Origin of the sequence: Burkholderia contaminans (genome assembly GCF_029633825.1) — a bacterium.
GTDB lineage: Bacteria > Pseudomonadota > Gammaproteobacteria > Burkholderiales > Burkholderiaceae > Burkholderia > Burkholderia contaminans.
Window position 1 is genome coordinate 2,119,407 of sequence record NZ_CP090641.1, and the last position, 113,821, is coordinate 2,233,227.

The window sequence follows — 113,821 nt, forward strand, 5'->3', positions numbered from 1 at the left end:
GCGAACGACGATCTCGACCAGGGCGACGGCCAGGGCTGCTGGAACCCGACCCGCACGCGCGCGGCGGCGAAGGTGGCCGACTGGCTCGCCGGCAACCCGACGGGCGTCGCAGGCCAGGGCGTGCTGCTGATCGGCGACTTCAACAGCTACACGTACGAAGACCCGATCCGCACGCTCGAATCGCGCGGCTACCGCAACCTCGTCGCGCGCTGGATCGGCGCGAATGCGTACAGCTACGTGTACAACGGCGAAGCCGGCTACCTCGATCACGCGCTCGCGACGCTGCCGCTCGCGTCGCACGTGAAGGCCGTGCATGAATGGCACATCAACGCGGACGAGCCGCTCGCGCTGCAGTACACGCTCGCGTACAAGTCGGCGGAGCAGCAGAAGACGTTCTACGCGCCGGATGCGTATCGTTCGTCGGATCACGATCCGGTGCTGATCGATATCGCGCTGCCGGGCGGAGGGAAGTAACGGCGGATTGAAGGCGGAAGAATCGCGGCGTGCGGCGAGGCTGCATGTCGCGCTTCATCGCGACCGGAAGCGCCGGCAGGAGAAAGGGTAAATAATTCCGCTGATTTTTTGAGAATTGGAAAAATCGGTATTTTATGGATGACGCGATGCGGATAAGCGCAGCGATTGAAGAATGATTGAAGTGACTTGAATCATTGAGTGGCAGTCCACGCCTGCCGTCACGCTGAATTAATCGATTCCGGATAATTAAAATGAAAGAATAATTCCGGCGATCTGAAGGCTTTCGAGGTGCAACACCAACACCGGTAAAGGATTGCCGGTTGTGCGACAAAAGCGGCGGATTCGGCCGATTAGTGTCGATGGAGCGCGCAATGCGCGCATAATCCCGTTTTCTTTCAATCGCCAGACACTGTCCGCCATTAGCATCATTGCGGGTTTTTTAATATCCGAATGATCTTTGACAACGCGGCGCAGCACCGCCTATTTTTGTGTTGTCGTAAATTTGGGTCATATAAAAGTTGTCCAGACTGCAGGGGGCGTCCGAGCACCATTCTCGCCAGCAGTTTGCAGTGTCTGTATCAAGTTCAGTCTCTTAGAAGTCCAATCCCCAACCGCCGACTGCCGACCGTGCAACGCGAGTGGCGGGTCGGCCTGCGCGTTTCGCAGGCGTTGGCGGCCTTTGTGATGCGGTATCCGAACCAAAGGACAGAGATGAAACCAGACAGGAGCTGTACCGGCAGCCGCCGTGGCCGTCACGGCCGGTTGGCCGGGCTAGGTGCATTGACCGTCATGACACTGGCGCTCGCGGCATGCGGCGGCGACGATTCGTCGTCCGTCGGTGCGTCGAGCCTCGCGCAGGCCACCGCCAGCCAGCAGGCCAGCGCGCAACAGGCGGCCGGGCAGACGCCGGCCAACCAGCCGTACGTCGACCCGGTCGCGTATTCGATGAATGCGACCGACGGCCTGGCACCCGGGCAGGTGTCCGAGAAAACCGCCGTCATGCATTACCAGTGGAAAAACGGCGGCACGACCGTCAACTACACGACGACGACCGGCCACCTGACCGCGCAGGACGCGAACGGCAATGCGGAAGCGTCGATGTCGTATGTCGCGTACACCGCGCCGAGCACGAACGGCAAGCCGCGCCCGGTCACGTTCGTCTATAACGGCGGCCCCGGCTCGTCGTCGATCTGGCTGCGGCTCGGCTCGTTTGCGCCGACCCGCGTGGCCACGCCCGATCCGCTGTTCGGCAGCAACTGGCCGAACTATCCGCTCGTCGACAACGCCGAAAGCCTGATCGACACCACCGACCTCGTTTTCATCGACCCGCCCGGCACCGGGCTGTCGGAAGCCGTGTTGCCGAACACCAACCAGAAGTACTGGGGTTCCGATGCGGACGTGAACATCATGCGCGACTTCATCCAGCGCTACCTGAACGTCAACAGCCGCGGCACGTCACCGATCTACCTGTACGGCGAATCGTACGGCACGCCGCGTACCGACATGCTCGCGCTGGCGCTCGAATCGGCCGGCGTGCACCTGACGGGCATCGTGCTGCAGTCGGCGATCCTGAACTACTTCGCGGATGCGGTGGAAGCCGTGGCGATCACGCAGTCGACGGAGGGGCTGCTGCTCGAGACCGATACCGTGGCCGGCTACCTGCCGGGCTATGCGGCGGTCGCGGCGTACTTCAACCAGGTTTCGCCGGCACCGGTGAACCAGGATCTGTACGCATTCCAGACGGAACTGTTCACGACGCTGATCTACAACCAGTTGCAGAAGTACTCGCAGTCGTGGGTGTTGAGCCAGCTCGGCATTCCGGATGCGCTCGGCACGCCGGTGTTCCCGAGCGACGCGACGCTCAGGCTGTGGTCGATCCCGTCGAGCCTCACGCAGCAGGCGCTGCGCGGCTACTTCAACGCGAATCCGTTCGGCACGAGCCTGCTGCCCGGCACGACGATCGGCCGGTATGACGGACGCGTGTCGTTGCCGAATTCCGATCCGCGCCTGCAGAACGACGGCGACCCGTCCGACATCCTGATCTCGCAGCCGTTCACGAACGCGCTCGCGACGCAGATGCCGGATTACCTCGGCTACACCGCACCGAACGCGACGTACCTGCCGCTGAACGACAACATCATCGGCGTATGGGACTTCACGCACGACGGCCAGCCGATGCCCGACACGATCCCCGATCTGCTCGGTGCGCTGCAGCTCAACCCGAAGCTTCGCGTGCTCGCGGAGAACGGCTTCCACGACCTCGCGACGCCGTTCTTCAACACCGAGAAGCAACTCGCGCGGCTGCAGACGGTGAAGGGCCTGAATCCGAAGCTGCAGGTGAACTTCTTCCAGGGCGGCCACATGATCTACCTGGACGACGTCGCCCGTCCGCAGATGAAGCGGGACCTGAAGACGTTCTACAAGGGGGCGCGGATTCCGACGGCGCTGACGCTGCACACGTTGCCGCCGCCGTGGCCGGATGAAAACCCGCCCAGCGTACCGACCGGCAGCGTCCCGGGCGCGACCGCCGGAACGACGCTGGCTGCGGCCCCGTGAGCGACCCAGAGCGACGGACTCCTTGTCAAAGGAACCCTCTATTCATCCATTGAATGCGAGTGATCATGTCCCTAATCAAATTGATGCGGCGTATGTCTCCGTTGATCGTCCTCGGTGCCGTGACGAGCAGTGCCTACGCGTTGCCGCCGCAGGCGGTCGCACCGGTGAAGCTGCCGCACGGCGGGCGCGGTGTCGACGGTCCGTTCTTTCCGGCCACGAAAGCGGCGCCGGTGTTGCCGTCGACCGGCGCGACGCTGCAGCAGCAGGCGCAGCAGCGTGTCGATGCGCGGCTCGGCGCCAATACGGTGCTGAGCAACGGCGCAGCCGTGACGAAGGCGCAGGCGCAGAGCAGCGGTCTCGGCTTCGTGTCGAAGCACTTCGACGAGATCGATGCGAAGCACACCGGCCGCGTGACGATGAGCGATGTGCGGCAGTTCATCCAGCAGCGGCAGGTGCAGGCGCAGCAGGAACAGCAGGACGAGTGACGTAGCAGGCAGGGCGGCGGCCGGTGCGGACTCCTGCGCACCGGCCGCCGGAAGGTGAACGACAGGGGGAACGACAGGCGCTAGAGGGCCTGGCGCGCGTAGCGCTTCGCGGTGGCCGACGGCAGTTCGCCGAACATCGCGCGATAGTCCTGCGCAAAACTGCTCAGGTGCCAGAAGCCCCACTTGGTGGCCGCGGACGTCACGGAGCCGCCGAGCCGAAGCTCGCGGCGCACGTGGTTCAGCCGCACGGCCCGCAGGTACGCGATCGGGTTCAGGTTCAACGTATCCTGGAACGCGTATTGCGCGGTGCGCCGGCTGACGCCGAGTTCCACGCACAGCTCGGCGATCGACAGCGGGCAGGTCGATGCGTCCTGCAGCCGCTCCCGCACCGCATTGACCAGCGACCAGTATTTCGTCGGGCGCACGATCTGCGCGCCGGATTCCGGCGTGGCGGCCGTCATCACTTCCGAGATCGCGTACAGCACGGTGCGTTCGAGCAGTTCGATCCTGTCCTGCGTCGTCGCGTCGTCGACGCGTGTGGTCTTGACGGCGGCGGCCAGTGTCTGGCGCAGCAGGTCGCGCAGGTGATCGGCCACACCGGTCGCCATCGGGATCACCGGCGCGTGGGTTTGCGCGCGCAGCGACGCGGCCACCGAGCGCAGTGCCTGCGTCGACAGTTTCTCCGGCTCGATTTCGACGTTCACGAGCAGATGGCGGTCGGGCGAATAGAACTCGAATTGCGGCTGGCTGGAAAACACGTGCAGGCTGTCGCGCCCGCTCTTCTCGCCGCACAGGCGCGCATGCCCTTCCAGTTCCAGCGGCACGGCCACGGCGATCCGCTCCGTCGGCACCGCGCCTTGCTGCAGGATGACCTTGTCGAGATCCTCGACCAGCAGCTTGATGCCGCCCAGCGACACGATCGACGACGAACCATGAAACCGCCCGCCCGAGATCTGCGTGTAGTTCATGTTCCAGCCGTCGAACGAGCGCGCCTGCTCCTCCACGTCGGTGAACGCGCAGAACGTGACCGTTCGCGCGAACAGTGCGTTGCCGGAGAAATCGCTCGGATGGGCAGACGGCGTCATCGAGGGCGGAGGGCGGGAACGGGCGGGCCGGATCGATTTATTCTAGTCGCTCGCCGCGCCGGTCAAAAATGCGCCGGACGGGCGTCGCCTCGCCAAAACCCTGACTTGCCGAAATCCGATAGTGGAAAACCTTTCGGCACCCTATCGTTGGCACCAATACGACGCTGGAGAGACGGTGATGGAACTTCCCCGTGGCGGATTCTGGAGAAACTGGGTCGGCAATCAGTCGTGCGTGGCCGCGCACCTGGCGTCGCCGGCGAGCGAGGACGAGATCGCGGCGCTGGTGCATGCCGCGGCGCGGCAAGGCAAGCACGTGCGATGCGCGGGGTCGGGGCACTCGTTCACGCCCGTGGTGGCCACCAGCGGCCTGCTGCTGTCGCTGCAGGATTACCAGGGCATCGTCGATGTCGACGAAGCACGCAAGCGCGTGACCGTGAAGGCCGGCACGAAGATCAATGCGGTGACGCGCCATCTGAAGGAACTCGGCCTGTCGCTCGTCAACCAGGGTGACATCGATTCGCAGGCGATTGCCGGCGCGCTGGCCACCGGCACGCACGGCACGGGGGCGACGCTGAGCAACCTGTCGTCGCAGGTCGTCGGGATGCGCATCGTGCGCCCGGACGGCTCGATCATGACGGTCAGCGACCGGCAGGATCTCGACCTGCTGCATGCGACGCAGGTGAACATCGGGATGTTCGGCGTGGTGTCGGAGATCACGCTGCAGGTGACCGATGCGTTCTGGCTGCACGACCGCGTGTGGCGCGAGGACTTCGACGCGCTGATGGAGCAATACGACGACCTGGCCGCGAAGCACCGGCATTTCGGCTTCTTCTGGTGCCCGACCTCCGCCAGCCGCGATCTCTACTGCCTGCCCGACACCACGAAGGTGTCGAATTCGAAGAAGGACTACGACGTGTGCGAGATCAAGGTGATGGATATCACCGACGCGCGCACGTTCCACGAAGGCGAGCACGAGAAGATCGCCTACAGCTCGGAGGTGTACGCGATCCACTACGTGCCGAACTTCCACGAGCTCGAGTACGCGGTGCCCGCGCACCACGGCAAGGAAGCGCTGCGCCGCGTGCGCGAGCTCATCCTCACGAAACACCGCGACTGCATTTTCCCGGTCGAGTATCGCTTCACGAAGGGGGATCCGGCGTGGATCAGCCCGTTCAACCACCAGGACAGCGTCACCATCTCATGCTCGGGCGGGCCGAACGGTGTCGACTACTGGCCGTTCCTGAAGGACGTCGACACGATCCTGCGCGACTACGGCTCGCGTCCTCACTGGGGCAAGCTGCATTTCACGAACCGCGAGGATGTCGATCGCTGGTTCCCCAAGGCCGAAGCGTTCCGCGCGCTGCGTCGCAGCGTGGACCCCGAAGGCACCTTCCTCAACGATCACCTGCGGACGCTGTTCAGTTGAGCAGACCGAACGAACCAGACTGGAGAACGAAGCATGAATGTCAAGATTGACGGCCGCCTGGCCGGCAAGGTCGCGATCGTGAGCGGCGGCGCCGGCGGCTGCGGCGGCGCGGCGTCGGAACTGTTCGCCGCCCAGGGCGCGAAGGTCGCGATCATCGACCGCGACGGCGACGCAGCCGAAACGCTTGCGTCCCGGCTGCGCGACGCAGGCCTGCAGGCGATCGGCCTCGGCGCCGACGTGTCGAAACAGGTGGAAGTCCAGCAAGCCGTGAGCGCCGCGCGCGAGCAGTACGGCAATGCGGACATCCTGTTCAATCACGCCGGCACGCTGATCGTCAAACCATTCCTCGACATCGAGGAGTCGGAATGGGACTGGCTGATGGGCGTGAACGTGAAGAGCATGTTCCTGATGACGAAGGCGGTGCTGCCGCAGATGCTGGAGAAGGGGCGCGGCAGCATCGTCTGCACGTCGTCGATTTCGGCCGTGTGCGCGACACCGGGCGAAGTGCTGTACGACGCGACCAAGGGCGCGTGCCACATGTTCGCGCGGGCGATTGCGGTCGAGTATCGCGACCGCGGCATTCGTTGCAACGCGCTCGCGCCGGGGTTCATCCGCACGCCGCACGGGATGCGCGAACTTCGGGATCTGCAGGCGATGGGTGTCGACGCGACCGAGGCGGCGATCGCGGTGCAGCAAGGCCGCCTGTGCGAACCGTCGGAAGTCGCGGCCGCCGCGCTGTTCCTCGCGTCCGACGAGTCGAGTTTCGTCAACGGCACGCACCTGTTCGTCGACAACTGCTTCTCCGCCGTCTGATTCTCGCTTTACGTTGCGACAAAAACCGACTCGCGGCACGAAGCCGGCGAGTCGGTTTTTTTCAGCCTGCTTCGAAACGCGTCAGACAGTCGGATCGACGTTCGCCTCGAGTTCGCGGATGCGGTCGAGATTACGCGTGTCCTTCAGCACCGGCGGCCCCGCGAACGTGTTGCGCACGCCGAAGCCATACCAGATCACCATCAGCACCGCGACGAAACCGACGAGCACGTACAGCACCTTCTCGTTCGGCGGCTGGATGCCGACGTACGCGAGCACGCAGGCGCCGACCAGCGCGAGCAGCGCACACGGCTTCGACCAGATCCCCAGTTGAAACGGGCCCTTGTCGGTCCACGAGCGGCCTTCGGCCAGCATCCCGGAGCCGATCGGCATCGCATACGAGATGAACAGGAACACCGCGCTGCCGGCGCTCAGAACCGAGAACGCATCGCCGTACAGCGTGACGACGATCGCGAGCACCGCACATGTCCAGATCGCGGGGCCGGGCGTCCGGTGCGTCGGGTTCACGCTGCGCAGCAGCTTCGACGCCGGCAGCCCGCCGTCGCGTGCAAAGGCGTACACCATCCGCGACGTCGACATGATCGCGGCGAGCCCGCATACGTAGTTGATGAAGAACATCGCGAGTTCGAGCGTGACGCGCAGCGTCTTCGGAATCGGCGCGAGAATCGCTTCGAAAAATCCGGTGCCCTGCTTCATGCTGGCGGTCAGGTCGGGCATCACCAGCACGAACGCGCACACCATCACGTAGCCGAACACCGCGGACCAGAACACCGACCCGATGATGCCGCGCGGCACGTTTTTGGCCGCGTCGTGCGTCTCTTCCGACGTGTGCGCGGAAGCATCGAAGCCGGTGATCGTGTAGGTCACGAGCAGCAGGCCGGACAGGAACGCGAGCGGCGTGGCCTGCTTCGGCCACGCGCCGCCGTCGACGCCGGTGAAATTGGTGAACGTCACCAGCCGATGCGCATCGAACGCGACCGGCGAGTAGACGAGCAGCGACACCACGAGCGCGATCGTCACCACGAAGATGAGATAGCCCGACAGGTCGGTGATCCTGCTCGCGATCCGGATGCCGCGCGCATTCAGGATTGCCTGCGAGATCGTGATGAACGCGATGAACGCCGTCTGGTGCCACCAGGTCAGGCTGTCCGGGCTGACGCCGAACATCGGCGCGATCAGCGTCTTGAAGAACGGATCGTAGGTGCCGAAATTGATCGCGGCGATCACGAAGATCAGGCCGAGCAGGTTGAGCCATGCCGTCATCCACCCCCATTTCTTCCCGCCGAGGATCGCGCCCCAGTGATAGAGGCCGCCGGCCGTCGGAAACGCGGACGCGATTTGCGACATCGACACCGCGACGATCAGCGCGAACAGCGAGCCCAACGGCCAGCCGAGGCCGATCGAGGCGCCGCCGGTGGCGGAAAACGCGAGCTGGAACGCGGTGATGCCGCCCGACAGGATGCAGATCACGGAAAACGACACCGCGAAGTTCGAGAAACCGCTCATACGTCTCGACAGTTCCTGCGCATAGCCCATCTTGTGCAGCAGGCTTACGTCACTGTCGGTGCCTGAATCAGGCTGGAGTTTTGCATCCATGGTCGCTCCGTCACGAATGTCCTGCGTGGCAGGACCGTCATCGCCGCCCGGGCCAGGCAAGCCGGCCCGCTCCTGGGATTCGTCGGCGGCTCGCGATGCCGTGTCGAGCGGCCATCGCTTTCCAGTCCGATGCGAGAACGGTATGAAATCAAATCTCCCGGCTCTATCAGATTTCGGCAATCCAGTAAAAAACCGGACGGATGCACCGGAACAGGGCTCGTCGCACCGTTTCGTCGCCGGGAGGACAGGGCGCGTGACGAATGCGCGGCGGTGGCGACGGGTGGTCGCCGGATCGCCGAATCGCCGAATCGCCGCCAGGCAAGCCGCCCCGGACGCACGCGGGAACCGGGGACGGCCTACTCCGTTTGCGACATGTCGCGTCGCGATCCGAAGCGGGCGCGATAGTCGCGCGGCGATACACCCACCTGTTTCGCGAACGCGCGCTGCAGCGCGTCGACGCTGCCGAATCCCGACCGCTCGGCGATGCGTTCGAGCGGCCAGTCGGCCCGCTCCAGCAGCGCTTTCGCGCGCTCGACGCGTGCTGCCAGGACGAACTGCGCGGGCGATCGTCCGGTCTCCTTGAGGAAATTGCGCGCAAACGTGCGTTCGCTCATGTGCATCCGCGCGGCCAGTGCGGCGACGCCGAGATCGCCGGCCGGATCGTCGGCGATCTCGGCGAGCAGGGTGCGCATGCGCGGCGTCGCGTTGGCCAGCGTGCCGAGCCCGACGCTGAACTGCGCCTGTCCGCCGGGACGGTGCATGAACAGCACGAGTTCGCGTGCGACCGCGAGCGCGGTCGGCGCACCGCAATCCGCCTCGACGAGTGCAAGACACAGATCGATGCCGGCCGTCACGCCGGCCGACGTGTGGAACGGCGGATCGCTGACGTAGATCGCGTCCGGTTCGATCCGCGCGTCGGGACACAGCGCCTGCAGCATCGCGCACTGGTTCCAGTGCGTGGTCGCGCGCCTGCCGTCCAGCCATCCGCCGGCGGCCAGCACGAACGCGCCCGTGCAGATGCTCGCGATGCGCCGCGTGTCCGCGATCCGCGTGCGCAGCCACGGCAGCACGCCGGCTTCCGACGCGGCGTGGCGCAGCGCCGCTTCATCGCCGCCGGCGACGATGATCGTGTCGATCCGCTCCGGCAGTGCCGCGAGCGCGGCCGTGCCGGCGAGGCGCAGGCCCGCGTGCGTGACGATGTCGTCCCCGTGTTGCGACGCGAGCGTGAGCCGGTACGGCATGGCGTGGCCGGGAAGGTGACGGTTCGCGACCGCGAACACTTCCATCGGGCCCGTGATGTCGAGCGACTGGACGCCTTCGAAGCCGACGACGACGATGTCGCGCGCCGGGCAGGTTGACTGGGACATGGCGGAAAGTGCGGTGGAGTTGTCCTTGTGACCGCGAGCATGATCCTTGTAATTTTCCGGACATGCAATCGACGGATGCGGGTGAACGATGCGGGGATGGAAGACAGGCGGGGCAGTGCTGCTCGTGTGCGCGATGCTGGGCGCGTGTGCGGCGGGGTGGCATGTGCCTGCGGTGGCGGAGGATGCGCCGCCGGTCGCACAAGCGCTCATGATCGGCGCGCCGAAAGCGGGCCGCACGCGGCCGCTCGTGGCGATCGTCGCGGACAACGCCGGAACGGAGACGACCGATTTCATCGTGCCGTACGCGATGCTGAAGGCGTCCGGGGCGGTCGATGTCGTCGCCGTATCGGCCGACGAAGGTGAGGTCGAACTGATGCCCGCGCTGCGCATGCTGGCCGATACGACGTTCGACCGGTTCGATGCCGCGACCGCTGCGGGGGCCGACGTGGTCATCGTGCCCGCGCTGCACCGCGCGGACAGCCCGGCCGTACTGGCATGGTTGCGCAAGCAGGCCGCCGCCGGCGCGACGATGGTGGCGATCTGCGAGGGCGCGGAAGTGCTCGCGAATGCGGGCCTGTTGCGGCAGCGCACGGCGACGTCCCACTGGTATGCGCGCGACGGCCTGCGCCGGCGCTTTGCCGATACGACGTGGGTCGACGATCGCCGCTATGTGATGGACGGCAACGTCATGACGACGACTGGCGTGTCGGCATCGATTCCCGCTTCGCTGGCGTTGGTGAATGCGCTGGCCGGGCCGGCAGCGGCGCGCGAGACTGCGCGGCGCGTCGGCGTGCACGCGTGGAGCGACGTTCACGACGGTAGCCGGTTTGCGTTGACTGCGCGTGCGGTGGCGGTCGCGCTGACGAACCGCGTCGCGCTCTGGCGGCACGAGACGTTTGATCTTCCGGTAGAAACCGGGTTCGACGAGCTTGCGGTTGCGTTGACCGCCGACGCGTGGGCGCGGACCTGGCGCAGTGACGTCGTCGCGACGGCTGACGCGCGCGTGATCGAGTCGAAGTACGGGCTGCGGTTGCTGGCGCAGCCGGCGAACGTCCGGCACGCGCGCATGACGATGTCGGCTGACCGGCGCGGCGAAGCGGTGCTGCCCGGTGTGCTCGACGACATCGCGGCACGCTATGGCGATACGACCTCGGGCTGGGTCGCGCTGCAACTGGAGTATCCGAAGCAGTAGCCGTCGTGCGCGGCGTGCTGGTCGAGCCCGACCCATACCGTCCCAGGCGTTCGGCGCCGCTCGACAGGGGCGATGACGTCTATACCGGGTCTTCGTCTTCCAGCGGGCGCTGCGGGCTGTCCTTCGGAACGGGCGGGCACGCCTTGCGGATGTCGATTGGCACCCACGCTTGATTCGGAATGCGTGCAGCGAAATGCGCCGACGAGGAACCCGGTGCGCGTGAGGGGACTTTCGTCGCGTTGTTCGGGGTAGTGACGACATAATCGCCAGAGAAAGGCGCGATCTGCGTGACGAAGATCCCGCCTTTGGCGCGCGACGCATAGCCCGGCGGCGCGAAGCCCGGGCCGCCCGGACCGGTATGGCCGCTGTCGTCGGGGTCGATGTACTCGACGACGAAGGTGCATTCCGACAGGTAGTCGAGGTCGGTCGACAGGCGTTCTTCCGCGCGATCGGTGTGATCGAACATGTAGAACAGATGAAGCGACAGACCAGGGTGATCCTGACCGAATTGCCTGAAGAGGCGTCCGCACGACAGGCAAGGCAGCCGCTCGGTCAACAGGATGAGATGCGCCGGGGTGCCGCTTGCAATATTGCACCGCTGGATCGCATGCGAAAGCGCATTCAGAAGTGGTACTTCCGAGCATTCGGGGCTGCCGCATGTCGGGTGATACCGGGCCGGTTCGAAGCAGTCGTCCGGCGTGCCATACACCGCTTTCATGTTCACTGCGTGATCGCCCTCCCGGCTTTTCAGGACGTATGCGTCGACACCCTTCGGCGGGAAATAGTCGCCAGTGCCGCTCACGCCGACCCACTGGTCGCCCATCGCCCAAGTGGCGCCGACGCACCACAGCCGAAGCATCGCGAAGTTGCGGTTCAGATTCTTGGGCTCATGCATGAGATCGTTCGATGGCAGGTCAAGGTGCTTTCGCCACCCCACCTGCCGGATGGCCCGCATCTGCATGACCATGCCGGTGACCAACTCGCGGCCGATATCGCTTTCGATGAATGCAGCGCTGGAAGACATGGGTTCTCTCGCGTGATGTTTTTTGAATGTGCTGGGCGCCACGTCCGGAGGTTGCAGCGGAAGGGCGGTGCCGCCGCTTGCATACTCGTCGAGATATCCCGGTTTCGTCAAATGCGGGGAGGGCTGCCGTGCGCCAACGCTACGGCGTGATCACCGTCATCCTGAACGGCCCGCCATGCGCCGCTGCATGCGTAACGGCATCGTTCGCCTCATCGAGCGTGAACCGCGTCACGTCGAAAACCCCGAGGTCGAGCAGCCCGCCGCGGACGAGCCCCGCCATCAGCGTCACGGCTTCGGTCGGGTACATCCACTTGCCGCGCAGCGTGATGTCGTTGCGCATGATCCACGGGTACGGCAACTCGAGCCCCGCGCCGCCGAGCATGCCGACGCCGCCCATCAGCACCACGCGCCCGTAGGGCCGCACCGCCATCACGGCGGCGCGCACCGTCGTCGCCGGCACCGACGGCGGCATCAGGTCGATCACGCAGTCGATCGGCCCCGGCGCCGCCTTTTGCATGATGGCGCGATCCGTCGCTTCGTCGCCGGTCAGCTCGACGGGGCGTACACGTTCGCCGAAGCGGCGCGCGAGATCGGCGAGCACACCTGCATTGCGGCCGGGCGCGACCACGCACTGCGCGCCCATCGCCAGCGCCACTGCGACGCATGCGCTGCCGAAGTGGCCGGTCGCACCGCTCACGAGCACGATCTCGCCCGCGCGCAGATCGGACGCGAGCAGCCCGCCGTATGGCACGAGCAGCGTATTGAGCGCGCACCAGCGCGCGGCGTCGGCCGGTGCGATATCGCCGATGCGCACCGCGTTCTCGGTCGGCACGCGCACCCGTTCGGCAAACGGCCCATCGTGGAAATGGCGCTGCAACTGCTGGCCGCCTTCGCCGCGTGCGCTCCAGCCCTGCAGCACGATGTCGGGCATCCGTGCATCGTCGCGCGAGCGCACGGTCGGATCGCAGAACACCCAGTCGCCCGGCCGCAACTGTGTCGCATCGGGGCCGCTTTGCCGGACCCGGCCGATTGCGCCGCAGCCGGGCACGATCGGCAGCGCGATCGGATAGCGGCGCTCGCCGCTGAAGACTTCATGCGCATAGGGCAGCACCGGCGTGGCGACCACATCCACGATGACCTCGCCGGTGCCGAGCACCGGGTCCGGCATTGTTTCGATCGCGAGCGGCATGCCGAGCGACTTCAGAATCGCAGCTTTCATGAGGCTTCCTGACGGGTGGGGGGCGGGCCGATTCTGGCAGGCTTAGAATTCGCAACAAGGCCCGGCACGAACCCAGGATTGCCCGATACCACCCTGCACGGAGCACACCCGATGACCGTCACCCCGCGAACCCCGTTCGGCGATTTCCTCCGCTCGCGGCGCAAGAAGCTGCGCCCGGACGCCGTCGGCCTGCACGACGGCCCGCGCCGGCGCACGCCCGGCCTGCGGCGCGAGGAAGTCGCAGAACTGGCCGGCATCGGCGTCGACTGGTACGTACGGCTCGAACAGGGGCGCGACGTCAGCCCGTCGGAGGCGACGCTCGATGCGCTGGCGCGCGCGTTGCGGCTGGACAAGGCCGAGGCCGCCCACCTGCGCGCCCTCGCGCGGCGCGACGCATCACGGGCATTCGTGCCGGAGCGGGTGCCGCCGTCCATCGCGCGGCTCGTGGTGAACCTGAACCAGCCCGCCTACGTGACCGGGCGGCGCTGGGACATCCTCGTGTGGAATGCCGCGGCGGCCGACCTGCTCGGCTTCGACCGGCTCGCGCAAGCCGACCGCAACATCCTCGTCTACATGTTCGTCGAGCCGCACGCCCGTGAGCTCTTCGCCGCGAGCTGGTCCGACGAGGCGCGCCGGATGATCGCGTTGTTTCGCGCGAGCCACGATCTCCATGCGAGCGATCCGGCGTTCATCGCGCTGGTGGCGCGCTTGCGCACGAGCAGCAGCGAGTTCGCGCAATGGTGGGATGCGCATGACGTGCGCAGCGGCGTGTCGGGGCAGAAGGTGTTCGCGCATGCGCGACAGGGCGTGCAGCGCTACGAATACGCGACGTTCCAGGCGAACGACGATCCCGCGCTGAAGCTGGCGATCTATACGCCGGTCAGCGGGGATGATGGGGAATGAAGTAGCTTCAATTGCCGCCGCCATCCGGCCACGCTTCGAAGTGTCGGCCTTGTGCGTGAATGCCGGTGGCGGGGCGTAATGGGACGATGTTCCTGATCGATCAGACAGAGGCCGGGGCTTCGGCTGTCCGCCGAGCGGACAGCCGGCTCCACAGCAAGCCGGAGCGGCTGCCGCTGCGGCAATACGCGAGCACCGGCTTCTGCAGCGTGTCGATCAGCTCACCGAATGCGTCGATCTCCGCATCGCCGATGCCGTCGCGCTCGACCGGCAGGTAGCGCGCTTCGAGGCCCAGTTCGCGGGCCGCCGCGGCGATTTCGTCGAATGCCGGATGTGCGTCGCCTTCGCCGTCGGGACGGTTGCAGATGACCGAGCGGAAGCCGGCATTGCGGATCGCCTTCAGGTCGGCCGGCGTGATCTGCCGCGACGCGGAGAAGCCGTTCGCCGCCGTCGCGCGACATTGTTCGATCGCGTGGCGGAAACAGGCGATCGCGAAGTCGACGTCCTGCTCCGTCGTGAAGCGGCCGAAGCTCACGCGCACGGTGCGGCCCGCCGTTTCGGCGTCGAGGCCGATCGCGGTCAGCACGTGGGACGGTGCGCCGCTGGTCGAGTTGCATGCGGACGTCGACGACACGGCGAGCGCTTCGCCGAGCATGAACGGGAAGAAGCCCGGCGTGTTCACCGTCAGGCTCAGCGTGTGCGGGATCCGGCGTGCCGTGGCCGCGTTCTGCGTGACGTCGCCAAGTGCGACCAGCGCGTCCGTCAGGCGGGCGCCGAGCGCCGCGATCCGTGCGGCTTCGCCGTCGAGCTTGTCGGCGGCCAGTTCGCATGCAACGCCCATGCCGACGATCTGGTGCGTCGCGAGCGTGCCCGAACGCAAGCCGCGCTCATGCCCGCCGCCATGAATCTGAGCGGCGATCCGGTGCGCGATGTCGCGGCGGACGAACAGCGCGCCGATGCCCTTCGGGCCGTACACCTTGTGCGCGGACATCGACAGCATGTCGATGCCGAGCGCGCGCACGTCGATCGGCGTCTTGCCGAGCGCCTGTGCGGCGTCGACATGGAGCAGCGCGCCCGCGTCGTGCACGATGCGCGAGATTGCGCCAATATCGGTCAGCGTGCCGAGCTCGTTGTTCACGAGCATCAGCGACACGAGGCCCGTATCGGGGCCGATCGCGGCCGCGACCGAGTCGGCGGTGATTTCGCCGTCTCGGGTGGGCGCCAGGAACGTGACCGACGCGCCGTGCTTCGCCAGGTTCGCCATCGTGTCGAGAATGGCCTTGTGCTCGATGCGGCTCGTGATCAGGTGGCGCTTGCCGGTCGCGTTTTCCGCATAGCCCTTCAGCGCGAGGTTGTTCGATTCGGTGGCGCCCGACGTCCAGACGATCTCGTCGGCGTCCGCGCCGATCAGCGCGGCGACTTGCGCGCGGGCCTGCTCGACCTTGTCTTTCGCGAGCCGGCCGGCGGCGTGCGAGCTCGATGCCGGGTTGCCGAAGATGCCGTCGAAGCCGAGGCAGGCCGTCATCGCTTCGATCACGCGCGGATCGGCGGGCGTCGTGGCGGCGTAGTCGAGGTAGTGCAGCGGGGTGGTGTCGCTCATGTCCTTCTCATGCTCGTTTCTTTCGGAATGGAAGAAATGATACGGGGGACAGAAGGGAAAAAGGATCCAAAGTTGGCTGGTGATTCAGCTTGATATGGAATAACGTTTTATAGGAATGTGGATTGGGGGAATTTATTTTTCCTGTGGCGAGCGGGTGCGATGCACGTGTCCGCAGCCCATTTTGCGAGGGATGATCGACATGCAGTATGAACTGACAACGCTGTCGTGTTTGCTGCTGGAGCAGGATGCCGTTTCCGCCGGTGCGCATCGGTGGGTATCGGATCCGGGGGCCGCGGGGCGCCTCCTCGGCGCGTGGCGTTCGGAAATCGGCGAGTTGGGGCAGATCGTCGTGTTGCGAGGCTTCGACGATGCCGACGAACTGCGGCATGAGCGCCGTCGTGCGTTGATGAGCGGCGGGCCGTTCAATATCGACGGTGACCATGTGGGTCTCAGCATGGAAACCTACGAACTCTTTCCGTTCCTGCCCGAGATCGAGCCGTCGAAACTCGGCAGGTTCTACGAACTTCGCCGCTACTGGCTCAAACCGGCCGGGATCGCGCCGACGATCGCCGCGTGGGAGCAGGCCGTCGGCCCGGCCGAAGCCTATACGTCGCATCTCGTCGCGAACCTGTACGCGATCGATGGGCCGCCTCGCATCGCCCATATCTGGGGATTCTCGAGCCTGGAGGAGCGCATGGCATTGCGCGCGCGCCACTATGCGGAAGGGCTTTGGCCACCCAAGGGCGGACCGCAACAGATCGAGCGGGCCACGTCGACGATTTGCCTGCCGGAGGCGTGGTCGCCGCTGTGCTGAACTTTCAATGAATTGCCGATGAGGCCGCCCCGCCTCGTGCTGTCGAGGGCAGCACGAGGCGAAGGCTGGTGCCGGATATTCTCCGCCAGTCTCAGGGATGGAATGCCGGCCGGCCTGAGGGCCGAATTACGGCGTCGGCACGCCGGCACGCAACGCGATCGTCGCGTACCGGGCCGCATCCGGAATGATCGAAAACTTCATGTGACGTAAAAACCGTTATGAATTGGGTTCGAGAAGTCCCGGGTGGGAATCGATCAGGTTGCCGTATCTTGTTCATTCTGATTCGCCAATCGATATGCATCCCGCACCCATGCCTGGAGTGCGGGCTCATATCTGGCCGGGATCGTGATCGTGAGGGTGGTGAGGCGCGTGCAGTTTGCCGGTAGATCCAGATACCGCTGCCACGCCTTACGTACAAGCTGCGACATCGCGGAACCCGTCATGCCGACTTCCGCCGCCACAGCCCGCTGCGATCGGCCCTTGACGAAAATCTCGTGCAGGGCCCACTGGTTCAAGGGCTTGATTCGTGTATTTTGCATGCGCAACAGACGGAACTGTTCGGCAGTCATGCGTCGGGTCTTTTGCATTCAAACTCGCCCGGAAGTGTGAAGTGAAGAAATCAAGGTCGCGCCGCATGAAGTCTTGTGACCATCGAAGGCAGCGTCTCGACCTTCGACCTTGAAGGCCGCGTCGCCTTCGGCAATCTCGCAAGCGCCATGAATCGGACACGAGCATGGGTCGCCGCTACGAGCGACCGCGCGCCCCATCACCGTGCTTTTTCGGGCGCCGGCTTCGACCCGGCCGCCGTGGGTATGCGTATCTTCTACCCGGATAATTCCCCGCATGGGATTCCGTCCTCCAAGTGGTTTGAGGTCTGACGCGGCGATCACGCTCGGATGAAGCAATTTGCCGCCCCGGTGTGCATCACCACGAATAGCCTTGCATGCCGTAATTTGTGTCGTGTCGGCGTCCCCACCACGGCAGGTAGGCGTTGTTGCCGCCGCGCGCGCGGAACCAGTCCTTGTCGGGGGCGATCGGCGTGAGTTTCGACGGTGGCCGGACGACGACCGCGACCGGGTGCTCCGGATCGGTCGTGCCGGCGACGAGTGCGTTGCCGCCGAAGTGATTGATCCGGCCGATGGCGAGCGCGACGTCGGTCAATGCGCTGCCGGTTCCCATGTCGCCGAGCAGGGCGGCCGTGTTGAAGGTCTGTTTGCGGTAATCGTATTCGGGAAGGATTTCGGTCAAGGTCTGCGCGAGGGCGGCAAGACGTGCCGACGATGCGTCATTGCCTTTACCCGCGTCGTGGACGATGTAGTTGATGTCGGGCGCCGCGATGCCGGCATTGCGCGCCGCTTGGTCGATGGTCGCCTTCCACGCCTGCACAGAGCGCGTCGTGCCGACTTTCTGCGGAAAATCGAGCGTGTTGCCGGTTGCGGCTTTGCCGATCCACGCGAGCGGTTCACGCTCGGTGTTGAAGGTTGGGCCGGCGAGGAACAGCACGACAAGGTTCTCGTTGATCTGTGCGTCCGTGGGCGGGAAGTTGGGTGCGTCCCAGTTCACTACCCAGACGCTCTTGTCGGGGTTCGCCTGCAAGTAGTCCAGTGCGTTGTTCAGGGATGTGAATCCGGTGTTGGGGCCGCCCTGTGTGACTTGTACGTCGGGAGGCGTGTCGCTGCTCCACAAAGTCTTCGGTGACGGCGGGCCGATCTCGAAGTATTCGACAATCTCCTTGGTCAGGATGGCTTTGGCATAGCCTGGTTCGAGCCTGACGGGTATGGCGAGTTCGACGTGAACTCCGGCGAGTTCGCGCCAGTCTTTTGAATTGTCAGGATTAACTGTGTAGAAGTACTTGGAATTTGTCGCGTAACGCGTATGCATCAATCCAAGCGCTTCATTGATGTACTTGTGATAGAAACCTTTAAACGTCTCTTTCCCTTCGTTGCCATATGCAACACCTGCTACTGATTGCAGCGTTGTGAACGACTTCGGGTCGGCTCGTACCATGTCATCGTGCTTGTTCGGTGCGGCGAGTCCTTGGGTCCACAATAATTGCCATTCGGTCGGATAGTCCATGCGTTGCAACGGATTCAACCAGATCAAGCCGACGACCTGCGCGACAAATGGCTTTGCCGGCTCTGCGACAGCCGGCGCCGCATTCGCTACCGGCTCGGGGGCAGGTGCGGAATGTGCCGACCGGATCATAGTCGTCGTGAACAGAAACATCACGAGTGCTGCCAAACTTGGTAAAACTACAAATCGTTTCATCGAATATCCTGCTGCTCGACGTGGCAGATACGTTCACATGTAACGCGCGGCCGCGCCGGTGCGCATCACCATGAATAGCCCTGCATGCCGTAATTTGTGTCGTGTCGGCGTCCCCACCACGGCAGGTAAGCATTGTTGCCGCCGCGTGCGCGGAACCAGTCCTTGTCGGGGTCGATCGGCGTGAGCTTCGACGGTGGCCGGACGACGACCGCGACCGGGTGATCCGGATCGGTCGTGCCGGCGACGAGTGCGTTGCCGCCGAAGTGATTGATCCGGCCGATCGCGAGCGCGACGTCGGTCAATGCGCTGCCGGTTCCCATGTCGCCGAGTAGGGCGGCTGTGTTGAATGTCTGCTTTTGGTGGTCGTATTCGGGAAGTGTCTCTGTCAACGTCTGAGCGAGCGCGGCAATGCGTGACGACGCTGCATCGCTGCCTGCACCTGCGTCGTGGACGATGTAACTCAGGTTCGTGACCGCGACGCCAGCATTGCGAGCGGCCTGATCAATGGTTGCCTTCCACGCCTGCACGGCGCGGGTCGTGCCGACCTTCTGCGAAAAATCGAGTGTGTTGCCGGTTGCCGCCTTGCCGATCCAGGCAAGGGGTTCACGCTCGGTGTTGAAGGTTGGGCCGGCGAGGAACAGCACGACAAGGTTCTCGTTGATCTGTGCATCCGTGGGCGGGAAGTTGGGTGCGTCCCAGTTCACTACCCAGACGCTCTTGTCGGGGTTCGCCTGCAAGTAGTCCAGTGCCTTGTTCAGCGATGTAAAGCCTGCGTTTGCGCCGCCTTGGGTGATTTGCACGTCGGGGGGCGTGTCGCGGCTCCAAAGCGTCTTGGGTGACGGCGGGCCGATTTCGAAGAAATTCATCATCCGATCGACCACGCGTGACTTGGCAAAGGCCAGATCAAGTCGGGGTGGAATGGCAACTTCGACGTGTATACCAGCGAGTTCACGCCAGTTCTGCTGGCTTTGGGATCCCACATTGTAGAAGTACTTCGCGTTACTAAAATATCTGGTACGCACCAGCAAGATGAACTTGTCCACGTACTTGGCGTAGAAGCCCTTGATCGTCTCCTTGCCGTCGTTGCCGTATGCGATCCCCGCTACAGACTGCAAGGTAGTAAAGGATTTCGCATCGGTGCGAACCATATCGTCGGTCTTGTTTGGCGCGGCCAGTCCCTGTGTCCACAATAATTGCCATTGGGTGGGGTAGTCCATACGTTGCAAGGGATTCAACCACATCAGGCCAACAACCTGCGCGACGAACGGCTTTGCCGGCTCATCGGCGGTTAGCGTGGCATGCTCCCGGACAGGCGTGGCCCGTGCTGGACGCATTAGGACGGTGGTGAACAGAAACACCATGAGTGCAGCCAAGCCGGGCACGACAACGAATCGCTTCATCCAATCTCCTATTTCCAAATGGGCCGGGTCAGGTTGTTCTACGTGCGTCATCAGCGAGGCCATGAGCACGGTTGCGATCAACCATGTCGAAACGGCGACGGCGACACGTCGCGGCCATGTAGCGATCAGCATCTTCATACAGCACCCCCGACCTTCAAATAAAGCTGACCTTCACGCTCATCCACGATCGCGCTCGGCATCTTGCCTTCGCTTTTATCTGCATGTATCCATTCTTGAAGAGGCGTTCTATAGAGAGTGCCCGATGCAAAGTAGTCGGCATACGTCTTGTTCGGAATATCTAGAGGAATCCCGTCCCCCATCCGCCAATCCGCCTCAATCCGCAAGTCATAGAGTTGCTCGGGCGTCAAATAGCAAACCCCGATCGCCACATCGTACGCAAGCGCCTTTTTCGCATGCTCCGGATTAGTCATCGTCGTGGAATGGTTCGTCGGGCTGTTGATCGCCCCACGATCGAGCCAATCGACAATCTGTTGATCGCGCCATTCCTTGTAGCCCTCCGGCATTTCGCTCTTGCCGTCTTCGCCGATCACGTGGCCATCACCATCGAGCCATTCCGTATTCAGCGTTCGCCGCGCCTCCATCCGCATCAACGCGCGGTCCTCGTAACGCTGTCCGGCTTCGCTCTCCGCCGTACCTTGCGCGACGCTATCGTCGTTCTTCGCGTTGTACTGGTCGTAGGGATCGTCCGCGCGCTTGTCTGCCTCGCTCTTGTTTGCGTCGCGCCATGCGGCCGGCGGATCGTTGCCTTCGTTGAAGTCGCTTGTCGCGTCGCCGTCCGTTGTTTTGATGGGCTTGCCGAACCGCGACGCCTTCGGCGTAAACGGTTCGTCGAGTGCCGGCGCGTCCGCCACCACCGTCCAACCCTCCGGCGGATTGGCGTTCACGCGGAACATATTCAATGCCGAGCTGATCTGGGTCACGAAAAACATGATCGGCGCGGATGCAAGCGTGGCCGCCACCCCGAACACGGACTCGTTTCCCTTGAGTGCACCGATGAGATTGAATTTGGCAGGCGGTGAAGGCGGATACCAGAATCCCGACGTCGCTCCCTTCTGTACATACCGCCAGTCATCTTCCCGATACCGATATTGCTCCTGCACGCCGACGTGGAAGCCGGAGGCAAAGACGCGCTGCGTCAGCACGCCGGGGACACCGATATCGTTCAGCTCGTGCTTGTCGATGCCGCGCCAGCCGATGCCTTGAACCGTGATCGCAGAAATCACCTGATCGTGCGGACAGCAATACGCGGTGACGCGACCATACGTCGATCCGTTCAGGCCGTGGCGTACCCGATCGTCTTGTGCGGCATAAGACTTGTTGCTGGTCGGCGATACCCGTTCGTTCGCCATGTCTTCATCGATCTTGTCTGCGGAAAGTTCATAGGCCTTCCGAGTGCCAATGATCGACAGAAACTTGCCGAACGTTTTCGTGCGCGCGGCGTAGGTCTGCCGTCCGCGACGGCCATCGCCGTCCTTGGTCGCGCGTTGCGACCACGTATCCATGAACGTATCGGATGGATTCGGACCATCTGCACGCGCAAGGCTATACGGCGCATTCGCCAGCACGTAGGCGTCTGCCACGCAATGCCCGCTACGCCCCCACGGATCTTCGACATCGGGTAGCGCATCGCCGAAGAACGCCGCAGTCAGGCCCACGATGTTGCCCTGGCTATGGCACACGACAGTAATCGGTACGTCGGCCTGCATGCGGCGGATCGACTCGATCAACTTCGCAAGGCGCAACGCCGCGAGCACGCCATACGCGCGGGGCGGCGCGCGATACAGCGGCCGATTGGTCGGATTGATGCCCTGCACGGTTATCCACCCGGCCGCCCGGTCGTCGAGGCCGCCTTGCCAGAGATCGGGCAGGCTCGCACAGCCGTTCGTGAACGGACCGCCGCCCCAATAGTCCTTCTCGTTCAGGAAAATCTTGTCGCCGTATTCCTTGAGTTCCTCGGCTGTCGCCCGATAGCCCCACCGGAAATGAATGACCGGTGAAAACGACGGATCGGGCTTGATGTAGTCGCCGGCCCAGAGCTTGGGATTCAGAAACCCGTCCGGCGTCACGCTTTCCGTGTACTTCGCGGGCACCAGTTGCCCGGCATCGATGCCGCGATACTCCAGTTGGTCGTCCAGCCGCCCGAGCCGGCGGTTCAGGCCATCGCACAATCCTTGCTCGGCGGCCTCGAACCACTCGCCTTCGGAGTTCACCCCATGCACGAAGATGACGATACCGGGCAACGGAAGTTGCTTGATGCAGATCAGCCGAGTGCCTTTCGTCCACATCGAGACGCCGTCGCTCCGGCCGACGATGATCTGAGGTGGATCCGGGCGCGGCGCAGCCGCGTCGGGCATATCGGCCTTCGCGGCACGCTCGTCGGTGCGCGCGTCCTCTTCCGGCCGAGAATCGAGAGATGAATCAATCATCCGGACTCCTGCGCTTGTGTTAAACATTCTTCTTGGTGAACTGCACCGCCAGCCTCTCGAACCGGTCGGTATCGACCTCAGGCAGTTCCCCGGCCATGTCGGTCGTCAAATCCGACAGTGTTCCCGATGCCGTTCGAACCTGTCCTTCGAACCCCGGTGCCGCGTTACCGTCCGTTGGGCGGACCAGCTTCGGGACGCGGCCGAGCGCACGTTGATCGAATGTCGGCAAGTCGACGCCCATGCTTGCGGGGCCGTCCCATGCATGACCGTTCGACTTCACGGTGAACTTGCCGGGGCATCCCAGTTCGATATCGCCGCCATGCAGCTTGAGATACGCGCCGCCGGACGTGACGAATACGACTTCGTCGCTTGCCGTGCCAGCAAGCTTCCCGTCGGCGGCAGTCAACCGAATGTTTTTTCCGGACTCGATCTGCGTGTCGTCGTTCTGCGATTGAATGGCCACTTTCCCCTGATTCGCGATCGCCGATACGCCGTTGCTGTGCGCGAACATCGCGACGCCATGCCCGGCATGCAGATTGATCCGCTCGCCGCTCGTGATCTGCATGTGTTGTTGCGCAATCTGATCGATGTTCTCGCCCGCATACATGACGTGCGTTTTCGGCGTGACGTTCAGCGACCCCGCTTGCGCGCCGAACGCCATGAACGCGGATGCGTCACCCGTGGCACGGGATTCCGAACCGCCGGGTTTCCAGTGACGGAATGCGCTGACGAGGTTGTCCTGGCCGCCCGTGTCGGCGGATTGCCCGCCATGCTGGCCGGCGTAATCTCCGAGCGACTCGAACAACGCCGTGCATTGGTCGAGCAAGCGGATCAGCTCGTCGCGATCGAGCTGACCACCGGTCGCGTGCGACCGCGCATAGGTCGTCAACAGCATGCCCTGGGCGGCGCGCAACGCCGCAGCGGCGTCGGTGCGCAGTTCCGCGCCTTCACCCCGGTCGCTCCCGTGTCCATCGTTACGGGGCTGCGTCAGATAGCCGAGATTCAATTGGGAGTGCGCATGTTCGCTCGCCAACTGCGCCGAAATTTGCGACGGCGTATCGTCCAGGCGAAGCTGGTTGTACCGATGGCCCTTGATTTCCTTGGTCTTGATCCCGGACAGGTAACGGTTGCCGGGTAGCGAACCGGTATCGCTGAAGGTCGCGGGCGGGTTCGCACCGTTGCTCAAAATCCCGATGATCACCAGACGGTCCGGATCGCCCGACAGGCTGCCCAGCAAAACCTCCATCCCGACCCGAGGCAGGAAAAGCGCGCCGAAGTGTTTCCCCGCCAGGCTTGCGCCGACGCGAATCGGCGCACTGTCGCCGGCCAGGCCGGTCGTTCCGGCGCCTTGCGCGTGGGCGTGATCGACCGGGTCGTAGCCGTGAATCTGCACGCGCACGCGGCCGGCCTCATCGCAAAACACTTCCTCGCCTTGTGTGCCGACGATCGTACCGGTGAGCAGGTGAACCGGCGGCACATCGATTCGCGGATCGTAGGAAGGCTTGAGCGGCACGCCGCGTCGCACGCACGTGAAACTGTTCTCATAGCGCGTGTCCGTTCGTTCCGATGCATCGGCCGGTGCCGGCGGAACGACTTGCGCCAGGTGACGGCTTGCCGCGAACAGCCCGTTCACGCGACCTGCCAGGATCTTCGGCAGGTTGTTCCAGATATCGTGCCGAACCGACGTGACGACAAACTGGCGATGATCGGCGGGCTTCATATCCAGCTCGGGGTCGCCGGTCAACGTGAACCAGTGACCGACCGGCATGTCGCGCACGCTGCTGATGCCTTCATGGCGTACGGCTTCGAACTGATGCGCGAGCATCCGGTCGCGCGTGATGCGATCGTGATCGCTCCACGAATCGCCGACGTGCGGAATGTCGATCGCGACGTCGGTCAGCAGGTGCGCAAGGTCGTTCCCCGACTCGCCCTGATCGATGCCGGTGACGGTCGTGGATTCGTCTACACGGGCTTTCTTGTAGTCCCACGACGGACGGCTGACTTTGCCGGACGACAGGCTTTGGCAGCATGCAAAGAGCGTCACCGTGTCGCGTTGTTCGACGCCGGCATCGCGTGGATGGATGCGGAGGGTGCCGGCCGGCGCTTCCGCCAGGCGATAGGGATCATCGCAAAACAGGAGCGTGTGGACCGGGCGTTCGTCGGGCATGCCGCTCGCCCCGCCGATCGGTCCGGCTTTCGCAAATACCGTGATGCCATCCCGACGCAACAGACGCCGGATGAAGCGCGCGTCGGACTCGTTCACCTGCCGTGTCAGTTCGCGCACCGGATAGCGTTCGGCCCGCAATGCCGACAGGTCGAAATCGAATGCCTGCGCGAGTGCGGGGCTGCGATGTTTCCACTCGTTCATCAGCGTCGCCAGAATGTCGACCACGCTGCACGATCGGAACATGCGGGCGTTCGTGCGGCGGTCCATCAGCGACAGGGCGTCGCACACGTGCAACTGGTACACGGTCAGTTCACCGTCGGATTGACCGGCTCGCGCGTCGTGCACGATCGCATTGATCGCTCGTATGCCGCCCCGATCGGTCGTCAGCCGGACCGACACGGGCAGACCGAGAAACAGCGCTGGCGATAGATGCGCGTGGGTGGACACGCAGGTCAGTTGCCCGTCGATCCCCGATATCAACCCTTCGCGAATATCGGCGTGATGGAGCGCCAGCAGATGGCCGACCGTGCGTTGGGCGAGACCGAAATGGAGATCGACAGGCCGCTTGTTGCCGCTAATCCGACCGTACACGAAATTCCGAAATGTACTTTCTATCGACATCACCGCAATCTGGATATTTTCACCTCAATTCTGAATGGTCAGAATTGGGGGTTTAAGTGAAAAAAGAAGGTTCTGGAAAATTCGCGGTGAAGAATATCAAACTTGTTTGGCGTGTTAAATGATTTGATATTTTGAGATGAATTTTTTGTTGGGCGGATACTGTATTTAACTTTCTACGTGAGGAGTGTGGAATTTGTGTTTGGTAATGGGTATAAATGCTATGGATAAGAATATGGTGGTGTATCGAGGGGGGATAGTTTTTGTTTTTTAGATATAAATTGAATTTAAAAAGGAAGAATGAGACTTATCTCATGTCTGAACGAACTGCGGCGCAGTGTGATGCAGGAAAGGGCAGTGACCAGGATTGCGCTGGTGCTCGTCCGGTGCATCTTGGTTTGCCCCCGTTTTTTTCGCCTCCCGCTACCCGGCGGGCGGCTTCTTCTTTCATGGTTCGCGAAGGGTTTGCCCGATCGTATGCATGCGTGACGTGCATGACGCCGTGCGTGGATGCCCCGATGTCCATGAGGGAATTCCCCGTGACGCATGAGCGGGCGTCGCGTCGACGCCGCGCCCGTTCGCTTCGCGCTTTCCCGTCGCCCCTTCCCGCCCACCGCCCGCGATTATTTGCGTTTCGCGAATGGCGCGTTCGCCGGTTGTTCCATACCCGATTGGCAGCCGTGCACCTATCGTGGTGACGTCGGCTGATTGAACGCAACGCGTCGAACCCGAACGCCAGCCGGCACTTCCTCGCGATTCGCGTCGCACACAAAAACCATCGGACCTGGCTCATACGCAGGCGCTGCGGCGCGCGCAGGCGAACCTGTGTCCACGGAGACGGACATGAAAGCAAACGAGTGGGATACCTCATACGAGTGGAAGGCGGTCACGCTGCTGGCGCTCGGCTTCGGGCTGGTCGGCCTCGATCGCTGGCTGATCGCGCCGCTGTTCCCTTCGATCATGAAGGACCTCAACCTGAACGCGCAGGACGTCGGCAACTGCATCGGCGTGCTCGGCCTGTCGTGGGGCATCTTCGCGGCGCTGATGGGCGGCATCTCCGACAAGATCGGCCGCCGGAAGGTGCTGATTCCGGCCATCGTCGCGTTCTCGCTGCTGTCGGGCTTCTCGGGGCTCGCGGGCGGCCTGCTCGGCCTGATGGCGATTCGCGGCCTGATGGGCGTCGCGGAGGGCTCGTTCTGCCCGACGAGCTTCGCCGCGACGGCCGACGCATCGCATCCGCGGCGGCGCGGGCTGAACCTCGGCCTGCAGCAAAGCGGCTTCGCGCTGTTCGGGCTCGCGCTGTCGCCGATCATCGCGACGCAGCTGCTCGGCTTCGTGTCGTGGCGGTGGGTCTTTGCGCTCGTCGCCGTGCCCGGCCTGATCCTCGGCGCGATCATGTTCTTCGTGATCCGCGAGCCGAAGGTCACGAAGGCCGTCGCGTCGGAGCATGCGCCGGCATCGCTCGGCCACGTGCTCAAGAGCCGCAACATCCTCGTCGCGATGGCCGCGTTGTGCTGCGCGATGACGGGCGTATTCGTGCTCGGCGCGCTGTTGCCGCTGTACCTGACCGACTACCTGGCGCTCGGCACGCAGAAGATGGGCCTCGTCGTGTCCGCGATCGGCTTCGGCGGTTTTCTGGGGCAGTTCGGGTTGCCGGGCCTGTCGGACCTGGTCGGCCGTCGCCTCGCGAGCATCGTCGGTTTCGCGGGAACGGCCGTGATGCTCTACCTCTTCCGCGGCCTCGGCCCGCAGCCGCTCGCATTGTTCGGGGTGCTGTTCGTTGCGTCGTTCTTCACGCTCGGGCTGGTGTCGCTGCTGTCCGGCCCGGTGGCGACGGAGGCTGCGCCCATCGGGCTCGTGTCGACGTCGATCGGCGTGGTGGTCGGTGTCGGCGAGATCTTCGGCGGCGGCATCGCGCCGGCGCTGGGCGGCTACGTCGCCGCCCACTTTGGCATCCAGAACATCCTGTGGCTGCCGATGTGCGCGGTCATGCTGGGCATCGTGGTCAGCCTGCTGCTGAAGGAAACCGCGCCGGCCGTGCTGCAGCGCCGCGTGGCCGTGCAACCGGAACTCGCGGCGGGCGAGCAATCGCGGTAAGGGCCGCGCATGCGGGGGCCGGCGTCATCGGCGATTGACATCGATTGGGTGACAGAGAGACGCCTCCCGCATGACACAGCCCGTCATCCGCACGGGTAGACTGCCGGTTTCGCTGTCGAAAAAGGGCGCGGTATGGACCGGTTCCTGAGCATCGAGGCATTCGTCAGGGTGGCGGAGGCGAGCAGCTTCGCCGAGGCGGCGCGGCAGCTCGGCGTGACCAGCTCGGTCGTGACGAACCGCATCCAGCAGCTCGAGAAGTTCGTCAACGCGCCGCTGTTCCATCGCAGCACGCGCCACGTGCGCCTGTCCGAAGTGGGCGAGGCGTTCTATCGCGAGTGCGCGGAGGTGGTGGGGCGCGTCAACGAGCTGACGGACCAGATGCGCGAACTGCGTGCGACGCCGACCGGCCGGCTGCGCATCCAGATGCTGCCCGGTTTCGCGCTCGATCACTTCGGTGCGCCGCTGATGGAATTCAACCGGCGCTACCCGGGCATCCAGCTCGACGTCATCGTCAATGATCGTGTCGTGGACCCTGTCGAAGAAGGGTTCGACATCGCGTTCCAGATCTTTCCGCCGATCTCCGAGTCGCTGATCGAACGGCGGCTGTTCACCGTCAGGCGCCTCTTCTGCGCGTCGCCCGCGTACCTCGACGCGCATGGTGCGCCACAACATCCACGCGACTTGCTGCAGCACACCACCGCGCTGTATTCAGGCTATCCGTCGCGCAACCGCTGGACGATGACGCGCGGCGACGAAGTCGTCGAAATGGAGCTGCCGGGCATGATCCGCTCGAACTCCGTGCACCTGCTGCGCGAGTACGCGCTGTCGGGCGGCGGCGTCGTGTGCCTGCCGACGCTGGTGGCGAGCGAGGCGCTCGTCGCCGGCCGGCTGGTGCCCATCCTGACCGACTTCCAGCTCGCGCCGCTGAGCTTTGCCGCGGTTTATCCCGCAACGCAGCGACAGGCGCTGAAAGTGAAGGCGCTGGTCGAATTTCTCGCGGAAACCATCGGCGACGAATCGCCGTGGGATCGCCCGCTCCTGGAGCGCGGCTGGGTGCGTTGAACCGCGCGGATTATTCGCGAAACGCAAATGCCGTAGTCGCCGTCCCGTGCCTTGTTGCGGTGGGTCCTTGCCCCTAGAGTGGAATCCAACAAGCGGTTCAACTCAGGAGACAGAAATGACCGACACGGCATTCCATACCGTCTTTGGCTCGCTCGACCATTACCGGAAAGGCGAGATCGAAATCACGAGCGGCAGCGCTCAACACTACGCGTTCTCGAATGTCTTCGAGGTCGCATCGAAGTCGGCCCCTTACGAAAAGGTCGTCGCCGGCAAGAACCTCGAATACGTGATCGAAGTGCTGCGGACCGACGGTCAGTCGCCGTGGTTCGCCTGCTCGCACGATGAATTCGTGATCCAGATGGATGGCGAAGTCCGGATCGAATTCATCAAGCTCGATACGCCGCCTGCATCGAGTCGGGGCACCGTCAGCGCCGGCACGCAACCGGCCGGCCGCAAGATGGGCTACGTCGTATTGCGCCAAGGCCATCAGGCGCTGTTGCCGGCCGGCTGTGCATACCGCTTCACCGCCAGCCGGCCGGGCGTCGCACTCGTGCAGACCGTCCTGGGCGAGCTGTCCGTGGAGAAGTGGGCCGACATCTGCCTGCACTGATTCGTCCGACCTCATTCGACACTTCCAGGAGACACGTCATGGCCACGCTCGACACCCTCGACACTTCCGCAGGCTTCGCCGCCGATCTGGTGCAAGCCACCGAAGCCGACGCCGTTACCGGCTACCGCCGCTTCCGGCTCGGCGCATTCGAATTCCAGCGCGACGAATATTTCGTGAAGATCAGCTGGCCCGCGAAAGGCCAGACCCGCACGCACGCGATGCCGGCGGACGCGTTCCTGCGCGCGATGATGCGCGACGTGGCGTGGGGATTCTTCTACGGCTGGGTGAACTTCGACCACGTGTTCGGCACGCGCAATCACTACGGCAAGGTGGACATGTATGCGGGCACCTTCAACGGCATCCTGAAGGATGCCGGCGTGGACTACACCGAGACCTTCGAAACGCCCACGATCATGGCGACCTTCAAGGCGATGCTGCACGACTGGACGAACGAAGGCTTCGATCCGTTCGCGGCGCCCGAGGAAACCGGCACGGCGTTCGGGCGCAAGCACGGCGAGAACGGCTCGGCGATCGAGCGTACGCGGATCGCGACGCGCCGCATGCCGGGCCTCGAAGGCGATTCGCCGCTGCGCGACGACCTGCCGGTCAACCGCGCGTTCCTCGACGTCGCGCAGGACGAACCGGAGGTGCATGTCGAGCCGGGATTCGAAGGCGAGCTGCACGCGTTCAACCTGTTCAAGTACCTGTCGCGTTCGGACGTGACGTGGAATCCGTCGGTCACGTCGGTGTGCGGGCGCAGCCTGTTCTGCCCGACCACCGAGGAATTCATCCTGCCGGTGTTCCATGGCAACGACCGCGTCGAATGGTTCCTGCAACTGTCCGACGAAATCGTGTGGGACATCGGCGACAAGAACACCGGTGCGCCGCGCGCACGCGTGACGATGCGCGCCGGCGACATCTGCGCGATGCCCGCCGACATCCGGCATCAGGGCTACTCCACGAAGCGGTCGATGCTGCTGGTCTGGGAAAACGCGACACCGAACCTGCCGCAGCGCTACGAGAGCGGCGAGCTCCCGCCGTATCCGATCGCGTTCTGAGCGGTGCGCCGGTTTCCGCTTCCGCTTCAAGCCATCCACCGAGGACGATTCATGCAAACCCAACTGTTCATCGACGGACGCTTCGTCGACGCTGTCGACCGCGGCACGATCGACGTGCTGAACCCGCACGACGGCTCCGTCATCACGAAGATCGCAGCAGCCACCGCGGCGGACGTCGACCTGGCGGTCGAAGCCGCGACGCGCGCGTTCCCCAAATGGTCGGCGCTGCCGGCTGCCGAACGCGGCCGGTTGCTGCTGCGTCTGGCCGACGCGATCGAGGCCAACGCGGAGGAGCTGGCGCAACTCGAATCGCTGGACACCGGCCACCCGATCCGCGATTCGCGCGCGCTCGACGTGCCGCGCACGGCTGCGTGCTTCCGCTACTTCGGCGGCATGGCCGACAAGCTGCAGGGCTCGGTGATTCCTGTCGAGACCGGCTTCCTGAACTACGTGCAGCGCGCGCCGATCGGTGTCGTCGGCCAGATCGTGCCGTGGAATTTTCCGCTGATGTTCACGAGCTGGAAGATGGGCCCGGCGCTCGCCGCCGGCAACACGGTCGTGCTCAAGCCGTCTGAAATCACGCCGCTGTCGACGCTGCGCATCGTCGAGCTGATGGCCGAGGTCGGGTTCCCCGCAGGTGTGGTCAACATCGTCCCCGGCTACGGGCATACCGCCGGCCAGCGGCTCGCCGAACATCCGGGCGTCGGCAAGATCGCGTTCACGGGATCGACGGCCACCGGCCGGCGGATCGTCGAAGCGTCGCAGGGCAACCTGAAGCGCGTGCAGCTCGAACTGGGCGGCAAGGGCGCCAACATCGTGTTCGACGATGCCGATCTCGACGCGGCCATCAACGGCGCCGCGTGGGCAATCTTCCACAACCAGGGGCAGGCGTGCATCGCCGGCTCGCGTCTCGTGCTGCATGAGCGCATCGCGGATGCGTTCCTCGAACGCTTCGTGGCGCTCGCGTCGTCGATCCGCCTCGGCAACCCGCTCGACGCGAACACCGAGATGGGGCCGCTCACGTCGAAGCAGCACCTCGAGCGTGTGCTGTCGTTCGTCGACGTCGCGCGCGAGCAGGGCGGCCGCGTGCTCACCGGCGGCACCGCGCCGCAGGATCCGGCGCTTGCCGACGGCTACTACGTGCGCCCGACGGTCATCGAAGCCAGGAGCGCAACCGACCGCGTCGCGCAGGAGGAAGTGTTCGGCCCGTTCGTCACGGTGCTGCGCTTCGGCAGCGACGACGAAGCGCTGGCCATTGCGAACGCAACCGAATACGGGCTGGGCAGCGGCCTCTGGACGAAGGATCTTTCCCGCGCACACAAGATGGCGTCGCAGATCAACGCGGGGATGTGCTGGATCAACTGCTACAAGCGCGTCAATCCGGGCAGCCCGTTCGGCGGTGTCGGCAAGTCGGGCTACGGCCGCGAGATGGGCTTCGAGGCGATGCACGACTACACCGAGGCACGGTCGGTGTGGGTCAACGTCGACGGCAACGTGCCGCCGCATTTCAAGCGCTGAGGTTCGCCATGGATCGCTTCGTCTATCAGGGCACCCCTTCCCGCGTCGTGTTCGAATGGGGCGCGCTCGACAGGCTGCCGGACGAGCTGTCGACGCTCGGCGCCCGCCGAGCACTCATCTTGTCCACGCCCGAGCAGCGGCCGCTTGCCGAGCGGGTGGCGGCGATCCTGGGCGAGCGTGCGGCCGGCATCTGCGCGCAGGCAGTGATGCACGTGCCGGTCGAGGTCGCGCACGCGGCGCGCGAGATGGCCGGCGAGCTCGGCGCGGACTGCTGCGTCGCGATCGGCGGCGGCTCGACGATCGGGCTCGGCAAGGCCATTGCGCTCGAGTCGGTGCTGCCGATCCTGGCCGTGCCGACGACTTACGCGGGTTCGGAAATGACGCCGATCTTCGGGCTCACGGAAGGCCGGCTGAAGCGTACCGGGCGCGACGCGCGCGTGCTGCCGCGCACGGTGCTCTACGACCCGTCGCTGACGTTGTCGCTGCCGCCGGACATTTCCGCGGCGTCCGGCATCAATGCGATGGCGCATGCCGTCGAGGCGCTTTATGCGGAAGACGCGAACCCGGTGATCAGCCTGATGGCGGAAGAATCGATCCGCGCGCTCGGCGAAGCGCTGCCCGTGGTCGTGCGCGATCCGGCGAACCGCGATGCCCGCAGCCGTGCGCTGTACGGCGCGTGGCTTGCCGGGACTTGCCTGGGCGCGGTCGGCATGGCGCTGCATCACAAGCTGTGCCACACGCTCGGCGGCACCTTCAACCTGCCGCACGCGCAGACCCATGCCGCGATGCTGCCGCATACCGCGCACTACAACCACGCTGCCGCGCCCGATGCGCTGCGCCGCGTGGCGCGCGCGTTGGGCGGGAGCGACGCGGCCGAAGCGGGCCCGCTGCTGTTCGCGCTGAACGCACGGCTCGGCATCGCGCCGGCGCTGGCCGACCTCGGGATGCCGGAGGCCGGCCTCGATGAAGCGGCCGACCTCGCATGCCGCAACCCGTATGTGAATCCGCGGCCGATCGAACGCGACGCCATTCGCGCGCTGCTTCAGCATGCATGGGAAGGGCGCGCGCCGCAATGAATGGCCGGATGCGCCAACGGAGACAACCATGAGCCTTGACCACCATGACGGTGACGCCACGCTGGCCGAGCCGGTCGTCGCCCGCTTCGACGGCATGCCGAGCCGGCGCTTGCATGCGCCGATGCGGCGCGTCGTGCGGCATCTTCATGCGTTCGTCGTCGATCGGAGCTGACCGCCATGGCAAGATTTTTTGCGGTGTTTGCGACGGATCAGCCGGGTATGCGCGACGTGCGCGATCGCGTGCGGCCGATTCACCGGACTTACCTGCGCTCGGCCGACCAGCACGGCGTGGTGGTGCGGCTCGGCGGCCCGACGCTGGACCCGCACGGCGACGCGATGAACGGCACGCTGCTCGTCGTGGAGGCGGACGACATTCAGGCGGTGATGCGGTTCATCGGCAACGATCCGTATGTGAAGGAGGGGTTGTTCTCGCACGTGGAAGTGCGTCCGTGGGACTGGAGCCTCGGCAACCCCGAGCAGCGGGTGTGAATCATGGAAGCGCGACAACTCTGCCGGTTTTCCGATGTGCCCGACGGCGGCGCGCGGGTCGTCGATGAAGCATGTATCGGGCGTCCCGTGATCGTCGTGAGGCGGGGCGAGCACGTGTGGGCTTATGTGAATCGTTGCCCGCACTTTTCGGTGCCGCTCGATTTCGTGCCGGGCAGCGTTTCCTGCTACCGGTCGCAGGTGCTGATGTGCGCCCATCACAGCGCGCTGTTCCGGTTCGACGACGGCGTGTGTATCGACGGGCCTTGCTCGGGATCGGCGCTGGAGGCCGTGGCGGTCGAGGTGGATGCTGCCGCGTGGGTCGTCTATCGAGGCGCTTGATTCCGGTGCTTTGATGAAGGGCGGGCCTGGCCGTTCAATGCGACGGCTATCGTGTCGTTTGATCAGTAAAGCTAATCATGTTTCAGGTGTCCGGCAATCGATGCCTGAATGATGGCGATTCCTTGTGCAGCACCGAGCGAGCACCTGCCACGTAGCAGGTGGCGGTCTCGCATTTTCATAAAAAAGACGGAGACGCAATGAAACTCAGGTTTGGAGCAGTGGCGATTCTCGCCGTGGCGCAGGGCGCATGGGCGCAGAGCAGCGTGACGATGTTCGGGCTGATCGACGCCGGTGTGTCTTATGTCAGCAACGAGGGCGGCGGAAAGAACGTGAAGTTCGACGACGGCATATTCGCGCCCAATCTGTTCGGCTTTCGCGGCACGGAAGATCTCGGTGGCGGATATCGCGCGATTTTCGCGCTGGTGAATCAGTTCTCGATGGCGAACGGCGCGATCATCGGGACGGGGATTTTCGGGCGCAATGCGTATGTCGGCCTCGACAGCAACCGGTTCGGCAGCATCACGCTGGGTAATCAGTACGACTTCATGGTCGATTCGCTGTTTTCAAGAAACAACGCGATTTCACGGGATATCTCGGGGCTGTACGGCTTTCGCAATGGCCCGTTTCAACGTCTCGCGCTTCCAGGCAATCCGACCGGTGCATTCGATTGGGACCGTACGGCGGGCAGCAAACCGATCGCGAATTCCGTCAAGTACAGTTCGCCGACGGTGTCGGGCTTTTCCGGCGGTGCGATGTATGCGTTCGGCGGGGTGGCCGGGTCGGTCGGCGCGGACAATGCGGTGAGCGCCGGGCTGAACTATGAAGCGGGGCCATTCGGTATCGGTGCGGCCTACACGAACGAGAAATACGGCCCCGCGCCCGGCGTGCCGTCCACCAGCGTGCGCAACTGGGGCGTCGGGATGCACTACGACTTCGGTGTCGTCACGGCGAATGCGCTGATGACCACCGTGCGCAATTCGTTCAACGACGCCGGCGTGTGGATGGCCGAAGCGGGCGGGTTGTGGCACATCAGGCCGGATGTCGTGCTGGGCGCGAAGTACATGTACATGAAGGGCAATGAAGCGGTGAACGACAACCACGCGCACCAGGTCACCGTGGCGCTTCAGTACCTGTTCTCGAAGCGGACGATGGTGTACGTGTCGGCGGACTACCAGCGCGCGAACAACGGCGCGAACGCGCAGGTCAATGGCGTGCTGGATCCGAACGGGGCATCGAGTTCCGCGAGCCAGACGGTGGCGCGGGTGGGGTTGCATACGGTGTTTTGACGGGGCGTGGCGCACTGAATCAAGCGCAGCGCTATTCCAGCAAATAGTGCATCGTCGCGGCGCATGTCGGACAGAGCGTGCGGACGCGGCCATCCGTATGGCCGCGCAGCTTGGCCGGATCGCCGCAACGCTCGCACTTGCATTGACTCAGGTTCGCCGCCGAGGCGAGCCAGGCATCCACTTCGCCGGTCACGTTGCCGCGCACGCGGAAACGCAGGCCGCCGAGCTTCTCTTTCACTTCGAGCACGAGCAACAGCGATTTGCGTGCTTGCGCTTCGAGCCGGCACGACAGCCGGTCGATGATCGCGTACCAGCCGTCGTCGCATTCGAACAGGCAGCTCCCGGAGAACCGGGGCGAGAGCGCCTGATAGATGGCGGGGTACGTGTCGACCAGCTTGTTTTCAAGTTCTCGATTCATCTGCAAATTCGCTTGTTCAATGAAGAATCAGCCCGGATTCGTTGTTGATGCCGTATGGCACGTGGCCGGTCGCGACACGGTGTGCGGCTGATTTGCAGTTGCGGACGTGATCGTCGAAGAAGATGTCGGGGCGGAATGCCGCGAGGAAGCCCGCCTTGTTCCGGCCGCCGAGGAACATCGCTTCGTCGACCATGATTCCCCACGCGGTCAGCGTGCGGATGGCGCGCTCGTGTGCCGGGGCGCTGCGTGCGGTCACCAGCGCGGTGCGCACGTTGATGCCGGATGCGCGCGGGCCGCGCAGCGCACACAGGGCAACGAGGAACGGCTTGAGCGGGCCGGGCGGCAGCGGCGCGTGCGCATGACGCATTTCATGGTCGTTGAATGCGGACAGCCGACGCCGTTGGAACACGCGCTCAGCCTCATCGCTGAAGAGGACGGCGTCCCCGTCGAAGGCGATGCGCAATTCGTCGTCGTGCGTGCAGCCGACAGAGGCGGGCGCCGGATACAGGCAGGCCGCCGGGAACCCGGTGGCCATCGCGTTCTCAACTTCCCCGGCATGCGTCGAGAGGAACAGGTTGGCGCCCAGCGGTGCAAGGTAGCGATGAGGCTGCGCACCGCCGGTGAAGATCGCCCGGTGAATCGCGAGCCCGTGATGTCGGGCCGACGCAAACACCCGGAGGCCGGTCGCGGGGTCGTTGCGCGACAGGATCGCGACGTCAACGGTTGCCTCGTCGTCGCGATTGAGCGCCAGCAGCTTGCGCACCAGCGGGAACGCGACACCGGGGGCGGCCGGCACGTCGAGCCTCGACGCCTGCAGCGCTCGGTAAGCCGACGGATCGTCTTCCCGATATACGAGATGCTCCGCGTCGAAATCGAACAGTGCTCGTGCGGAAACCGCAATGGTGATTTTCATGCGTGAATTCATGGGCTCTCCAATGACTGCAGGCGAGGATGCGGCACACCTGGGACAAATCGTGTCCAGATGGTCCGTGGAATCGTGCCGCGTGATCGAAAGTGTTCTGCGCGGCATCATCCGACGCTCGTCTGAAGCGCAGTCTTTCGCAACATGTTTGTTCGGGACATGAATTGTCCCAAACGAACATCACCATCCGGCCTGACGCATGGATCAAAGAGGCGGCCGCGGACCTAAAGTTGGCCGCTGTTGGCGCCGTTAAGTCGATGGAATATTTCTCGGCTTCAGGCGCGAGATGCGCATGCCCCCCCACAGCCGCCGTTGCGGCCCGACGCATGCCCGACGTGAATGGGTGGCGCTGGAATGACGATACAGACCGGAGATTGAAATGCTTAACAGAGAGGCGGCAGCGACCGCACGCAGCCAGCTCGAGGCAGCAGCCAAGGAATACGACAAGCGCCAGGGTGCGGTGCAGACGCTCGCGACGGAGCTTTATACACTGCGGCGCGAGAGCAGTGAACTGCTGATCGGCGAAGTCGAGGCCTACGTGAACAGCCTGGCGTCGACGCCGAAGGAGTTCGATCGCGCGTTTGCTGAATACAAGGTCGAATACCAGACCTTCGAAGGCGTGGTGACCGAAGTCGACCGGCAAATGCACGACATCAACGTGACGGGCGGCGCGGCAACGGGCGCGGGCGTGGCCGCCGGCGCATCGACCGCGTTGCTGGCGCCGACGGCGGCGATGGCCATTGCGACCACATTCGGCACGGCGTCGACGGGCACGGCAATCGCATCGCTCTCCGGCGCCGCGGCGACCAACGCCGCGCTGGCGTGGCTGGGTGGCGGTGCGCTGGCGGCGGGCGGCGGCGGAATGTCTGCCGGCGGCGCGCTGCTCGCACTGGCCGGCCCGGTGGGCTGGACGCTGGCCGGCGCGGCGGTCGTGGGCGGCGGCGTGTTCATGTGGCGCGCCAATGCGAAGGTCGCGGAGGAAGCGCACCAGCGACGTATCCCGATCGAGAAAGGGATCGCGTCGCTCCGGATGGCCGCAGGCGAAATCGATGGGCTCAAGACGCTGACGCTGACCCATTCGGCCGGTATGAAATCCTTGCTTGCCGCGTTGAAGCAAACCGCGCCGACCGACTACTGCCAGTTCTCGGCGGAAAGCAAGGATGCGCTCGGCGCCCTCATCAATCACGTGCGCACGCTGTCCGCGCTGTTGAACAAGACCATCCTGGCCAAGGCAGCCTGAGTCCGAATATGACAACTCAATCGTCAACGGACCTCGGCGGCAGCGATGCTGTGCCCGGGGCCGCTTCTTACCCTCGCACGTCGAGCCTGGCCGACCAGGCCGCGGGTGTCGTGGTTGACGCGATCACCAGTGCGCGCGTAGCGGCCGAAGCGGCATTGCAGTCGGCGCAGGATCGGGCGTTCGACAGCGCGATGGACGCAATGAACACGTTGCGCGAATTCATCGGTGAACCCGGGAAGATTCTCGGCCGGATGGACACGAAGCATGGCGAGATCGCAGAGCAGGTCGAAGTCGCGGTACGCCGCGCTCGCGATTTCCTCGCGCAGGTCGCACCCGGCGCGACCTTCGAGGGTGTCGGGCGAACGGCGCCGATGGACTATCGAATCGACGGCATCGACTTTCAGTCGAAGTTCATCAACGGTTCGAGCAAGGGGCTGACACACGTGCTCGAGCATATGGGCAAGTACAAGGATTTCGCGACCGACGGCGTCTATCACATTCCGAAGGACCAGCACGCGCAGATTCTCGAGGTGCTGAAGGGCAATACCGGCGAACTGAGCGACAAGACGATCCGTGCGATTCAGGAGAAAGTCGCGCAAATCGAACTGGCGAGCGGCAAGCCGTTTTCGGCGGTCGTGCAGCCGTCGGTATCGACCTACAGTGAAGTGCAGCTCGGCAAGGTCGACGAAACGGTCAACGGCCATGAACAGGATCTCAAGCAGCAGAACGAGACGCTCAAGGACCAGATCCGCTTTGAACACGAGCCTTCCGTCGTCGAAGGGTTGAAGGCAGCAGGCGGCGCGGCGGCGGTAGGCGCGGCGGTCAGCCTGACTACGAAGCTGTGGCAGAAGTATCGGGACGGGAAGAACGTCTTCGCCGGCGACTTCAACGCCGATGACTGGGCGGAGGTCGGCCTGTCCACCGCAAAGGGGGCGGCCGGTGGCGCCATCGCCGGCGGGGCCATCTACGCGCTGACGAACTGCGCCGAGATGTCCGCGCCTTTCGCGGGAGCTTTCGTCAGCGCAGCCAAAGGGATGGCGGTGCTCGTAGCCGACTATCGGTCGGGGAAGATTTCGGTCGATGCGCTCATCGACAATGGGATGTTCGTTTGCAGCGACGCGGCGATCGTGGGGCTGTGCACGGCGGCTGGTCAGGCATTGATTCCGGTGCCGGTGCTGGGTGCCGTCCTGGGTTCCATCGCGGGCAAGTTCCTGTCGACCTTCATCGGGAAGAAGGCGCGTGAAGTGACCGACAGGCTCGCCGAGCGTACGAAACGCATCGTGGCCGCGCTCGATGCCGAAGTCCGTAAGGTCCTTGCGTTCCTCGGAGCGGAATTCGACCGGCTGGGCGAACTCACCACGGCGGCGTTCGACCTCAAGGCCAACGTGCATCTGCTCGAGTCGAGCCTGACGCTTGCCCGTGCACACGGCGTGAGCGAATCGCTGCTGATCAAGGGTGACGCCGACCTGGACGCTTTCATGACGGGGCGGTAAGCCGCGTCGACAACCACTGAGGAACGCTCGACATGACGATTTTCTGGATGGCGCTGACGACGGCGCTCAATGGATGCCTCGAGATTCTGGGGACCCTCCTCGGCACGGCGCTGGCGGCTACCTTCATCTGCTTTCTGATCGCCACGCTGATTGCGATGGTGATCGAGATGTACAAGGACGAGCCCGCGGCCGCGTAATGCCCCGTGCGCACATGACGCGCATTGGAGCAGCGATTGAACGATCCGGACTCGGGCTGCGGCCCGTGTTCGGTCGACGAATGGATCTGTCGTCGCCGGCGACACAAGAAAACGAAAAGAACATGACCTACGAATTTGATGAGAAATGGTGGAGCCTGAGCGCGCTGCTGCAAGTTGCAGACGACGGCGATCTCGCCATCCTGGCCGAGCACCTGACCGACAAGGGGAAGGGCCGCAGTGCGCTGTCGGGCACGCGGCTCGCACAATTGACGGCCTGCTGCGAATCGGGCGTGTTCGGGCACGTTGACCGCAACGACATCGCAAGCGAAATCCGGCTGTTCGGCGGTAACAGCATCGCCAATGCCATGCGCGGCGGCGAAGGCGTGTCCTACCAGGAACTCGTCATCGACGTGGCGAAGCATCTGAAGATCGATGTGGAAAGCTGGGAGTCGGCGCTTTCCGTCGAGACGCAGATGCTTCGCAAGCTGTTTCTGAATGCGCTGGAAGCGATGACCGGCGACATGCGCCGAACCATCCTGTCGGATGTCGGCCTCGGCGCGCTGGTCGATTTCGGGCGCGCGGAGATTGCCGCCGCGTTGCGCGAAGCGCCCGCTCATAGCGACATCCGAGTGAAGGTGGCGGCGTTCGTCGCCGAGTCGACGGCTGCGAGCGTTCTCGGCCGGGGGCTTGCCATCGCGGGCAAGGCCGGCGCGGCGTCGACCATGCTTGCATCCGGCGCCGTGGCCGCTGCCGCGAGTGTCGTCGCCCCGCTCGGGCTGGTGTTCGGTGCGGTGGCGCTGGCCGGGCCCGCCTATCGCGTCTCCGTCCCATGTGTCATCCAAGTAGCCTACATCCGGGAGAAGGCGTACCACAAGGTGCAGAATGGCGGCGCGCTCGACGTTGTGGGCCCGGCGGCTTCGTCGGAAAAGATGCCGTCGATGCCGCCGGTGCCGGATATCGGTACGTACGCGATCCCCTTGCTTCCCAAGATCAAGCGCATCAAAACATACTGACGGCGAATTCGGCCGGTCGTGCCGACGCGTGTTCGACGGAGGAGAGGGCGGCTTTTGCCGGCCCTCGGTTGACGGTCGATCCTTCTGTCGGTGTCACGACGCCATCGTTGGACACGCTTGCGTGGTTCGGGCTGCGCCGTATCGTGCGGCAAGCCGTTCGTACTCGCGTGCGAATTCGTCGCGCAGGGACGCCGGCGCGAGGATTTCCGCATTCGCCCCGAAGGAGCGGAGCCACCAGCGCAGCTTCAGGCTCGGAATGACGGTGCCGCTCACTTTCAGTCTTCCATCGGGCAGGGTTTCCAGCTTCTGGTCCCTGGCCATCGGCGTTTCCTTGAGATGGTTGCCCGCGCTGCCGTCGAACGCGATGCTCAGGTGAATGGCCGGCTCGGTCAGGAAATTGAAAGCCTGCTCTCCATCGATATAGGTGCGCAGATGAAAATCGCCAGGATAGTCGAACGTCTTGCCGGATTCGCTCGCCGACACGATCCGGTCCAGCCGGAACAGACTGCGAAGCCACTGGATTCTCGGCTTGTCCTTGCGTGGCTCGAATGACGGATCCTGCGCCACCATGTACATCACGCCGGCCGACTCCACCAGGGCGAGCGGCCACAGGATCTTCGGCTGCAGGTCATCCGTGTCGGGCTTGCCGGCCGGGCGATACTTGACGAGCACTTCGCGCTCGAAGAACGTTGCGGTCGCAATGACCTGGAAGATCTCTTCAGTCAGGTTGGGGCGGATGAGGGTGAAGTTGCCGTCGACCGAATCGACCTTGTCGGGCCACGCCTGGTAGATCCGGCTGTCGGCCTTCTCCTGCGACAGCCGTACGTCGGCCGCGGCGAAGAGCGGTTCGAGGTCCTTGGTCACTGCGGCCGGAAGCTTGGTTCCCGCGAAGCGCTTGAGGATGTGGAACGCAACGGCCTCGGCTGCGCCCATGAGACTCGGGCTGTCGCGCGTGCCTTGCAGCCACGGCTTGCGTTGCCAGAGCAATTCGCGTCCGCGAGAAGTCGAGATGACGACCTTGTCCTTCTCCAGCTTCATCAGCTCCCGCAAGACCTTCTTCGGGTATTTCGTGCGATGTCCTCGCTCTTCGAGCTGTTGCCGGACTTCAGACGTGGAAATCCAGTCCGTCGCATCGCGGTGGGTCGGCAGGATGCGCAGAATTGCTTCGTCTAATGATGTTGTCACTGATCCCTCGATCACGCTATTGGTCGATTTCTCCGCGCACTGTCGATGCGATTGCGCGCGATGACGTCGATGCTAAAGAAGAACCGGATTCTACGTGCGATCGGGACACAAATTGTTCCGATGCACATCGATACTGTTCGGCAGTTTGGTGTCGGGATTGCGATCGGGCGATGCATTGCGGGGAAGGTTGAAAGGACCGCAAGCGTTTGCGGCTCCAGTGTGACGCAAAAATTTCGGGAATTTGCGAGCCGCTCACTAAAGTTGCGGTGCTGATTGTCGATAGTTATTTATGTGTTGAAGCATCGTGTCTGATCACTCGATTCAAGGAGAGTCAAATGAAGAACTACACCGTATCCTACGAATTGCGCAAAGGTTCGAGCGCCAGCCGATATACCGTCACGGTCAAGGCTGAATCGGATTTCATGGCCATGAAGCAAGCCGAAGGCAAGGCGCGCAGCCAGCACTCGAGCAAGTTCTCCAGCGGTTATGAATTCAATTTGATCGAAATCCGGTAACGGGAGAGGCGACATGGGTAAGTACTTTGGCCTGGGCGACGACTGGAAGGAACTGACAGGCAGCTACCGGAGCGGCGGGGATCGTGCTACTGCCGGTTTGAAGCTGCTCGGGAAAGGGCTGTTCAACGTCGGGAAATTCGCGGTGACCGAGGTTATGCCGGGAATGGTTTCCCAGGCAGGGAAGCGGGCGGAAGAGCATCTCGAAAAGAATCGGGAAAACATGTCGTCTGAGCAGATCGCGCGCGCTGAGGAGCTTTCCGAGAATGGCCGGCAGGTACGTGAGCGCCACGAAAAGATTCGCGATATCGACTGGAAAATTTCCGATCTGGAATTGAAGCTCAAGGAACTTCCCGAAGACGATTGCAGGCGTGAAGAACTCGAGAACCAGATCGAAAGCTTGCGCAGTTCCCGCCCATCCAGTGCGTTTCATGATTAACGGGATGCAGTCGCTTCGATAACGCGAAGTCGGGCTTGCGGTCGAGAGTGAAGGGCGCTTGTGCGCTCTTTGTCTTTTCTGCGCTGCCGCATTGCTCGACGGCACTTTGCATCGGCTCGCCACTTCTCTACGACGATGGTTTCAATATGGCTCCGGTGTTCACGTGCAGGGGTATTGGAATGACACATATGCTATTTTTACGGGGGGATACGTGAATCTGGAAGAATTGAATCGACTCGAATCTCAATGGAAGGGGCCTGAAGCGAAGAAGGGCTTCGATGACATCGCGCGGAGCGAAGCGATCATCGACTGGCAGCCCATCGAAGGGTGGACGCCGTATCGAGACAAGTGGACTGCAGCCGTCGATGGCCCGGAATTGATTCAAGAGGAAGCGCAACCGGAACTCTCCGCCGCATACATCGACGCCGTCAGAAAATTGTGGCTCGGCACCGATGTTGACGAGCCTGCCAACAGTGGCCCCGGCCACTGCGGAAGCGCGGGCCATTTCCACTGCTACAAAACCACTACCCGGGGGAAGGGCGCGCGCGTCTGGGAGCCGTGGCGTCGTCAGAGCAGCGGCGCGGTCACATGGTGGTGTTCGAGTTTGCAGGAGGCCGGACATCGCTACTCGTGGCCGGACCATCCCGCCGGGACGTTCGAACAGTTGAGCGCCGCGCTTCAATGCGCGATGCGCGCTGGAAACGAAGCGACAACGAATGTGGTGTGCCGGAAGATTCTGGATTGGGGAGGCGTTCGCGGCCGTCCGCACGCTGCTCGCGTCGACTGGCTCGACGAACAAGCGCAACGGGGAAACCTGATATCGAGCATTCGCACCGCGACGCGCGCGTTACGTGCAGCATCGACGTCCAGCCTCGATCCGGTGTTTTCGGAGGGGAGCATCCCGATGACGTCCGGGACGACGAAAATCTTCGCGGCCGCGGCAATGGATTTTTCTGCCGGCTGGTTTGCGCCTACGCAAGATGTGCTCATTTTCGACGGTCGTGTCACGGGGGCGCTTGGCCTCGTCGCGCGCCGCGTTTCGCACGCAGTGCCAGAAGCGTTCCGTTTCCCGTCAAGCCGCGAATCGAAGCGCCGCCGCGATGCGTCATGCACGCATCTCACGTTGCCGAACTTGCACGGCCTGAGCAACGTCGAGCGGGCGAGATTTGCCCGCCTGGGCGCTTACTGCATCGACCGGATCGTCGGCAAGTCCGAATTCCTGCTGGCGGAGAAAGCGCTGTTCATGATTGGCTACGATGTCCGGTGGCGATGCGATAGCCAAAGCCGGGCCTGTCCGTAAGGACTCGATGGAGATTTCACTCGTCTCACCGCGCACGTTGGCGTGAGGTGAGAATGTTTAAGGGTGCCACCTAACCATTTCCTTCACGCAGCGTCTGCTGTGCGCCCACAATTTGAACGTCTACGGGCTCCACCGGTGCGCGGGCTGGATCGGTGAAGCCGTCCGGCCAAAATGTCGATCTCCGGGCATGCCTTGCCTGATATCGCTTTTTCGGTATAATGAATCCACGTTCGGAATGTCGAACGTAAGGAATCAAGCATCCAGAGTCGGATTCTCCGACGCCAACCTGCCCTCCCGGGCAAGGTGGACGCCTCCAAGGCGATGCGGCCGATTTACGGCAACGAAACGGGAGCAGCATGGCTGGCACCGGTTCGATAACCACTCATCCGGAGCAACCATGCGTCAAGCTACCTCTGCCTCCTGTCCGACAGTCCGTGAAGACTGGTCACACTTCCTTCCCGGTTTCACGCTGACGCATACGGTTCATCTCGTGTCGAGACGGAATCCGGGCATCGTCTCGACCGCGGCTGCCGTGCTCGAAGGGGAAACCGCCACGGTCGACCGTTGGGCCATCACCCGCTGCGGTGACGTTCTCGAGCAAAAGATCGTTCTCGGGGCAATGACGGAAGGGCAAGCGGTTCGACTGCGCGAACGACTGGCCGCGCTCGAGGGCGTACTGCGCACGAGGGTGGAGCATCACTTCGTGCGGGCCGGGTCGGCCGCCTCCTGAAATTCACCCGGGAGCGGCCATCAGACGATGGATGCTCGTCGTCGCCGTCTCGGCCGAAGCGGGCAGGCAACGATCCCCTCGGTTGTCAAAGATAGGTCCAGATCAAACCGGCAGCGTCAGATCGGCCGACTCCGTTCGGCCATTTCAAGCCGTGCGCTCGTACCCCAATGCCGCCGGCTGAATCGCGCCCGGCGTTCCTCCGCATGCACGCAACCAGAAAAACTTGACAATGCGAGCACATGCTCCTATCTTTGCCTTAAGGGAGCATATGCTCTCACTTTCAACCGGAGCGAAGCGATGAACGAAGCCGACATTCTTGTGAGTGGTGCCACCGGACGGACCGGAGGTTTTGCCATTGACGAACTGCTGAAGATGGGCAAACGCGTGCGGGCCTACGTGCGCACGGATGACGACCGGGCGGCCGCGCTGAGGCAGCGCGGTGTCGATATCGCGGTGGGGGACTTCACCGACATCGACGCCATCCGGGCAGCGATGGAAGGCATCCGGTCAGCCTATTTCCTTTATCCGATCGCGCCGGGAATCATCGGGGCAGCGGCCTATTTCGCGCAGGCGGCAAAGGAAGCGGGCGTCTCGGCGATCGTCAACATGTCGCAGATTTCCGCACGCCGGGAATCGGCGAGCCACGCAGCACAGGATCACTGGGTGTCCGAACGGGTCTTTGATTGGTCGGGTGTCGCGACGACGCATTTGCGCCCCACCTTCTTTGCCGATTGGCTCGTCTATCCGCATTTTGCAAAGGAAATCCGGGCCACGGGGAAGATCGAATTTCCGTTTGGCAACGGCCGTCACGCGCCGATCGCCTCCGACGATCAGGGGCGCGTCATCGCGCATCTCCTCGCCAATCCCGCAGGCCACGAGGGCAAGATCTACACGCTCCATGGCCCCGTCGAGATGAACCATGTCGAGATCGCAGCCGCGATGAGCGAGGTTCTTGGCACCCGGATCGAATACGCGCCGACTTCCATCGAAGAATTCCGAATCAAGATGGAAACCGTTTACAAGTTTCCGCCGTTCCTCACGCAGCATCTGGTCGAAGTCGCGCAGAACTACCGCGACGGCATTTTCTCGGGCACCAACGATGTCGTCGAGACAATCACCGGCACGCCGCCGCTGTCCGTCCAGGCGTTCGTCGCCAGGAATCGGTCCGCATTCGCGTGAACCCATCCTTGAAACGAAGCGAGGTTTGAACATGTCACTCACTCAAGACGAGCGTCACCCGTTTCTCGACGATCTGACGGCTGACGCGGAACTGATCAGCTCGGTGTTGCGCGGTCCCGTCACCGGACGCGACGACATCCGGCTCGCCGTCGACACCGTCGGAACCTTCTACGCGTCCCAGACGCCCACGTTTCTTCAAACCGTCGGCTCGCGGCTTTTTCTGGAATACGAGGCTGTCCTGACGAGCGGCGAGAAGTTGAGCGCGGTCGTTGTCGTCGATCGCAACGCCGACGGATCGGTGCCGCGCGTCAGCGTGCGGATGAGCCCGCTTGGCGCCGTACTGACGCTCGCCACCCATCTGCGGGGCGCGCTCTCGAAGCAGTTGCCGGAAAACCTCTTTCTTTGAACCGGGCACGCGCAGGCCGGCGGCGGGAGTCGACCCGCAACCGGCAAGCGGCTTTTGAAACAGGAGCATGTGATGGATATCAAGAACGCCACCGTTTTCATCACCGGTGCCAATCGCGGCCTGGGTCTGGCTTTTGCGCGAGAGGCACGTCGTCGCGGAGCGGCGAAAGTCTATGCGGGCATGCGCAACACGAGCGGTTTCGACGAGCCGGGCGTGGTGCCGGTCAGGATCGACGTCACGGATCCGGCATCGATCGCCGAGGCCGCGAAACTGGCGGCCGATACGACGCTGCTGGTCAACAACGCGGGGATTGCCGCGCTGATCGACGGGCCTCTGGCGGCCGACATGGAAGCGCAATCCGCCCGCATGTTCGATACGAACTACTACGGCGTGGTGCGCGTCACACAGGCCTTCGAGCCGATCCTGGCGGCCCGGCCGCATGCCGCCATCATCAACGTGCTGTCCGACATCGTGTGGCTTCCGCGGCCCTATCTGGCGCCGTATGCTGCGTCGAAGGCCGCCGCGTGGAGTTACACGAACCAGCTTCGCCTGTCTCTGCACGAGCGCGGCATCCAGGTGCTCGGCCTGCACGTCGGGTTCGTGGATACCGACCTGACCCACGGCATCGACGTGCCCAAAGCCAGCCCGGAGGACGTCGTGCGACAGACTTACGACGCGCTCGCCCTCGGCAAGAGCGAGGTGATGGCCGACAAGGGCACCGCGTTGCTGAAGAGTACGCTCGCGGCCGAGATACCCGGCTACATCACGCCGCCGGCAGGGCTTTGAACGCCGCAGATGACACGGGGCGGGCGCGGCAGCGAGACATGCGGTGCGCGGATCGCCGTACGCCACCGCTGCCGGCTTTCATCGAAAGATACCGCTGCACCTTCGCGTGACGTACGCTTGGCGTTTGCGCGATCAACCGAAACCAGGAGTAGAACAGATGTTGCCGGTCAACCAGCCGCTTGGAATCGATCAATGCAACTGCTTCGCCGTACGCAAAGCGAGCAGGCAGATCTCCAGGCTCTACGATAGCCATCTCGAGCCCGCGGGCCTGCGCATCACGCAATTCCTCACGCTGGCCGCCCTGAGCGAGGTGGGAAGTACCCCGGTCAACGCCCTTGCCGAACGGCTCGATATCGAGCGAACGGCGATGGGGAAAATGGTTGGCTTTCTGGAGCGCGACGGCTTCGTCACGATCAAGCCGTCACCCACGGACGGCCGAAGCCGCCTGATCGAGCTCACCGAGGAAGGGCGGCGCCTGCACGACAGGGCGGCCCCGCTCTGGCAGGAGGCGCAACGGGAGTTCGAGCAACTGAACGGGGCAGACAACGTGACGGCGTTGCGGGAGGGGCTGAGAGGCGTGGTCGTGGGTGACGTGTCGCTTGGGTCGTCAGAAGGCTGAGCCTGCGGATGCATTGCGACGGCAACAGGATTCGTGACACCAGCCGTCATTCGCGGAAGGGTCATGAAACCGCCTGTTGCCGTCGGGGGCGGGCGGCTCATGACTGGAAGACGGCGATGAACCCGTTCGCGATCCTCTACGAGGATCGATTCGTTCGACCATCCGTGTGAATCTCACCCGCCTTGGACACGGAAACTCTGACACCCCCGGTCCGCTCGGCACCGGACTCTCTCGCCGCTGCTCGCTTGCCACGGATTGTTGTAGTCTGGGCAATACGATAGTGTGGTGCATCGGCCTGCCGCCGAACTGACAATGAACCTACGATGTGTCGCGCAGGTGATCGGTGAACCCGAACGGTCGGACCGTTACCGATCGTTTGATCCTGCCGATCTCATCGTCAACCGATCCGCCAGAAAATCAGGAGTGTGTCGTGTTTCACCGGAGATCCATGCTGGGCTGTCGGAATGTTGCGTGCGCCGTCGCGGCGGCGATCATGCTGGCCCCGGTCGCGACGCGTGCAGCGGCCGACAATATCAACGAAACGGCGAGCGTCGCGCCTGCCGTTTCGGCCAACGCGTCACCCACGCGGCCGATCGTCGGCGACGATCCGGTTGCGATTCGGGAAGCACTGGAGAAGCTGCACGTCAAAGGCGCGTCCCCGTCCCTGAGCGAGCGCGTCCGCGGCCTGATCCCCGGCGTGGCCGACAAGCATGGCAAGGACACCGACCTGGCCGCGGTCAACATGGATCGTGAGGTCACTTTCCTGGTGCCGGTGTCGTACGGGCTGCGATATCAGTCGCAGAAGCATCTGTTGAAGGTGAACGTCGACCTGGTCGACGCCGACGGCGAAGGCCGGACAGGCATCCTGCTCAGAAAGGTCATTACCGGGCCGCGAGGGCGAGGGCTCGTGATCGCACCCGAGGCGAAGGCAAAAGGCTATATCCAGCAGATCGACATCATCGAGCTCGATCCCGGAAAAGGCGGGAAGTCCACCGTGCGCGGCAGTGTGAGGCTGTCACCCGCTGCGTACGCGCAAGCGCAGGGCGGGTTCGCGTTCGCACTTTCCGGGCGCCTGGTCCGGCCGTACCTGACCGAACACGTCGAGCACGCCGAGCCGAACAACGACGAGCCGACTGATATCACGACGAGAACTTCGAGGCTGCACCTGGATGTCGAGTCCATTTCGCTCGTGAGCCGGGCGAGTGGTGCGGTGTTGTTGAAGAAGCTGAGTTTCTCGAAGTAGTGGGTTGCTTGCGCGAGTCTTTGGGCGGGAAAGGGGCGCCGGCCATTGGGTGGCTCGCCGGCGGCGAGCCGGTCGATCTCGCGGAATTGGCTCGTGCCCGGTCGGGGATCTCGATCGGGCTCGCTTGACGTGTGATATTCGTACGCTGACGCGGAGGACTCGGGCGGAGCATCGTCGCGGGTGATGCCGCGGCACACGGCGGCGCCGCCACGTCAGGCCGGATCGTGCTGCTGCGGAATCAGGGCGACGTCAGCCCTGCCGTTGCTCGGCTGCGATGCGGGCAAGTCATTTCGGAACACTTCTCGCGCTGCGCGACGTTAGCGACGCCAAGCAGGGTACGCGTATCAGCTGCTCGGCACTCTTCCGCAGGTGATACGTGCGATTGCCTCGGCGCCGGTTTTTGCGCACCGGACCTACCAGCGAACAGGAAGATACTCGTCGCATTGCTGGCCTGGTCGCGGAGGAAATTCTGCGCACTGACACAGAGGGTGCCGGCGCAATTGCCGACGCCGTGCATCTCGCGGTCGCCAGTTTGGATCGGTGTCGGGGCCGCTCTCGGCGCGTCGCGGACAGTACCCGGCGTGGCAGGCGCACCCACCTATCGCGAACGGAGTTCAAGGCCTTCAATTAAAACGGTTCGTGCTGTCCGCACATCTCTCGTTTCCGCGCCCTGGCTTACTCGTGAGAGGGTCGCCGAAAGAATATCCTCGGCCTCCTGCCGCTCGCCCTTCTGGAACAGAAATCGGGACAAGCTGGTGGCGGCGCGTAACTCGAATGAAAAAGTGCCGTGCTGCGTCGAAAGCGAAATCGCGTCTCGAAACAATGTCTCAGCCTTTTCCAAGGGCTTGCTACTATGTTCAAGATACTGCTCACCTAGCACACGCCAAATCTCTGGCGTAGCCCACCCGGCTCTGCCGGACGTCGCCCGCTCAATAGCCAGTGGAGTAAGAAGTTGTCGGTTCACGGTGGCGAGTGTTTCATGTGCAGTCGGAGCCCAATGGTCAAATGCGCGCCACCATGCTTTGCCTTGCGGCCGCGTTGATTGTTGTCGTCCGAATCCATAGCATTGTGCTTGGTCTCGCCAATTGACGAGCAGATACTCGCTAGAGAGCCCCTCAAGCAGCGACAGATATTTTTCCAACTCTGCGTAGTCACCGCGCCAGCAGGCAACCGGACATGCTCCTGATGCGAGAGCGCAACAAACCGATAGGTCATGGTCCAGACTTAGTGCTTCCTCCACGCTTTCTGCCGCAATGGTGACGGCGTCGTCGACAAGCCCAACAAGCCAGAGTATTCGCGACCGAAGAGAAGTAAGCGCTGTGCGTGCATCATAACGAGTCGGGTCTTGCACTTTCCGCTTGGCTGTTCTCGGTCCATAGATTGAAAGTGCGACGTCCGCATGATGCAGCGCACCTTCAACCTTGCCCAACTGCGTATCCACCAGGGCTTGCATTCGGTGGTACATCGGTATGTCACTAGTCCGTGTGCGAGACAGCTCGCAAAGATGCCCGCAAAATCGGTTCGCTTCCTCGTATTCACCGGCCATTGTCGTCATCACGATAGTCCCATAGAGCACCTGAACCTGGCGGACTTCATGACGATGATGTACAGCCAGCGCCAACGCCTCGCGGAATGCGTGGGTTGAGACTCCCTGCTTGAGGGACTGCGTCAGGAAATCCGCCTGCGCGAGCGCGAGCAGGAGTCGAAATTCGGACTCGGCATCGGCTGCGCTGCCCCTCTGAATGAACTGCAGTGCATTCAATACACGTTGACGGTATTCGTCACAAAGGTACAGCTGATAGAAGAGTGAACCACTCGACCAGGTTAGGGCCACGCCGAGTGTTCTGTCTGTTGTGCTAGCGAGTGACCAGTCGAGTGCGGCGCGTACATCGTTCAGGATGCGAGGGGCGCCGGCCAGTTCATCTACTGCCGGCGTTGCCGAGGACCAGACGGCAGGTTCGGTGAAGAGCGAAAGAAAGTACTTGGCGTGCTGCCTCGCCGCGGCTTCGTACTCACCGCATTCTTTGAGCTTCTCGATGCCGTATGCTTTCGTGCTGTCGAGTAGTCGGAAAGTTGGAGGATGGCTGCCCGGAATTGACGTGAATAGTGACTTGTCGACGAGATTCGCTATCGATGACACGATTGCAGACGAGAGCGGTAAGCTGTCGTTCAAGAGGGCACCAATCTGTGCGAACGAGAAGCTTCCCTTGAAGATTGCCGCGTGTCGCAATATCCGGCGCTCTTGTTCGGTCAGCGTATCGTAACTCCAATCGATAGTTGACCGTAGCGTTCGATGGCGAGGCAGCGCAGTTCTATGGCCACGCGTGAGCACGTCAAGCCGCTTGTCCAGCACGCTGAATAAGCCTTCGGCGCCAAATACGTGAACCTGCGCGGCTGCCAGCTCGATAGCAAGGGGTAGACCGTCGAGCGAGGCGCAGATATTGCAGATGGTCTCGATATTGTCCGTGATGACCATGAATTCGTTCGACTGGAACGAGGTGGACCGCTCGCAGAACAATCTCACTCCCGAGTAGGATAGTGCGTCCTCCGTGGAGATTCCCTTCGCGTGCTCGGGAACGTCGAGAGGTTTGATTCGGTAGACATATTCGTTTGGAACTCGCAGGGGTTCGCGGCTTGTTGCGAGAATTGTGACGTGCTCGCATGATTGTGAAATCGCGAGTGCCAATTGAGCAACTGCATCGATGACATGTTCACAGCAGTCAAGCAGCAATAGTCGTTCTGATTGCGCAAGATGATCTGTTATCGAATCGATAGGCGAACGGTTGTCGGCCAATAGTTCAAGTGCCGATGCGACTGTGCTCGCGACATGGTCGCCATGACTGACCGATGACAGTTCGACTATGCTGGTCGCAATGTTGTTCGCTTCGCTGAATGCTCGCACGGCCACTAGCGCAGCAGCCGACTTCCCGATACCACCCGGGCCGACAATGGAAACCAAGCCTCTTGTCGATAATAAACGGCAGATGTCCTCGATCGCAGTGCGCCGGCCAATGAGATTGCTGATGTCATTGCTTGCATCGTCGAGGGTTTCTGCCGCTGCAGTGTTGCGCAAGGCGGTGTAGGTCACGGGTCCGACAAAGCAGTAACCGCGCCCCGTGATGCTGCGAATGCCATGCGAGCTTGCCGAATCTTCCGCCAGAAGTTTTCGTAGAGCAGTTATCTGGACACGTAAATTCACGTCCCCTACCACCGAGCCAGGCCACACCTTCTCTTGAAATTCCTTTTGAGACACGACTTCGCCGGGACGTTGCACGAGCAGCGAAAGAATATCGAATGCGCGGTTGCCAATTTCCGCGACATCGTTCCCGCGTTCCAGGCGACGTTCGTCCGGGTAGAGGCGAAAACTGCCAAACGAGATGCATGTACGGGATGCCGGTGTCATATGAAGCTCATAGGAATTGAGTCGATTCGCCCAACCTGGCACGGGTCAAGCCGGCATACGCGTCGTTCTGACTGGCGTGGTTCCGGAGGCGCCTCGACAATCAGGAAGCTCGGCTGACACTGTCGCGTGGCACCAAAGTGTGTAATTCCCTATCAGGCAGGATGTTAATACTATCGGCTGTTCATTAGGCTCTTCTACAGAGTTCGCGATGCCACTCGGCACGTGGTGGCGACGGGCGACTTCGGAGATTGTCTGGGTAATGTAAGTTTCGACCTCGAAACCATGCTCGAGACAACCAACTTCAAACGTTTCGCCATTCGGCCTCTCCGCAATGTTCGAATACTGTGCATCCACGGTGGACAAGTTCGAGCGCTATTTCGGCGCACGTGGCCAGCTATTGCCGTGAGTGGCGAAGTTGTCACTCACATTGCTGCCGAACTCCGGGACTTGCCGAAGCAGCGGCGATAGTGCTTTGGGGAACCTATTGGTCAAATACGTTCAGACCGCGCTGCACGGCAGGTCTGTTCACGACTTGCCTGAACCAGGCGCGCAAGGCGGGAAGTTGTTCCCAATCGATTTGGTCTTCGTTGAATTTGGCAAAGGCGACCGCCGCGAGATCTGCCAATGTAAGAGTGTCGCCGGCGAGAAATGGCGTAGCAGTGAGGAAACTTTCACAGAGTGCGAATGCGTTGACACTGCGTTGCCGGTGCAGCTCGGCCATCTGCTCGAATTCTTGCTGCCCGGCAAACCAGCTCGCATGCCCTGGTGCCACAACATCGGTAACGATATAAAAAAACCGCTCCATGGCAATGGCGGACGCGCCGGATACGGTCTCAGGAAATAATTCCGGCCGCCCAAGACGTGCGGCATACAACATGATGGACGACGACTGCGAGATGACTAAAGCAGCATCATCATCGCCATGACCAACAAGCACGGGCACCTTGCCTGCGGGGTTTAATGAAAGAAAAGCCTTGCTTCGCTGTTCACCGCGCCGCAGATCGACACACCTTGCGGTGTACGGGATACCGGCTTCCTCCAGAGCGATTGCAGCTCTAACCGAGTTCCCTGTTGCCGCTCCGTACAGTACCAATGAAGCGCTCGAAATTGCGGTCATGTCAGACTCCTCAAGGGTGTACGTCGAACGCGGGTCGCGAACGGAAGCGTGGCTCGGCGTTTCCCGGTCTGAGCCGGAGGGACGCGACTTGACAGTCTAGTTTCCGCTACCGGACGAGAAAATTACAACGACGGCGGAAATGCGCGGCTTCAGGTGGGGTCCGAAAAAAAGCGAAGGCGGCTACAGGGCCCGGCCTTCGCATGGGTGACATCAACGGACGCCATGACGACGGAGCCGGCGTTAACCTTGGAACACCTTACGGTTTGCTTCCAGAAACGCCCGAATAGTCAGGGGTGCTCGGCCAGTGATTTCCGCAATAACATTGTCTGCACCCGCGAAAACTCCGTTCTGATAGTCGATTGCCACTTCCTCGAAGTGCTGAATCAGAAACTCCGGAAGATCGTATGTCTCGAGATGTTGCCGGTACTCCCGGAGAGTCGAGGGCGCGTAGACAATCTTGCGGTCAAGAACATCGCTCATCACCTCGGCAATCTGCGCATGACCAAGCTCGACGGGGCCGTATAACGGAAACGTATTCCCAACATGGCTCGCTGGATTCGAGAGCATTGCAGAGATGAACCTCGCCTGGTCCTCCGCTCCGATTGGGGCATGGCGACCGTTTCCGTACGGGAGGGTAATCTTGCCTTGAGCGACGATGGTATCGCGCACCCATGGGAACACGAACCATTCGGAGAAGAAGGTAGGGCGGATGTGTACGGTAGGCACCCCCGACCAATCAAGGACACGTTCCGCAATCCAGTGGTCTCGCGCAGCATGGCTTTTTGAGTCCTCGCGCGCGGAAATCTGCGACATGTTTACCACTACATCGAGCTTGGCGCGCCGCGCAGCATCCGCAAAATAAGCCGTGGCCTGAATAAACCCTGGACGCACCGGGTAACACAGGTAAGCGCCCGTCATGCCGTCAGTTGCGCGAATAGAATCGTCATGATTGAGCAGGTCACCGACGAGCACCTCAGCTCCCAGTTGCCGGAGCGCATCGGCACGCGCGTCTTCAGTATGTACGAGCGCTCGCACTGCATGACCGGCGTCGAGAAGTTGCTGCACGGTATAAACGCCCGTTTTGCCAGTCGCGGCAGTGACGAGGTATCGCTTCTGTTCTTCCATCGTAGTTCTCCAATAGCGAGAGAGTTCATAAGACGATTGCATTTCGAGCCGTGAAGCTACAATCGAACCCCATTAATTGTGTATATGCACACATTTGGGATGCCGTTGACATCCTTTGGTACGTCCGGCGTCGTAGTGGGCTCGTCAGCTGTTTGAGTTGTGGGTTCATCACTACAATTAGATGATATTGACCATCTAAAAGATAGTCAAAGAATTTTTCACATCGCAGCTTTGAGGTAGGTGTCATCCCCGGAGTCGCGCGGATTGCATCGTCATGGTCGAGCAAGTCACCAACCTAACTTCAGCTCCATCCTTCCGCAGGGTTTCGGCTCGGTCGTCATCGCGTCGAACGACCGCACGAACTGCATGGTCGGCTCGCAGCAGGTTGTTGACGGTGAACACGCCGGTCTTTCCGGCCGGCAGTCACCGGGTACTTTCCTTTCTCCATGAGCGCATGCTCCCGTTGGCGAGGTACCGGTTATGGAGGAATGCTGAATACTTGTAGACAATCGGGCCGCTGTCCTCCAGCAGTCTGCTCCATGGGATTGAAACAGGACCAAGCTGGAGGTGCCATTGTCGTCACAGTTCGATCAAATGGCGCTTTACTGTTTTCAGGAGAGCGTCGGATGTCTTCGGGTCGGAGACAATTCGCGATAGCGTTATCGCTCCGACCATTGCGGACAGGGCGAACATCGCATTGGGATGGGACATATCATCCCCGGCTTCGCCGCTTCCGATGTGCTCCGCCAGAGCTTCGACCATCTTGCTTAACCCCAATGTTGCGGCCTCGCGTGTCAGCTCGTCGGCACGAGCGAGTTCACTGCCCATGCCAGCAAACGGGCATCCGTCAGCGGCATTGTCGCGGTGGGTCCTGGACACATAGCTGTTCACCATGGACGCAAACCCCGCCTTGCCACCGGTTTTGCGTGCCGACTCACTGAGCGAGTCGACAACCGACGAGAGCGCCAGCTCAAACGCTTCCGCCAACAACTGGTTTTTCGATTCGAAGTGACGGTAGAACCCGCCATGTGTCAGCCCCGCCTCGGACATGACATCGTTAAGTCCGGTGCCTTGTATCCCTTTGCTCCGGAACTGTTGAGCCGCAATTTCGACTATCCGCTGGCGAGTTTCGGCCGTCTCGGCTCTTGACTTCCGCATCGTCTACCTCGATTCGCAGTATCATGAATATAGATGATGATATGCATCTAAGTGGATGTCAATGGCAGGAGTTAGCCCGGCTCTGAGGCCGACGTTCAGCTTTCGATTTCGCTGCTCCAGCGAATCTCGACTACACATGCACGCTGGTTACTGCAGATATCGAACCAAACCCTGAAAACGACTGAGCAGAACTGAAATCGTGGAAAGAGGGGGCCGAGACTGGGTCGGGCGGGCCTAACATACAGGGCAGCAATGCTGCGCCTTGATTGTCGCGGGTGGTTTCAAGTCACCCATGGATGCATGTCGGGTATGGGAATCACTTCGACATGCAGACGATAACCCACGTCATGAAGCATGTGCTCGGATGGGCAACGAACTCAAGGGCGACTGCTTTCCTCGGGTTGAATTCTTGAAGGTGCGTTGGGCATGAGGCGAGACCATGCAGCACAAGCAGCCGCGCATGCGACGGAATTCATCGGCCCATGGCTCCATGGATATGCCCGTTGTATGGGTGAGTGTCGTGCAGCTCGGCCGATTGTTGCCGCTTTCGGACATGTGAGTTTGTTCCGGCAACATCGATTCATGTGTAATTGCACATTATATTTGTGCCGCATGGAATATGTAGTCGTGTGAAGTTCCAGTCATCCCGATATTGATAGGAGTACACCATGTCAGGCAACAACAGCGGTCGTCACCCGTTTCTTGATGACCTCACCGAAGACGCCGTCCTTTCGAGCACATTGCTGCGCCAGCCAGTATCTGGCCGTGAGCGTATCAAAAGTGTCATTGCAGCCGTTGGCGCGCTGTATCAGACCCAGACGCCGACGTTCCTGGGTGTCGTCGATAACCGTACCTTGCTGCAGTACGACGCGGTTCTGGTCGATGGAATTGCTATTCGCGGTGTCGCTGTCATCCAGCGCGATGAAGGTGGCGAGGTGCCGCGCGTCAGTGTGACGTTCGAGCCGCTCGATGCCGCCATGCACCTTTCTCGACGACTGGATCCGGTCCTGAGAGAAGAGATTGGTGATGGTTTTTTTCTGTCCTGAGCGAGTGACTTCGAGCATAACGGCTTGGTTGCCGGACATGAACTTGGTTTTTTATCAACAGGAGAGTCAGCGATGAGTATCAAAGGTGCAGTTGTGTTTGTGACCGGCGCAAGCCGTGGTCTTGGACTTGCATTCGTGCGAGAGGCAGTGGCTCGGGGCGCCGCGAAAGTATACGCAGGCGTGCGCAATCCGGATAGCTTCAGTGAGCCCGGTGTTACCCCGGTCAAGCTTGATGTAACGGATTCTCGTTCGGTTGCCGAGGCAGCCAAGATTGCGGCAGACACCACGGTGCTGGTCAACAACGCTGGAATTGCTGAAGTCACCAGCGCTCCATTTTCCGAAGATGTTGCAGAGCAGGCTCGTCGCTTCTTTGAGACAAACTACTACGGTGTGATGCGCGTGACTGCCGCGTTCCAGCCGTCGCTACCGAAAGATGGCACGGGAGCGATTATCAACGTGCTGTCAGATGCCACGTGGCGAGTCGTCCCGTTTCTCGCACCCTATGCGGCGTCGAAGGCTGCGGCTTGGAGCTATACGAACAATATCCGTGCGGTGGTGGCGGAAGAGCGTATTCAGGTGTTGGGGCTTCACGTTGGCGTGATGGATACCGATCTCACGAGAGGCTTCGATGTGCCGAAGAGCGCGCCAGCCGATGTGGCCCGTCAAACGTTCGATGCACTGGAAGCAGGCGAGAGTGAGATTCTGGCCGACGAGCAAACGCGTGCTTTGAAGCGGACACTGTCCTCGAAGCATTCGGCTTACATCGACCCGACGGTTGCTTAAGCTCCGCTGGCGTTCTGCTACCATGACGTGCCTGAATGTACGAGCACGTGATGAAGAAGCCGGGTGGAACGTCACCATCAGTGGACCTCGATAGTCCTGACGTCTGTTATGCATTGGCCGCCCGGCGGAGTGCTCGCTTTGTGACTCGCATTTATGAAAGTTGCCTTGAACCCGCTGGGATTACTTCGTCGGAGTTCTCGATTTTGTCGCTGCTCGAGTTCACGCCGGCCATCACTGTCGCGGAGCTGGCTCGAAAGATGGAGATGGAGCGCACGACACTCGTTCGTGCGCTGAAGCCCATGCGCGAGGCGGGCTATGTTTGCGAGGGAGAGGAGAAGCTTGGCCGTGCGGTGACGCTGGTGGTATCGAAAGCGGGCTTGAGAAAGCTTGCCCAGGCGAAGCCGTATTGGAAAGCCGCCCAAAAGGCCTTCGAGGAACGGGTCGGGAAAGCCGAAGCTGCTCTGTTCCGGGAAATGGCATTGGTGGCGGTTTCTCGTCGAGAGTGACTCGCCCCAGTCCGCGCCACTACTTCTCTGTCCCCGCCCTCGATGGGTGATGCCGTGCGTCAAAGAGGGCTTATATGGATATGTGTAAAGAGTCTTTCGGCTACAGCAGTGTTCGGTAGTCGGTGCTCCGCGCCGCTCAATCGTCTCTTATGGTCGGAGCTTCCCGGTCGCATCACCCGACGACAGCAATCGCGTTCAGGGCTTCGCGCATCATGAGTCTGTAAGGATTGCGCCAGATTGCGTTCTCCTGGGCGCTTTCGTGCTGCCGGTCTTCAGCTGTCAAAAGGCGCATTCTCGATGAGGTCGCAAACATTCGGACAATCGAAGCCGTGGATGTGCCGGCGCCCGATATCTGCAAGCCCGGTCCCAACTGCAGTATGAGGCTTCTTGCGGACAACTTCGGCGAGTGCTTGCATGAATGCGGATTTCATGCCCTCGCGGGGATATATCGAGAGAACGTCATCGACGAAGGCTGGTGTGAGCTCGTTAAAGTTCAAGCCAAGAACGTCGACATGAGCGCCGAGAAAGACGAGTGCAATTTCTGCCTGCTTCCGGTCGGCAATGCCGGCACTGGAGTGCAGGGCGATTCCATCCCAGACCAATCGAGTCTTCGTTTCGGCATAGCCGTTCGCGATGAGAAATCGAGTGGCAGCATCAGCACCGTCGACCTCGAAGCGCTGGTCAGCACTGAATTCTTCGGTCAACCCCAAGTCGTGCAACAAGGTTGCGAGATAGACGAGTTCGCGGTCGTACTTGAGTCCGCGCTTCGTACCGAGAAATTCTGCGAACCACCAAGTGCGATGGACGTGATTCAGGATCGGCCTTGAATGAACTCGCTCGACGAGAGAAGCCGCGCTGCGCGTCAATGCTGAGTCCGGCGCGACTATCCCTCCGATGGCGACAGGTGTGGTCAATTTATCCTCCATATGGTGCTGTGGTTCGGTTTCGGGAAGAAGCCCGGCGACGCGAGCGTATGTGCACGTGTGTAGAGGCTTGCTGGCAAAATTCCGCAAGCCCAAGCCCAAGCCCAAGCCCAAGCCCAAGCCCAAGCCCAAGCCCAAGCCCAAGCCCAAGCCCAAGCCCAAGCCCAAGCCCAAGCCCAAGCCCAAGCCCAAGCCCAAGCCCAAGCCCAAGCCCAAGCCCAAGCCCAAGCCCAAGCCCTGGCCGGCTTATCCGTAACCGTAAGAGATTTCCACTCAGATGTCCTGTTCCACATCTGCACGGAACCTGAAAATGTTCGAGCGGCCTGGTAGCATGCGTTCAGCGGTTCGACCGGAAGGTAAGAGCCCGGTGTTCTGATTGCAAACTGGCGTGGCGACACTGGCCATAGCCGCGGCAACTAGCGGCTAGCCGTCAGATTATGGGTGGCGGGTTCCCATCCACCGCCCAATGCCCGGTAGACGCCTACTGCGGCCCGCGCGGCGTCCGCGCGATTGGAGTCAAGCTCGTCTCTCGCGGAGAGCAACTGGCTGTCGGCGTCGAGAACGTCCGTCAACGTGATTGACCCTGCGCGATATGCCTGCTGAGACAAGTCGCGAGCTTTCGTCAGAGCCTCGATCTGGTCCTGGATTTCCGCCAGACGAATCTGAGTCTGAGAAAGGGTAACGAGCGCATTCTCGACGTCCTCGGCAGCATGCAGCACGGACTGGCGATAGATAGCCAGGGCCTCTGCGTTAGCCCCCTTGGCTTGCTTTACTTCCGCATCCACTTTGCCGAAGTCGAATAGCCGCCAACGTAACGCCCCCCCGCCCACTGCCTGGAAGGCAGAAGCGCTGAACATGCGGTTGGTGCCAACGCTATCAAGACCGAGTGCGCCAGATAGCGAGATTTTCGGATAGTAGTCTGATATCGCTGCGCCAATGTGTTCATTTGAAGCAGCGAGCCTACGCTCTGCCGCGATGACGTCTGGTCGACGACGAAGCATGTCCGTAGGTGAGTTGTCGCGTGGTATCGGCGGCACGGCGGGAACGTCGTGCGGTGTCCCAAGCTCACTCGCATAAGTTCCCGGCTGTACCCCCATCAGGACGTCGAGGCGATTCAACTGCTTCTCCAGTCCGATGCGCAACGGAGGAACGGTGGCGAGCGCCCGCTTGAGCAATGCATCTGCTTGTGCCACCTCTCTTCCGGTTGCAGAACCGGCGTTGTATCGGTCACGGACGAGTTGCAGCAACCGTCTGTCGGTCTCAATCTGGTCCTCCGCTACCCCGAGGCGGGCTTGATAACCGCGAATTTGCAGGTACGCGTCCGCGGCGTCCGCAGCTACGCTGATGCGTACGCCGGCCTGGTCGGCTTCTGCTGCCTGTGCTTCTTCGCGTGCTGCCGTGGCGTCGCGCCGCAACCCGCCAAACAGGTCGATTTCCCAACTGGCTGAAGGCCCCAACGTGTATTCGTGGCTCGTACGGGAGTAGCCTGGAAGGCTCGAGGCGAGCTTGCCTGTCGGACTCAATGTACTTTGGTGCTCTGCTGTTGCGGACCCGCCGAAATCAACCGTAGGCAGCAGGTCGGCGCCCGCGCCAGCCGCCGCCGCACGAGCTTGCTGTACCCTGGCGACGGATGCCACCAAATCAAGGTTCTGGGCGAGAGCGCGTTGCACAACCTGAACGAGCATGGGGTCATCGAAGGCGAGCCACCACTGGTCGAGCGACGGTCGTTGCCTGCTTTGAGAGTTCGGCGCTGCGGCGGTATTGTGAAAAGCCGTAAGTGCAGGCTCCGGTGCAACGTAATCAGGGCCCACTGCACAACCAGTTACCGCCAGCCCAAGCAACGCACTTGCGACATACGTTTTCGTCTTCAAGAAGGTCATGCGTTTCATTTTGCGCTCCCGCCGGAAAACACACGACTCAATGCCTTCTTTGCGTCAGGATTGTTGAAATTCCGGATGAATGTATAGATTGCCGGCGTGAAGAGGAGTCCGAAGACAGTCACGCCTATCATGCCAAACAGAACCGCCGTTCCCAGCGATTGGCGCATCTCCGCGCCGGCGCCGGTGGCGACAGCCAGCGGCGCTACTCCAAGAATGAACGCGAAAGATGTCATCAAGATTGGACGCAGGCGAGTCTTGGCGGCACTGACCGCAGCATCTTCAGTGTCGTCGCCGTGGTGCTCTCGTTGACGCGCAAACTCGACAATCAGAATGGCGTTCTTTACTGCGAGTCCTACGAGGACGACGAAGCCGATTTGAGCAAGGATGTCGATTGGCATGCCTCGTACATGCAGCCCCGTCGACGATGCCAACAGGCACATCGGAACAATGAGCACGATGGCAAGCGGCATCTTCCAGCTTTCGTACTGGGCGGCGAGCACGAGAAATACACAAAGTGCGGCCGCTGCGAATATCGCCAGCGTCGGGGTATGCGGCAGTTGCTGCTGGTGGGCGAGGTCGGTCCATTCAAACGCAACGCCCGGCGGAAGAACTTGCCGTGCGAGTTCCTCCATCCGCTTCAGAGCTACGCCGGAAGCCACACCCGGCGCTGCGATGCCTTGCACTTCCGCTGCTGGGTAGAGGTTGTAGCGGGGCACACGATATGGGGTCGTCTTTTCACGCAGCGTAGCGACAGTGCCAACCGGCACCATTTCTCCCGAGGCATTGCGAACCTTGAGGCGAAGAATATCTTCGGGCGATTGTCGGAATCGTGAGTCGCCTTGTGCGAAGACCTGAAAAGTCCGCCCGAGATAGTTGAAGTCGTTGACGTACTGCGAACCCATATAGAGTTGCAGCGTGGAGAAGACGTCTGTTGGCGTGAGGCCGACCTTTTCTGCTTTTACGCGGTCAATATCGGCGTAGAGCGAAGGAGCGCCCACGTTGAACAAGGTGAATGCACCCGCGAAGGCGGGGTCATTGTTGGCCGCTTTGACAAGCGCATTTGCTGCCTGCGCCAGGGCTTGCGGCCCTACACCGCCGCGGTCTTCCAGCATCAGCTTGAATCCACCGGGGCTTCCGAGCCCCTGCACCGGTGGTGGCTGGACGACGAGAACAAACGCGTCGTTGACGACCTTCAGACGCTCACGCAGCCGCCTGATCATCTCCGCCGCGTTGACGCCAGGAATGTGATGGCCATAGAGGGACGGCAATCCGAGGTACACGGTTCCGGTGTTGGGCGCGTTCGTTCCTGTCGTCACGTCGAATCCAGTGAGCGGCGATGTGTGCTCGATTCCGGGAGTCGAGAGGATGATGTCGTTGACCTCCTTCACGGCCTTGTCTGTTCGCTCCAGGCTGGAGCCCGGCGGCAACTGGACGAGCACCGCGAGGGTGCCTTGATCCTGTTCCGGGATAAAGCCCGTGCTCATTCTGGAGAACTGGAAGCCCGTCAGGGAAATCAGCACGGCATACACGATGAGCACTACTGATGTTGCGCGAACGAAGCGTGATGTCATCCTTCCGTAGTTTGACGACAGCCACTCGAATGCGGCATTGAACCTACCAAAGCCGCCTTGTACGAGGTAATTGAATCGTCCTCGCGGTCCGGTATGCGAGTGAGATCCGGCGTGCGGCTTGAGAAGGATGGCGCACAGTGCGGGACTCAACGTAAGCGACACGAAGCACGAGATGATTGTCGATGCGGCGATTGTCGTGGCGAACTGCTTGAAGAACAGGCCCGAGATTCCAGTGATGAAAGCCGCCGGTACGAATACGGCGCACAGGGTGAGCGCGATGGCAATCAAAGCTTCCGACACTTCGTCCATCGTCCGATGTGCTGCTTCACGCGGTGACATCCCCAGCCGCATGTTTCGCTCGACGTTTTCCACCACGACGATGGCATCATCGACCACGATGCCGACCGCAAGGACGAGACCGAACAGCGAAAGATTGTTGATCGATATACCGCATGCCGCAAGGATGGTGAACGTCCCCATCAGCGAGACAGGAATTGCAACCACCGGGATGATTGTTGCCCGCCAGCTTTGGAGAAATATGAACACGACGCCGACGACGAGGAGAATCGCGATGAAGATCGTCTTGATGACCTCGTCAATCGACTGGCTCACAAACGTCGTCGGGTCGTAGACAATCTTGTAGTCCAGGCCCGGCGGAAAGCTCTTGCGGAGTTCCTTCATCTTGTCGAGCACTTCATGCTCGACCGTGACCACGTTGGAACCTGGAATCGCATAGACCCAGGAAGACGCTGAAGGACTCTTGTCCGCATACGCCAGTGTTCCATAGTCCGACGAGCCCAGTTCGGCACGGCCGATATCACGAATGCGCGTCACATGGCCATCATTGTCCGACTTCACGATGATGTCTTCGAATTGCTCGGGGGTGGTGAGGCGTCCAAGCGCTTCGATACTGATTTGGTAGGCTCCACTGCCACGGACGGTAGGGTCATTGACCGTGCCTGCGGAGACCTGGGCGTTTTGCGCACGCAATGCTGCGAGAATTTGTGCCGCACTGATGTCACGGACTGCTGCTTTGTCAGGGTCAATCCAGATGCGCATCGCGAACTGGCGTTCTCCTGTCGTGGTGATGTCCGATACTCCCGGGAGCCGTGCAATTTCATCCTTCACGTGAAGAATCATGTAGTTTGAAATGTACTGCGCGTCGCGCGACCCGTCGGGTGAGTACGGATGAATGCCCAGCAACACCGCCGGGATAGTCTTCTTGACGGTTACCCCTTGTCGCTGAACTTCCTCCGGAAGGCGAGACAGCGTGTCCTGTACGCGATTCTCCGTGAGCATTTGAGCAACGTTCATGTCGGTACCCACCTTGAACGTCACGGTGATGCTCAGTGAGCCGTTGCTCGTTGATTGGCTACTGATGTAATCCATGTTTTCCACACCGTTGATGGCCTGCTCGAGTGGCGTGGCAACGGTGCGGGCAATCGTGTCCGCTGATGCGCCGGGGTAGGCGGTCGTCACCTGGACTGTCGGCGGTACGATGTTCGGGTACTGAGCCACGGGCAGAAAACTCAGCGTGACCAACCCGAAGAGCGTGATGAATATGCTCAGCACCGCCGCAAATCGGGGGTGGTCGATGAAGAAGTGAGCGAGTTTCATGATTGGAACCGTCCTCAACCTTGGTCGGCTATCGCAATTGCGCCTGCGTGGGGCGTCACTTTCGCCCCCGGGCGGGCGGTAGCCAGTCCGTCGATGATTACCTTGTCGGTCGGAGTGAGCCCCGAGCGAATGACGCGCAGGCCATCGCGGAGGTCTCCGAGTTGCACGGGCTTCGGCGTAACGACGTTGTCGGGGCCTACGGTCAGGACGACGTGTTCAGACTGGTCCTGCAGCACCGCGGCATCCGGCACAAGCAAAGCGGACTGCGGAGTGCTGATGGCCAGGCGCGCGCGAGCGAAGCCACCGGGAGTGAGCAGCAGGTCGTTGTTGGGGACAATTGCGCGGGCGTGAATTGTTCCGCTCGAGCGGTCGAGCGCGTTGTCTACAAAGTCGAGGGTGCCTTGCCGCGTGTACTTGACTTCATCGCTGAGAGAGATGTCGACGCTGTTCGCGGCACTGTTGCGCTGTTTCGCTCGTTCCCGCATGAACGCCATGTAGTCACCCTCGCTCATGTCGAAATCGAGGTACATCGGGTCTAACGAGACGAGCGTTGCCAGCAACGTCGTCGGGCTGCTTGCCGCGCGGCTGCCGGCGATAAGATTGCCGACCGACACTTGGTGGTTACCCATTCGACCGGTGAACGGTGCGGTGACACGACAGTGGTCCAGGTCAAACTGCGCGTCTCGTACGAGTGCGGTCGCGTTCTCTACCGCAGCGGCTGCGGCCATCTTTTCAGCGGTCCGTTGTTCGACATTCTCAGCAGTTCCCGCATCTGTGCCCTTGAGGACTTCTGCTCGGGCCAATTCGCGCGTTGCCAGTTCCAGCCGGGCCTTGGAGCTGTCGAGCTGGGCATGCGCTTCGCGCAGCTTGATCTGGTACGGAACCGGGTCAATCTCGAACAGCAGGTCTCCCTTATGAACAATCGCACCGTCCACGAAGTGGATGCCAGTCAGCGCGCCACCGACCTGTGCGCGGATTTCAACGCGCTGGACGGCAGAAAACTGACCGAGAAAATTCAGGCGCGTATCGATGGCTCGCTGTAAGGGAGTGCTCACCGCAACAGCCGGACCGGACGGAGCGACTACTTTTGTAGTCTTCGACTGTTCGTTCGCATGCATGGCCGTCGCGCCGGCCGCCAGGAAGACCAGGACGACGGCCGCAGCACCGACCCTGGCCCGTAGACGAGGCTTGTGCGACTTGCCGACAGCCGCGGAATTAGGTTCGGACCGTTCAGAATTCTCGTTCATCGTATTCCTCAATCAAGCTGCGGGACGTATGCACCGCTGGATGAGAGACACAGCGCTGCGCTGTCAGCTGTCACGGCCGAGCTGCTGCTCGATACGTTTAGCTGATGAGTTGATACTAAACGCCGTAAAGGTAATCCTCATCATCTAAAAAGTCAAATTTAGATAAAACTCATCATCTAAGTTGCTATCATGGCGGTAGTGAGGGGCCGCGCCCGGAGGGGGCGGTTGAGGCGATTCGACGGAGGAAGGAGCAAATGAAGCGGTCTAAGGCAGATACAGCGGCGACGCGGGCGCGGGTTGTCGAGGTGGCGGCGCAGACCTTTGCACGGAACGGAATTCGCGCGACGGGCGTAGCGGAAATCATGGCTGCCGCAGGGCTCACTCACGGTGCGTTCTATCGTCACTTCGAATCGAAGGAACAGCTCGTGGCTGAAGCGTGCGCGGTCACACTCGAATCTTTAGTCGGGTCGGCTGAGTCTGTTGCCAGTCAAGAGCAGGGGCGTTTCCTGTCGCACCTGGAGAGCTTCTTGACCTCTGACTGTAACGAGGGGGGACTGGCTGGCTGCCCATTCGTGGCAATGGGTAGCGAGCTTGCGCGCGCAGATGCCGAGACGCGCGGGATAGCGACCAAGGGCTTCCGCAATCTTGTCGACCTGATTGCGACGCGCTATTCGCACATGGATGGTGAGTCGGCACGCGCTGCCGCGATTTATACACTGACGACAATGATTGGAGCGGTCACGATGTCGCGCATAGTGGACGATCCGGAGTTGTCGAATCAAATCATAGAAACGGCGAAAGCCCATCTGGTCGATGTACAGACGGGGCCAGGCCAGGACGAGCACCGTCGCACGGCATAGCGGCTCCCAGTAATAGCGCTTTATGCTTGAGTCGATTTGCATGAGGGCCCCGCACTCGAGTTGCAAAGGATTTGCGTCAGTTGTCGGGTTGCAATCAACCTGACGTGAGGTGATTCACTAAACTAGCGATGGATTCGGCTATGAGCCGTCGTCTGCTGGGTGAGGCAAGTTTCCCGGGCCCTGTTGAGCATTTGGGTTAGATCGTCACGATCAGGGCGCGTCGCAAGAATTTTTAGCGCCCGTTCTATTTGCTCCAAGCATTCACTCGCCATCGAAGCGCGCATCAAAACTGCCGTGCTCGCAAGTACCAAATCGACGGCCATGGCAATGTCCCCACCGGGTGCGAATCCCCAATTGACCGCCGCTCTTAAGTCGTCAAGGAAAGAAGTTCCACCATCTGGTGAGCCTGCTGATGGCAGCATTGCGCTGCCAGGTACTGTTTCGTTCAGGGCCGCAAGCACGTATCGCGCATGAAGTCGCGCGAAAACGGGGTAATCACTACGGTCACGAAGCTTGAGTTGCGCATACATGCGCACCGATTCGAGCAATTCAAATACTCTTCTCGTCTCATATATCCGTACGCCGATCAGCGATTTCTTCTCGAGGTCCAGAATGCTGGTGAGCACATCCTGAGCGCTAACGGCATCGTCCGCGGCAATGTGCTGTGCCGCATCCAGAGTGAACTGGCCTGAAAAAAGGCTTAGGCGTTCCAGAACTACCTTCTGCTTTTCGTCAAGCAGTTCGTAGCTCCAGTCGAGGCTGGCCAACAATGTTCGATGGCGCGCTACCGCTGTTCGTGTTCCACGCGTAAGAAGCGCGAAGCGGTCGTCAAGTTGTTCTGCGACACCGCCAAGTCCGAGTGCCGGGACACATGCGGATGCCAACTCGAGCGCGAGGGGAATGCCGTCGAGCCGCTGACATATTTCAATCGCAGCGGGGAGGTCCGCTTCCTTTATCGCTGAAGAAATGTAGTGTTCAAGTATTTGTATCGAACCCAAAGAGCGCGCGTTGGCAAGATTTTGACGTGTCGGAACTTCGCACGGGGCCACTCTGAACACGTACTCACCGTTTATACGAAGCGTTTCTCGGCTGGTTGCAATGATGGTGAGGGAGGGCGCAACGTTTAGAAAGCGCTCTATCGCATGGGCGACACTATCGATGAGGTGTTCACAACTATCCAGTATCAGTAGCTGTGGGTGCGGGCGGAAATCCCGCTCGATGCCCTCGAATAGCTGTGTTGTGGCTTCCGATATCGAGCCGAGGTCCGAATACAAGACACCACCCGCATACTTTGAGGTCAAATTTCGGGCAATCTCGAATGCGAGCTTGGTTTTTCCCACTCCGCCTGGACCTACGAAAGTGACGATGCGATGACTTTCGACCATCGCAGTAGCTGCGGCTAGCTCGCGCGCTCTGCCAATCAATTTCGATGCCGGAGGTGGCACCGAGCGCCTCCCGGAAACTGCGCGATGCAAAGCGGGTTGCGCGAGCCCGAAGAAGTTCGCATCTACCGGTGTTATCTCCGCGACGAACTGATAGCCGAACCCTTCGATTGTCGCAATTGCGTCTCGATCGTCTCCCAGCGCTCTCCGAATGACTGATATCCGCGCTTCTACCGTATTTCCCTCGATGACCCGGCCCACCCAGACGTTCGCTTGCAGCGTGTCCCGGCTGACAGGCATGCCGCGCGCTTCCACCAGCGCTATCAATAGGTCGAAGGCGCGTCCGCCAATCTCAACCCGCGTACCTGCATGTGTCAGTTCGCGGCGCGAGCGCACCACCACGGTTTGGCCGAAGGAGAATGCCTCTGGAAGGTCCGACGGTACGGTCATAGCGTCACTCAACTTTGGGTCGTGCAGAGCTGGCTACGATGCATTGGCGGAGACCAATGAGCTGGCCGACCATTGCTGTCTGCTGTCCTTATCAATCGCTCTTCCATCGTAGCTCACATCGTCGGCTGTCTGCCTGATTTAATGCCGTGCCCGTCTGAATTCTCGGCGTCAACCCGACATAGTCGAATTTGCATGGTGGGTCGTGCCCAGACCATCGAAAACCGACTTCGCGCCGGCGACGCGGGCAAGGTCGGCAGGGCCTATAGCGACCAACTTGCCGACCTCCGGGCAAGGCCGAATTACAGGTGCTACTCGACAGGCATCGAATCTCGATACTGATTGCAGCGTTTTCAGGTCCGGTAAGACCAGCAGAAGGACAGAGCCGGTGGCACTGGGTATCGTCGAATGGCTGCAAACAGCGCGCGCGGCTGCCGCGCCTTTGCCGCTAACCAATGGTGGGCTTACCAGGCGCTACGGCTCATTCTCTCTGAACGACACAGGTGACGAAAAAATGGAAAACTTTGTTGTTGGAACCAGGACTTCTACATCCTTGCCTCGACGTGGGTTCCTGAAGGCAATCGGAACGGCCGTAGCCGCCAGCGCGTTGCCTGTAACGGTGGCAAAAGCGGCGCAGGCATTGACGGCTTCGTATCCCGCGAGCGACTCGAAAACCATCAGGATGAAGGACGGCACCACACTCTTCTATAAGGATTGGGGAAGCGGTCAGCCGATAGTGTTCCATCATGGATGGCCCCTTTCCGCTGACGACTGGGATGCACAGATGCTGTTTTTCCTCGCCCACGGATACCGGGTGATTGCCCACGATCGACGCGGACACGGGCGTTCGACGCAAACGCTGAGCGGCAACGAGATGGACACTTATGCTGCAGACGTTGCGGCGCTGACTACAGCGTTGAATTTGAGGAACGCGATACATATCGGGCATTCGACCGGAGGCGGCGAGGTCACCCGTTACGTGGCCCAGCACGGCAAGGGCCGGGTGGCGAAGGCCGTCCTCATCGGCGCTGTTCCGCCCATTATGGTAAAGAGCGAGTCGAATCCGAACGGAACGCCGGTCGAGGTCTTCGACTCTTTCCGAAGCGCGCTTCTGGCCAATCGAGCCCAATTGTATCGCGATGTACCTTCTGGTCCGTTCTACGGCTTCAATCGCGCCGGAGCGAAGGTCTCGCAGGGCCTGATCGACAATTGGTTCAGGCAAGGGATGATGGGGGGCGCCAAAGCTCAGTACGACTGTATCAAGGCATTTTCCGAGACCGACTTTACAGCCGACCTCAGACGGATTGAAGTTCCCACGCTGGTCATGCATGGCGACGACGATCAGGTCGTACCCATCGCTGATTCCGCATTGCTTTCATCGAAGTTGCTGCCGAACGCGACGCTCAAAGTGTATCCCGGGTTTCCGCACGGGATGGCATCGACGAATCCCGACCAAATCAATGCGGACCTGCTTCAGTTCATCAAGGCTTGATGCGTGCCCCGGCACCGTCGTCCGAACGTGGCGAGGACGGTGCTGTCGGTTGCTTGAATGCCGTCTTATTGTTTCGCGCAGCCCGCCCGCAGTTTCTCGTGTGCATAGGCCCGCACGGTGTTAGACAGTTGGTATGCCACTGGGTTGGACTGGGGAACGGGAGTCAGCAGTGATTTTTCGACCAGCTCTATTATCGAAGACGTGACCGTCAATTCTGGAATCGCGTCGCGACTGAACGTGCGATGCGCGGCAGTCAAGGTGAATGGTTCGTCGAATACGCTCAGTGCATTCAGAACCTTCTTGCAAGATTGGGAAAGCGGTTCGTAACTCCAATCGACTGACGCGCGAAGAGTCTTGTGTCGAGGTGGAGAAGTACGGAAACCGTGGGTGAGCAATTCGAATCGGTTATTCAGTTGCGTAGCGACGCCATCGAATCCCAACGCCGGCACGCATTCCGCGGACAACTCGATAGCAAGTGGTACTCCATCGAGAGCATTGCAGATTCTCGCAGCGGCCATCATGGCTCCGCGATCGGATGTGACAAATGCGTCTCCGACACGGTCAAGAAGCATGGCCACAGAGGGATAGCATTCCACGTTGTCAATGTCTTCGGCAGGAGGCAGCTCGAGAGGGGAAACCGGAAAAATGGCTTCGTTCCGAACCCGCAGTGCCTCACGACTTGTAGCCAACAGACGAATCGTTGACGTCGCCTCCAGGAGCCTCTCCGAAAATTCGGACACCGGGCCGAGAAGATGTTCACAGTTGTCGAGCAGAATCAGTATGTGCTTGCCTTCGATGCACGGAAACTGCAGCTGCGTCGCACCGTCCGGCACGTACGGAATGAGTGCTGAAGCAACGAGAGAGGGAAGCTCGTCGGGGGTGGTAATCGACCCGACTTGGATAACGCACACGCCGTCCGGAAAGCCAGGCGCGAGCTGGCTCGCTGCTTCAACTGCAAGTCTGGTTTTTCCGACACCGCCCGCGCCTACCAGCGTCACCAAGCGCGAAGTTTCCAGTCGACTGGCAATCGCCTTTTTGTCGATGTCGCGTCCGAACCAGCGAGAAGTGTACTTCGGGATGTGCGGCTTCCGGCTGCCACGATAAGGCGACGTACCAGTGAAGATCGGTCTGGGAGTCGGGGTGGAATGTTCGCGCAATTGACCTACGAATTGATACCCTCGCCCTGCGACGGTGAGAATCGCTTTCCGGTCTTCAGACAACGCACGCCGCAGCGACGAAATTTGAGCTTCCAGGGCGTTCTCCCCAACGATACGCCCGCGCCACACCGCCTCCATAATTCTATTCTTGCTGACCGCGACACCGCGTTCTTCAAGTAATAGCAACAGCAGGTCAAATGCTCTGTTTCCGATCTCGACTCGCTTACCCCCATGCACCAACTCACGCCGATGAGCCGAGACGATGGTCTTACCAAACTCGTATTGGCTATCAGGTAGTGTGACCATCTCAATGCTCCACAAGGTGCGCAACGGACAAGTGTTTTTTCTATAGTGAATCGGGAGCCGGAATGCCGAGTCTGCCGCCGTTATCGCTGAAAGGGGCACCTGTGTGGCGATGCAGCAAGAACTGATTGTTGGTCCTGAAGGCGGGAATATCTAGTTATAAGGTGTTAATTTTAGCTAAGTGGTTCATGCCGAAAATTAACATTTATTTCAATGTGTAAAATTTAGAAAGTTGGTTGTTGGGGATTCCCGGCACGCTCGGTTTGGGAAAGTGTGCGCCTTCGTGGGGCATATCGTTCTTCGTTGGTACCGGCATGCTTAAAACTCGCGATGAAGTGCCGGCCGCCGAGTCGAGTTGTTTTTGGCTCAAACGAACGATATTGCGGCGGCCTTTTTCAGGATGCGTCAGGTTGCGTACAGGACTCGTTTTATGGTTTTCGATATCGTGATTGCGACTAGAGATTCTGCATTACCGAACCCAATCATCTTGCTTGTATGAGGCAGCGCGCGTGCCCGGTGAAACCGTCAGGTAGAACCTTGGGAAAGGCGCCGCGGTAGTTGATGCCATTGGGCGACGAGCAACTCAACGGTAACAATCCGAGAGGTTCATGATGAGCAAGCTAACGACGGCTTTTGGCGCACCGGTTCCCGACAATCAAAACATTCAGACAGCTGGGCCTCGTGGTCCCGCACTCCTGCAAGATGTTTGGTTTCTCGAAAAGCTGGCTCATTTCGACCGCGAGGTGATCCCTGAGCGTCGCATGCACGCGAAGGGGTCGGGTGCGTTCGGTACCTTTACCGTTACACACGACGTCACACGATACACCCGGGCAAAAATATTCTCGCGCATTGGTAAGACGACGGAGATGTTTGCTCGGTTCTCGACGGTTGCAGGAGAGCGAGGGGCAGCAGACGCCGAGAGAGATATTCGCGGCTTCGCTCTGAAGTTTTATACGGAAGAGGGGAATTGGGATCTGGTCGGAAACAACACACCGGTCTTCTTTTTGAGAGATCCTCTGAAGTTCCCTGACCTCAACCATGCAATCAAGCGCGACCCGCGGACCGGCCTGCGAAATGCCGAAAGCAACTGGGACTTCTGGACGCAACTACCGGAGGCTTTGCACCAGGTCACAATCGTGATGAGCGACCGCGGTATTCCGCGCTCGTACCGCCACATGCATGGCTTTGGTAGCCATACGTTCAGCCTCATCAATGCGAGCAACGAACGGTTCTGGGTGAAGTTCCATATGCGCAGCGAGCAGGGAATCGAAAACCTGACCGACGAGGAAGCTACGCGGATCATGGGTTCCGACCGCGAAAGTCACCACCGCGACCTCTACGAGAGCATCGAGGCGAGACAGTTTCCGAGGTGGAACCTGTACTTCCAGGTAATGCCGGAGAGTGAGGCTTCCGCGTACAAGGTGAATCCGTTCGACCTGACGAAGGTCTGGTCGAAGAAGGACTACCCACTTATCGAGGTAGGGTACTTCGAACTGAACCGTAACGCGGAGAACTGGTTCGCAGACGTAGAGCAGGCTGCCTTCAATCCTGCAAATGTCGTTCCTGGAATCAGCTTTTCTCCGGACAAGATGCTGCAGGGCCGTCTTTTCTCTTATGGCGACGCGCAGCGATACCGACTGACGGTCAACCATTTCCAGATTCCCGTGAACGCTCCGCGTGCGTCGACGCACACCAACAGCTATCACCGTGACGGTGTTCTGCGTGTCGACGGCAATCAGGGGGGCACGACTTCGTACAATCCGAACACGAAGGGAGCATGGCTTGACCAACCGGATTTCAGCGAGCCGCCGCTGTCGATCGAGTGGGCAGCCGACCACTGGAACCATCGAGTCGACGATGACTATTACTCACAGCCCGGCGACCTGTTTCGTTTGATGACGGCGGCGCAGCAGCAGATGCTGTTTGATAACACGGCTCGGGCGATGTACGGCGTATCCAGGCCTGTCCGCGACCTGCACGTCGAGCACTGTACGAAGGCCGACCCGGCATATGGTGCTGGTGTTTCGGCGGCACTCGCAGCGCTCGATGCGTACGTCTCCAGCGCAGTGCGGTCGGAGCCTGAAGTCACCAAGTAAGGCGGTGACTGTGTCGGCAGGACAACCGGAGATACTCGAATGACTTTCAGCGTAAACGACGTTGCTATCCCGGATAGCAAATTGGCTCGGGAAATAACTGAAATTGTGAGGGAAACTGCGCCTCCGCTGCTGTTTCACCACTCGAGCCGAGTGTTCTACTTCGGTGCTCTCGCCGGCAAGCACCGAGGGCTCAACTTCGACCCCGAACTGCTCTATTGTGGTTGCATGTTCCACGACATGGGGTTGACGAAGAAACATAGCAGCAGCCACGAACGTTTCGAAGTGGATGGTGCAAACGCGGCGAGAGACTTCCTGAAGCGTAACGGTATTGCTCAGTCCGATATCGACACGGTCTGGACGGCGATTGCCCTGCATACCACGCCGGGTATCCCACAGCATATGAGCCCGGTCATCGCGCTCGTCACTGCCGGTGTTGAAATGGACGTGCTCGGCTTGACCTATCGGGAGTACAGCGACGAGGAGCGTGAGTCCGTCGTGCGGCAACATCCCCGCACCGACAATTTCAAGGAAGACATCATTCAAGCTTTCTACGATGGAATCAAACACAAACCGGACACTACGTTCGGGAACGTGAAAGCAGATGTCATTGCAGACAAAGACCCAAGCTTTTGTCCAGGTAACTTCTGCAGCGTAATACGCAACTCGGCGTGGTCTGCCTGACTTCGCCGAGACCGTCGATGCCGTGACCGTGGAAAGGTTGAGCGGGCAGCGTCTGCATCGCGGTAGGGATTCTCCCACGTTACGAATATGCGAATCCGATTGGGGTGTGCTGTGAGTGTAGCCCCCTCCGGATGATGCTTGGCTCGCGGATTTGCTTGAAGCTTCCGGCTCGCCGGAGCGTTTGAAGATAGCCGCCTGGCCGCAAGGTCGGACGCAAATCAAAGCTGTCAAATCGAGAGAGGGTTACCATGCCGTTCGTCACAACCAAAGATAAAGTAGAAATTTTCTACAAGGATTGGGGGCCGAAGGACGCGCAGCCCATCGTTTTCCATCACGGCTGGCCTCTGTCGGCGGACGATTGGGACGCCCAGTTGCTGTTCTTCGTTCAGCGGGGATATCGTGTAGTGGCACACGACCGCAGAGGTCATGGACGCTCGTCGCAGGTCTCGGAAGGTCACGATATGGACCATTACGCCGCCGACGCGTTCGCCGTCGTGGAAGAACTCGATCTGCAGAACGCCATTCATATCGGCCACTCGACTGGCGGCGGCGAAGTCGCGCGGTACGTCGCCAAGCACGGCGAGCCAGCTGGACGGGTTGCAAAGGCCGTACTGGTCAGTGCTGTTCCGCCTTTGATGCTGAAGACCGAGTCAAATGCAGAGGGACTCCCGATTGATGTGTTCGACGGCCTGCGCGCTGCATTGGCGGCGAACCGAGCACAGTTCTTTGTCGACCTGCCCGCCGGTCCGTTTTATGGGTTCAATCGACAAGGCGCGACGGTGCATCAAGGCGTTATCCAGAATTGGTGGCGTCAAGGAATGATGGGTAGCGCGAAGGCACACTACGAGGGCATCAAGGCGTTTTCCGAGACGGATCAAACAACGGACTTGAAAAACATTTCGGTGCCGACGCTCGTACTTCACGGCGAAGATGACCAAATTGTTCCAATCGGCGACTCCGCGCTGAAGACCATCAAGCTGTTAAAAAACGGAACGCTGAAGACATATCCGGGCTTCTCCCACGGCATGTTGACGGTGAATGCGGACGTCCTCAACGCCGAGTTGCTGGCGTTCGTTCAGGGCTAGTTCGCCTCCGCGGAAAGAAGGCCGAGGTATTGGCCTTTTCTCCACCGAGCCTCGTATTGTTACTGCCGGCCTTTGCATTTCGCCTGGTGTGTCGACGTTGCTTCAGCGGAAATGTGCGGAGACCCTCCTGCGAACCCCGCGACGTCGGTAACCGGCGCCTCGGGCGTTCGAGGAGAATGTTCGGCCGGCCGGCTCTATGTCTCTGACAATTTCGCTGGCAACGCCTGGTCAGTATTGATTTGAGTGTGCTGTCTTCGAGAGCGGAGGCGAGGGTGGGTGAGCTCGATATAAATTCTTCGTGGATGCATATCGTCACTCTCTTGTCAGGGAAGGGTAGTCCCCACGAGCAGATTTCTGCGGCCGGTGACAGGGGCAATGCACGCCGAGGTCTTGATATACGTTGGCCGGAGGACGTGCAAATTCGCATTCTTGAGCGACTGTCCGACCACACTGTCTCATTGGCCTGGGGCCATCCCTGCCGTGGACACTTCGGGTGTCAGACGTGGCAGCGTACCACTGCGAGGACGTGCGGAATATGCTCGTTGACCGGGGAGAGGGTATTGCAGGGCGAGCAGATTTATAAGCTTGTTCGGTCGGCAAGTGGCGTCCGTCGAATCAACGAAATGCTGTTGGCGCGTCACGTTGATGCCATTTTGGAGTGTAGTGACAGGATGTAGTCTCATCGCCTTTTTCATGAAAGGAGAGGCTACGGGACGCTTTCATTTCTCGAGAACAACAAAGGGAAGAAAATCCCCCTCACTCCACCGTCACCGACTTCGCCAGATTCCTTGGCTTATCGATATCCGTCCCTCTTGCCAGCGCAGCGTGATACGCGAGCAGTTGCATCGGCACCGTATGCAGAATCGGCGAAAGCGGCCCGTAGTACTCGTTGAGTCGAATGACCTCGATCCCCTCACTCGGCACCAACCCACAGTCCACATCCGCGAACACAAAAAGCCTGCCATTCCGCGCACTGACCTCATGCATGTTCGACCGGAGTTTTTCGAGCAGCATGTCATTGGGCGCAACCGCAATCACCGGCATTTCGTTACTCACCAGCGCCAGCGGCCCATGCTTCAGCTCTCCCGCCGGATAAGCCTCTGCGTGAATATACGAAATCTCCTTCATCTTCAGCGCGCCTTCCAGCGCGATCGGATAATGCATCCCGCGCCCGAGAAACAGCATGTTGTCGCGTCGTGCGAGCAGTTCCGACCACGCCATGATCTGCGGTTCGAGCGCGAGCACTTTCGACATCGCGTCCGGCAGATGCCGTAGCGCACGCAGATGCTCCTTCTCTTCGTCGTCGCTCAGCCGCCCGCGCACCTGCGCCAGCGACAACGTCAGCAGAAACAACGCCACGAGCTGCGTCGTAAAAGCTTTCGTCGAAGCCACCCCGATCTCGATCCCCGCGCGCGTGACGAACTGCAGCGCACATTCCCGCATCAACGCGCTCGTCGCGACATTGCAGATCGCGAGCGTATGCATCATCCCGCTTTGCTTCGCGACATGCACCGCACCCAGCACATCCGCCGTCTCACCGCTCTGCGACACCGCGACAACCAACGTCCGCGGATTCGGCACACTATCGCGATACCGAAACTCGCTGGCAATTTCCACGCTGGCCGGCAGCTTCGCGATGCTCTCGATCCAGTACTTCGCGGTGAGCGCCGCGTGATAGCTGCCGCCACAGGCGAGCAACAACACCGAATCGACGTCGTTGAAAACCCGCCACGCACCGTCACCAAACAACTCCGGCATGATCGAAGACACATCGAGCAACGTATCGGCCACCGCCTGCGGCTGCTCGAAGATCTCCTTCTGCATGTAGTAGCGATACGATCCGAGATCGGCCGCCCCGCTATGCGCGGCGACCCGTTGCACGGCGCGCTCGACACGCTGGCCGGCCGCATCGACGATCCAGTAACGATGCAGCTGGATATCGGCAACATCACCGTTCTCGAGGTGAGCGATGCGATCGGTAATGCCCGACAGCGCAATCGCATCCGACGCCAGAAAATTCTCGCCTTCACCGACGCCAACCACGAGCGGCATGCCATCGCGTGCACCGACGATCCGGTGCGGCTCGTCGCGGCACATCACCGCGATCGCATAGCTGCCGCGCAGTCGCGCGACCGCGCGCCGGACCGCGTCGAACAGGTCGCCGTCGTAAAGATGATCGATCAGGTGCGCGATCGCCTCGCTGTCGGTCTGGCTCGCGAACACGTAACCATGCGCCTGCAATTCCGCGCGCAGTTGATCGCAGTTCTCGATGATCCCGTTGTGCGACAGCGCGATGCGCGCATTGGCGTCGCTCGGCGAGAAGTGCGGATGCGCGTTGAGCGTGACGGGCGCGCCGTGCGTGGCCCAGCGCGTGTGCGCGATGCCGGTGTAGCCCGACAGCGCCTGTTCGGCGATCTCGCGCTGCAGGTTGGCCACGCGGTCGACGCTGCGGGCGCGCGCCAGCGCCCGGTCGCGGTAGACCACGACGCCGCACGAATCGTAGCCGCGGTATTCGAGCCGCTTCAGGCCGTCGACCAGGTTCGGCAGGATGTCCCGCTGGGCAACCGCCCCGACAATTCCACACATATCGCGCTCCGTAAATGTCCTGTCTGGATCAGTGAGAGCGATGGTAGGGGGAGTCAAATGGAATTAAATTTCAAAATACGAGAACAAATGAAACGTATGGAAGATCGTCTATCATGTTGAAATTAAATTTCACACCCTGACCGGAAGGAGCCGCCGATGGCCGGCATCACCCTCGACGATCTCGACCTGCGCATCCTGGCGATCCTGCAGGACGATGCGTCGGTATCGAACCTGCAGCTGGCCGAGCGCGCGCTGTCGTCGCCGCCCACCTGCATGCGCCGCGTGCGCCGGCTGACGGAGGCTGGCGTGATCCGCAGGCAGGTCGCGGTGCTCGATCCGGTGGCGATCGGCACGGCCGTCACCGCGCTGATCGAGATCAGCCTCGACCGGCAGACAGCGGAAGACTATGACGCATTCGAAGCGTACGTGTGTGCGGAGCCGGCCGTCACGCAGTGCTATCGGGTGTCGCCGGGGCCGGATTTCGTCGTGGTGGCCGATCTGGCGGACGTCGCCGAATACGACGAATTCGCGCGGCGGCTGTTCACCGGCGCATCGAATGTCCGCAACGTGCGGACGTTCTTCTCGACGCATCGCGCGAAATTCGAAGCGAACGCGCGGGTCACGCATGCGATGCGCAAGCGCGCGTGAGGTGATCGCACCATCATTCGCCATGCGTTCGCGCATGCCTGCGCGACGTGATCGCGTCATCACCTCATCACGCAGCAGCGTCAGCCGCGCCCACGAGTTGCAACGGCTTGCCATACCCGAAGCAATGCGCGGGCTCCGGAAACACCCGCTGCCGCACGTCATGTGCGTACTGACGAATCGCATCGCGCATCACCGTATTCGCATCGGCATAACGCTTCACGAAGCGCGGCGTGTACGCATCGAAGGCACCGATCATGTCCTCGGTCACGAGCACCTGCCCGTCGCACGCGGGCGATGCGCCGATGCCGATCGTCGGGATCGGCAGCGTTTCGGTGATATGGCGCGCGAGCGCTTCGGCAGTGCCTTCGACGACGACGCTGAACGCGCCGGCCTGTTCAGCCGAACACGCGGCGTCGAACACCTGCGCGGCCGAACGCGGGTCCATTCCCTGCGCGCGGAAGCCGCCTGTCGCGTTGGCTTGCTGCGGCATGAGCCCGATGTGCGCCATCACCGGGATACCGCGCGCGGTGAGGAAGCGGATCGTGTCGCCCATCTCGCTGCCGCCTTCGAGCTTCACGCCCTGCGCGCCGGTTTCGGCGAGCAGGCGCGCGGCGGAGCGATACGCTTGCGCGGGCGATTCCTGATACGTCGAAAACGGCAGGTCGACGACGACGCACGCCTGCGCGGCGCCGCGCACGACGGCCGCGCCGTGTGCAATCATCATGTCGAGCGTGACGCGCAGCGTATCGGGCATCCCGTACAGCACCATGCCGACGGAGTCGCCGACGATGATCACGTCGGCCACTTCGTCGACGAGCGTCGCCATCGGAGCGGAGTAAGCGGTCAGCGACACGAGGCTGCCGATGCCCTTGGTCGAACGGATCGCGGTGACGGTCTTGCGGGTGGTGCGGGTATGAGCGCTCATGAACGGAAGCCGTGTGAAAGAAGAGCTGCCACGGTAGCATCGCGCTCGTTCGTGCAATGACCTTCGGAGGACGTCTTATGTTGCTGGCGGGACAATCGGGTGACCCTTACGCGGTGCCGCCGATGGCGCGCCTGCCGAGGCCGCTGTACGTGCGTGCGTTCGGGATTCCCGGCAACGTGAGCATCGACGCGCACAGTCATCCGTGGGCGCAGCTGATGTATGCGACGAGCGGGGTGCTCGAGGTGTCCACGCCGTCGGGCCGGCACCTGTTGCCGCCGCACTATGCGATGTGGATTCCGCCGCACGTGCCGCATGCGGTGTCGACGCGTGATTGCGTCGCGTTCCACAGCCTGTATCTCGATGCGGCGATCGCGCGCGACGACGTGCACGACGATTGCGCGATCCTTTGCATGACGCCGCTGCTGCGCGAGCTGGTGCTCGCAACGGCGGAATTGCCGGTGAACTACGACGAGACGGGGCCGGACGGTGCGCTCGTCTGCCTGATCGCCGACCGGATCGCACGGATGCGGCAGGCGCCGCTGACGGTGCCGCTGCCGCGCGATCCGCGTCTGCTGAAAATCGCGCGTGCGTTGCATGCGTATCCGGGCGATACGCGCAATCTCGACGAATGGGGCCATCAGGTCGGCGCGACGCGACGCACGCTGTCGCGGCTGTTCCGGCAGGACACGGGGCTGTCGTTCACCGAATGGCGGCAGGCGGTGCGGCTGCTGGCATCGCTGCCGCTGCTCGATGCGGGCGAGCCGATCGGCGCGGTGGCCACGCAACTGGGCTACGACTCGACGTCGTCGTTCATCGCGCTGTTCCAGGCGAAATTCCAGGTGACGCCCGGCGCGTATGCGAAGCGTGAAGCGCGCCGGCCCGTGCTGAACGCGTAGCGCGGCCGCACGCCGACATTCAGAACGCGAGCGCCTGCTGCACCGGATGGTGGGCGCCGCGCTCGAACCCCGCGCCTTCGAGCGACAACAGCGCGCGCTTGCGATCGATGCCGCCCGCATAGCCGGTCAGGCTGCCCGACGCGCCAACGACGCGATGGCACGGCACCATGATCGACACCGGGTTGCGGCCGACCGCACCGCCCACGGCGCGCGCGCCGCTCATCGGCAAGCCGACGCGCTCGGTGATGTCGCCGTACGTCACGAGTTCGCCGAACGGAATCGCGAGCAGTTCCTTCCATACCCGTCGTTGAAACGCGGTGCCGCGCAAGTGGATCGGCACTGAGAACGTCTCGCGCGTGCCGGTGAAGTACTCGGCGACTTCTTCCGCGACCTTGCACGCGAGTGGCGACATCGCAAGCGCATCCGCATCGGTCACGATCGCAACCGGCGGGAAGTATTTCTGGCCGACGAAGTAGAGGCCTGTGAGTGCATCGTCCTCGATGCGCACGGCGATGTCGCCCAGCGGGCTCGGAATCAGGTGAGCGGGAGTCATCGCAACACATCTCCATGAAGGCGCCACACGTGCAGTGCGGCATACGCGCGCCACGGCGCCCAGCGCGCCGCATGCGGCGCGGATGATGGCACACGGGCGCGTTCGGTGCGCGCGGGCAGCCACGCATCGTCGGCCGGGAACGCATTCGGCCAGGCCATCGCGCGCATCGCGACGTACTGCACCGCATGCTCGTCGAAGCCGGGCAGCGCGCGCAATGCGTCAAGCGTCGTGTCGAGCGGCGCCATCGGTTCGAGTGAGAGCGTGCCGTCGTCGACTGCGCGGGCGAGCGACACGATCGCCCGTGCGGTAGCGCGCGCGATGCCGATCGTTTCAAGCGCGGAAGGCGGCAGGGCGGCCAGCGTCGCGGCGGAGGGCAGCGCGTGCGTGAGGCCCGGCGGTGCGCCTTCGATCGCTGTGCCGAAGCGCTCGGCGATGCGTACGAGCACGGGCGTGCCCGCATGCGTGGCCGCAAGCCGTTCGCCTGCAATCGCGCGGATTGCAATCTCGACACCGTCGAACGCGCCGGGGACACGCAGGCCCGGCGAGCCGCTCGCGAGTTCGCCGAGATGCGCGTCGATCACGTCGGGCCGGCTGTCGAGATCGAACAATCGGCGCACGCGCGCGAGCACGGCCGGTACGACCGGCGTCAACGACGGCGACACGGTGACGGCCAGCGCGAAGCGCTGCGGCACGTGCGCGACGGACAGCCAGCCGGCCACGCGCCCGTTGTCGGCCTGGGTGCGCCCGTCCCGGTTCGGCAATTCAACGACGCGCGCATAGCCCTGCGCATCGAGCCGCTCGACACCGTCGATCTGCCGCTGCGAAAGAAAGCGCATCAGGTCGTCCCAAGCGAACGGCGGGCGATACGGCAGCGGAAACGTCATGTCGCCGTCGGCCGACGCGCGGGCTCCTTTGCGCAGTCGTAACGGATTGAGCCCGTAACGCTGCAGGAACAGGTCGTTGAAGCGCCGCACGCTGCCGAATCCGGCCGTGGACGCGACGACGGCCACCGGCAGCGCGGTATCGGTCAGCAGACGCTTGGCCATCAGCAGCCGGTGCGTCTGCGCGAACTCGACCGGCGACACGCCGAACTGCGCGCCGAAGATCCGGCGCAGATGGCGTTCGGTCACGCCGACGCGCTGCGCGAGCGCATCGACGGAATGGGTGTTCAGGAAACCGTCCTCGATCAGCGTGGCGGCTGCGTCGGCGAGCGTGCCCGACAGGTCGAGCAGCCCGTGGCCGGGGGCAAGCTCCGGGCGGCAGCGCATGCAGGGTCGAAAGCCGGCTTTCTCGGCGGCCGCGGCGCTCGGGTAGTAGCTGCAGTTCTGCGCTTTCGGCGGCTTCACCGGGCAGACGGGGCGGCAATACACGCCCGTCGTCGCGACGCCGACGAAGAACCAGCCGTCGAAGCGGCGGTTCCGCGAAAGCAGGGCGTCGTAGCAGGTGTCGGGATCGAGGCGCATGAGACGACTGTAAACCATCCCGCCCGCCGATTCTGGCTGGAATCGGACATGTGTCTCGGCGGCGTCCCCGTACGCGCCGCTCAGGAAAATCCGGGAAAAACGGTTAATGCCATGTAGTGAAACAGTCGTCTCTTTTGCCGTGACCATTTTGAGATGACTCATCGAAATCCCCGACTGACAGGGCGCCGGCGCACGCCCTATCCTTTGAAAAACGTTTTCCAGATTGATCGGCGGAATCGGCCGTGCGCGACAGGCGCGCCGCCGTCCGCCCCGGCGCCGGTCGCCGGTCAACGAACATCGTGCGGCGCGACGGGCGCGGCCGTGCATCGGAGACATTCATGCAATCTGCCGTCGTCGGTGCCGTGCGCGCAGCCGCCAGCCGCTACCGCTGGACCGTCTGTGCGCTGCTGTTTTTCGCGACTGTCATCAACTACATGGATCGGCAGATCCTCGGCCTGCTCGCGCCGATGCTCCAGCACGACATCGGCTGGAGCCAGGTGCAGTACGGCCGCATCGTGATGGCGTTTTCCGCGTTCTATGCGCTGGGCCTGCTCGGCTTCGGGCGCATCGTCGACCGGCTCGGCACGCGCATCTCGTATGCGCTGGCGATGCTGGTGTGGAGCATCGCCGCGATGCTGCACGCGGCAGTGGGTTCGGTGATGGGGTTCGCGTTCGTGCGCGCGCTGCTCGGGATCGGCGAGGGCGGCAACTTCCCGGCCGCGATCAAGACGACGGCCGAATGGTTCCCGCGCCGCGAACGCGCGCTCGCCACCGGCATCTTCAACTCGGGCGCGAACATCGGTGCGGTGTTCGCGCCGGCGATCATCCCGGCGATCGCGGTGGCCTACGGCTGGCGCGCGGCGTTCGTGATCGTCGGCGCGATCGGCATCGTGTGGCTCGCGGTGTGGCTCGTGCTCTATCGCCAGGCCGATACGCGCGCACTCGCCGCGGAGTACGACGAGCCGCGCGACGAAGCCGAAGCGCTCGACGCGGCGAACGCGAACGCCGGCGCGCCGCGCTGGGGCGAACTGATCCGCAAGCGCGAGACGTGGGCGTTCCTGATCGGCAAGTTCCTGACCGACCCGGTGTGGTGGTTCTACCTGTTCTGGCTGCCGAAGTGGCTCAACGAATCGCGCGGGATGGACATGCAGCACATCGGCCTGCCGCTCGTCTGCATCTATGCGCTGACGACGGTCGGCAGCATCGGCGGCGGCTGGCTGTCGTCGATGCTGCTGCGCGCGGGCTGGAGCGTGAACCGTGCGCGCAAGACGGCGATGCTGATCTGCGCATGCTGCGTGCTGCCGATCGCGTTCGTGTCGCAGGTGCAGAGCCTGTGGGCCGCGGTGCTGATCGTCGGCCTCGCCGCCGCCGCGCACCAGGGCTGGTCGGCGAACCTGTTCACGACCGCATCCGACCTGTTCCCGCGCCGCGCAGTCGCATCGGTGGTCGGCATCGGCGGGATGGCCGGTTCGATCGGCGGCGTGCTGTTCTCGGAAGTGATCGGCCAGGTGCTGCAGCGCACGGGCCACTACTGGGTGCTGTTCGCGATCGGCGCGTCGGCCTACCTGATCGCGTTGGGCGTGATGCACATGCTCACGCCGAAGATGAAGCCTGCGCAGCTCGACGCGTAATCGCGCAACCGTGTAATCGCACGCCTGCAAACGAACGCGCCGCCCTTGGGCGGCGCGTTTTTGTTTGACTGCGCGAAACAGGGAACTCAGCCGACCGCGGCCGTCGACGCGCGCATGATCAGCCGCGGCTCGAACGTCGAATAGCTCGCATCGGTGCGGCCCGCGAGCGCGTCGATCAGCTTCTGCATCGCGAGTTCGCCCATGTTCTCGCTCTGGATGTCGACGGTGGTCAGCGCGGGCGCCGCGTATTCGCCGTACGGCACGTTGTCGATGCCCGCGACCGACACATCCTGCGGCAGCAGGAAACCGAGCGATGCGGCTTCCTTCATGAAGCCGAGCGCGATCAGGTCGTTGTAGCAGATCACGGCCTGCGGGCGCTGCGGCCCGAGCATCACGCGCGAACACGCTCGCTCGCCGGCCTCGGCGGTCGGCGCATGCGCATCATGCACGTCGAGCGTGAGCCCGGCTTCCGCGAGACAGTCGCGCGCGCCCTGGATCCGCTCGTCGTTCACGCGTGCGGTGCCGAAGCCGAGATACGCGATGCGCGTGTGGCCGAGATTGAGCAGGTGGCGCGCGAGCATGTAGGTCGACAGCCGGTTGTCGATGCCGACGCTCGGAATCGGCAGGCCGGGGCTGCGCCGCAGCAGCACGAGCGGCTTGTTGAGATCGAGCATCCAGCCGGCTTCTTCGTCCGGCATCCGCGTGCTGACGATCAGCCCGTCGACGCGCTGCGCGAGCGCCTCGATCAGCGAGCGTTCGCGCGCCTGGTTCTCTTCGGTATCGACGAGCAGCAGCGTGTAGTCGTGCTGCAGCGCGACGCGGTTCGCGCCTTTCACCACGTTCGTGAAGTGCGGGTTGCTGATGTCGAGGATCACGAGGCCGATCGTGCGCGTGCGGCCGGTGATCATCGAGCGCGCGAGCGGGTTCGAACGGTAGCCGAGCCGGTCGATCGCCTCCTTGAGCCGTGCCTCGACGGTCGGCGAGAAGCGCTGCGTGCCGTTCACGTACTTCGATACCGTCGCGACCGACACGCCGGCTTCCGCCGCCACGTCGCGGATCGTCGGGGAAACTTTTTTCATCGGAAGGGTAACGTTTTCGTTCGATAACGCCGGATTGTGGCAGAAAAAGGGCACGCGCGGCCATGCGCCGATATCGGGAAAGTGCGGATGGCTGCGAACAGGTTCGACCATTGACGTTCGGCGGTGCGCCAACGTATAGTTGGAAAACGTTTTCCGATTCAGTCAGATTTCAGGTCAGATTAAGGAGATTCGATGAACGCCTCATCCACCGGCGCGCGCAAACCGTTCGGGCGCCTGCTGCTGACGGGCGCGGCCGGCAACCTCGGCCGCCAGTTGCGCGGCGCGCTCGCCGACTGGGCCGACGTCGTGCGCGTCAGCGACATCGCGACGCTCGGCGACGCGGCCGCGCATGAAGAAACCCGCGTCGTCGACCTGGCCGACCGGGCCGCGGTGATGCAGCTCGTCGACGGCGTGGACGCGATCGTCCACCTCGGCGGCATTTCGGTCGATGCGCCGTTCGACGATCTCGTCGGCGCGAACATCACCGGCACGTACAACCTGTACGAAGCCGCGCGCAAGCACGGCGTGAAGCGCGTCGTGTTCGCGAGTTCGAACCATGCGATCGGCTTCCATCCGGTCACGGAAGTGCTCGACGCCGATGCGCCGCTGCGCCCCGACAGCCTGTACGGCGTGACGAAGTGCTTCGGCGAATCGCTGTCGCGCTACTACTTCGACCGCTTCGGGATCGAGACCGTGTGCCTGAGGATCGGCTCATCGTTCGAAGTGCCAAAGAATCCGCGCATGCTCGTGACGTTCCTCAGCTATCGCGACTTCATCGAGCTGGTGCGCTGCTCGCTGCTGACGAACCGCGTCGGGCACGCGATCGTCTACGGCGCATCGGACAACCCGGTGAAGTGGTGGGACAACACGAAGGCCGGCTTCCTCGGCTTCCGCCCGCGCGACAGCTCCGAGCAGTTCGCCGGGCTGTTCCCGGTCACGGCGCCGACCGCCGACCACGACGATCCCGCGCAGCGGTTCCAGGGCGGCGGGTTCGTCGTCGGCGAGCCGATGGAGCGCAAGGCGTCGTAAGCGTCGCCAGCGTCGCGGCTCAGCGCAGGATATCGGTCGCCTTGTGCCGCGCGTCGACGCCGTCGATCAGGATCAGCGGGCCGTTCGCGTGCCGCGCGCGCAGCGGCTGGATCTGCCGGTACGCATCCGATTCGTACCACGCGCGCGCCGTGTCGAGATCCGGAAACGCGATCGCGATCAGGTCGCCGCGCCACACGCCTTCACGCACCTCCGGCCGCGCGCCGTGAATCACGAAATGACCGTCGTACGGCGCGAGCGTGCCGTCGATGCGTTCGAGGTATTCGACGATGTCGTCGCACATCTCGACATCGTGCAGGTGGGCGATGGCGTAGGCGGTCATGGCAGGCTCCTTGGCGTGATGCGGTTCGTGAGTCGATGGAGCCATGATCGTGGCGCGGGCGATGCGCGTCGATTACCTGCGACGTAAGCAAATCTGGGCGGCTGCGGAAGGGCGCCAACGCCTGCGCGTGCCGGCAGACGTACCGATCGTGCAGCACGGCAGCACCCTGTGTATCGCTTGCCCGCACGAACCATTAGCCAGTGCAGCCGTGCACTCGCGTCGCCATCAATGCGTCTTGCTGCAAGCCGGGTCGGTGCCTCGCCGCTCGGCCGAATCACACCAGTAATCCGGCCGCCACGCTTCGAACGTGACCGCTTTAGCCGCATTGGCGCGCGTGACGCGCACCGGGTCGGCTTTCAACACATCGCCGTTCGGGTCGTCGTTGAAGCGCCAGTTCCGGAACACCTCGCGATGGAATACCCACGTGCGGTGCGCATTGTCGTAGCGAAACGTGACACGGTCGCGCCAGTGGTCGTGGCCTGCGAATACGCCCTGTTCGACCGTGAAGGTGCGCGGTTCGATCGTGAGCGCGTTCTCCGCGACGCCGTCGAGATACGGGTCGCCCATCCCGCCTTCGTCGGCCTTCATGATCACGGTGTCGTTGCGCGCCGCGAGCCGGTAGTGACCGTCCTTGCCCTGCAGGAAGATCATCAGCGGACGCAGCGACGCCTTGCGCATCGAATCGTCGGGCTGATGCGCGACGACGACATAGCCGATATGGGGGCTGTCGGTCAGTCGCCCTGACGCGGCATCCATCGCTTCGTAGCCGGCGGGCAACTGCGCGACGATGTCGCCCGGAAGGTTGGGGGCGTCGGGGCACGCGTACGAAGCAGGCGTATCGGCGCACGTCCTGGCGCAAGCGCTGCCGATGCCGAACGTCAGCAACGCAGCGACGAGGAATCCTGTGATTCGGGGGATCGTCATGCGGATCGGGTCATGAGGTCGCGCTGCGGAAGCCGGCGTGCACACGTCGTCTCGCCGCAGCGCTGAATGTTGTTCGCGGGTTCGCAGGTTCGCAGGTTTGTCAGATGCCGCAGTGTAATCAGTCATGCGCGCTTGCGTGTCGCCCGCGGGACCGGCACGGGCGCCGGTGCTGACGCCGGCGCTTCGTCGGCCTGCGCGCACAGCCGGTCGAGCATCCGTTGCGCGGTTTCCGCGCAATCCTCGCCCGCCGGCTTGTTCTCGATCTCGTCGATCAGCACCTGCAGCTGTTGCCGGTTCTGCGCGAGACGCTGTTCGAGCAGCACGATTTCGTCGACCTTGTTCCGCAGCGCCACCAGCAGCTCGTCATGCGGCCACGCGCCGAGATCGGGCGGCAGCACCGCGCGGATCTCGTCGAGCGCGAAGCCCGCACGCTGCGCGCGGTCGATGATCGCGAGCCGTGTCAACGCTTCCGACCCGTATTCCCGATAGCCGTTCGCCTGCCGGCGGGCCGGTTCGAGCAGCCCGCTCGCTTCGTAGAAGCGGATGCGGGACGCCGCGAGGCCGCTCGCCTTCGCCAGTTCGCCGATTTTCATGCTGTGCTCCAGAAGGGGCTTGACCTTAAAGTTGACTTTAAAGTTATCGTTGGGCATCGTCAATCGAGGGTGCCCTCCATGAACCTGTTTACACCGCTGACACTGCCCAACGGGGCGGTGATTCCGAACCGTCTGGCCAAGGCCGCGATGGAAGAGAACATGGCCGATGCGAACCACGCGCCGTCCGACGCGTTGCTGCGCCTGTACCAGGCGTGGGCCGACGGCCAGGTCGGCCTCATCCTGACCGGCAACGTGATGGTGGACGGCCGCGCGATGACGGGGCCGAACGGCGTCGTGCTCGAGAGCGATGCGCATCTCGAGCGCTTTCGCCGCTGGGCGCAGGTGGCGCGCTCGGGCGGCGCGCACGTATGGATGCAGATCAATCACCCTGGGCGCCAGATGCAGGCTGCGCTCGGCCAGACGACGCTCGCGCCGTCGGCCGTGCCGCTCGCGCTCGGTGCGCTGTCGAAGCAGTTCCCGGTGCCGAAGGAAATGACGCAGGCCGATATCGCCGACGTGCAGCGGCGCTTCGTGCGCGCCGCGCAACTCGCGGAGCAGAGCGGCTTCACCGGCGTGGAGATTCACGCGGCGCACGGCTATCTGCTGAGCCAGTTCCTGTCGCCGTTGACGAACCGCCGCCAGGATCAGTGGGGCGGCAGCATCGAGAATCGTGCACGCCTGCTGCTCGACATCGTGCGGGACGTGCGCGCGACGGTATCGCCGCAATTCGCGGTCGCGGTCAAGCTGAACTCGGCCGATTTCCAGCGCGGCGGCTTCAGCGCGGACGATGCGAAGCGCGTGGTCGAACTGCTGAATCCGCTCGGCGTCGATCTCGTCGAACTGTCGGGCGGCAGCTATGAAGTGCCGGCGATGCAGGGCGAGGCGCGCGACGGGCGTACGCTCGCTCGCGAAGCGTATTTCCTGGAATTCGCGCGCGACATCACGGCGGTCGCGCGGATGCCGCTGATGGTCACGGGCGGCATCCGGCGTCGCGTGGTTGCCGAGCAGGTGGTCGACAGCGGCGTGGCGATGGTCGGCATCGCGACCGCGCTGTCGATCGAGCCGAACCTGCCGCGCGACTGGCGGGCCGGCAAGGACAGCGCGCCGGTGCTGGAACCGATCCGCTGGAAGAACAAGGCGCTGGGTGCGCTGGCCAACATGGCCGTCGTCAAGTTCCAGCTCACGCGGCTGAGCGTTGGCCGGCGCACGCACCCGCAGGTGTCGCCGCTGCGTGCGCTCGTCACGCAGCAACTGGCCGCGCAGTGCCAGACGCGGCGCTACCGGAAATGGATGGCCGGGCGCGCGGCGGGTACGCGTGCGTGACGTGCCTGGGCGGGGCTGAAGCGACTGTCCCGCACTGATCGGCCCGCCGCCCGGCGGGTCGCTTCGAGGCTCGATTCTTTCGGATTGCTTTCCGAAATATCGAGCCCGTTTACCGCATTATTCAGGCGCCTGAGCGCGATTCCAGCGTGGCATAATTCATCATCGTCATCGCATTCCATCCTCGTCGCGCGTCATGCACGTCGCCCGTTTCCGCAAGCCAGGCAGCCTGATCGGATTGATCGCAATCCTGATGATGGCGCTCGCGCCCGTGGTAACGCAGATGATGGCGTCGCGTCACGGGCTCGTCGATGCGTCGGCCGTCCATTGCACGGCGAGTGTCGACGAAGCGGTGGTCGCGCACGACGGCGGCGAGCCCGCGCATGGCGTCAACGCGCACTGGCACGCGTGTCCCTATTGCAGCTTCGTTGCTCATGCCGCCGCGCTGCCGGGCCATGCCGTTGCATTCGCCGTTCCGCGTCCGGATTCGCAAAGGCCGGTCGTGTCGGCATCGATGCCGGCGCGTGTCGGTCGCGTCCATACCGTCCCGCAATCGCGGGCACCTCCCGCGTTCTCCTGAGTTCGTCTGATCTTTCCGCCTGACCCGCCGCCGTTTCGCGACCGAATCGGGCGGCCGCTCGTCGCGCGCATGCGCGGCGGCATCGAACGACAACCGGAGAACACACACCATGCCCCGCTTCAACCAACGGCACGCGCCCCGCGCATGTGCCGCATTGCTGGCCGCCTGCGCCGGCCTGTCCCATGCTTCTTTCGCGAACGCACACGCCGTGGTCGGCGATCGCGTCTTTCCCGCGACGTTGGCCGTGGACGACCCCGGTGTCGGCGACGAATTCGACACGCAGTTCGGCCACATCAAATCCTCGGACGACAGCGGCAACACCTTCAACGTCAATACCGTGTCGTACGAGTGGGACAAGCTGATCACGAAGAACCTCGCGTTCAGCGTCGCCAGCCAGTACGTGTCGCAGAACGTACCGGACGGCGGCTCCGCGAAGGGCTGGGACAACGTGACGCTCGGCGTGAAGTACCTCGCCTACACGAACGCCGCGCACGAATTCATGGCGTCGGTCGGCCTGAAAACCGAGATCGGCGGCACCGGCGCGAAATCGATCGCGAGCGCGTACTCGACGTTCAAGCCGACCGTCTATGTCGGCAAGGGCTTCGGCGATCTGCCCGCGTCGCTCGGCTATCTGCGCCCGCTCGCGCTTACGGCCACACTCGGGCCGAACCTGACCACCGCGTCGTCCGACCAGGGGCCGAACTCGCTCGGCTGGGGCATGACGCTGCAATACAGCATCCCGTACCTGCAGCAGCAGGTGAAGAACCTCGGCCTGCCGCAACCGATCAGCAACATGGTCTTCGTCGTCGAGGCGCCGATGAGCACCTGCACCGCGGGCGCGTGTTCGGGCCAGACGACCGGGACGATCAACCCCGGCGTGCTGTGGCTCACCCGCTACGGGCAGTTCGGTGTCGAGGCGCAGATTCCGGTCAACCGGGCGAGCGGCAGTCACGTCGGCGTGATCGTCGATGCGCACCTGTATTTCGACGACCTGTTCCCCGGCTCGCTCGGCAAGCCGCTTTTCTGATCGACGGAGCAACCCCATGAACCGCTTGACCACGATGCGCGCGGCCGCTGCCGCGCTGCTGCTCGCCGGCGTGCAGTTCGCGCATGCCCATGCGTTCCCGACGCATCAGGCGCCGTCCGCGGGCGAGACCGTGACTGCGTCGCCGCCGCGTGTCGCGATCGATTTCGACGACGGGCTCGAACCCGCGTTCAGCTCGATCGCCGTCACCGATGCGCAGGGCCGCGCCGTCACGAACGGCAAGGGCGAAGTCGACGCGTCGAACCGCAAGCACATGTCGGTCGCGCTGAATCCGCTGGCGCCGGGCGTCTACACGGTGGCGTGGGTGGCCGTCGCGCTCGACGGCCACCGCACGCAGGGGCACTACGCGTTCACGGTGAAGTGACGCTCGCCGCGCCCGCGCCCGACACCGTGCATTCGCGCCGGCGTCGGGCGCGGCGCACCGCATCGCGCCGCGTCAGAACCGGTAGTTCGCCACCACTTCGAGCCGCCGGTCGTTGCCGAGCAGGTACTGCGTTTCGTTGTAGTACGCGGACTGCACGAAGCGCCGGTTGAACACGTTGTACGCGCGCGCGGTGATCGTCGTGTCCTTGCGCGGCTTCCACGCGAGGCCGAGGTCGACCGTCGTGTACGACGGCATCACGAGCTGGTTCGCGGTGTCGGCGAAGCGTTTGCCGACGTACTTGACGCCCGCGATGCCCGTCCAGTCCGGCGCGAAGCGCCAGCTCACCCACAGGTTCGCGAGCCGCTGCGGCACCGACACCGGCACGTTGCCCGCGCGCGAGACGGTCGTGCCGCCGGACGTCTGCTGGAAGTCGTCGTATTTCGCGCGAAGAATCGACACGTTCGCGTCGACACGCCAGTCCTTCGCGATCTCCGCGCCGACCGTCGCCTCGAGTCCGCGCGACGACTGCTGGCCGACCTGGATCGACTGGTTCGGGTTCAGCGGATCGGCCGTCAGCAGATTGCTCTTGACGATCCGGTACGCGGCCAGCGTCCATTCCGCCTTGCCGCCGAGGAACGACTGCTTCACGCCGATCTCGATCTGCCGGCCGGTCGCGAGCGTGAAGTTCGCCTTCGACGCATTCAGCGACAGCAGCGAGGTGATCGGATCGGCCGCGACCGAGTACTGGCCGTACACGGCGAGGCCGGGCTGCATGTCGTACACGGTGCCGATGCGCCAGCCCGTGTTCGCGAACACCTTCGTGAACGCGCCGCCGTTCACGAGATCGTCGCGGTTCACGCTCGCATGGTCGTAGCGCAGCCCGCCGATCACCGACCAGCGCGACGTGATTTCCAGCCGGTTCTCGGCGAACAGCGCGTACTGGTTCGCCTGGCTGCGGTATTTCGGATAGGTGCCGGCCGTGTTGATGAAGCTGCCCGGATCGAAGTTGAACGGATCGACCGTCGACGTGCCCGAATACGGCGAGTTGTTGTCGTGCTGGAACGTCGTGTGATTGAACTCGAAGCCCGTCGAGAACGTGTTGCGCATCCCGAGCAGCGCCGTGGTCACGGTGGCCGCCGTCACGTTGCCGTACTGCTCCTGGTCGTGGAAGATTTCCGTGAAGCTGCTGCGCCGCACCTGCGCGGTCGACGGCAGGTACGTGTAGTACTCGGCGTCCTTCCAGTGACGGTTGCTCTTCATCCGGTACAGCGTGCTCGTCACGTTCAGGCTGTCGCTCGGCTGCCAGTTCGCCGACACCGTCGCCCAGCTGTCGCGAAACGCGATGTCGCTGTCGCCGACGTTGTAGTTCTTCTTGTCGAGCGCGCGATCGCGCGCGCCGTTCACGAGCGGCGCACCGAAATACTGCATCGGATGCTGGAAGCCCTGCGCGTACGACGCGCTCACGTACAGGTCGGACGTCACGTCGTAGCGCAATGCACCGGAGATCGACAGGTTGCGCGAATTGCCGCGGTCGACCCAGTTCGACGAACGATTGCCGCTGATGTCGAAGCGGTACGACAGCTTGTCGTTGATCGCGCCGCCGCTGCCGAACGCGACCCGCGCGGTGCCCTCGGTGCCGCCGCCAGCCTGCAGCTCGTTCTGGATCGCACCGCGCGTCGGCTTCTTCGGCACGATGTTGACGACGCCGCCGATCGCGCCTTCGCCGTAGATCACCGACGCCGGGCCGCGCAGCACGTCGATATGGTCGACCGACCACGTGTCGAACGGAAACGTGACGCCGATCGCGCCGTACGGGCGCACGCCGTCATAGAGCTGCGTGACCGACGACGCGCCGACGAAGCCGCGCGCGCCGAGCTCCGAGCCGCCGTTGCCCGGATGCGGCGATGCGCTGATGCCGGCGGCGCGGCTCACCGCGTCGACGATTGCGCTGTCGCCGCGCGTGTCGAGCGTCTTGCGATCGATCTGCTCGACGCTCGCGGGCGTCTCCAGCGACGTCAGGCCGAGACGGCTGCCGGTGTCGAGCGGCTGCGTGAGCGGCGTCGCCTTCCGGGCATTGACGCGAATCGGCGCAAGCGTGGCGCCGGCGCTCGCGGCATCGCTTTCCTGTGCGTGGCCCGCGGGCGCGAACGCCGCGAGAACGGCGGCAGGCAGCATCAATCCGAACTTCATGTTTCGATATCCTTTGAATCTGTTCAATGCGGTGTTGCTTGAAAGGCGGCGCATCAGAACGCGTACCGCATGCCGGCGAACACGCTGCGCCCTTCGCCCGGATAGAAGATCGCGGTGTTCGCGGTGCGCGCATTCGCGACCGTGCTGATGTCGCTCACATAGCGCTTGTTGGTCAGGTTGCGCGCATCGACGAACAGCGAGAGGCCATTGCGGAAGTCGTAGCCGGCCTGCAGCCCGAGCAGCGTGTAGCTCGGCACGCGCAACGTGTTCGCATCGTCGGCCCACGCGCCCGACGGCACCCAGTCGAGCGTCGCCGCGATGTGGAAGCCGCTCGGCCGCGCGTAACCCAGCGTCGCGCGCAGCACGTTGAGCGGCACGCCGGCGATCCGGTTGTTGCCGTACTGCGGGTCGTTCTTGAAGCGGAAGTCGTTCAGGTTCCAGATGCCCGACAGCGTGACCTTGTCGCCCGCGCCGCGCCCGGTGACGTTGCGCAGCAACTCGACCGACGCGCCGGCCTCGATCCCTTGCAGCACCGTCTTGTTCGCATTGAACGTCGATGCCGGGACATCCGGGTTCGTCGTGTACTGCAGCAGCTGGTCGCGCACGAGCGAGCGATAGGCGGTCACGTCCCAGCTCACGCGCTCGCGCGAGCCGCGCGTGCCGAACTCGATCGTCCACGCGTGCTGCGCCGCGAGCGGCGTGAAGCGCGTCGTGTTCGAGAAGGTCTGCGTGAGGTCGGAGAAGTCGGGCACGTCCTGGCTGCGCGTGATGTCGACGTAGGCCTGGGTGTGCGCATCCGGCTGCCACATCAGCCCGAGCTTCGGATTGACGCCGCTGTAGCTCGCGTTCGTCGACTTGTAGTTCGGGTTGCGCGGCAGCCCGCCGTTGTCGATGTACTCGCGCACCGAGTGCAGCACCTTCACGCCCGTCATCAGCGCGACGGTCGGCACGAAGAACAGCCGGTTCTCGACGTACGCCTCGTAGTTGAACGCCGTCTGCGTCGAGTCGAGCGTCTGTGCGCCCTTGTTGCCGTTGACGTTCACGTACTGGTTCGCCTGCGTGCGGCCGCCGAAGAAGCGCGCGCCGACGATCAGGTCGTTGCGCATTCCGCCGAGCGTCAGGTGGCCCGTGTAGCGCGGTGCGAAGCCGTAGGTCCAGCCGTCCTGGTCGAGCGCCTGGAAGATCGGGTGATAGAGGCTCTTGTGGATCGCCCACGTGTCGAACTGCAGTTCGCCCGAATCGAGTTTCACCGTCGTGCGGTTCGCGATCCGCTCGGTGCGCGTGTTGCGCGCCTGGTCGCCCGATATCGCGTTCGGCGCGGCCTTGGTCGGATTGTTCAGCGCGTCGGACAGCGACAGCGTGCCGGGCAGCAACTGGTCGATGACGTACACGCCGACGTAGAAGCGCGTCTCGACCGTCGGGCTGAACCGGTAGCCGACGTTCGCGTTGAACTGCTCGTATTGCCCCTTCGAATGATCGCGATAGCCGTCCGCGTGATTGACGCTGAAGTTCGCGAGGAAGTCGAGCGGGCCGAGCACGCGCGAGATCTGCGCGCTGGCGCGCACCGTGCCGTAGCTGCCGCCTTCCACGCGCAGGATGTTCGGCGCATCGGCGGTATGGGCGGTCGGCGTGATGAAGTCGATCGCGCCGCCGAGTGTCGACGCGCCGTACGCGAGGCCGTTGCCGCCCTTGTAGACCTGCACCGCCTGCAGCGCGAGCGGATCGATCTGGTAGTAGTCGCCGCTGCCGTCCGCGAGGTTGGTCGGGATGCCGTCCTGCAGGATTTCGAGGCCGCGCGTGTGGTACGAGCGGGCGATCCCCGAGCCGCGAATCGACAGCCGCAGCTCCTGGCCGTAGCGGTTCTCGACGAACACGCCGGGCACATCCTTCAGCACGTCGCGCAGCGTGAACGCATAGGTATTCCGGTAGCTGTCGGCATCGACGAAGCCCACCGAGCCGACCGTCTGCTCGAGCGTGCGCTTCAGGCTGTCGGTCGATTTCGATGTCAGCGAGTCCGTCTCGCGGGTTGCGTTGACGTGGATCGCGGGCAGTGTCGACGCGGTCGGCGAGTCGGTCGGCGCGGCGATGGCCTGTGCGCACGCGGCCGACGTGAAGAGCACGGAGAACGCGCCGGACAGCGCGACGGCAATACGGGTCGGGGTAAACATGTCGTTGTACGTAAGGTGATGGTGACGATGATGAGTCGGACGCGATGCGCGCCATGCACGGCGCCGGCCGCCGCGCGTGGTCACGCGCGCGGGTTCGGCATCGGGCACCGGCAGGGCGGGCAGGCGAAGCGGACGGCGCCGCGCGGTGTGCGGCGGCGCGGTCGCGAAGAGCGTCAGGCGCGGGCGGAAGGCGGCCCGCGCGCGGCGAGCGCGTAGCGCTTCGGCGGATGGCAGGCAGAGGGGATCAGCGGCTCGGGCGGCGCATGCCGCACGGCCGGGGAAGCGGAGAGCAACACCGCGAATTGCAGCGGCGGATGGCCGGCAAGCAGGCCGCAATAACCGCAGCGGTCGAAATGACCGGCGGATCGAGCATCGGACGGCGCATCCGGTTCCGCGTGCGCCACGAGCGTGTTGCCGGTTGCCGAGCAGATCGGCGAGGCCGGCAGGCCGTCATGGGGAGCGGCCGCGCGCAGCTGCGAGATCAGCGGCGCGACGAGCGCGAGCACGAGCGCGAACAACCCGAGCCACGCGGTGGCCCGGGCTTGTCGCGTCGTCGCGCCGCGTATGCCGGCGCGCGGTGAATCAGGCCGCTGCGCGTGCCGCACGGCCGAACAGCAGACGATCGATCAACCAGACCGCGACGATTGTCGCGCCCATCAGCGGGAAGACGACGCCGAGCAGCACGAGCCCCGCGATCCAGCCGCGCATCGGCGGCGTGCCGCGTTCGCGCGACGGCGCACCCAACTTGCGAGCCGGACGGCGCTTCCACCACATCACGGTGCCCGTGACGGCCATCGCGGCCAGCCCGAGCGACAGCACCGCGCAGACGATCTGGTTCGCGAGCCCGAAGTAGCGGCCCATGTGCAGCGACGTGCCGTACGACACGGCGCGCGATACCGCGCCGTAGTCGTCATAGCGGATGTCCTTCAGCACGGCCCCGCTGTACTGGTCGAGGTAGATCGTCCGCTCGGCCTTCGGGTCGTCCGGGAAGTACGACGCGGTGTACACGCCATCCGCGCCGGACGGCAATGCGAGCGTGTAGCCGCTCGTCACGCCGAGGCCTCCAACGATCGCGATCGCGCGGGCCAGCGGCAGCGGTGCCGGCGTCGGTGCCGACGGCGAGTGCGGGACGGGCACGTTGCCGACCGCCCACGGCGTTTGCGGCAACGGCAGGTCGTCCATCACCATCCCCGGCATCGAGTCGCCGGATTCGTGGTGATGGCCGGACGGTGCGCCAGCCTTGGCAGGCGCGGGCGCCGCGGCGCCGTCGGGGCGCGTCGAGCGTACCGACGCGCCGCCCCATGCGCCTTCCGGCGCGCCGAGGTTCACGGTGGCGGCCAGCGCCTTGAAGTTCTTGCCCCACGAGCCCGACCACGGCAGCCCCGTCAGGATGAACGCGACCGTGCCGGCCGCGAGCCAGATGCCGGCCGTCGCGTGGAGGTTTTTCCACAGCGGCCGGCCGCGCAGCGACAGGTCGGGGCGCAGTGCCTGCCCGACGCGTGTCGCGCCGCGCGGCCACCACAGCGCGATGCCGGTGCCGATCATCACGAAGGTCCAGCACGCGGCGAGCTCCATCAGCAACTCGCCCGTCTTGCCGAGCAGCAGCTTGCGATGCAGCATCCGGTCGATCTGCATGAAGCGGTTCTCGACGCTCAGCGTGCCGAGCACGCTGCCGTCGTACGGGTTCACGTACACGCTCTCGCGGCTGCCGTCGCGCAGCCGGAACACGTATTCGGCGCTGCGGTCAGGCGCGGTCGAGACCTGGACGGACACCGGCGTCGCGCCGGCCGGCATCGCGGTACGCGCATTCGCGAGCAGTGTGTCGGCATCGAGCCGCGGCGTGGCGCGCGGCTCGACGACGAGCCGGTGCGGATACAGCAGCGGCTCGATCTGCGGCTGGAAGCAATAGAGCGTGCCGGTGATCGCGAGGACCACCAGGAACGGCATGACGAACAGGCCGGCATAGAAGTGCCAGCGCCAGAGCGTCCGGTAGCCGGCGTGGGCGGATTGGGCGGGCGAGATCGCCCGTTCGACGGTGGTCGACATGGTGTCAGCTCCTCGGGTTCGTTGAGCGGCCGCGCCGGCGCGGGCCGGCAGGCGTCAACGCGCGTTGCGCCCGCCTGCGCGCAGCGACGGAACGGGCGGCGCGGCGCCATGCGCGTGCGAGGCGCATGACGGCGTCGCCCGCGCGAGGCGGGCAGGCGGGTGAACGCTTGAATCAGGTCTTGTGAGACGAACGGCATGCGGGCCCGCGCACGTCGACGTGCACGAGCCGCGGGGCGGAACCGTCAGCAGAACTGCGGAGGTGCGCGGGAGGGTGGGCGATCGTCGAAGATCGATCGCACGACCGGAATACGGTCGACGTGAATCCGGAAGCGCCGCGGCGCGGCGGCGGGAAACAGCAGTACCAGCAGCACGAACGACGCCAACGCGGTGAACAGCGCGGCGCCGAATGCGCACAGGCTGTCGCCGCTGCCGGACGACGCCGTGTTGTCGGCATGCCCGTCATGCTTGAGCGCATCGGCGAGCGCGAGCGCATCGTTGGCCGGTGTGATCGGCGCGCCGGCATCGAAACGGGCAGCCAGTGCCGCCACGTCGACGATCAGCGGGCCGCGGCCCGAACACAGCACCACCGAGCCCGCATCCGGACCGTCCGGATCGAGCATCACGGCGCCCGACATCAGCGCGCGGGACAGCAGCGTCACGAGGAGGAACCCCCACAGAAGCTGTCGCGCGACGCCTTGCCGGAGCAGGAAGTGGCGAAGTGCGTTCATGGCGCGCGATTGTACCTCCGTTTGCGGCGCGGGGCCGTCCGCCACGCTGATGCACGGCATCAGCCCGGCGTGCTGCCGGAAGCGGACGAAAGCATGCGGGCGGCTATTCGGAACCGGACGATCCGCTGCCGGGCGGCGCGTTCGCCGGGCCATATGACCAGCTGCCGTCCGCGCGGGCGGTCAGCACGTTGCCCGAGCGCCGGTCGTGCAGATGCCACTGTTCGTCGGCCGGGTCGTCGCCGTACGGCCAGGTCGTCAGCTTGCCGCCGAGGTCGAAAGCGAACGCCCACGAACCGGGCTGGGCACACGGCGTGACCGATTGCAGGATCTGCCCGTCGAGCCGTTGCGCGGCGGCTGCGATGTCGCCGGATCGGGATTCGCTGTGCGCGAGTTCGAGACCGTCGAGCGTGATCGACCAATGGCAGTAGCAGATCCACAGGTGCCCGTTGCCGGCCACCGTCACGTGCCGCGACGCGAGCCTGTCCCGCGCGGTCGCGGACAGGCCGGGCGAGCCGGCGAGCGGCTCCCTGATATGCAGCACGGGTTGCCCGAATTCGAACGTGAGAAAGCTGCCCTGGCCTTTCGTCACGGACCAGGCAGGGGTTTCGCAGATGGCCGGCCAGATCTGGTCGAAGTCGACAGCGGTCACGGCATGCGTCTCACATCGGCGAAGCCGGTCTCGGCCTCTGCGTCGTCGGCGTGGCCGTCATCGTTGGCCAGCAAATCGGACAGGCCGGCCGGCGACAAGCACCGCATCGTCCGCTCGACGTCGTGATCGTAGCGGCGATCGTTCGGGTCGAGCGGCTTCCGCGCGTTGCGGCCGCAGCGTTTCACGAACACGCCGAGCGTGCCGGCCAGTCGGGATGTGCGGTTCCTGGGGATCATGCGGCGAGGTCATCGGGCATGCGCGTGCCGCGAATCGGGAAAGGCCGCCGTGGCCGTGCATGAGGCCCGCGGCAGCCGATGCATTGCGCCGGCTCAGGCCGGATACGCATCGTCCACTTTCAGGTTCGCGAGCCGGAACAGCGTGCGCAGCGTCTGCGGATGAATGTCGCGGTGCGCGGCGAGCGACGTCAGCATGAAGTCGAGCACCTTCGCGTAGCGGAGCAGCACGAGGCAGCGCGCGAGATCGGGCGTGCGGCCGCGCATGTCCTCGGCGAGGTGAACCATTTCGGTGGACAACGAGCGTGCCATCTCGAGTTCCATCTGCTGTTTTTCGGTCCAGTCGGGCAACGGCTGTTCGAGCAGCTTTGCGAGAAAGAGCTGGAACGACGTGTCGGACGAATTGGGCAGCATATCCATGAAGGGCCTCGTTACTTGCTCGGATCGTTCGGGCGTGTCCGCTGGATGCGCCCGACGGTGGGTTCGTGTCCGCGCGGTGATCGGCGCGGCGGTTACCCGAACGGGATGCAGGTTTCGTACCAGCGGCGCGAGACGATTGTTGAGTATTGTTGAGATGCGCTGTGGCGCAGGTGGCGAGTCCCGCCGGTACTGGGTTGCGGAGGTGATCGAGGAGGACATCTACACGCGCGGCGCGATGCATGTGAGGGGCGCGAAACGGCTCGCCGAGGCGAAATGCTTCACGGATGTAACGTAACGCCCGTTTAAATCTCGTGACGCGTTTGCGCGGCGAACCGTGCGAATCCCGCGACCCGCGGCGGCCCGCGCATTCCGCCTGCGCTTGCCGGGCGTTCGGCAGGCCGGACGCGGTGCGACAGGAGGTTCGCCCAGGGGCGGCGGGCGCCACCGGCGAATGTGCTGGATGTTTCAAATCCGAGACGGATTGGCGCGCGGCGATCCGGCGGCGCGCCTCGTCCAACTGGCCCAGCGAATTGTCGGCCAATTGTCCATGGGCAGACGGCGCGCGTTTGCCAACAATCTCCCGATCATCCCTGCGAGGTTCGACATGAGCGTCCACGCCTTCTTCTCGGCCAACCTGATGCTGGCCTACACGGCTTATTTCATCGGGACGGCCAGCCCCGGGCCGAGCAATCTCGCGATCATGTCGGTCGCCGCGAACCAGGGCCGCAAGGCGGCGCTCGCGTTCGCGCTCGGCGTCATCTCCGGGTCGATGTGCTGGGCGACGGTGGCGGCGCTCGGCGTGTCGGCCGCGCTGCTCGCGTGGTCGAAACTGCTGGTCGCGATCAAGCTGTTCGGCGGGCTGTACCTGCTGTGGCTCGCGTTCAAGTCGGGGCGCACGGCGTGGTCGGGCAAGGCGGCGGCATCGCTGAACGCGGCGGGCGAGCAGCGGCTGTCGCGCTTCTATGTGCGCGGCGCGATGCTGCACCTGACCAATCCGAAAGCGATCCTCGTGTGGGTGTCGATCGTCGCGCTGTCGTCGAACGGTGCGGGCGCGTCGCACGGCGCCGTCGTGCCGGGCTGTCTCGTGATCGGGTGCCTGGTGTTCGGTGGCTACGCGCTCGTGTTCTCGATGGACGGCGCGCGCCGGCTCTACGTGCGCGGCCGGCGTGCGATGGAAGCGTGTCTCGCCGTCGTGTTCGGCGTGGCGGGGATTCGGTTGCTGGTGTCGAACGTGTAGCGTGTGCGATCGTCTTGCGGGTGAGCGATTGCCGCGGAGGGGAACATGAGCCGTTCCATCAAGCTCTGGAGAATCGGGATGGTGCCGGCGCCGAAGGGTGCGCGTCGCCGGTCCATGCGTTGCCGGTTGATCGGCCTCGGGGCGCAGGCTCGACGCTGCCCTGGAACATCTGAACGAGAGCCTTTGAAGTGAGCCCATTCCGCACCAACGTTCTGCGCCTGCTGGGCGCGGGGTTGTTCGTTTCCCTTGCAACTGCCGGTGTTGCGCGCGAGCCGGCGTTGCCCGAAATATCCGCGGCCAAGGGGCCCGTGCTACGCGATTTTGCCGACATCCGTCTCGCAGTCCGGTCGATCGAATGCGACGACCGCAATCAATGTTCGGTGCTGGCGCGCGGTGTCTATCAGGGCAAGACGGTGGGCGTCAAAGTGGTGTTCGGTGCGCGCGAAGGCTCGCGCAGCGGAATCGCCTATCAGTCGATCGGCGCCGAAAGCGATGCGTTACTGGGCGCACTGTCGACGCTGTACGGGCAGCCGCTGCCGTCGGCGAAATTCGCGGCACGCGCGTACGGCGACGTCGTCGTGCTGCGCGGTAACCTCAGCGAGGTCGGCACATACCCGATGCAGGCGAAAGTCTTCTTCTTTGCCGACGGCCCCGAATCGCGCTATGCCGAGCTATATACGAACATCGACGTCACCCGCGGGGTGCTCGAGATTCGTGAAAAGGACATGAGCTACCGAGCGAACGTGCTGGCCGCGCTCGCAAGGTGAGCGGTTCAAGCGTATCCGAGGCGGACATCCCGCGCGTGATCCGGGCGGGATGTCCGCCGCTTCAGAAAATGAAGCCCGTATTGATGAACTTCGAGTAGTGATCCGACACGATCGAATCGAGCAGCTGCTTGCTGCCTTCGGTCTGCTTCGCCGCGACCATCGAGCGGATCGAGAACGCGCGCAGCGCGTCGCTCACCGACAGCGTGCCTTCCGCCGAATCCTTGCGCCCCGCGAACGGGAACACGTCCGGCCCGCGCTGACATTGGCAGTTGATGTTCACGCGGCACACCTGGTTGACGAGCGGGTCGACCAGCGCGCCGATCTGCGCCGGGTCGGAACCGAAGATGCTGACCTGCTGGCCGTGATCCGACGTCGTCACGTAGTCGAGCGCGGTTTCCACGTCGTCGAACGTCGCGACCGGAATGATCGGCCCGAACTGTTCCTCGCGGTACAGCTTCATCCCTTCCGACACCGGGTACACGACGGCCGGATAGAACAGCGTCTTGCTGAACTCGCCGCCCGAATGGTTGACGACCTGCGCACCCTTGGCCTTCGCATCGTCGATCGCGTCCGTCATGTACGCCGTGCGATGCATGCCCGGCAGCGGCGTGATGCTGACGCCTTTCTCCCACGGCATGCCGATCTTCAGCTGCTCGAGCGCGGCGGTGAAGCGCTTCAGGAATTCGTCGACGATCGAGCGGTGCACGAGCAGCATCTTCAGCGCGGTGCAGCGCTGGCCATTGAACGACAGCGCGCCGAGCAGGCACTCCTTCACGGTGAGGTCGAGATCGGCGTCGGGCAGCACGATCGCCGCGTTCTTCGCGTCGAGGCCGAGGATCGCGCGCAGCCGGTGCGATTTCGGGTGCTGCTTCTTCAGGTGGTCGGCCACCTTGCTCGACCCGATCAGCGCGAGCACGTTGATCTTGCCCGACGCGAGCATGTGCGGCACGACCACCGCGCCCGGCGCGTAGATCGTGTTGATCACGCCCTTCGGGAACGCGTCGCGGAACGCTTCGAGCAGCGGCTCGAACAGCAGCGTGCCGTACTGGGGCGGCTTGAACACCACGGTATTGCCCATCAGCAGCGCGGGGATCAGCGTCGCGAAGGTTTCGTTCAGCGGATAGTTGTACGGGCCCATGCACAGCACGACGCCGAGCGGCGTGCGGCGGATCTGGCCGATCGTGCCTTCGGCGATCACGAAGCGCGAATTCGCGTTGTCGAGCTCCTTCAGCGCGTCGATCGTCTGCGTCATGTACGTGACGGTGCGGTCGAACTCCTTCTGCGAATCGGCGAGGCTCTTGCCGATTTCCCACATGATCAGGTTCACCACCAGCTCACGCTGCGCGACCATCCGCTTGATGAAATCCTGCATGCACGCGATGCGCTGCTCGACCTTCATCGTCGGCCACTCGCCGCGGCCGGCGTCGTACGCGCGCACCGCGGCGTCGAGCGCCGCGTCGCTTTCCGTTTCGCCCATCACCGGGTAGCTGCCGATCTCGACCTGCTCGACGCTGCCGTCCGCCTGTCGCACGCACACGGGCGACAGCACGGTCTTGGTCGCGCCGTCCCACGGCCGTAACGCGCCGTCGACGAGCGACACGCGCTGGTGAATCGGCGAAGCGAGCCGGTACTCGGCGGGGATGTCCTGAAAGGCGGGAAACAGCTGCTGCAGGGAGGCGGAATCGGGCATGACGGTCTCGTTTGACGGGGTGTCCGGGAAGGACGGGCGATGCGAATCCTGAGCGGGGAGATCCTCGATCCTGAATCGGCATCATGACGCGCGGACGACGTCGCGTCACGCATGACCCTGGCCGATTCAACGACTGGAACCAGTTCCATTAAAAAGGAACGCCGGCGCGAATGCAAGAATTGCCGAATCGCGCCGCATCGATCGTAAGCATTCGGAAAGACTGTTGCCGAATGCCTGGTATAACACGCCGATTGCACTCGCAAACGTTTCCCTTGGGCCGGATTGCGCGGATAATGGCCCGGCGCGGCGAAGAAAAAAATGAAGTGAGCCTGAGAGCATAGGTAGTGAAGAAAGGAAGAAAGTCCGCCGCGCTGCCGATGCGAGGTCGGCTGCCCGGAGCGCCGGGTCGGGGTTGCCCGGTCCGGCGCGCACCGGACTTCGAATGCGCACCGTCCGCTGCGACGGATGCTTCGTGATCCTCTCCAGTCCTTTCGTCGTCGTCTCCCGAATCCCGACTGTCGCCCGGCCCTTCATCACCTGATGCGGCCGATGGAATGCTTTCGTTTTTATTACGCATGAGTCGCGTAAAACGATGAGACAGAAAGGTATTCGTCAGGAATGCAGAGCGCCAGGCGCCTGCACGTTGCGAGCAGGCGACATGTTAAAAATTAACTAAAAACACGAATCATTCTCGTTTAATATTTCGCTCCGTTACGAGCCGTGACTGAGCGTCACGGCTTCTTTCGTGCCGGTCCTGCCGGCCGGCTGCCACCCGCGCCGGCCGTTCACCGGCTCGCCCGCGCGACGAGGCGATCCCCCGCGCGCCGCTTCATTTCACGGAAAGGATTTCGCCAGCCCGATTCACGGTGTGGTTTCGCGCGTTGGCCGGATGCGTTTCCGTTCGCCGTTTTCCTTCAGCCTCTACTTCAACGATGAAACTCAACAAGAGCGCCTGCCATGCGCTGCTGATCGCCACGTCGCTGGCCGGCGCGCGCACCTCCTTCGCACAGGCGAGCGACGCCGCGGCGACCTTGCCCGCGATCTCGGTCAAGGCGACCGCCGAACATGCGTCGTACGACGGTGGCCGCTCGCGTGCGGCCACCAAGACCGACATGTCGCTGATGGACGTACCGCAGACGGTGAACGTCGTGCCGCACGCAGTGATCGAGGACCAGAACGCGACGTCGATGCAGGACGCGCTGCGCAACGTGCCGGGCGTCGGCTTCTCGGTCGGCGACGGCCAGCGCGACCAGATCACGATCCGCGGCTTCAACAGCATCACGGACCAGTACGTCGACGGCATCCGCGACGATGCGCTCTACTATCGCGACCTGTCGAATGTCGATCACGTCGAAGTGCTGAAGGGGCCGGCGGCGGTGCTGTACGGGCGCGGTTCGGCAGGCGGCATCGTGAATCGCGTGTTGAAGCGGCCGGAGGCGAACCCGGTGCGCGACGTGGGCGTGACGCTCGGCACACGCGGCGAGCGGCGCGGCGAATTCGACCTTGGCTGGAATGCGAACGACGCAGCGCGTTTCCGCATCACCGGCGCGGCCGAAAACTCGAACAGCTTCCGCGACCAGTTCCAGCTCAACCGCCAGGCGATCGCGCCGTCCGCGCAGTTCAAGCTCGACAGCGACACCGTGCTGAACGTCGAATTCGACTACCTGCACGACCGCCGCACGTCCGACCAGGGGCTGCCCGCGTATCTCGGCCGGCCGGTCGACGTGCCGATCAACACGTTCTACGGCTCGGCCGACGCGGCGAACAGCTCGTACAACGACGTCTCCGCGAAGAGCGCGACGGTGTCGCTCGATCATCGCTTCAACGATTCGCTGTCGTTCCATGGCGCGATCCGTGCGTACGACTTCTCGCTCGAACGCAAGAACTACGTGACGTACGAGCCGATCAAGACGGCCGCGCACCCGGTCGTCACGCTCGACCAGTCGACGCGCCAGCGCACCGACCACGGCATCGACGGCCTGTTCGAGCTCACGCAGAAGACGTCGCTGTTCGGCATGCGCCACGAGCTGCTGTACGGGCTCGAACTGTCGCAGCAGCAGAAGTTCGACACGATCTACAGCGTGTCGAAGGTCGCGACCTACGATCTGTTCAATCCGCAGCAGGTGGTGCTGCCCGGCGTGCCGACCGGCGCGCGGGCCAAGACGAACGCGTCGACCGTCGTCGGGCTCGCGGGCGTCTATGCGCAGGACCTGATTTCGCTGACCGAACACTGGAAGGTGCTCGCGGGGCTGCGCTTCGACTACCTGAACCAGATCCGCCACGACTACACGTCGTCGAACGTCAACCTCGATCGCACCGATCACGCGTGGAGCCCGCGCGTCGGCCTGATCTACGAACCGCTCGACTGGCTGACGCTGTACGGCTCGTTCAGCCAGTCGTTCTCGCCGCTGGCCGATACGCTGATCAGTTCGGGCGCGTTCTCGAACGGCGCCGCGCTCGCGCCGCAGAAGACCACCGCGTATGAAGTCGGCTCGCGCTTCGACCTTGGCGGCAAGGCGACGGCCAGCGTCGCGCTGTTCGACATGCGCCAGACCAACCAGCAGATCGGCGACCCGGCGAACCCCGGCTATGCGCTGCCGATCGGCACGCAGCACGTGCACGGGATGGAGCTGGGCTTTACCGGCGAGATTGCGCCGAAGTGGTCGGTGTATGCGGGCTACGCGTACCTGAACGGGACGGTCGACGGCTCGGCGCAATCGACGGCGGCCGGCGTCGCGGTATCGAGCAACACGCCGGGGCTGATGCCGCGCCATAGCGCGAACCTGTGGGTGAAGCGGGAGCTACCTGCCGGCTTCTACGCGGCGGCCGGCATGCAGTTCCAGTCGGCGCGTTACACGTCGGCGAGCGATCTCGTCACGCTGCCGTCGTTCACTGTGTTCAACCTGGGCGCCGGCTATCGCAGCAAGAAGGTCGACGTGACGCTCACGCTCGACAACCTGTTCAATCGCCGCTACTTCATCGCCGCGCACGGCAATGCGGACCTGTACAACATGCCCGGCGATCCGCGCACGCTGACCGCCACGGTGAAGTGGCACATGTAATGCGCGCGATGCATGTGCCGGGTGACAATGCGGGTCTTCGTCACGATGACCCGCACCTCACTGCCCATGATCCGCCAATCGATTGATGTGTCGAACCTGACCGGCCGCGCCCGCGTGCTGTGCGCGGTGTTGTGGCTGGCGGGCGGCGCGGTCGCGGCGCACGCGCAGACGATCCCGGCCGACGCCGAACCGGAATGCCATTCGGTGCACGTCGGCCGGTCGATCACGCTGTCGGGTCGTTACACAGTCGACTACGGCGACGAAGAGAGCGGGGAGGACGTGTGGTTCGAAGAGGACGACGCGTCGGCGCGGCGCTTGCCCGACCGTTCACAGCGCGCGGGTGTGATCCGGTTCACGAACCAGCGCGACGCACGGCGCAGTCTGCGGCTGCCGGCGGCGCAACCCGATGGCGTGTGCCGCTTCGACGGGCGCGCGACGCTCGTGATTCGCGATCTTGAAACCGTGTGCCCGGGGCTGGAGGAGCCCGATCACGCGCGACAGGTGAAGGTGGTGAAGGCCAGCCCGCCGACGCGACACGCGTGCGAGGCCGCCGCGCGATGAGGCTGGCGCGACCGCGCCGTTACTCGACGTCCTCGTCGTCCACCAGATCGTCGCCATCCGCATCGGGATCCGGCGATGCATACGCGCTCGCCTGCTCGAGCAGCCAGCCGCGAAACAGCTCCAGCGGCTTGCTGTGGCTGAGCTCCGTCGGATACACGAGGTAGTACGCGGAATCGCCGACGGTTGCCGCATCGCACGGCACCACCAGCCCGAGCTGCTGCAGCTGTTCCTCGACGAAGAACTTCGGCACGAGCGCGATGCCGAGCCCGGCCGCGGCCGCGCTGATCAGCATCGTGTGCAGCTCGTAGCGCACGCCCTGCATCGTGCGGATATCCTCGACGCCGTGCGTCTCGAACCACTGCGCCCACGCGCCGGGGCGCGTCGTCGAGTGCAGCAGCGGGTAGGCGAGCAGGTCCTCGACGCTGTGCACGGGCCCGTCGAGCAGCGCGGGCGAGCAGATCGGCACGACTTCCTCGCCGAACAGGTAGTCGGACGACGTGCCGGGCCAGGTCGGCTTGCCGTAGTGGATCGCGGCCTCGAAGTGGGTGTCCTCGAACGAGAACAGGTCGGTGCGGCTGCCCATGTTCACGCGCACGTCGGGCGTGCGGTCGTAGAAGCTCTTGATGCGCGGGATCAGCCAGTGCGACGCGAAGGTCGGCAGCACGGCCAGCTCCAGGTAGCCGCCGCCGCTGCCGTGCGCGATGATCGACAGCGTGTCGCGGTCGAGCGTTTCCAGCGCGCGCCGCACCTGTGTGCCATACAGCTTGCCGGCGCGCGTCAGCACGACGCGCTGCTTCACGCGGGCGAACAGCCGCACGCCGAGGCTCGCTTCGAGCGTCGCGATCTGGCGCGACACCGCGCTTTCGGTCAGGAACAACTCCTTGGCCGCGTGCGTGAAGCTCTCGTGGCGCGCGGCGGCTTCGAAAGCCACGAGCGCGCCCATGTTGGGGATCTTGAATTTACGCATGATGTTCGATTCGTCTGACGATCAGGCCGCCACGGCACAAGGCGGGCGGTGGGGCAGGGGAGCCGCTGATAATTCCAAAAACTCATCACATATCAATTTAATCTCGCTTTACGCCCGGCTGCAACCCTTTGAATAATGCTCCCCACGCAAGGTCAGGCGCCCGTGGGGCGGCCGGCCGACGAGTTGCCGGCACGTTTGCCGGCGGTCCCCCGAGACGAGAATCCAGATGCGCAATCCGAATATCGAGAGCTTGCTGACGAAGCTGCTGGGACAGGCGAAGACCGACGCCCTGTTCTCGACCCTGAACATGCCGGCCATCCTCGAAGAGTGGGAAGACGGCGTCGTGACGCGCGCGGAAATCGCGCAGGCGATGAACATGGCGCTGTTCGAAGGGCTGCTCGAACGTTCGGCGAACGGCCGCGCGTATACGGCCGAGACGATCGAAAGCGGCGGCTCGGTGTATTTCGACCACGGCGCGCTGCGCACGGTGCGCTGGCCGCACACGGGCGCGCTGCCGCCGGGCGAGGCGGCGTTCACGCGCATCCTGCGTCCGCTCGGCTTCCGCCTGAACGGCCGCTACCCGCTCGACAAGCTCGGCATGACGGGCCGCGCGTATGCGCACGAAGACGCGCCGGACGAAATCGCGCAGTTCTTCGTCAGCGAACTGCATCCGGAACGTTTCTCGAAGGAATTCCAGCAGGCCGTGACGAACGTCGTGAGCTCGTCGCGCGATCCGCTGTCCCCGGCGGCCGTCGCGCTGCTGTGGGAAGTCGAGCGCGAAGGCTGGCTGTCGCTGGAGGCCGCGCATGCGCTGCTGCCGGAGATCGTCGGGGCGTTCGCGCGCCAGCACGACCTGCCGAACGAGCTCGACTACGAAACGCTGCTGCTCGAATCGGCGGAAATGGCGTGGATCTCGACCGAGGGCAACGCGTTCAACCACGCGACCGACCGTGTTGCCGACGTGTTCAAGCTGTCCGACGCCGAGAAGGCGAAGGGCCGGCCGATGAAGCCGGAAGTCGAGCGCTCGCGCTCGGGCCGCGTGTTCCAGACCGCGTATCGCGCGGACACCGTCGAGCGCGAATTCCGCACGCGTGACGGCGGCACGGTGAAGCGCAACGTGCCGGGTTCGTTCTACGAGTTCATCACGCGCAAGCGCACGTTCGACCAGGCGGCGCGCCGCTGGGTGACCGACCTGCGTTTCGATGCCGGTAACGCACAGGGCATCTTCAAGATGACCGCGAACGCGGCGAAGTAACGAAGCGAAAGCGGGGCGCTGCGCCGGCCGGGACGGTTGGCCGGCGCGTGCGCGAAACGCTGCCTGAAGCGCCCTGAGGATTCAGGGCGTTTGCCATTTCGGGGAAGGGCCGCCATTGACGGTGCGGCCGGGCGCGCGGGTTTGCGCGGCCCCGAAAATCTCATCGAGTCGCGTCATGTCCACCGGTACGGGACGACACACGTCTCGCCAGTCGAACCATCGCTCATCAACCGATTCGTCGTAGCACTTGTCAGGGATGCTCGAACTCGGCAAGGAGTGCCAAGCGTAGCGAGCCCGGTGTCGAACGCCGGGCTCGCCCCTCATGGCGTTGAACCTGTCATGCCGGCGTGTTTGCCGGGGCACGTCCCCGGCGCGCCGGATGACCCGTCACGCTGCGCGACGGAACAGGCGAATCACGAGCAACAGGATCACCGCACCGATGAGGGCGATGACGATCGAGCCGAGAATCCCGCTGAAGCCGATACCGAGCAATCCGGCGAGCCAGCCGCCAATTACCGCGCCCAGAATCCCGACGACGATGTCGACGAGCAGGCCGAAACCGCCGCCCTTGACGAGTACGCCCGCAAGCCAGCCGGCGATGGCGCCGATGACCAGCCATATGATCAAGCCATGCATATCCATGAACGATATTTCCTCTGGATTGGCGAAATGGTTGTAAATCCGGCGGTCACGCCTTTACCCGCGGTATCAGGCATGCAGCGCAAAGCCGGCCGTTCCGAAGAACGGTCGGCCGGCCGCGTCGTGACTCGTTCATTGCGAGGCGGCGGTTGCCGCGCTTGCGGCCTTCGCTTTCTTTGCCGCGTGGTGGTGGCCGATCGCGCAACCGGCGGCGGCACCCATTGCCCCGTGGTGCCCCGCGACATGGCCGGCGACGCCGCCCACGGCTGCACCCTTCAGGCACCCCGCCGCAAATCCGGGGATCGATGCGGTCATCAACGCGAGGCAGGCGACCGATATCGAAAGAAATTTCATTGTTTATCTCCCTGAAAACCGAGTTGTACTAATTGGATTTGATCGAACAGGCACGCTCAGAAGACGTGCGTGATCAGAAAGAACAGCACCAGCAGCCCGACCGGCACGCCGAGCAGCCAGGCGATCAGGTATTTGCCCATGTCGTTGTCCTGGTGGCCGCGACGCCATCGGCGCCGCGGCGGGTTATGTCGATGCGCTATCGCATCACAGCTCGCGGTCGAAGTCCTTCAGCTGCTTCTCGGCTTCATCGCGTGCGATGCCGTAACGCTCCTGGATCTTGCCGGCCAGGTACTCGCGATTGCCGTCGGCCACTTTCAGGTCGTCGTCGGTCAACTTGCCCCACTTGGCCTTCAGCTTGCCGGAGAGTTGTTTCCACTGGCCCTTGATCTTGTCCTCGTTCATCGTGTGCTCCTTGTCATGCAGGGAAGAAAAGCGCGGCGGCGTGCCGCGCCGGGAGGTCAGGCCTTTGCCTTCAGGCCGGATGCGTCGACGTGCTTCACGCCCTTGATCGCGCGCGTGACGGCGACAGCCTTCTTCACGGCGACCTTCGTCGGCAGCACGCCGGTGAGCGTGACGACGCCGTCGACCGTCTTCACGCTGATGTCGGTGCTCTTGACGCCGTCGGTGGTCGCGAGTTCACCCTTCACCTTGGTCGTGATCCACGTGTCGGTAACGGGCTGGTTCGATTCGGCCGTCATGCCGCTGTCGGTGGACGAGGCTTGCGCCTGCGCGTTCGTGAGCGGTGCGGCGCAGAGCAGGAAGGCCGCGCTGGCGGCGAGCAGCGTCGAAAGGTGCGAGGTCTTGTTCATCGATGTTCTCCTTCGATTGGCGTGATGAATGAATTGATCACGGAGCACGGCGCGTGCCCGGATCAATGGGCGATCGCGGATCAATGGGCGATCGGCGTGTCGTAGCCGGGCTCGCGCGGCGGCATGTCCGGGCGCGGCACGTCGGGCGGCAACGGAACCGGCGGATCGGTGCCGGGCGGCGGTTCGGGCGGATTGTCCGGGGCCGGTTCGGGCCGCGTCGGATCGGGTGTCTGATGCAGCTTCATCGTGCTTCTCCTCTGCGGTTCGGAAGGCAGCGCATGAGCGCCGATGCAGTACCAGCGTACCGGGGCGATCGTGCGCGTACATCGCGCAAATTCACCTGATCGGCTAGTGCGTTTGCACGGGGCGTCGAGAAGGGGGAGGCGGTGCGCCTGTCGGGCGGGACGTGCGGAAAGCCGCTGCAGTGGATGCTTCGGGGATCGGCGGGACACCGCACGGTGGAGCGGGCCGTGCGCATGTACTATGACGAATAGTGCATCCGCGACTGTCGTGCACCAGTGCGGGCACGCGATCATCGCCACACGCGCCGGCCGGCGCGTGCCGATGTAGCGGCAACCGGGCCGGCAGTCATGCTGACGACAGGGACAACCATTCGATGAACGAACAGGTAAACGAACAGGCGCTCAAGTCGCATACCGACCGGCGCCAGCTGCACCAGATCATCGCGGGGCTCACCGAGGGCGTGATCCTGATCGAGCCCGACCAGCGGATCGTCTGGGCGAACGAGGCCGCGCTCGCGATGCACGGCGTGACCGAGCTGCAGGCGCTCGGCGCGACCGTCACCGATTACCGCGAGCGCTTCCGGCTGCGCTACCGGAACAACCACCCGGTGCGCGACGGCCACTATCCGATGGATCGCGTGATCGCGGGCGAGGAGTTCAGCGACGTGACGGTCGAAGTCGAATCGGCCGCCGACGAAACCATGAGCTGGGTCCACCGCATCCGCAGCCTCGTGCTGACGAACGCGGCCGGCGAACCCGATTGCCTCGCGCTCGTGCTGCACGACGCGACCGAGTGGGCGAGCGCCGAGGAGCGCTTCGAGCGCACCTTCAACGCGAACCCGGCGCCGGCCGTGATCTGCCGGCTCGACGACCTGCGCTACGTGAAGGTCAACCAGGGCTTTCTCGACATGACCGGCCACGCGCGTGAAGACGTGCTCGGCCGCTCGGTGTACGAGCTCGACGTGCTCGACCAGGCCGAGCGGCGCGAACTCGCGATCGAGCGGCTCGGCGAAGGCGCGACGATCCCGCAGATGGAGGCCGTGCTGAAGCTCGCGGACGGCGGCACGAAGGCGGTGGTCGTCGCCGGGCAGCCGATCGACATGAACGACGAGGCGTGCATGCTGTTCACGTTCATGGATCTCGAGCCGCGCAAGCAGGCCGAGCGCGCGCTGCGGCAGAGCGAGGAACGCTTCGCGACGGCGTTCCGGATGGCGCCGGTCCCCACCGCGATCGTCACGGCCGACCGCTTCGAATTGCTCGACGTGAACGGCGCGTTCGCCGCGATGACGGGCCACGCGCAGGACGACCTGCTCGGCAAATCCGCGGACGAGATCGGGCTATGGGCCGAGCGCGGCGCATGGCAGCACATCGAGAGCCAGCTCGCGCGCGACGGCAGCGTGCGCAACGCCGACGTGCAGATCCGCACGCGTGAAGGCGACGTGCGCGATTGCGTCGTGTCGGCCGATCCCGTCGCGATTCACGGGCGCGACTGCCTGCTCGTCGCACTGCTCGACATCAGCGACCGCAAGCGCACGGAGATGGAGCTCGTCTACGCGATCGAAACGGCGATGCAGGATGCATCGTGGTTCAGCCGCACGCTGATCGAGAAGCTCGCGAACGTGCGGCGTGCGAATGCGCCGGATGCGGGCGCCCAGCTGTCGGACCTGACCGCACGCGAGCGCGACGTGTTCGACCTGCTGTGCCACGGTCTTGCCGACAAGGAGATCGCCGGCCGCCTCGGGCTCGCGCCGAACACGGTGCGCAATCACGTCGCGACGATCTACGCGAAGCTCGACGTGCATAGCCGCGGCGAGGCGATCGTGTGGGCGCGCGAACGCGGGATCGTCGGCGCGGCCGAGGCGAACGGCGCGCGCGGCGACAAGGGCGGCGCGAAGGACAAGGGCTGACGCAGTCGGTACGAATGCACCATGCGCGCTGGTGCATCCGCATCTGCCGCGCGCGGCGCCCGCTTGCGATCCTGTCCACTCGGCGGTGCGACGCAGCCCGTCGCATCGCCGGCTCTCCCCAACCATCGCAGGAGACGACCATGGACAGGAATCGCATCGAAGGCAAGCTCAAACAGGTCAGGGGTTCGGTCAAGGAAGCGCTCGGCAAGGTCACGGGCGACCGCAAGACGGAAGCGGAAGGCGTCGCTGAACAAGAGGCCGGCAAGATGCAGGAGCAGGCCGGCGAGGCGGCCGATGCGGTGCGCAAGCAGACGGGCGCCGATCGGCACTGACCGATGACGCGGCGCCGCGGGCGTCGCGATGGCCGGCCGGGCCGTCATTGCAACGATGATGCGCCGCCGGCATGACCACTGCCGCCCTTGATGGCCGGGCGCCGCCACGGTATTGCACGGCGCCGGTTTACCCGCGGCCCACCGTTGCGTGGGCCGCGCGCCGCCCGCGAACGCGGAACTTGATGACAAATCCTCACAACATAGTTCCGATATTTCGTTTGCTGCACGGGTATTGGCTACCCACAATCCATTCACCTCTTTCGCGATGAAAGGCTCTTCGGAGACGGAGCCGCGGCGATCGACCGGCCGGCAAGGGCATCGCATGATGCCCCGCAGGCGGGCGACATGACCGGCACGCGCGGGAGGTTGCCGACGCGCGGCAGTCGCGCGTTGCATCCCGGCCCCCAGAACAAGGATTGTCATGACGTTCCGCATTCGTTCGCTTTCCGGCGTCGCATTGACCGCCGCGATCCTCGCGCTCCAGACGGGCGCGGTTCACGCGCAGGAGACGGTCGTCAAGGTCGGCGTGGCCGGCCCGCTGACGGGCGGCGGCGCCGCCTACGGCAAGGACATCGAGAACGGCGTGCGCATGGCCGTCGACGAAGCGAATGCCGCGCATACGACGGTGGGCGGCAAGCCCGTGAAGTTCGTCGTCGCGTCGCAGGACGACCAGAGCGATCCGCGCACCGGCGTGCAGGCCGCGCAGCAGCTCGCCGACGCGCAGGTGGCCGTCGTGATCGGCCACTTCAACTCGGGCACGACGCTGCCCGCGTCGAAGATCTACGCGAAGGCCGGCATTCCGATGATCACGCCGTCGGCGACCAATCCCGACATCACGCGTGCCGGGCTCGGCACCGTGTACCGCGTGATCGCGACCGACACGCAGAACGCCGGCAACGCGGGTGCCTATGCGGCGAGCGTGACCAAGGCGAAGCGCATCGCGATCATCGACGACCGCACCGCGTTCGGCCAGGGCGAAGCCGACGAATTCGAGAAGTCCGTGAAGGCGAACGGCGGCACGATC

At 63.3% G+C, this 113,821-nt stretch carries 108 protein-coding genes and 1 riboswitch (2 of these 109 only partly in view); of the genes, 58 read left to right on the forward strand and 50 right to left on the reverse strand.

Annotated elements, in window-relative coordinates; translation table 11 throughout:
- Positions 1-474 carry the 3' portion of an ExeM/NucH family extracellular endonuclease gene (locus tag LXE91_RS27160; RefSeq protein ID WP_039354052.1) on the forward strand. The gene continues 1,341 nt to the left of window position 1, outside the view, so the window shows 474 of its 1,815 coding nt (coding positions 1,342-1,815); the start codon falls outside the window, past its left edge; it ends in the stop codon at positions 472-474.
- 246 nt (positions 475-720) lie between these two features.
- On the opposite strand, the gene LXE91_RS27165 is transcribed toward LXE91_RS27160, so the two are convergent.
- Positions 721-951, reverse strand: coding sequence for a hypothetical protein (locus tag LXE91_RS27165; RefSeq protein ID WP_235442649.1), 231 nt, complete (start codon positions 949-951; stop codon positions 721-723).
- Positions 952-1,185: 234 nt separating this feature from the next.
- Between LXE91_RS27165 and LXE91_RS27170 the strand changes: the two genes are divergently transcribed.
- Positions 1,186-3,030, forward strand: a complete 1,845-nt coding sequence (locus LXE91_RS27170) for a S10 family serine carboxypeptidase-like protein (RefSeq protein WP_039354055.1) — start codon at positions 1,186-1,188, stop codon at positions 3,028-3,030.
- A gap of 53 nt (positions 3,031-3,083) precedes the next feature.
- Positions 3,084-3,515, forward strand: coding sequence for a hypothetical protein (locus LXE91_RS27175; protein ID WP_046196717.1), 432 nt, complete (start codon positions 3,084-3,086; stop codon positions 3,513-3,515).
- Positions 3,516-3,595: 80 nt separating this feature from the next.
- On the opposite strand, the gene LXE91_RS27180 is transcribed toward LXE91_RS27175, so the two are convergent.
- Positions 3,596-4,600 (reverse strand): helix-turn-helix domain-containing protein, encoded by a 1,005-nt coding sequence (locus tag LXE91_RS27180; protein WP_039354057.1) that lies wholly within the window; start codon positions 4,598-4,600, stop codon positions 3,596-3,598.
- A gap of 178 nt (positions 4,601-4,778) precedes the next feature.
- Here LXE91_RS27180 and LXE91_RS27185 point away from each other — a divergent pair, with 178 nt between their 5' ends.
- Both LXE91_RS27185 and LXE91_RS27190 read left to right on the forward strand, forming a co-directional pair.
- Complete coding sequence (locus tag LXE91_RS27185) at positions 4,779-6,026, forward strand: D-arabinono-1,4-lactone oxidase (protein ID WP_039354059.1); 1,248 nt, start codon at positions 4,779-4,781, stop codon at positions 6,024-6,026.
- Between the two features lie 33 nt (positions 6,027-6,059).
- Entirely contained in the window at positions 6,060-6,839 is a 780-nt protein-coding gene (locus tag LXE91_RS27190) for an SDR family NAD(P)-dependent oxidoreductase (RefSeq protein WP_039354061.1), read from the forward strand.
- Between the two features lie 81 nt (positions 6,840-6,920).
- Here the strand turns inward: LXE91_RS27190 and LXE91_RS27195 are convergent, their stop codons facing one another.
- Complete coding sequence (locus LXE91_RS27195; protein WP_039354064.1) at positions 6,921-8,453, reverse strand: amino acid permease; 1,533 nt, start codon at positions 8,451-8,453, stop codon at positions 6,921-6,923.
- A gap of 356 nt (positions 8,454-8,809) precedes the next feature.
- Positions 8,810-9,820: a GlxA family transcriptional regulator gene (locus LXE91_RS27200; RefSeq protein WP_039354066.1), complete on the reverse strand. Its 1,011-nt coding sequence runs from the start codon at positions 9,818-9,820 to the stop codon at positions 8,810-8,812.
- A gap of 88 nt (positions 9,821-9,908) precedes the next feature.
- On the opposite strand from LXE91_RS27200, the gene LXE91_RS27205 reads away from it, so the two are divergent.
- A complete protein-coding gene (locus LXE91_RS27205; RefSeq protein ID WP_039354069.1) occupies positions 9,909-11,012 on the forward strand; it encodes a DJ-1/PfpI family protein in 1,104 nt (367 codons plus the stop codon).
- Positions 11,013-11,091: 79 nt separating this feature from the next.
- Here LXE91_RS27205 and LXE91_RS27210 read toward each other — a convergent pair whose 3' ends face one another.
- A complete protein-coding gene (locus tag LXE91_RS27210) occupies positions 11,092-12,036 on the reverse strand; it encodes a hypothetical protein (protein ID WP_039354072.1) in 945 nt (314 codons plus the stop codon).
- Positions 12,037-12,175: 139 nt separating this feature from the next.
- Complete coding sequence (locus LXE91_RS27215) at positions 12,176-13,255, reverse strand: alcohol dehydrogenase catalytic domain-containing protein (protein ID WP_039354076.1); 1,080 nt, start codon at positions 13,253-13,255, stop codon at positions 12,176-12,178.
- A gap of 111 nt (positions 13,256-13,366) precedes the next feature.
- Between LXE91_RS27215 and LXE91_RS27220 the strand changes: the two genes are divergently transcribed.
- A complete protein-coding gene (locus LXE91_RS27220; protein ID WP_039354079.1) occupies positions 13,367-14,158 on the forward strand; it encodes a helix-turn-helix transcriptional regulator in 792 nt (263 codons plus the stop codon).
- Positions 14,159-14,258: 100 nt separating this feature from the next.
- On the opposite strand, the gene LXE91_RS27225 is transcribed toward LXE91_RS27220, so the two are convergent.
- On the reverse strand, positions 14,259-15,755 hold the full coding sequence (locus tag LXE91_RS27225; RefSeq protein ID WP_039354081.1) for an aminotransferase class V-fold PLP-dependent enzyme: 1,497 nt from the start codon (positions 15,753-15,755) through the stop codon (positions 14,259-14,261).
- A 115-nt stretch (positions 15,756-15,870) separates the two neighbouring features.
- Between LXE91_RS27225 and LXE91_RS27230 the strand changes: the two genes are divergently transcribed.
- Complete coding sequence (locus tag LXE91_RS27230; RefSeq protein ID WP_223274265.1) at positions 15,871-16,569, forward strand: NIPSNAP family protein; 699 nt, start codon at positions 15,871-15,873, stop codon at positions 16,567-16,569.
- 254 nt (positions 16,570-16,823) lie between these two features.
- Here the strand turns inward: LXE91_RS27230 and LXE91_RS27235 are convergent, their stop codons facing one another.
- The 6 genes from LXE91_RS27235 to LXE91_RS27260 all read right to left on the reverse strand — a co-directional run bounded on the left by LXE91_RS27235 (position 16,824) and on the right by LXE91_RS27260 (position 25,367).
- Positions 16,824-17,156: a TrfB-related DNA-binding protein gene (locus tag LXE91_RS27235; RefSeq protein ID WP_172625574.1), complete on the reverse strand. Its 333-nt coding sequence runs from the start codon at positions 17,154-17,156 to the stop codon at positions 16,824-16,826.
- Entirely contained in the window at positions 17,157-17,414 is a 258-nt protein-coding gene (locus LXE91_RS27240) for a PAAR domain-containing protein (protein ID WP_076841403.1), read from the reverse strand.
- A gap of 79 nt (positions 17,415-17,493) precedes the next feature.
- Positions 17,494-18,837 (reverse strand): hypothetical protein, encoded by a 1,344-nt coding sequence (locus tag LXE91_RS27245; RefSeq protein WP_039354089.1) that lies wholly within the window; start codon positions 18,835-18,837, stop codon positions 17,494-17,496.
- Between the two features lie 65 nt (positions 18,838-18,902).
- The gene (locus LXE91_RS27250; RefSeq protein WP_223274266.1) at positions 18,903-20,375 is read right to left on the reverse strand and encodes a virulence factor; all 1,473 of its coding nucleotides are present in this window, start codon (positions 20,373-20,375) and stop codon (positions 18,903-18,905) included.
- Positions 20,372-22,612, reverse strand: a complete 2,241-nt coding sequence (locus LXE91_RS27255; protein ID WP_039354616.1) for a T6SS effector phospholipase Tle3 domain-containing protein — start codon at positions 22,610-22,612, stop codon at positions 20,372-20,374. Before LXE91_RS27255 ends, LXE91_RS27250 begins: the two co-directional genes overlap by 4 nt.
- Before the next feature lie 91 nt (positions 22,613-22,703).
- A complete protein-coding gene (locus LXE91_RS27260) occupies positions 22,704-25,367 on the reverse strand; it encodes a type VI secretion system Vgr family protein (RefSeq protein ID WP_223274269.1) in 2,664 nt (887 codons plus the stop codon).
- Between LXE91_RS27260 and LXE91_RS27265 the strand changes: the two genes are divergently transcribed.
- The 11 genes from LXE91_RS27265 to LXE91_RS27315 all read left to right on the forward strand — a co-directional run bounded on the left by LXE91_RS27265 (position 25,287) and on the right by LXE91_RS27315 (position 35,004).
- Complete coding sequence (locus LXE91_RS27265; protein WP_223274270.1) at positions 25,287-25,532, forward strand: hypothetical protein; 246 nt, start codon at positions 25,287-25,289, stop codon at positions 25,530-25,532. The genes LXE91_RS27260 and LXE91_RS27265 overlap by 81 nt on opposite strands.
- Before the next feature lie 780 nt (positions 25,533-26,312).
- Complete coding sequence (locus LXE91_RS27270) at positions 26,313-27,566, forward strand: MFS transporter (RefSeq protein ID WP_039354091.1); 1,254 nt, start codon at positions 26,313-26,315, stop codon at positions 27,564-27,566.
- A 132-nt stretch (positions 27,567-27,698) separates the two neighbouring features.
- Entirely contained in the window at positions 27,699-28,628 is a 930-nt protein-coding gene (locus LXE91_RS27275) for a LysR family transcriptional regulator (protein WP_039354094.1), read from the forward strand.
- Positions 28,629-28,743: 115 nt separating this feature from the next.
- Complete coding sequence (locus tag LXE91_RS27280; RefSeq protein ID WP_039354096.1) at positions 28,744-29,238, forward strand: cupin domain-containing protein; 495 nt, start codon at positions 28,744-28,746, stop codon at positions 29,236-29,238.
- 38 nt (positions 29,239-29,276) lie between these two features.
- Positions 29,277-30,296 (forward strand): hydroxyquinol 1,2-dioxygenase, encoded by a 1,020-nt coding sequence (locus LXE91_RS27285; protein ID WP_039354098.1) that lies wholly within the window; start codon positions 29,277-29,279, stop codon positions 30,294-30,296.
- A gap of 51 nt (positions 30,297-30,347) precedes the next feature.
- Positions 30,348-31,814 (forward strand): aldehyde dehydrogenase family protein, encoded by a 1,467-nt coding sequence (locus LXE91_RS27290; RefSeq protein ID WP_039354101.1) that lies wholly within the window; start codon positions 30,348-30,350, stop codon positions 31,812-31,814.
- 8 nt (positions 31,815-31,822) lie between these two features.
- Positions 31,823-32,890: a maleylacetate reductase gene (locus LXE91_RS27295; protein WP_039354104.1), complete on the forward strand. Its 1,068-nt coding sequence runs from the start codon at positions 31,823-31,825 to the stop codon at positions 32,888-32,890.
- Between the two features lie 28 nt (positions 32,891-32,918).
- Positions 32,919-33,062, forward strand: coding sequence for a hypothetical protein (locus LXE91_RS27300; RefSeq protein ID WP_157644930.1), 144 nt, complete (start codon positions 32,919-32,921; stop codon positions 33,060-33,062).
- 5 nt (positions 33,063-33,067) lie between these two features.
- Complete coding sequence (locus LXE91_RS27305) at positions 33,068-33,379, forward strand: YciI family protein (RefSeq protein ID WP_039354114.1); 312 nt, start codon at positions 33,068-33,070, stop codon at positions 33,377-33,379.
- A 3-nt stretch (positions 33,380-33,382) separates the two neighbouring features.
- Positions 33,383-33,718: a Rieske (2Fe-2S) protein gene (locus LXE91_RS27310; protein ID WP_039354117.1), complete on the forward strand. Its 336-nt coding sequence runs from the start codon at positions 33,383-33,385 to the stop codon at positions 33,716-33,718.
- Between the two features lie 197 nt (positions 33,719-33,915).
- Positions 33,916-35,004: a porin gene (locus tag LXE91_RS27315; protein ID WP_039354120.1), complete on the forward strand. Its 1,089-nt coding sequence runs from the start codon at positions 33,916-33,918 to the stop codon at positions 35,002-35,004.
- A 31-nt stretch (positions 35,005-35,035) separates the two neighbouring features.
- Here the strand turns inward: LXE91_RS27315 and LXE91_RS27320 are convergent, their stop codons facing one another.
- On the reverse strand, positions 35,036-35,422 hold the full coding sequence (locus LXE91_RS27320) for a hypothetical protein (RefSeq protein WP_039354123.1): 387 nt from the start codon (positions 35,420-35,422) through the stop codon (positions 35,036-35,038).
- Between the two features lie 16 nt (positions 35,423-35,438).
- Complete coding sequence (locus LXE91_RS27325) at positions 35,439-36,347, reverse strand: 5'-nucleotidase (RefSeq protein ID WP_039354125.1); 909 nt, start codon at positions 36,345-36,347, stop codon at positions 35,439-35,441.
- A gap of 376 nt (positions 36,348-36,723) precedes the next feature.
- On the opposite strand from LXE91_RS27325, the gene LXE91_RS27330 reads away from it, so the two are divergent.
- Positions 36,724-37,584, forward strand: coding sequence for a hypothetical protein (locus LXE91_RS27330; protein ID WP_039354128.1), 861 nt, complete (start codon positions 36,724-36,726; stop codon positions 37,582-37,584).
- A 23-nt stretch (positions 37,585-37,607) separates the two neighbouring features.
- Here the strand turns inward: LXE91_RS27330 and LXE91_RS27335 are convergent, their stop codons facing one another.
- Positions 37,608-38,039 carry a hypothetical protein gene (locus LXE91_RS27335; RefSeq protein ID WP_198113711.1) on the reverse strand — a complete coding sequence of 144 codons (432 nt, stop codon included), beginning with the start codon at positions 38,037-38,039 and terminating at the stop codon, positions 37,608-37,610.
- On the opposite strand from LXE91_RS27335, the gene LXE91_RS27340 reads away from it, so the two are divergent.
- The 3 genes from LXE91_RS27340 (at position 38,040) to LXE91_RS27350 (ending at position 40,287) form a co-directional block, all read left to right on the forward strand.
- Positions 38,040-39,077 (forward strand): hypothetical protein, encoded by a 1,038-nt coding sequence (locus LXE91_RS27340; protein WP_198113712.1) that lies wholly within the window; start codon positions 38,040-38,042, stop codon positions 39,075-39,077.
- 32 nt (positions 39,078-39,109) lie between these two features.
- Positions 39,110-39,274: a hypothetical protein gene (locus LXE91_RS27345; RefSeq protein WP_157644931.1), complete on the forward strand. Its 165-nt coding sequence runs from the start codon at positions 39,110-39,112 to the stop codon at positions 39,272-39,274.
- Positions 39,275-39,396: 122 nt separating this feature from the next.
- A complete protein-coding gene (locus LXE91_RS27350) occupies positions 39,397-40,287 on the forward strand; it encodes a YaaW family protein (protein ID WP_135370731.1) in 891 nt (296 codons plus the stop codon).
- A gap of 93 nt (positions 40,288-40,380) precedes the next feature.
- On the opposite strand, the gene LXE91_RS27355 is transcribed toward LXE91_RS27350, so the two are convergent.
- Complete coding sequence (locus LXE91_RS27355) at positions 40,381-41,487, reverse strand: helix-turn-helix transcriptional regulator (RefSeq protein WP_223274267.1); 1,107 nt, start codon at positions 41,485-41,487, stop codon at positions 40,381-40,383.
- A 320-nt stretch (positions 41,488-41,807) separates the two neighbouring features.
- Between LXE91_RS27355 and LXE91_RS27360 the strand changes: the two genes are divergently transcribed.
- The 9 genes from LXE91_RS27360 (at position 41,808) to LXE91_RS27400 (ending at position 48,686) form a co-directional block, all read left to right on the forward strand.
- Complete coding sequence (locus LXE91_RS27360) at positions 41,808-41,987, forward strand: hypothetical protein (RefSeq protein WP_039354133.1); 180 nt, start codon at positions 41,808-41,810, stop codon at positions 41,985-41,987.
- 13 nt (positions 41,988-42,000) lie between these two features.
- Positions 42,001-42,423: a hypothetical protein gene (locus tag LXE91_RS27365; RefSeq protein ID WP_039354136.1), complete on the forward strand. Its 423-nt coding sequence runs from the start codon at positions 42,001-42,003 to the stop codon at positions 42,421-42,423.
- Between the two features lie 211 nt (positions 42,424-42,634).
- The gene (locus LXE91_RS27370) at positions 42,635-43,723 is read left to right on the forward strand and encodes a hypothetical protein (protein WP_039354138.1); all 1,089 of its coding nucleotides are present in this window, start codon (positions 42,635-42,637) and stop codon (positions 43,721-43,723) included.
- A 251-nt stretch (positions 43,724-43,974) separates the two neighbouring features.
- A riboswitch (SAM-I-IV-variant riboswitch) is annotated at positions 43,975-44,078 on the forward strand.
- Between the two features lie 42 nt (positions 44,079-44,120).
- Positions 44,121-44,453, forward strand: a complete 333-nt coding sequence (locus LXE91_RS27375; RefSeq protein WP_148668958.1) for a hypothetical protein — start codon at positions 44,121-44,123, stop codon at positions 44,451-44,453.
- A 297-nt stretch (positions 44,454-44,750) separates the two neighbouring features.
- Positions 44,751-45,632, forward strand: coding sequence for an NmrA family NAD(P)-binding protein (locus LXE91_RS27380; RefSeq protein ID WP_039354141.1), 882 nt, complete (start codon positions 44,751-44,753; stop codon positions 45,630-45,632).
- Between the two features lie 31 nt (positions 45,633-45,663).
- Positions 45,664-46,038, forward strand: coding sequence for a hypothetical protein (locus LXE91_RS27385; protein ID WP_039354628.1), 375 nt, complete (start codon positions 45,664-45,666; stop codon positions 46,036-46,038).
- A 72-nt stretch (positions 46,039-46,110) separates the two neighbouring features.
- Positions 46,111-46,824, forward strand: coding sequence for an SDR family oxidoreductase (locus LXE91_RS27390; protein ID WP_039354144.1), 714 nt, complete (start codon positions 46,111-46,113; stop codon positions 46,822-46,824).
- 157 nt (positions 46,825-46,981) lie between these two features.
- Positions 46,982-47,443 (forward strand): MarR family winged helix-turn-helix transcriptional regulator, encoded by a 462-nt coding sequence (locus LXE91_RS27395; protein ID WP_039354145.1) that lies wholly within the window; start codon positions 46,982-46,984, stop codon positions 47,441-47,443.
- A gap of 430 nt (positions 47,444-47,873) precedes the next feature.
- Positions 47,874-48,686, forward strand: a complete 813-nt coding sequence (locus LXE91_RS27400; RefSeq protein ID WP_039354147.1) for a hypothetical protein — start codon at positions 47,874-47,876, stop codon at positions 48,684-48,686.
- Between the two features lie 598 nt (positions 48,687-49,284).
- Here LXE91_RS27400 and LXE91_RS27405 read toward each other — a convergent pair.
- From LXE91_RS27405 to LXE91_RS27425, 4 genes are all read right to left on the reverse strand, one after another.
- Positions 49,285-52,089 (reverse strand): ATP-binding protein, encoded by a 2,805-nt coding sequence (locus tag LXE91_RS27405; protein ID WP_076841401.1) that lies wholly within the window; start codon positions 52,087-52,089, stop codon positions 49,285-49,287.
- Between the two features lie 481 nt (positions 52,090-52,570).
- Positions 52,571-53,206: a glutathione S-transferase family protein gene (locus tag LXE91_RS27410; RefSeq protein ID WP_039354153.1), complete on the reverse strand. Its 636-nt coding sequence runs from the start codon at positions 53,204-53,206 to the stop codon at positions 52,571-52,573.
- Positions 53,207-53,446: 240 nt separating this feature from the next.
- Positions 53,447-54,331 (reverse strand): NmrA family NAD(P)-binding protein, encoded by an 885-nt coding sequence (locus LXE91_RS27415; protein WP_039354155.1) that lies wholly within the window; start codon positions 54,329-54,331, stop codon positions 53,447-53,449.
- A 579-nt stretch (positions 54,332-54,910) separates the two neighbouring features.
- Positions 54,911-55,489, reverse strand: coding sequence for a TetR/AcrR family transcriptional regulator (locus LXE91_RS27425; protein ID WP_039354157.1), 579 nt, complete (start codon positions 55,487-55,489; stop codon positions 54,911-54,913).
- Positions 55,490-56,157: 668 nt separating this feature from the next.
- Here LXE91_RS27425 and LXE91_RS27430 point away from each other — a divergent pair.
- The 3 genes from LXE91_RS27430 to LXE91_RS27440 all read left to right on the forward strand — a co-directional run bounded on the left by LXE91_RS27430 (position 56,158) and on the right by LXE91_RS27440 (position 57,824).
- On the forward strand, positions 56,158-56,535 hold the full coding sequence (locus tag LXE91_RS27430; RefSeq protein ID WP_076841399.1) for a hypothetical protein: 378 nt from the start codon (positions 56,158-56,160) through the stop codon (positions 56,533-56,535).
- A gap of 72 nt (positions 56,536-56,607) precedes the next feature.
- Positions 56,608-57,318: an SDR family oxidoreductase gene (locus tag LXE91_RS27435; protein WP_039354163.1), complete on the forward strand. Its 711-nt coding sequence runs from the start codon at positions 56,608-56,610 to the stop codon at positions 57,316-57,318.
- 50 nt (positions 57,319-57,368) lie between these two features.
- Complete coding sequence (locus LXE91_RS27440; protein ID WP_046196720.1) at positions 57,369-57,824, forward strand: MarR family winged helix-turn-helix transcriptional regulator; 456 nt, start codon at positions 57,369-57,371, stop codon at positions 57,822-57,824.
- Between the two features lie 272 nt (positions 57,825-58,096).
- Here LXE91_RS27440 and LXE91_RS27445 read toward each other — a convergent pair whose 3' ends face one another.
- Complete coding sequence (locus LXE91_RS27445; RefSeq protein ID WP_039354633.1) at positions 58,097-58,738, reverse strand: HD domain-containing protein; 642 nt, start codon at positions 58,736-58,738, stop codon at positions 58,097-58,099.
- A 79-nt stretch (positions 58,739-58,817) separates the two neighbouring features.
- On the opposite strand from LXE91_RS27445, the gene LXE91_RS27450 reads away from it, so the two are divergent.
- Positions 58,818-59,003 (forward strand): hypothetical protein, encoded by a 186-nt coding sequence (locus LXE91_RS27450; protein WP_278068137.1) that lies wholly within the window; start codon positions 58,818-58,820, stop codon positions 59,001-59,003.
- A gap of 160 nt (positions 59,004-59,163) precedes the next feature.
- Here the strand turns inward: LXE91_RS27450 and LXE91_RS27455 are convergent, their stop codons facing one another.
- Genes LXE91_RS27455 through LXE91_RS27465 form a run of 3 tightly spaced genes read right to left on the reverse strand, consistent with a single transcriptional unit; the run spans position 59,164 to position 65,062 of the window.
- Positions 59,164-60,636, reverse strand: coding sequence for an efflux transporter outer membrane subunit (locus LXE91_RS27455; protein WP_039354164.1), 1,473 nt, complete (start codon positions 60,634-60,636; stop codon positions 59,164-59,166).
- Positions 60,633-63,815, reverse strand: a complete 3,183-nt coding sequence (locus LXE91_RS27460; RefSeq protein ID WP_039354165.1) for an efflux RND transporter permease subunit — start codon at positions 63,813-63,815, stop codon at positions 60,633-60,635. The genes LXE91_RS27455 and LXE91_RS27460 overlap by 4 nt, the downstream gene beginning before the upstream one ends.
- A 14-nt stretch (positions 63,816-63,829) precedes the next feature.
- Positions 63,830-65,062 (reverse strand): efflux RND transporter periplasmic adaptor subunit, encoded by a 1,233-nt coding sequence (locus LXE91_RS27465; protein WP_039354168.1) that lies wholly within the window; start codon positions 65,060-65,062, stop codon positions 63,830-63,832.
- A 254-nt stretch (positions 65,063-65,316) separates the two neighbouring features.
- Between LXE91_RS27465 and LXE91_RS27470 the strand changes: the two genes are divergently transcribed.
- Complete coding sequence (locus tag LXE91_RS27470) at positions 65,317-65,922, forward strand: TetR/AcrR family transcriptional regulator (RefSeq protein WP_046196706.1); 606 nt, start codon at positions 65,317-65,319, stop codon at positions 65,920-65,922.
- A 122-nt stretch (positions 65,923-66,044) separates the two neighbouring features.
- Here the strand turns inward: LXE91_RS27470 and LXE91_RS27475 are convergent, their stop codons facing one another.
- The gene (locus LXE91_RS27475) at positions 66,045-67,754 is read right to left on the reverse strand and encodes an ATP-binding protein (RefSeq protein WP_046196705.1); all 1,710 of its coding nucleotides are present in this window, start codon (positions 67,752-67,754) and stop codon (positions 66,045-66,047) included.
- A gap of 679 nt (positions 67,755-68,433) precedes the next feature.
- Here LXE91_RS27475 and LXE91_RS27480 point away from each other — a divergent pair.
- On the forward strand, positions 68,434-69,243 hold the full coding sequence (locus LXE91_RS27480) for an alpha/beta fold hydrolase (protein ID WP_046196704.1): 810 nt from the start codon (positions 68,434-68,436) through the stop codon (positions 69,241-69,243).
- A 65-nt stretch (positions 69,244-69,308) separates the two neighbouring features.
- Here LXE91_RS27480 and LXE91_RS27485 read toward each other — a convergent pair whose 3' ends face one another.
- Complete coding sequence (locus LXE91_RS27485; RefSeq protein ID WP_069301817.1) at positions 69,309-70,706, reverse strand: ATP-binding protein; 1,398 nt, start codon at positions 70,704-70,706, stop codon at positions 69,309-69,311.
- Positions 70,707-71,314: 608 nt separating this feature from the next.
- On the opposite strand from LXE91_RS27485, the gene LXE91_RS27490 reads away from it, so the two are divergent.
- From LXE91_RS27490 to LXE91_RS43775, 4 genes are all read left to right on the forward strand, one after another.
- Complete coding sequence (locus LXE91_RS27490) at positions 71,315-72,799, forward strand: catalase (protein ID WP_039354639.1); 1,485 nt, start codon at positions 71,315-71,317, stop codon at positions 72,797-72,799.
- Positions 72,800-72,838: 39 nt separating this feature from the next.
- A complete protein-coding gene (locus tag LXE91_RS27495; RefSeq protein WP_039354175.1) occupies positions 72,839-73,480 on the forward strand; it encodes an HD domain-containing protein in 642 nt (213 codons plus the stop codon).
- A 248-nt stretch (positions 73,481-73,728) separates the two neighbouring features.
- On the forward strand, positions 73,729-74,565 hold the full coding sequence (locus tag LXE91_RS27500) for an alpha/beta fold hydrolase (protein ID WP_039354177.1): 837 nt from the start codon (positions 73,729-73,731) through the stop codon (positions 74,563-74,565).
- 302 nt (positions 74,566-74,867) lie between these two features.
- Positions 74,868-75,242, forward strand: a complete 375-nt coding sequence (locus LXE91_RS43775) for a DUF3331 domain-containing protein (RefSeq protein ID WP_076841395.1) — start codon at positions 74,868-74,870, stop codon at positions 75,240-75,242.
- 79 nt (positions 75,243-75,321) lie between these two features.
- On the opposite strand, the gene glmS is transcribed toward LXE91_RS43775, so the two are convergent.
- Positions 75,322-77,151, reverse strand: a complete 1,830-nt coding sequence (gene glmS, locus LXE91_RS27505; RefSeq protein WP_039354179.1) for a glutamine--fructose-6-phosphate transaminase (isomerizing) — start codon at positions 77,149-77,151, stop codon at positions 75,322-75,324.
- A gap of 156 nt (positions 77,152-77,307) precedes the next feature.
- Between glmS and LXE91_RS27510 the strand changes: the two genes are divergently transcribed.
- A complete protein-coding gene (locus LXE91_RS27510) occupies positions 77,308-77,799 on the forward strand; it encodes an Lrp/AsnC family transcriptional regulator (protein WP_021160045.1) in 492 nt (163 codons plus the stop codon).
- Positions 77,800-77,866: 67 nt separating this feature from the next.
- Here LXE91_RS27510 and panB read toward each other — a convergent pair whose 3' ends face one another.
- Positions 77,867-78,724 (reverse strand): 3-methyl-2-oxobutanoate hydroxymethyltransferase, encoded by an 858-nt coding sequence (gene panB, locus LXE91_RS27515; RefSeq protein ID WP_039354181.1) that lies wholly within the window; start codon positions 78,722-78,724, stop codon positions 77,867-77,869.
- A 77-nt stretch (positions 78,725-78,801) separates the two neighbouring features.
- Here panB and LXE91_RS27520 point away from each other — a divergent pair, with 77 nt between their 5' ends.
- Entirely contained in the window at positions 78,802-79,620 is an 819-nt protein-coding gene (locus LXE91_RS27520; protein ID WP_039354183.1) for an AraC family transcriptional regulator, read from the forward strand.
- A gap of 19 nt (positions 79,621-79,639) precedes the next feature.
- On the opposite strand, the gene LXE91_RS27525 is transcribed toward LXE91_RS27520, so the two are convergent.
- Positions 79,640-80,173 carry a methylated-DNA--[protein]-cysteine S-methyltransferase gene (locus tag LXE91_RS27525; protein WP_039354186.1) on the reverse strand — a complete coding sequence of 178 codons (534 nt, stop codon included), beginning with the start codon at positions 80,171-80,173 and terminating at the stop codon, positions 79,640-79,642.
- Positions 80,170-81,654, reverse strand: a complete 1,485-nt coding sequence (locus LXE91_RS27530) for a bifunctional transcriptional activator/DNA repair enzyme AdaA (RefSeq protein WP_039354187.1) — start codon at positions 81,652-81,654, stop codon at positions 80,170-80,172. The genes LXE91_RS27525 and LXE91_RS27530 overlap by 4 nt, the downstream gene beginning before the upstream one ends.
- A gap of 320 nt (positions 81,655-81,974) precedes the next feature.
- On the opposite strand from LXE91_RS27530, the gene LXE91_RS27535 reads away from it, so the two are divergent.
- Positions 81,975-83,267, forward strand: coding sequence for an MFS transporter (locus LXE91_RS27535; protein ID WP_039354641.1), 1,293 nt, complete (start codon positions 81,975-81,977; stop codon positions 83,265-83,267).
- Between the two features lie 86 nt (positions 83,268-83,353).
- Here the strand turns inward: LXE91_RS27535 and LXE91_RS27540 are convergent, their stop codons facing one another.
- A complete protein-coding gene (locus LXE91_RS27540; protein WP_039354189.1) occupies positions 83,354-84,457 on the reverse strand; it encodes a LacI family DNA-binding transcriptional regulator in 1,104 nt (367 codons plus the stop codon).
- 81 nt (positions 84,458-84,538) lie between these two features.
- Between LXE91_RS27540 and LXE91_RS27545 the strand changes: the two genes are divergently transcribed.
- Positions 84,539-85,375, forward strand: coding sequence for an NAD-dependent epimerase/dehydratase family protein (locus tag LXE91_RS27545; protein WP_039354192.1), 837 nt, complete (start codon positions 84,539-84,541; stop codon positions 85,373-85,375).
- Between the two features lie 19 nt (positions 85,376-85,394).
- Here the strand turns inward: LXE91_RS27545 and LXE91_RS27550 are convergent, their stop codons facing one another.
- From LXE91_RS27550 to LXE91_RS27560, 3 genes are all read right to left on the reverse strand, one after another.
- Positions 85,395-85,715: a DUF1330 domain-containing protein gene (locus LXE91_RS27550; protein ID WP_039354194.1), complete on the reverse strand. Its 321-nt coding sequence runs from the start codon at positions 85,713-85,715 to the stop codon at positions 85,395-85,397.
- A 225-nt stretch (positions 85,716-85,940) separates the two neighbouring features.
- Entirely contained in the window at positions 85,941-86,639 is a 699-nt protein-coding gene (locus LXE91_RS27555) for a hypothetical protein (protein ID WP_039354196.1), read from the reverse strand.
- Positions 86,640-86,761: 122 nt separating this feature from the next.
- Positions 86,762-87,232 (reverse strand): MerR family transcriptional regulator, encoded by a 471-nt coding sequence (locus LXE91_RS27560; RefSeq protein ID WP_039354199.1) that lies wholly within the window; start codon positions 87,230-87,232, stop codon positions 86,762-86,764.
- A gap of 78 nt (positions 87,233-87,310) precedes the next feature.
- Between LXE91_RS27560 and LXE91_RS27565 the strand changes: the two genes are divergently transcribed.
- The 4 genes from LXE91_RS27565 (at position 87,311) to LXE91_RS27580 (ending at position 90,541) form a co-directional block, all read left to right on the forward strand.
- Positions 87,311-88,555, forward strand: coding sequence for an NADH:flavin oxidoreductase/NADH oxidase family protein (locus LXE91_RS27565; protein WP_039354202.1), 1,245 nt, complete (start codon positions 87,311-87,313; stop codon positions 88,553-88,555).
- Between the two features lie 283 nt (positions 88,556-88,838).
- Positions 88,839-89,132: a DUF2946 family protein gene (locus LXE91_RS43780; protein ID WP_349817477.1), complete on the forward strand. Its 294-nt coding sequence runs from the start codon at positions 88,839-88,841 to the stop codon at positions 89,130-89,132.
- 109 nt (positions 89,133-89,241) lie between these two features.
- Positions 89,242-90,159, forward strand: a complete 918-nt coding sequence (locus LXE91_RS27575; RefSeq protein ID WP_039354203.1) for a hypothetical protein — start codon at positions 89,242-89,244, stop codon at positions 90,157-90,159.
- A gap of 16 nt (positions 90,160-90,175) precedes the next feature.
- Positions 90,176-90,541 (forward strand): copper resistance CopC family protein, encoded by a 366-nt coding sequence (locus tag LXE91_RS27580; RefSeq protein WP_039354206.1) that lies wholly within the window; start codon positions 90,176-90,178, stop codon positions 90,539-90,541.
- 72 nt (positions 90,542-90,613) lie between these two features.
- On the opposite strand, the gene LXE91_RS27585 is transcribed toward LXE91_RS27580, so the two are convergent.
- The 8 genes from LXE91_RS27585 to LXE91_RS27620 all read right to left on the reverse strand — a co-directional run bounded on the left by LXE91_RS27585 (position 90,614) and on the right by LXE91_RS27620 (position 98,975).
- Entirely contained in the window at positions 90,614-92,731 is a 2,118-nt protein-coding gene (locus tag LXE91_RS27585) for a TonB-dependent receptor (RefSeq protein ID WP_039354209.1), read from the reverse strand.
- Between the two features lie 53 nt (positions 92,732-92,784).
- Positions 92,785-94,899, reverse strand: coding sequence for a TonB-dependent receptor family protein (locus LXE91_RS27590; protein ID WP_039354647.1), 2,115 nt, complete (start codon positions 94,897-94,899; stop codon positions 92,785-92,787).
- 173 nt (positions 94,900-95,072) lie between these two features.
- Complete coding sequence (locus tag LXE91_RS27595) at positions 95,073-95,405, reverse strand: DUF2946 domain-containing protein (RefSeq protein ID WP_157644933.1); 333 nt, start codon at positions 95,403-95,405, stop codon at positions 95,073-95,075.
- 76 nt (positions 95,406-95,481) lie between these two features.
- Positions 95,482-96,945, reverse strand: coding sequence for a PepSY-associated TM helix domain-containing protein (locus LXE91_RS27600; RefSeq protein WP_039354210.1), 1,464 nt, complete (start codon positions 96,943-96,945; stop codon positions 95,482-95,484).
- Positions 96,946-97,187: 242 nt separating this feature from the next.
- Positions 97,188-97,673, reverse strand: coding sequence for a hypothetical protein (locus LXE91_RS27605; protein ID WP_039354653.1), 486 nt, complete (start codon positions 97,671-97,673; stop codon positions 97,188-97,190).
- A 103-nt stretch (positions 97,674-97,776) separates the two neighbouring features.
- Positions 97,777-98,322 carry a hypothetical protein gene (locus tag LXE91_RS27610; protein WP_039354212.1) on the reverse strand — a complete coding sequence of 182 codons (546 nt, stop codon included), beginning with the start codon at positions 98,320-98,322 and terminating at the stop codon, positions 97,777-97,779.
- The gene (locus LXE91_RS27615) at positions 98,319-98,513 is read right to left on the reverse strand and encodes a hypothetical protein (RefSeq protein WP_223274289.1); all 195 of its coding nucleotides are present in this window, start codon (positions 98,511-98,513) and stop codon (positions 98,319-98,321) included. The genes LXE91_RS27610 and LXE91_RS27615 overlap by 4 nt, the downstream gene beginning before the upstream one ends.
- A 138-nt stretch (positions 98,514-98,651) precedes the next feature.
- Positions 98,652-98,975: a hypothetical protein gene (locus LXE91_RS27620; protein WP_039354216.1), complete on the reverse strand. Its 324-nt coding sequence runs from the start codon at positions 98,973-98,975 to the stop codon at positions 98,652-98,654.
- A gap of 604 nt (positions 98,976-99,579) precedes the next feature.
- Here LXE91_RS27620 and LXE91_RS27625 point away from each other — a divergent pair.
- Together LXE91_RS27625 and LXE91_RS27630 are read left to right on the forward strand one after the other, a co-directional pair.
- Complete coding sequence (locus tag LXE91_RS27625) at positions 99,580-100,212, forward strand: LysE family translocator (RefSeq protein ID WP_039354655.1); 633 nt, start codon at positions 99,580-99,582, stop codon at positions 100,210-100,212.
- Positions 100,213-100,400: 188 nt separating this feature from the next.
- Entirely contained in the window at positions 100,401-100,979 is a 579-nt protein-coding gene (locus LXE91_RS27630) for a hypothetical protein (RefSeq protein ID WP_135370727.1), read from the forward strand.
- 61 nt (positions 100,980-101,040) lie between these two features.
- Here LXE91_RS27630 and LXE91_RS27635 read toward each other — a convergent pair whose 3' ends face one another.
- Positions 101,041-102,669: an NADP-dependent glyceraldehyde-3-phosphate dehydrogenase gene (locus LXE91_RS27635; RefSeq protein WP_039354220.1), complete on the reverse strand. Its 1,629-nt coding sequence runs from the start codon at positions 102,667-102,669 to the stop codon at positions 101,041-101,043.
- 932 nt (positions 102,670-103,601) lie between these two features.
- Between LXE91_RS27635 and LXE91_RS27640 the strand changes: the two genes are divergently transcribed.
- Together LXE91_RS27640 and LXE91_RS27645 are read left to right on the forward strand one after the other, a co-directional pair.
- Entirely contained in the window at positions 103,602-105,731 is a 2,130-nt protein-coding gene (locus tag LXE91_RS27640; RefSeq protein ID WP_039354222.1) for a TonB-dependent receptor, read from the forward strand.
- Positions 105,732-105,758: 27 nt separating this feature from the next.
- The gene (locus LXE91_RS27645) at positions 105,759-106,292 is read left to right on the forward strand and encodes a hypothetical protein (RefSeq protein WP_223274288.1); all 534 of its coding nucleotides are present in this window, start codon (positions 105,759-105,761) and stop codon (positions 106,290-106,292) included.
- 19 nt (positions 106,293-106,311) lie between these two features.
- Here LXE91_RS27645 and LXE91_RS27650 read toward each other — a convergent pair whose 3' ends face one another.
- Complete coding sequence (locus LXE91_RS27650) at positions 106,312-107,259, reverse strand: LysR family transcriptional regulator (protein ID WP_039354226.1); 948 nt, start codon at positions 107,257-107,259, stop codon at positions 106,312-106,314.
- Between the two features lie 226 nt (positions 107,260-107,485).
- Between LXE91_RS27650 and LXE91_RS27655 the strand changes: the two genes are divergently transcribed.
- Positions 107,486-108,514 (forward strand): DUF1338 domain-containing protein, encoded by a 1,029-nt coding sequence (locus LXE91_RS27655; protein WP_039354228.1) that lies wholly within the window; start codon positions 107,486-107,488, stop codon positions 108,512-108,514.
- Positions 108,515-108,901: 387 nt separating this feature from the next.
- On the opposite strand, the gene LXE91_RS27660 is transcribed toward LXE91_RS27655, so the two are convergent.
- From LXE91_RS27660 to LXE91_RS27680, 5 genes are all read right to left on the reverse strand, one after another.
- The gene (locus tag LXE91_RS27660) at positions 108,902-109,156 is read right to left on the reverse strand and encodes a GlsB/YeaQ/YmgE family stress response membrane protein (protein WP_039354229.1); all 255 of its coding nucleotides are present in this window, start codon (positions 109,154-109,156) and stop codon (positions 108,902-108,904) included.
- Between the two features lie 129 nt (positions 109,157-109,285).
- Complete coding sequence (locus tag LXE91_RS27665) at positions 109,286-109,507, reverse strand: hypothetical protein (RefSeq protein WP_039354232.1); 222 nt, start codon at positions 109,505-109,507, stop codon at positions 109,286-109,288.
- A 204-nt stretch (positions 109,508-109,711) separates the two neighbouring features.
- Positions 109,712-109,909, reverse strand: coding sequence for a CsbD family protein (locus LXE91_RS27670; RefSeq protein ID WP_039354235.1), 198 nt, complete (start codon positions 109,907-109,909; stop codon positions 109,712-109,714).
- Positions 109,910-109,965: 56 nt separating this feature from the next.
- On the reverse strand, positions 109,966-110,316 hold the full coding sequence (locus LXE91_RS27675) for a BON domain-containing protein (RefSeq protein WP_039354238.1): 351 nt from the start codon (positions 110,314-110,316) through the stop codon (positions 109,966-109,968).
- Positions 110,317-110,396: 80 nt separating this feature from the next.
- The gene (locus tag LXE91_RS27680; protein WP_163009010.1) at positions 110,397-110,561 is read right to left on the reverse strand and encodes a hypothetical protein; all 165 of its coding nucleotides are present in this window, start codon (positions 110,559-110,561) and stop codon (positions 110,397-110,399) included.
- Between the two features lie 371 nt (positions 110,562-110,932).
- Here LXE91_RS27680 and LXE91_RS27685 point away from each other — a divergent pair, with 371 nt between their 5' ends.
- The 3 genes from LXE91_RS27685 to LXE91_RS27695 form a co-directional block, all read left to right on the forward strand.
- Complete coding sequence (locus LXE91_RS27685; RefSeq protein ID WP_039354240.1) at positions 110,933-112,465, forward strand: helix-turn-helix transcriptional regulator; 1,533 nt, start codon at positions 110,933-110,935, stop codon at positions 112,463-112,465.
- Positions 112,466-112,605: 140 nt separating this feature from the next.
- Complete coding sequence (locus LXE91_RS27690) at positions 112,606-112,797, forward strand: CsbD family protein (RefSeq protein WP_039354242.1); 192 nt, start codon at positions 112,606-112,608, stop codon at positions 112,795-112,797.
- A gap of 421 nt (positions 112,798-113,218) precedes the next feature.
- Positions 113,219-113,821, forward strand: partial view of a branched-chain amino acid ABC transporter substrate-binding protein gene (locus LXE91_RS27695; RefSeq protein ID WP_039354244.1) — the 5' portion only. It continues 549 nt past the right edge of the window; the window shows 603 of its 1,152 coding nt (coding positions 1-603); its start codon is at positions 113,219-113,221; its stop codon lies beyond the right edge, outside the window.

Bases quoted from the DNA above. Each gene is read 5' to 3' on its own strand.
- LXE91_RS27345 (WP_157644931.1), top strand. From the start codon at position 39,110: ATGACGATTTTCTGGATGGCGCTGACGACGGCGCTCAATGGATGCCTC.
- LXE91_RS27170 (WP_039354055.1), top strand. From the start codon at position 1,186: ATGAAACCAGACAGGAGCTGTACCGGCAGCCGCCGTGGCCGTCACGGC.
- LXE91_RS27340 (WP_198113712.1), top strand. From the start codon at position 38,040: ATGGGCAAGTACAAGGATTTCGCGACCGACGGCGTCTATCACATTCCG.
- LXE91_RS27440 (WP_046196720.1), top strand. From the start codon at position 57,369: ATGAAGAAGCCGGGTGGAACGTCACCATCAGTGGACCTCGATAGTCCT.
- LXE91_RS27550 (WP_039354194.1), bottom strand. From the start codon at position 85,715: ATGACCGCCTACGCCATCGCCCACCTGCACGATGTCGAGATGTGCGAC.
- LXE91_RS27195 (WP_039354064.1), bottom strand. From the start codon at position 8,453: ATGGATGCAAAACTCCAGCCTGATTCAGGCACCGACAGTGACGTAAGC.
- LXE91_RS27200 (WP_039354066.1), bottom strand. From the start codon at position 9,820: ATGTCCCAGTCAACCTGCCCGGCGCGCGACATCGTCGTCGTCGGCTTC.
- LXE91_RS27415 (WP_039354155.1), bottom strand. From the start codon at position 54,331: ATGGAAGAACAGAAGCGATACCTCGTCACTGCCGCGACTGGCAAAACG.
- LXE91_RS27180 (WP_039354057.1), bottom strand. From the start codon at position 4,600: ATGACGCCGTCTGCCCATCCGAGCGATTTCTCCGGCAACGCACTGTTC.
- LXE91_RS27250 (WP_223274266.1), bottom strand. From the start codon at position 20,375: ATGAAGATGCTGATCGCTACATGGCCGCGACGTGTCGCCGTCGCCGTT.
- LXE91_RS27605 (WP_039354653.1), bottom strand. From the start codon at position 97,673: ATGAACGCACTTCGCCACTTCCTGCTCCGGCAAGGCGTCGCGCGACAG.
- LXE91_RS27680 (WP_163009010.1), bottom strand. From the start codon at position 110,561: ATGAAGCTGCATCAGACACCCGATCCGACGCGGCCCGAACCGGCCCCG.
- LXE91_RS27365 (WP_039354136.1), top strand. From the start codon at position 42,001: ATGGGTAAGTACTTTGGCCTGGGCGACGACTGGAAGGAACTGACAGGC.
- LXE91_RS27645 (WP_223274288.1), top strand. From the start codon at position 105,759: ATGCGGGTCTTCGTCACGATGACCCGCACCTCACTGCCCATGATCCGC.
- LXE91_RS27305 (WP_039354114.1), top strand. From the start codon at position 33,068: ATGGCAAGATTTTTTGCGGTGTTTGCGACGGATCAGCCGGGTATGCGC.
- LXE91_RS27530 (WP_039354187.1), bottom strand. From the start codon at position 81,654: ATGGTTTACAGTCGTCTCATGCGCCTCGATCCCGACACCTGCTACGAC.
- LXE91_RS27455 (WP_039354164.1), bottom strand. From the start codon at position 60,636: ATGAAACGCATGACCTTCTTGAAGACGAAAACGTATGTCGCAAGTGCG.
- LXE91_RS27620 (WP_039354216.1), bottom strand. From the start codon at position 98,975: ATGGATATGCTGCCCAATTCGTCCGACACGTCGTTCCAGCTCTTTCTC.
- LXE91_RS27350 (WP_135370731.1), top strand. From the start codon at position 39,397: ATGACCTACGAATTTGATGAGAAATGGTGGAGCCTGAGCGCGCTGCTG.
- LXE91_RS27225 (WP_039354081.1), bottom strand. From the start codon at position 15,755: ATGAGCGACACCACCCCGCTGCACTACCTCGACTACGCCGCCACGACG.
- LXE91_RS27590 (WP_039354647.1), bottom strand. From the start codon at position 94,899: ATGTTTACCCCGACCCGTATTGCCGTCGCGCTGTCCGGCGCGTTCTCC.
- LXE91_RS27255 (WP_039354616.1), bottom strand. From the start codon at position 22,612: ATGCCCGACGCGGCTGCGCCGCGCCCGGATCCACCTCAGATCATCGTC.
- glmS (WP_039354179.1), bottom strand. From the start codon at position 77,151: ATGTGTGGAATTGTCGGGGCGGTTGCCCAGCGGGACATCCTGCCGAAC.
- LXE91_RS27525 (WP_039354186.1), bottom strand. From the start codon at position 80,173: ATGACTCCCGCTCACCTGATTCCGAGCCCGCTGGGCGACATCGCCGTG.
- LXE91_RS27230 (WP_223274265.1), top strand. From the start codon at position 15,871: ATGTGGATTGGGGGAATTTATTTTTCCTGTGGCGAGCGGGTGCGATGC.
- panB (WP_039354181.1), bottom strand. From the start codon at position 78,724: ATGAGCGCTCATACCCGCACCACCCGCAAGACCGTCACCGCGATCCGT.
- LXE91_RS27665 (WP_039354232.1), bottom strand. From the start codon at position 109,507: ATGAAATTTCTTTCGATATCGGTCGCCTGCCTCGCGTTGATGACCGCA.
- LXE91_RS27545 (WP_039354192.1), top strand. From the start codon at position 84,539: ATGAACGCCTCATCCACCGGCGCGCGCAAACCGTTCGGGCGCCTGCTG.
- LXE91_RS27575 (WP_039354203.1), top strand. From the start codon at position 89,242: ATGCCCCGCTTCAACCAACGGCACGCGCCCCGCGCATGTGCCGCATTG.
- LXE91_RS27520 (WP_039354183.1), top strand. From the start codon at position 78,802: ATGTTGCTGGCGGGACAATCGGGTGACCCTTACGCGGTGCCGCCGATG.
- LXE91_RS27535 (WP_039354641.1), top strand. From the start codon at position 81,975: ATGCAATCTGCCGTCGTCGGTGCCGTGCGCGCAGCCGCCAGCCGCTAC.
- LXE91_RS27375 (WP_148668958.1), top strand. From the start codon at position 44,121: ATGCGTCAAGCTACCTCTGCCTCCTGTCCGACAGTCCGTGAAGACTGG.
- LXE91_RS27390 (WP_039354144.1), top strand. From the start codon at position 46,111: ATGGATATCAAGAACGCCACCGTTTTCATCACCGGTGCCAATCGCGGC.
- LXE91_RS27235 (WP_172625574.1), bottom strand. From the start codon at position 17,156: ATGCAAAAGACCCGACGCATGACTGCCGAACAGTTCCGTCTGTTGCGC.
- LXE91_RS27295 (WP_039354104.1), top strand. From the start codon at position 31,823: ATGGATCGCTTCGTCTATCAGGGCACCCCTTCCCGCGTCGTGTTCGAA.
- LXE91_RS27240 (WP_076841403.1), bottom strand. From the start codon at position 17,414: ATGCGGGGAATTATCCGGGTAGAAGATACGCATACCCACGGCGGCCGG.
- LXE91_RS27280 (WP_039354096.1), top strand. From the start codon at position 28,744: ATGACCGACACGGCATTCCATACCGTCTTTGGCTCGCTCGACCATTAC.
- LXE91_RS27330 (WP_039354128.1), top strand. From the start codon at position 36,724: ATGCTTAACAGAGAGGCGGCAGCGACCGCACGCAGCCAGCTCGAGGCA.
- LXE91_RS27310 (WP_039354117.1), top strand. From the start codon at position 33,383: ATGGAAGCGCGACAACTCTGCCGGTTTTCCGATGTGCCCGACGGCGGC.
- LXE91_RS43780 (WP_349817477.1), top strand. From the start codon at position 88,839: ATGGCGTCGCGTCACGGGCTCGTCGATGCGTCGGCCGTCCATTGCACG.
- LXE91_RS27670 (WP_039354235.1), bottom strand. From the start codon at position 109,909: ATGAACGAGGACAAGATCAAGGGCCAGTGGAAACAACTCTCCGGCAAG.
- LXE91_RS27410 (WP_039354153.1), bottom strand. From the start codon at position 53,206: ATGACCGCAATTTCGAGCGCTTCATTGGTACTGTACGGAGCGGCAACA.
- LXE91_RS27510 (WP_021160045.1), top strand. From the start codon at position 77,308: ATGGCCGGCATCACCCTCGACGATCTCGACCTGCGCATCCTGGCGATC.
- LXE91_RS27205 (WP_039354069.1), top strand. From the start codon at position 9,909: ATGCGGGGATGGAAGACAGGCGGGGCAGTGCTGCTCGTGTGCGCGATG.
- LXE91_RS27650 (WP_039354226.1), bottom strand. From the start codon at position 107,259: ATGCGTAAATTCAAGATCCCCAACATGGGCGCGCTCGTGGCTTTCGAA.
- LXE91_RS27380 (WP_039354141.1), top strand. From the start codon at position 44,751: ATGAACGAAGCCGACATTCTTGTGAGTGGTGCCACCGGACGGACCGGA.
- LXE91_RS27565 (WP_039354202.1), top strand. From the start codon at position 87,311: ATGAACCTGTTTACACCGCTGACACTGCCCAACGGGGCGGTGATTCCG.
- LXE91_RS27500 (WP_039354177.1), top strand. From the start codon at position 73,729: ATGCCGTTCGTCACAACCAAAGATAAAGTAGAAATTTTCTACAAGGAT.
- LXE91_RS27460 (WP_039354165.1), bottom strand. From the start codon at position 63,815: ATGAAACTCGCTCACTTCTTCATCGACCACCCCCGATTTGCGGCGGTG.
- LXE91_RS27335 (WP_198113711.1), bottom strand. From the start codon at position 38,039: ATGCTCGAGCACGTGTGTCAGCCCCTTGCTCGAACCGTTGATGAACTT.
- LXE91_RS27270 (WP_039354091.1), top strand. From the start codon at position 26,313: ATGAAAGCAAACGAGTGGGATACCTCATACGAGTGGAAGGCGGTCACG.
- LXE91_RS27635 (WP_039354220.1), bottom strand. From the start codon at position 102,669: ATGCCCGATTCCGCCTCCCTGCAGCAGCTGTTTCCCGCCTTTCAGGAC.
- LXE91_RS27425 (WP_039354157.1), bottom strand. From the start codon at position 55,489: ATGCGGAAGTCAAGAGCCGAGACGGCCGAAACTCGCCAGCGGATAGTC.
- LXE91_RS27540 (WP_039354189.1), bottom strand. From the start codon at position 84,457: ATGGTCGAACCTGTTCGCAGCCATCCGCACTTTCCCGATATCGGCGCA.
- LXE91_RS27435 (WP_039354163.1), top strand. From the start codon at position 56,608: ATGAGTATCAAAGGTGCAGTTGTGTTTGTGACCGGCGCAAGCCGTGGT.
- LXE91_RS27485 (WP_069301817.1), bottom strand. From the start codon at position 70,706: ATGGTCACACTACCTGATAGCCAATACGAGTTTGGTAAGACCATCGTC.
- LXE91_RS27660 (WP_039354229.1), bottom strand. From the start codon at position 109,156: ATGGATATGCATGGCTTGATCATATGGCTGGTCATCGGCGCCATCGCC.
- LXE91_RS27395 (WP_039354145.1), top strand. From the start codon at position 46,982: ATGTTGCCGGTCAACCAGCCGCTTGGAATCGATCAATGCAACTGCTTC.
- LXE91_RS27245 (WP_039354089.1), bottom strand. From the start codon at position 18,837: ATGAAACGATTTGTAGTTTTACCAAGTTTGGCAGCACTCGTGATGTTT.
- LXE91_RS27600 (WP_039354210.1), bottom strand. From the start codon at position 96,945: ATGTCGACCACCGTCGAACGGGCGATCTCGCCCGCCCAATCCGCCCAC.
- LXE91_RS27685 (WP_039354240.1), top strand. From the start codon at position 110,933: ATGAACGAACAGGTAAACGAACAGGCGCTCAAGTCGCATACCGACCGG.
- LXE91_RS27495 (WP_039354175.1), top strand. From the start codon at position 72,839: ATGACTTTCAGCGTAAACGACGTTGCTATCCCGGATAGCAAATTGGCT.
- LXE91_RS27385 (WP_039354628.1), top strand. From the start codon at position 45,664: ATGTCACTCACTCAAGACGAGCGTCACCCGTTTCTCGACGATCTGACG.
- LXE91_RS27175 (WP_046196717.1), top strand. From the start codon at position 3,084: ATGCGAGTGATCATGTCCCTAATCAAATTGATGCGGCGTATGTCTCCG.
- LXE91_RS27470 (WP_046196706.1), top strand. From the start codon at position 65,317: ATGAAGCGGTCTAAGGCAGATACAGCGGCGACGCGGGCGCGGGTTGTC.
- LXE91_RS27300 (WP_157644930.1), top strand. From the start codon at position 32,919: ATGAGCCTTGACCACCATGACGGTGACGCCACGCTGGCCGAGCCGGTC.
- LXE91_RS27360 (WP_039354133.1), top strand. From the start codon at position 41,808: ATGAAGAACTACACCGTATCCTACGAATTGCGCAAAGGTTCGAGCGCC.
- LXE91_RS27275 (WP_039354094.1), top strand. From the start codon at position 27,699: ATGGACCGGTTCCTGAGCATCGAGGCATTCGTCAGGGTGGCGGAGGCG.
- LXE91_RS27585 (WP_039354209.1), bottom strand. From the start codon at position 92,731: ATGAAGTTCGGATTGATGCTGCCTGCCGCCGTTCTCGCGGCGTTCGCG.
- LXE91_RS27555 (WP_039354196.1), bottom strand. From the start codon at position 86,639: ATGACGATCCCCCGAATCACAGGATTCCTCGTCGCTGCGTTGCTGACG.
- LXE91_RS27560 (WP_039354199.1), bottom strand. From the start codon at position 87,232: ATGAAAATCGGCGAACTGGCGAAGGCGAGCGGCCTCGCGGCGTCCCGC.
- LXE91_RS27480 (WP_046196704.1), top strand. From the start codon at position 68,434: ATGAAGGACGGCACCACACTCTTCTATAAGGATTGGGGAAGCGGTCAG.
- LXE91_RS27675 (WP_039354238.1), bottom strand. From the start codon at position 110,316: ATGAACAAGACCTCGCACCTTTCGACGCTGCTCGCCGCCAGCGCGGCC.
- LXE91_RS27190 (WP_039354061.1), top strand. From the start codon at position 6,060: ATGAATGTCAAGATTGACGGCCGCCTGGCCGGCAAGGTCGCGATCGTG.
- LXE91_RS27285 (WP_039354098.1), top strand. From the start codon at position 29,277: ATGGCCACGCTCGACACCCTCGACACTTCCGCAGGCTTCGCCGCCGAT.
- LXE91_RS27210 (WP_039354072.1), bottom strand. From the start codon at position 12,036: ATGTCTTCCAGCGCTGCATTCATCGAAAGCGATATCGGCCGCGAGTTG.
- LXE91_RS27465 (WP_039354168.1), bottom strand. From the start codon at position 65,062: ATGAACGAGAATTCTGAACGGTCCGAACCTAATTCCGCGGCTGTCGGC.
- LXE91_RS27640 (WP_039354222.1), top strand. From the start codon at position 103,602: ATGAAACTCAACAAGAGCGCCTGCCATGCGCTGCTGATCGCCACGTCG.
- LXE91_RS27290 (WP_039354101.1), top strand. From the start codon at position 30,348: ATGCAAACCCAACTGTTCATCGACGGACGCTTCGTCGACGCTGTCGAC.
- LXE91_RS27490 (WP_039354639.1), top strand. From the start codon at position 71,315: ATGAGCAAGCTAACGACGGCTTTTGGCGCACCGGTTCCCGACAATCAA.
- LXE91_RS27475 (WP_046196705.1), bottom strand. From the start codon at position 67,754: ATGACCGTACCGTCGGACCTTCCAGAGGCATTCTCCTTCGGCCAAACC.
- LXE91_RS27325 (WP_039354125.1), bottom strand. From the start codon at position 36,347: ATGAATTCACGCATGAAAATCACCATTGCGGTTTCCGCACGAGCACTG.
- LXE91_RS27315 (WP_039354120.1), top strand. From the start codon at position 33,916: ATGAAACTCAGGTTTGGAGCAGTGGCGATTCTCGCCGTGGCGCAGGGC.
- LXE91_RS27655 (WP_039354228.1), top strand. From the start codon at position 107,486: ATGCGCAATCCGAATATCGAGAGCTTGCTGACGAAGCTGCTGGGACAG.
- LXE91_RS27405 (WP_076841401.1), bottom strand. From the start codon at position 52,089: ATGACACCGGCATCCCGTACATGCATCTCGTTTGGCAGTTTTCGCCTC.
- LXE91_RS27580 (WP_039354206.1), top strand. From the start codon at position 90,176: ATGAACCGCTTGACCACGATGCGCGCGGCCGCTGCCGCGCTGCTGCTC.
- LXE91_RS27220 (WP_039354079.1), top strand. From the start codon at position 13,367: ATGACCGTCACCCCGCGAACCCCGTTCGGCGATTTCCTCCGCTCGCGG.
- LXE91_RS27185 (WP_039354059.1), top strand. From the start codon at position 4,779: ATGGAACTTCCCCGTGGCGGATTCTGGAGAAACTGGGTCGGCAATCAG.
- LXE91_RS27625 (WP_039354655.1), top strand. From the start codon at position 99,580: ATGAGCGTCCACGCCTTCTTCTCGGCCAACCTGATGCTGGCCTACACG.
- LXE91_RS27690 (WP_039354242.1), top strand. From the start codon at position 112,606: ATGGACAGGAATCGCATCGAAGGCAAGCTCAAACAGGTCAGGGGTTCG.
- LXE91_RS27215 (WP_039354076.1), bottom strand. From the start codon at position 13,255: ATGAAAGCTGCGATTCTGAAGTCGCTCGGCATGCCGCTCGCGATCGAA.
- LXE91_RS27430 (WP_076841399.1), top strand. From the start codon at position 56,158: ATGTCAGGCAACAACAGCGGTCGTCACCCGTTTCTTGATGACCTCACC.
- LXE91_RS27320 (WP_039354123.1), bottom strand. From the start codon at position 35,422: ATGAATCGAGAACTTGAAAACAAGCTGGTCGACACGTACCCCGCCATC.
- LXE91_RS43775 (WP_076841395.1), top strand. From the start codon at position 74,868: ATGCATATCGTCACTCTCTTGTCAGGGAAGGGTAGTCCCCACGAGCAG.